This window comes from Alteromonas sp. 4NS20-0143 (genome assembly GCF_057542855.1).
On sequence record NZ_BAAJLR010000003.1, the window covers coordinates 519,044 to 634,386 of the forward strand.

At 44.8% G+C, this 115,343-nt stretch carries 91 protein-coding genes and 1 pseudogene (2 of these 92 running past the window's edge); 54 read left to right on the forward strand and 38 right to left on the reverse strand.

What is annotated here, in order from left to right; translation table 11 throughout:
- The 7 genes from AC27HD_RS09480 to AC27HD_RS09510 form a co-directional block, all read left to right on the forward strand.
- Positions 1–266, forward strand: the 3' end of a protein-coding gene (locus tag AC27HD_RS09480; RefSeq protein ID WP_032097399.1) for a phosphoheptose isomerase. It extends 331 nt beyond the left edge of the window; the window shows 266 of its 597 coding nt (coding positions 332–597); its start codon lies off the left edge, out of view; the stop codon is at positions 264–266.
- Positions 267–285: 19 nt separating this feature from the next.
- Positions 286–858, forward strand: a complete 573-nt coding sequence (locus AC27HD_RS09485) for a BON domain-containing protein (RefSeq protein WP_032097398.1) — start codon at positions 286–288, stop codon at positions 856–858.
- Positions 859–898: 40 nt separating this feature from the next.
- A complete protein-coding gene (locus tag AC27HD_RS09490) occupies positions 899–2,254 on the forward strand; it encodes an MFS transporter (protein WP_487105313.1) in 1,356 nt (451 codons plus the stop codon).
- A 213-nt stretch (positions 2,255–2,467) separates the two neighbouring features.
- Positions 2,468–4,204 (forward strand): serine hydrolase domain-containing protein, encoded by a 1,737-nt coding sequence (locus AC27HD_RS09495; protein WP_487105315.1) that lies wholly within the window; start codon positions 2,468–2,470, stop codon positions 4,202–4,204.
- A gap of 274 nt (positions 4,205–4,478) precedes the next feature.
- A complete protein-coding gene (locus AC27HD_RS09500) occupies positions 4,479–5,060 on the forward strand; it encodes a hypothetical protein (RefSeq protein WP_487105317.1) in 582 nt (193 codons plus the stop codon).
- Positions 5,061–5,310: 250 nt separating this feature from the next.
- Complete coding sequence (locus AC27HD_RS09505; protein WP_081926654.1) at positions 5,311–5,430, forward strand: cold shock domain-containing protein; 120 nt, start codon at positions 5,311–5,313, stop codon at positions 5,428–5,430.
- Positions 5,431–5,934: 504 nt separating this feature from the next.
- A complete protein-coding gene (locus AC27HD_RS09510) occupies positions 5,935–7,008 on the forward strand; it encodes a hypothetical protein (RefSeq protein WP_487105319.1) in 1,074 nt (357 codons plus the stop codon).
- Between the two features lie 103 nt (positions 7,009–7,111).
- Here AC27HD_RS09510 and AC27HD_RS09515 read toward each other — a convergent pair.
- The 7 genes and pseudogenes from AC27HD_RS09515 to AC27HD_RS09545 form a co-directional block, all read right to left on the reverse strand.
- A pseudogene (locus AC27HD_RS09515) lies at positions 7,112–7,453 on the reverse strand (transposase); the annotation flags it as partial.
- 206 nt (positions 7,454–7,659) lie between these two features.
- The gene (locus AC27HD_RS09520) at positions 7,660–8,046 is read right to left on the reverse strand and encodes a Na+/H+ antiporter subunit G (protein WP_487105321.1); all 387 of its coding nucleotides are present in this window, start codon (positions 8,044–8,046) and stop codon (positions 7,660–7,662) included.
- Between the two features lie 91 nt (positions 8,047–8,137).
- Positions 8,138–8,407 (reverse strand): K+/H+ antiporter subunit F, encoded by a 270-nt coding sequence (locus AC27HD_RS09525; RefSeq protein ID WP_100972823.1) that lies wholly within the window; start codon positions 8,405–8,407, stop codon positions 8,138–8,140.
- Entirely contained in the window at positions 8,401–8,901 is a 501-nt protein-coding gene (locus AC27HD_RS09530; RefSeq protein WP_487105323.1) for a Na+/H+ antiporter subunit E, read from the reverse strand. Before AC27HD_RS09530 ends, AC27HD_RS09525 begins: the two co-directional genes overlap by 7 nt.
- Positions 8,898–10,424, reverse strand: a complete 1,527-nt coding sequence (locus AC27HD_RS09535) for a monovalent cation/H+ antiporter subunit D (RefSeq protein ID WP_487105325.1) — start codon at positions 10,422–10,424, stop codon at positions 8,898–8,900. Before AC27HD_RS09535 ends, AC27HD_RS09530 begins: the two co-directional genes overlap by 4 nt.
- Positions 10,421–10,789: a Na+/H+ antiporter subunit C gene (locus AC27HD_RS09540; RefSeq protein WP_032097389.1), complete on the reverse strand. Its 369-nt coding sequence runs from the start codon at positions 10,787–10,789 to the stop codon at positions 10,421–10,423. Before AC27HD_RS09540 ends, AC27HD_RS09535 begins: the two co-directional genes overlap by 4 nt.
- Positions 10,789–13,584: a monovalent cation/H+ antiporter subunit A gene (locus AC27HD_RS09545; protein ID WP_487105327.1), complete on the reverse strand. Its 2,796-nt coding sequence runs from the start codon at positions 13,582–13,584 to the stop codon at positions 10,789–10,791. Before AC27HD_RS09545 ends, AC27HD_RS09540 begins: the two co-directional genes overlap by 1 nt.
- A 358-nt stretch (positions 13,585–13,942) precedes the next feature.
- Between AC27HD_RS09545 and AC27HD_RS09550 the strand changes: the two genes are divergently transcribed.
- The 4 genes from AC27HD_RS09550 to AC27HD_RS09565 are packed head-to-tail and all read left to right on the forward strand — an operon-like array spanning position 13,943 to position 16,684.
- On the forward strand, positions 13,943–14,533 hold the full coding sequence (locus tag AC27HD_RS09550; protein WP_052010349.1) for a DUF7010 family protein: 591 nt from the start codon (positions 13,943–13,945) through the stop codon (positions 14,531–14,533).
- Positions 14,534–14,556: 23 nt separating this feature from the next.
- A complete protein-coding gene (locus tag AC27HD_RS09555; protein WP_032097387.1) occupies positions 14,557–14,886 on the forward strand; it encodes a DMT family transporter in 330 nt (109 codons plus the stop codon).
- Positions 14,887–14,899: 13 nt separating this feature from the next.
- Positions 14,900–16,069, forward strand: a complete 1,170-nt coding sequence (locus AC27HD_RS09560) for a sensor histidine kinase (protein ID WP_052010333.1) — start codon at positions 14,900–14,902, stop codon at positions 16,067–16,069.
- 9 nt (positions 16,070–16,078) lie between these two features.
- Positions 16,079–16,684 carry a response regulator transcription factor gene (locus AC27HD_RS09565; RefSeq protein WP_032097386.1) on the forward strand — a complete coding sequence of 202 codons (606 nt, stop codon included), beginning with the start codon at positions 16,079–16,081 and terminating at the stop codon, positions 16,682–16,684.
- 27 nt (positions 16,685–16,711) lie between these two features.
- On the opposite strand, the gene AC27HD_RS09570 is transcribed toward AC27HD_RS09565, so the two are convergent.
- Together AC27HD_RS09570 and AC27HD_RS09575 are read right to left on the reverse strand one after the other, a co-directional pair.
- On the reverse strand, positions 16,712–17,035 hold the full coding sequence (locus AC27HD_RS09570; RefSeq protein WP_032097385.1) for a hypothetical protein: 324 nt from the start codon (positions 17,033–17,035) through the stop codon (positions 16,712–16,714).
- A gap of 271 nt (positions 17,036–17,306) precedes the next feature.
- Positions 17,307–19,571 carry a TonB-dependent receptor gene (locus tag AC27HD_RS09575; RefSeq protein ID WP_487105330.1) on the reverse strand — a complete coding sequence of 755 codons (2,265 nt, stop codon included), beginning with the start codon at positions 19,569–19,571 and terminating at the stop codon, positions 17,307–17,309.
- Positions 19,572–20,436: 865 nt separating this feature from the next.
- On the opposite strand from AC27HD_RS09575, the gene AC27HD_RS09580 reads away from it, so the two are divergent.
- From AC27HD_RS09580 to AC27HD_RS09605, 6 genes are all read left to right on the forward strand, one after another.
- Positions 20,437–21,099 carry a GntR family transcriptional regulator gene (locus tag AC27HD_RS09580; protein ID WP_032097383.1) on the forward strand — a complete coding sequence of 221 codons (663 nt, stop codon included), beginning with the start codon at positions 20,437–20,439 and terminating at the stop codon, positions 21,097–21,099.
- Positions 21,100–21,164: 65 nt separating this feature from the next.
- Complete coding sequence (gene prpB / locus AC27HD_RS09585) at positions 21,165–22,040, forward strand: methylisocitrate lyase (RefSeq protein ID WP_487105332.1); 876 nt, start codon at positions 21,165–21,167, stop codon at positions 22,038–22,040.
- A 259-nt stretch (positions 22,041–22,299) separates the two neighbouring features.
- Positions 22,300–23,424 carry a bifunctional 2-methylcitrate synthase/citrate synthase gene (gene prpC / locus AC27HD_RS09590; RefSeq protein WP_487105334.1) on the forward strand — a complete coding sequence of 375 codons (1,125 nt, stop codon included), beginning with the start codon at positions 22,300–22,302 and terminating at the stop codon, positions 23,422–23,424.
- 11 nt (positions 23,425–23,435) lie between these two features.
- A complete protein-coding gene (acnD, locus tag AC27HD_RS09595) occupies positions 23,436–26,027 on the forward strand; it encodes a Fe/S-dependent 2-methylisocitrate dehydratase AcnD (RefSeq protein WP_032097380.1) in 2,592 nt (863 codons plus the stop codon).
- Between the two features lie 961 nt (positions 26,028–26,988).
- Positions 26,989–28,170, forward strand: a complete 1,182-nt coding sequence (gene prpF, locus AC27HD_RS09600; RefSeq protein WP_487105336.1) for a 2-methylaconitate cis-trans isomerase PrpF — start codon at positions 26,989–26,991, stop codon at positions 28,168–28,170.
- A 98-nt stretch (positions 28,171–28,268) separates the two neighbouring features.
- The gene (locus AC27HD_RS09605) at positions 28,269–29,522 is read left to right on the forward strand and encodes a diguanylate cyclase (RefSeq protein WP_487105338.1); all 1,254 of its coding nucleotides are present in this window, start codon (positions 28,269–28,271) and stop codon (positions 29,520–29,522) included.
- Between the two features lie 6 nt (positions 29,523–29,528).
- Here the strand turns inward: AC27HD_RS09605 and AC27HD_RS09610 are convergent, their stop codons facing one another.
- The 4 genes from AC27HD_RS09610 to AC27HD_RS09625 all read right to left on the reverse strand — a co-directional run bounded on the left by AC27HD_RS09610 (position 29,529) and on the right by AC27HD_RS09625 (position 36,189).
- A complete protein-coding gene (locus AC27HD_RS09610; protein ID WP_487105340.1) occupies positions 29,529–30,674 on the reverse strand; it encodes an ROK family transcriptional regulator in 1,146 nt (381 codons plus the stop codon).
- A gap of 146 nt (positions 30,675–30,820) precedes the next feature.
- The gene (locus tag AC27HD_RS09615; protein ID WP_487105342.1) at positions 30,821–32,050 is read right to left on the reverse strand and encodes a glycerate kinase type-2 family protein; all 1,230 of its coding nucleotides are present in this window, start codon (positions 32,048–32,050) and stop codon (positions 30,821–30,823) included.
- Between the two features lie 35 nt (positions 32,051–32,085).
- Positions 32,086–33,657 carry a sodium:solute symporter family transporter gene (locus AC27HD_RS09620; RefSeq protein WP_487105344.1) on the reverse strand — a complete coding sequence of 524 codons (1,572 nt, stop codon included), beginning with the start codon at positions 33,655–33,657 and terminating at the stop codon, positions 32,086–32,088.
- Positions 33,658–33,738: 81 nt separating this feature from the next.
- Positions 33,739–36,189, reverse strand: coding sequence for a TonB-dependent receptor (locus AC27HD_RS09625; RefSeq protein ID WP_487105346.1), 2,451 nt, complete (start codon positions 36,187–36,189; stop codon positions 33,739–33,741).
- Positions 36,190–36,380: 191 nt separating this feature from the next.
- Between AC27HD_RS09625 and AC27HD_RS09630 the strand changes: the two genes are divergently transcribed.
- Together AC27HD_RS09630 and AC27HD_RS09635 are read left to right on the forward strand one after the other, a co-directional pair.
- The gene (locus tag AC27HD_RS09630) at positions 36,381–37,682 is read left to right on the forward strand and encodes an MGH1-like glycoside hydrolase domain-containing protein (protein WP_487105348.1); all 1,302 of its coding nucleotides are present in this window, start codon (positions 36,381–36,383) and stop codon (positions 37,680–37,682) included.
- Between the two features lie 5 nt (positions 37,683–37,687).
- Positions 37,688–38,896: an AGE family epimerase/isomerase gene (locus AC27HD_RS09635; RefSeq protein WP_487105350.1), complete on the forward strand. Its 1,209-nt coding sequence runs from the start codon at positions 37,688–37,690 to the stop codon at positions 38,894–38,896.
- A 305-nt stretch (positions 38,897–39,201) separates the two neighbouring features.
- Here the strand turns inward: AC27HD_RS09635 and AC27HD_RS09640 are convergent, their stop codons facing one another.
- From AC27HD_RS09640 to AC27HD_RS09660, 5 genes are all read right to left on the reverse strand, one after another.
- Complete coding sequence (locus AC27HD_RS09640) at positions 39,202–40,905, reverse strand: PH domain-containing protein (protein WP_487105352.1); 1,704 nt, start codon at positions 40,903–40,905, stop codon at positions 39,202–39,204.
- A complete protein-coding gene (locus AC27HD_RS09645) occupies positions 40,905–41,456 on the reverse strand; it encodes a PH domain-containing protein (RefSeq protein WP_487105354.1) in 552 nt (183 codons plus the stop codon). The genes AC27HD_RS09640 and AC27HD_RS09645 overlap by 1 nt, the downstream gene beginning before the upstream one ends.
- Before the next feature lie 222 nt (positions 41,457–41,678).
- A complete protein-coding gene (gene arcB, locus AC27HD_RS09650; protein ID WP_163104424.1) occupies positions 41,679–44,033 on the reverse strand; it encodes an aerobic respiration two-component sensor histidine kinase ArcB in 2,355 nt (784 codons plus the stop codon).
- Positions 44,034–44,171: 138 nt separating this feature from the next.
- A complete protein-coding gene (locus AC27HD_RS09655; protein ID WP_487105356.1) occupies positions 44,172–44,528 on the reverse strand; it encodes an SH3 domain-containing protein in 357 nt (118 codons plus the stop codon).
- Between the two features lie 209 nt (positions 44,529–44,737).
- Entirely contained in the window at positions 44,738–45,460 is a 723-nt protein-coding gene (locus tag AC27HD_RS09660; RefSeq protein ID WP_487105358.1) for an N-acetylmuramoyl-L-alanine amidase, read from the reverse strand.
- 631 nt (positions 45,461–46,091) lie between these two features.
- On the opposite strand from AC27HD_RS09660, the gene gltB reads away from it, so the two are divergent.
- The 12 genes from gltB (at position 46,092) to AC27HD_RS09720 (ending at position 61,420) form a co-directional block, all read left to right on the forward strand.
- Positions 46,092–50,558, forward strand: a complete 4,467-nt coding sequence (gene gltB, locus AC27HD_RS09665) for a glutamate synthase large subunit (protein WP_487105359.1) — start codon at positions 46,092–46,094, stop codon at positions 50,556–50,558.
- Positions 50,559–50,571: 13 nt separating this feature from the next.
- Positions 50,572–51,987 carry an FAD-dependent oxidoreductase gene (locus AC27HD_RS09670; protein WP_032097373.1) on the forward strand — a complete coding sequence of 472 codons (1,416 nt, stop codon included), beginning with the start codon at positions 50,572–50,574 and terminating at the stop codon, positions 51,985–51,987.
- A 432-nt stretch (positions 51,988–52,419) separates the two neighbouring features.
- The gene (locus AC27HD_RS09675) at positions 52,420–52,914 is read left to right on the forward strand and encodes a hypothetical protein (RefSeq protein WP_487105361.1); all 495 of its coding nucleotides are present in this window, start codon (positions 52,420–52,422) and stop codon (positions 52,912–52,914) included.
- A gap of 28 nt (positions 52,915–52,942) precedes the next feature.
- Positions 52,943–54,340, forward strand: coding sequence for an amidase (locus AC27HD_RS09680; RefSeq protein WP_487105363.1), 1,398 nt, complete (start codon positions 52,943–52,945; stop codon positions 54,338–54,340).
- Positions 54,341–54,496: 156 nt separating this feature from the next.
- A complete protein-coding gene (locus AC27HD_RS09685; protein WP_032097370.1) occupies positions 54,497–55,084 on the forward strand; it encodes a DUF2726 domain-containing protein in 588 nt (195 codons plus the stop codon).
- A 227-nt stretch (positions 55,085–55,311) separates the two neighbouring features.
- The gene (locus AC27HD_RS09690; RefSeq protein WP_032097369.1) at positions 55,312–56,010 is read left to right on the forward strand and encodes a 5'-methylthioadenosine/adenosylhomocysteine nucleosidase; all 699 of its coding nucleotides are present in this window, start codon (positions 55,312–55,314) and stop codon (positions 56,008–56,010) included.
- Between the two features lie 37 nt (positions 56,011–56,047).
- Positions 56,048–56,989 carry a cobalamin biosynthesis protein CobD/CbiB gene (locus AC27HD_RS09695; RefSeq protein ID WP_487105366.1) on the forward strand — a complete coding sequence of 314 codons (942 nt, stop codon included), beginning with the start codon at positions 56,048–56,050 and terminating at the stop codon, positions 56,987–56,989.
- Positions 56,990–56,994: 5 nt separating this feature from the next.
- Positions 56,995–58,044, forward strand: a complete 1,050-nt coding sequence (locus AC27HD_RS09700) for a cobalamin-binding protein (RefSeq protein WP_487105368.1) — start codon at positions 56,995–56,997, stop codon at positions 58,042–58,044.
- 221 nt (positions 58,045–58,265) lie between these two features.
- The gene (locus tag AC27HD_RS09705; protein ID WP_487105370.1) at positions 58,266–58,670 is read left to right on the forward strand and encodes a rhodanese-like domain-containing protein; all 405 of its coding nucleotides are present in this window, start codon (positions 58,266–58,268) and stop codon (positions 58,668–58,670) included.
- A 394-nt stretch (positions 58,671–59,064) separates the two neighbouring features.
- Positions 59,065–59,448: a DUF2721 domain-containing protein gene (locus AC27HD_RS09710; protein ID WP_032097366.1), complete on the forward strand. Its 384-nt coding sequence runs from the start codon at positions 59,065–59,067 to the stop codon at positions 59,446–59,448.
- The gene (locus AC27HD_RS09715) at positions 59,448–60,059 is read left to right on the forward strand and encodes a GNAT family N-acetyltransferase (RefSeq protein ID WP_052010329.1); all 612 of its coding nucleotides are present in this window, start codon (positions 59,448–59,450) and stop codon (positions 60,057–60,059) included. Before AC27HD_RS09710 ends, AC27HD_RS09715 begins: the two co-directional genes overlap by 1 nt.
- Positions 60,060–60,079: 20 nt before the next feature.
- Positions 60,080–61,420: an NAD(P)/FAD-dependent oxidoreductase gene (locus tag AC27HD_RS09720; RefSeq protein WP_487105373.1), complete on the forward strand. Its 1,341-nt coding sequence runs from the start codon at positions 60,080–60,082 to the stop codon at positions 61,418–61,420.
- A 218-nt stretch (positions 61,421–61,638) separates the two neighbouring features.
- Here AC27HD_RS09720 and tyrS read toward each other — a convergent pair whose 3' ends face one another.
- Complete coding sequence (gene tyrS, locus AC27HD_RS09725; RefSeq protein ID WP_487105375.1) at positions 61,639–62,838, reverse strand: tyrosine--tRNA ligase; 1,200 nt, start codon at positions 62,836–62,838, stop codon at positions 61,639–61,641.
- 357 nt (positions 62,839–63,195) lie between these two features.
- Between tyrS and AC27HD_RS09730 the strand changes: the two genes are divergently transcribed.
- The 3 genes from AC27HD_RS09730 (at position 63,196) to AC27HD_RS09740 (ending at position 67,207) form a co-directional block, all read left to right on the forward strand.
- A complete protein-coding gene (locus AC27HD_RS09730) occupies positions 63,196–64,548 on the forward strand; it encodes an OapA family protein (RefSeq protein ID WP_487105568.1) in 1,353 nt (450 codons plus the stop codon).
- Positions 64,549–64,593: 45 nt separating this feature from the next.
- Positions 64,594–65,892, forward strand: a complete 1,299-nt coding sequence (locus AC27HD_RS09735) for an anhydro-N-acetylmuramic acid kinase (protein WP_487105377.1) — start codon at positions 64,594–64,596, stop codon at positions 65,890–65,892.
- A gap of 193 nt (positions 65,893–66,085) precedes the next feature.
- A complete protein-coding gene (locus AC27HD_RS09740) occupies positions 66,086–67,207 on the forward strand; it encodes an alkene reductase (RefSeq protein WP_487105379.1) in 1,122 nt (373 codons plus the stop codon).
- A 175-nt stretch (positions 67,208–67,382) separates the two neighbouring features.
- Here AC27HD_RS09740 and AC27HD_RS09745 read toward each other — a convergent pair whose 3' ends face one another.
- Positions 67,383–67,829: an SRPBCC family protein gene (locus AC27HD_RS09745; RefSeq protein ID WP_487105381.1), complete on the reverse strand. Its 447-nt coding sequence runs from the start codon at positions 67,827–67,829 to the stop codon at positions 67,383–67,385.
- A gap of 299 nt (positions 67,830–68,128) precedes the next feature.
- Positions 68,129–69,931 (reverse strand): trans-sulfuration enzyme family protein, encoded by a 1,803-nt coding sequence (locus AC27HD_RS09750; protein ID WP_487105383.1) that lies wholly within the window; start codon positions 69,929–69,931, stop codon positions 68,129–68,131.
- A gap of 164 nt (positions 69,932–70,095) precedes the next feature.
- Between AC27HD_RS09750 and AC27HD_RS09755 the strand changes: the two genes are divergently transcribed.
- Positions 70,096–71,073: a D-2-hydroxyacid dehydrogenase gene (locus tag AC27HD_RS09755; protein WP_487105384.1), complete on the forward strand. Its 978-nt coding sequence runs from the start codon at positions 70,096–70,098 to the stop codon at positions 71,071–71,073.
- Between the two features lie 154 nt (positions 71,074–71,227).
- Here AC27HD_RS09755 and erpA read toward each other — a convergent pair whose 3' ends face one another.
- The 7 genes from erpA to AC27HD_RS09790 all read right to left on the reverse strand — a co-directional run bounded on the left by erpA (position 71,228) and on the right by AC27HD_RS09790 (position 79,864).
- Positions 71,228–71,572 (reverse strand): iron-sulfur cluster insertion protein ErpA, encoded by a 345-nt coding sequence (gene erpA, locus AC27HD_RS09760; protein ID WP_032097358.1) that lies wholly within the window; start codon positions 71,570–71,572, stop codon positions 71,228–71,230.
- A gap of 90 nt (positions 71,573–71,662) precedes the next feature.
- The gene (locus AC27HD_RS09765; RefSeq protein ID WP_487105385.1) at positions 71,663–73,624 is read right to left on the reverse strand and encodes a sensor histidine kinase; all 1,962 of its coding nucleotides are present in this window, start codon (positions 73,622–73,624) and stop codon (positions 71,663–71,665) included.
- Positions 73,625–73,626: 2 nt separating this feature from the next.
- The gene (locus tag AC27HD_RS09770; protein WP_487105387.1) at positions 73,627–75,882 is read right to left on the reverse strand and encodes an EAL domain-containing response regulator; all 2,256 of its coding nucleotides are present in this window, start codon (positions 75,880–75,882) and stop codon (positions 73,627–73,629) included.
- A 383-nt stretch (positions 75,883–76,265) separates the two neighbouring features.
- Positions 76,266–76,517 carry a cell division topological specificity factor MinE gene (gene minE / locus AC27HD_RS09775; protein ID WP_032097356.1) on the reverse strand — a complete coding sequence of 84 codons (252 nt, stop codon included), beginning with the start codon at positions 76,515–76,517 and terminating at the stop codon, positions 76,266–76,268.
- On the reverse strand, positions 76,517–77,326 hold the full coding sequence (gene minD, locus AC27HD_RS09780) for a septum site-determining protein MinD (protein ID WP_032097355.1): 810 nt from the start codon (positions 77,324–77,326) through the stop codon (positions 76,517–76,519). Before minD ends, minE begins: the two co-directional genes overlap by 1 nt.
- Before the next feature lie 31 nt (positions 77,327–77,357).
- Complete coding sequence (gene minC, locus AC27HD_RS09785; RefSeq protein WP_487105389.1) at positions 77,358–78,128, reverse strand: septum site-determining protein MinC; 771 nt, start codon at positions 78,126–78,128, stop codon at positions 77,358–77,360.
- A gap of 320 nt (positions 78,129–78,448) precedes the next feature.
- Positions 78,449–79,864, reverse strand: a complete 1,416-nt coding sequence (locus AC27HD_RS09790; protein ID WP_487105391.1) for a class II fumarate hydratase — start codon at positions 79,862–79,864, stop codon at positions 78,449–78,451.
- Positions 79,865–80,186: 322 nt separating this feature from the next.
- On the opposite strand from AC27HD_RS09790, the gene azu reads away from it, so the two are divergent.
- Positions 80,187–80,663, forward strand: coding sequence for an azurin (gene azu, locus AC27HD_RS09795; RefSeq protein ID WP_487105393.1), 477 nt, complete (start codon positions 80,187–80,189; stop codon positions 80,661–80,663).
- Positions 80,664–80,884: 221 nt separating this feature from the next.
- On the opposite strand, the gene AC27HD_RS09800 is transcribed toward azu, so the two are convergent.
- Complete coding sequence (locus AC27HD_RS09800; protein WP_487105395.1) at positions 80,885–81,625, reverse strand: DUF6776 family protein; 741 nt, start codon at positions 81,623–81,625, stop codon at positions 80,885–80,887.
- Between the two features lie 119 nt (positions 81,626–81,744).
- Here AC27HD_RS09800 and AC27HD_RS09805 point away from each other — a divergent pair, with 119 nt between their 5' ends.
- The 3 genes from AC27HD_RS09805 (at position 81,745) to AC27HD_RS09815 (ending at position 84,309) form a co-directional block, all read left to right on the forward strand.
- Complete coding sequence (locus AC27HD_RS09805; RefSeq protein ID WP_032097351.1) at positions 81,745–83,421, forward strand: chloride channel protein; 1,677 nt, start codon at positions 81,745–81,747, stop codon at positions 83,419–83,421.
- Between the two features lies 1 nt (position 83,422).
- Entirely contained in the window at positions 83,423–83,851 is a 429-nt protein-coding gene (locus AC27HD_RS09810) for a CopD family protein (protein ID WP_487105398.1), read from the forward strand.
- Positions 83,852–84,117: 266 nt separating this feature from the next.
- Complete coding sequence (locus AC27HD_RS09815; RefSeq protein ID WP_487105400.1) at positions 84,118–84,309, forward strand: hypothetical protein; 192 nt, start codon at positions 84,118–84,120, stop codon at positions 84,307–84,309.
- Positions 84,310–84,331: 22 nt separating this feature from the next.
- On the opposite strand, the gene AC27HD_RS09820 is transcribed toward AC27HD_RS09815, so the two are convergent.
- Positions 84,332–85,030, reverse strand: a complete 699-nt coding sequence (locus AC27HD_RS09820) for a UPF0149 family protein (protein WP_487105402.1) — start codon at positions 85,028–85,030, stop codon at positions 84,332–84,334.
- 220 nt (positions 85,031–85,250) lie between these two features.
- Here AC27HD_RS09820 and AC27HD_RS09825 point away from each other — a divergent pair, with 220 nt between their 5' ends.
- Complete coding sequence (locus AC27HD_RS09825; RefSeq protein WP_487105404.1) at positions 85,251–86,447, forward strand: Nramp family divalent metal transporter; 1,197 nt, start codon at positions 85,251–85,253, stop codon at positions 86,445–86,447.
- 234 nt (positions 86,448–86,681) lie between these two features.
- Here AC27HD_RS09825 and AC27HD_RS09830 read toward each other — a convergent pair whose 3' ends face one another.
- The 3 genes from AC27HD_RS09830 to typA all read right to left on the reverse strand — a co-directional run bounded on the left by AC27HD_RS09830 (position 86,682) and on the right by typA (position 90,664).
- Positions 86,682–87,833: a MalY/PatB family protein gene (locus tag AC27HD_RS09830; RefSeq protein ID WP_487105406.1), complete on the reverse strand. Its 1,152-nt coding sequence runs from the start codon at positions 87,831–87,833 to the stop codon at positions 86,682–86,684.
- A 334-nt stretch (positions 87,834–88,167) separates the two neighbouring features.
- Complete coding sequence (locus tag AC27HD_RS09835) at positions 88,168–88,545, reverse strand: response regulator (RefSeq protein WP_487105408.1); 378 nt, start codon at positions 88,543–88,545, stop codon at positions 88,168–88,170.
- Between the two features lie 289 nt (positions 88,546–88,834).
- Entirely contained in the window at positions 88,835–90,664 is a 1,830-nt protein-coding gene (gene typA, locus AC27HD_RS09840) for a translational GTPase TypA (protein ID WP_487105410.1), read from the reverse strand.
- A 453-nt stretch (positions 90,665–91,117) separates the two neighbouring features.
- Here typA and glnA point away from each other — a divergent pair, with 453 nt between their 5' ends.
- The 4 genes from glnA (at position 91,118) to glnG (ending at position 95,844) form a co-directional block, all read left to right on the forward strand.
- The gene (gene glnA, locus AC27HD_RS09845; protein ID WP_032097343.1) at positions 91,118–92,527 is read left to right on the forward strand and encodes a glutamate--ammonia ligase; all 1,410 of its coding nucleotides are present in this window, start codon (positions 91,118–91,120) and stop codon (positions 92,525–92,527) included.
- A gap of 116 nt (positions 92,528–92,643) precedes the next feature.
- Positions 92,644–93,234 carry a DUF4124 domain-containing protein gene (locus AC27HD_RS09850; protein WP_487105412.1) on the forward strand — a complete coding sequence of 197 codons (591 nt, stop codon included), beginning with the start codon at positions 92,644–92,646 and terminating at the stop codon, positions 93,232–93,234.
- A gap of 125 nt (positions 93,235–93,359) precedes the next feature.
- On the forward strand, positions 93,360–94,445 hold the full coding sequence (gene glnL, locus AC27HD_RS09855) for a nitrogen regulation protein NR(II) (RefSeq protein ID WP_032097341.1): 1,086 nt from the start codon (positions 93,360–93,362) through the stop codon (positions 94,443–94,445).
- A complete protein-coding gene (gene glnG, locus AC27HD_RS09860) occupies positions 94,435–95,844 on the forward strand; it encodes a nitrogen regulation protein NR(I) (RefSeq protein WP_487105414.1) in 1,410 nt (469 codons plus the stop codon). The genes glnL and glnG overlap by 11 nt, the downstream gene beginning before the upstream one ends.
- 52 nt (positions 95,845–95,896) lie before the next feature.
- Here the strand turns inward: glnG and AC27HD_RS09865 are convergent, their stop codons facing one another.
- Positions 95,897–97,039, reverse strand: a complete 1,143-nt coding sequence (locus AC27HD_RS09865; protein ID WP_487105416.1) for an HD domain-containing phosphohydrolase — start codon at positions 97,037–97,039, stop codon at positions 95,897–95,899.
- Positions 97,040–97,391: 352 nt separating this feature from the next.
- Between AC27HD_RS09865 and AC27HD_RS09870 the strand changes: the two genes are divergently transcribed.
- From AC27HD_RS09870 to AC27HD_RS09890, 5 genes are all read left to right on the forward strand, one after another.
- The gene (locus tag AC27HD_RS09870) at positions 97,392–98,117 is read left to right on the forward strand and encodes a 1-acylglycerol-3-phosphate O-acyltransferase (protein ID WP_487105418.1); all 726 of its coding nucleotides are present in this window, start codon (positions 97,392–97,394) and stop codon (positions 98,115–98,117) included.
- Between the two features lie 39 nt (positions 98,118–98,156).
- Entirely contained in the window at positions 98,157–98,579 is a 423-nt protein-coding gene (gene rraB / locus AC27HD_RS09875) for a ribonuclease E inhibitor RraB (protein ID WP_487105420.1), read from the forward strand.
- A gap of 156 nt (positions 98,580–98,735) precedes the next feature.
- On the forward strand, positions 98,736–99,779 hold the full coding sequence (locus AC27HD_RS09880) for a choice-of-anchor H family protein (protein WP_487105422.1): 1,044 nt from the start codon (positions 98,736–98,738) through the stop codon (positions 99,777–99,779).
- Between the two features lie 102 nt (positions 99,780–99,881).
- Complete coding sequence (locus AC27HD_RS09885) at positions 99,882–101,165, forward strand: ABC transporter substrate-binding protein (protein WP_487105423.1); 1,284 nt, start codon at positions 99,882–99,884, stop codon at positions 101,163–101,165.
- A gap of 31 nt (positions 101,166–101,196) precedes the next feature.
- On the forward strand, positions 101,197–103,911 hold the full coding sequence (locus tag AC27HD_RS09890) for an ATP-binding protein (protein WP_487105425.1): 2,715 nt from the start codon (positions 101,197–101,199) through the stop codon (positions 103,909–103,911).
- Positions 103,912–104,141: 230 nt separating this feature from the next.
- On the opposite strand, the gene AC27HD_RS09895 is transcribed toward AC27HD_RS09890, so the two are convergent.
- From AC27HD_RS09895 to pepA, 3 genes are all read right to left on the reverse strand, one after another.
- Positions 104,142–106,916 (reverse strand): valine--tRNA ligase, encoded by a 2,775-nt coding sequence (locus AC27HD_RS09895; RefSeq protein ID WP_487105427.1) that lies wholly within the window; start codon positions 106,914–106,916, stop codon positions 104,142–104,144.
- A 126-nt stretch (positions 106,917–107,042) separates the two neighbouring features.
- Positions 107,043–107,465 (reverse strand): DNA polymerase III subunit chi, encoded by a 423-nt coding sequence (locus AC27HD_RS09900; RefSeq protein WP_032097334.1) that lies wholly within the window; start codon positions 107,463–107,465, stop codon positions 107,043–107,045.
- A 6-nt stretch (positions 107,466–107,471) separates the two neighbouring features.
- The gene (pepA, locus tag AC27HD_RS09905; protein WP_032097563.1) at positions 107,472–108,977 is read right to left on the reverse strand and encodes a leucyl aminopeptidase; all 1,506 of its coding nucleotides are present in this window, start codon (positions 108,975–108,977) and stop codon (positions 107,472–107,474) included.
- 260 nt (positions 108,978–109,237) lie between these two features.
- On the opposite strand from pepA, the gene lptF reads away from it, so the two are divergent.
- Both lptF and lptG read left to right on the forward strand, forming a co-directional pair.
- Positions 109,238–110,338: an LPS export ABC transporter permease LptF gene (gene lptF, locus AC27HD_RS09910; protein ID WP_269518905.1), complete on the forward strand. Its 1,101-nt coding sequence runs from the start codon at positions 109,238–109,240 to the stop codon at positions 110,336–110,338.
- Entirely contained in the window at positions 110,339–111,400 is a 1,062-nt protein-coding gene (gene lptG / locus AC27HD_RS09915; protein ID WP_487105430.1) for an LPS export ABC transporter permease LptG, read from the forward strand.
- A gap of 195 nt (positions 111,401–111,595) precedes the next feature.
- Here lptG and AC27HD_RS09920 read toward each other — a convergent pair whose 3' ends face one another.
- A complete protein-coding gene (locus tag AC27HD_RS09920) occupies positions 111,596–112,039 on the reverse strand; it encodes an RDD family protein (RefSeq protein WP_203565055.1) in 444 nt (147 codons plus the stop codon).
- Between the two features lie 584 nt (positions 112,040–112,623).
- On the opposite strand from AC27HD_RS09920, the gene AC27HD_RS09925 reads away from it, so the two are divergent.
- The 3 genes from AC27HD_RS09925 to AC27HD_RS09935 form a co-directional block, all read left to right on the forward strand.
- Complete coding sequence (locus AC27HD_RS09925; protein ID WP_163104344.1) at positions 112,624–113,157, forward strand: RNA polymerase sigma factor; 534 nt, start codon at positions 112,624–112,626, stop codon at positions 113,155–113,157.
- The gene (locus AC27HD_RS09930) at positions 113,154–113,855 is read left to right on the forward strand and encodes an anti-sigma factor (RefSeq protein WP_487105432.1); all 702 of its coding nucleotides are present in this window, start codon (positions 113,154–113,156) and stop codon (positions 113,853–113,855) included. Before AC27HD_RS09925 ends, AC27HD_RS09930 begins: the two co-directional genes overlap by 4 nt.
- Positions 113,856–114,023: 168 nt before the next feature.
- A protein-coding gene (locus AC27HD_RS09935) for a DUF4331 domain-containing protein (protein WP_487105434.1) crosses the window boundary here: on the forward strand, positions 114,024–115,343 show its 5' portion. Its footprint extends 273 nt past the window's final position; only the first 1,320 of its 1,593 coding nucleotides appear in the window; it begins with the start codon at positions 114,024–114,026; its stop codon lies beyond the right edge, outside the window.

The window sequence follows — 115,343 nt, forward strand, 5'->3', positions numbered from 1 at the left end:
ATATCCTTCTTGCTATTTCTACCAGCGGAAACTCGCGCAACGTTACCGCCGCCATGGAAGCAGCACTGTCGCGCGACATGACGATAGTTGCATTGACTGGTAAAGACGGTGGAGAAATGGCCGGATTTCTTAGTGAGCACGATGTAGAAATTCGCGTACCGTCAAACCGTACTGCACGAATACAAGAAGTGCATTTGCTTGTCATTCACAATTTATGCGAGTGCATTGACGATAGCTTATTCCCAGCTGATCACGGTGACGAGTAATTATTAATTTATGAAGCCAATGACAAAATGCGTAAGCATTCTAGCTATTACTTTTGCCATGACCTTACAAGGTTGTGTGGTGGCGGTTGGCGCTGCAGGTGCTGTTGCAGCGAAGGTAGCTAACGACCGGCGAACCGTGGGCACCCAGCTTGACGATCAAAATGCCGACAGTGCGGTAGCGTTTCAATGGTCTAAAAGCGATGCGTTGAAAGAGCAAGCTAACCTACAGGTTGATGTTTACAACGGCGTAGCGCTGCTCACCGGTCAAGCGCCTAATCAAGCGCTCATTAACGAAGCGGTTGAACGCGCCCAAAACGTGGATTATTTAAAGAAAATACACAACCAAGTGCGCGTTGCTACTCCAATAGGTGCAGGTACTCAAGCCAACGACATTTGGCTCGCATCCAAAGTGAGAACAAAGCTTGTTGCCGACGAGCGTGTACCTGCGTTGCAAGTAAGGGTAGTAGTACAAGACTCTGAAGTATTTCTTATGGGCAGATTATCCAGCCTAGAAGCCACCGCTGCGGTAGACATTGCTCGCAATGTGACTGGCGTAGCTAGAGTTGTGCGCGCCTTTGAAATTAATCAGTAAAGACGCTGCCACTGCCCTTCTCGTGGCGGGGGCGCTCTTTATGGAAATTCTGGACGCCACGGTTATTACTACGGCGCTCCCAGTTATTGCCGCAGATTTTGGGATCCCCGCTGCGCACCTTTCAATTGGTGTATCGGCATACCTTGTTGCGGTTACCCTATTCATCCCCCTCAGTGGCTATGTGGCCGATCGCTTTGGCGCTAGAACCATATTTATTGCTGCCATTGGGGTATTTACCCTTGCCTCTGTGCTATGTGGTTTGAGCACCACCCTGGTTGAATTTACTCTATCGAGAATATTACAAGGAATTGGCGGGGCAATGATGGTGCCCGTTGGCCGGTTAGTGGTACTTCGTGACCTGCCAAAAGAAAAATTAGTTAAAACGGTGGCCATAATTACCTGGCCAGCGCTGAGTGCCCCTTTACTCGGCCCTGTATTAGGGGGCTATATTGCCACCCATTTCAGCTGGCAATGGATATTTTATATGAATATTCCTTTGGGCTTAATTGCAATTATTGCCTCGGCATATTTACTTCAAAATACAAAAGGCGAAGTAAGCACATTCGATGTAAAAGGCTTTCTGCTCACCGGCGTAGGGTTTGCACTTTTTATGGCTGGCATTGAGTTTCTTGCGAGTAACGGTGACAGACTATTAGAAAGTGCCACCATTATTTCCGTGGGTTTTGTGGGTATGCTGCTTGCCATGTGGCACATAAAAAGAGCAAAGAATCCGCTCTTCTCATTTGATGCAATGCAGCATCGCACCTTTCGATTATCGGTGTATGGCGGCTCTGTCGTGCGCATTGCGCTAGGCAGTGCGCCTTTTCTTATTCCCCTAATGCTGCAACTTGGCTTGGGTTACACACCTGTAGAAGCCGGCTCTATCTTGCTGTGGCTGTTTGCAGGTAACCTTGCTATTAAACCTGCCACAACATGGATTATGAATACCTTTGGCTTTAAACCGGTATTGATTGTTAACGGAGTACTTATTGCGCTAGGTTTTGTCGCCTTGGCAATGATTGATGCTAACACCTCGTCCTTTACCATTGCAGCTCTGCTATTCATCAATGGCATTACCCGTTCAATGCACCTCACTTTGCTAAATACCATCGCTTTTGCAGACGTTCCCCCAGATAAGATGCGCGATGCAAATACCCTTGGGGCAATATTGATGCAAATGAATCGCGGGCTGGGAATAACACTTTCAGCACTGGCCATAGCAGTGGCTGCGTTAATACTCGGTCAATCTGCAGATACGCCAGATATAACAACATTCACCATCGCCATGGTATTTATGGCTATACTGGCATTGGTTAGCATTACAGACAGCATCTTGCTTTCAAAGGAAGACGGCGATGCGGTGCTAAACAAACGCATGCGTAAAAAATCACTGTGAATACTAACGCGTGTGGGGCTTTGCTAAACATTTCTCTATAGAACGTATACGCTTTGGGGAAGTGATTACAATAGGCAGGACGTCCATAAAAAATATAATTGCCGATAGCCCAAAACAGTTTTACTCTACTATTTGCTTTTGAACGGCTTTCACTTTTTCTAGGCTCCTCACTAGAGAATATCGAAAAACAAGAGTTAACAAGGAATCGTTATTGTGTCTCATCTTGCTGTTAAAATAGTTATTAGCTTATCACTACTCATCTCTATATCTGCCTGCCAACCTTCTGCAAAGTCTACAGTGCCTGATGATGCCGTTGCGAAACAAACCTCAAAGTTCGACAAACTCTTTGCCCAATTTGATGATAGTGACAAGCCGGGAGCCTCGGTTGCCGTGTTACAAGATGGAGAGGTTGTCTTCTCAAAAGGTTATGGCAGTGCAAACCTCGAATACGATATACCTGTTACGCCAGACACCATGTTTCACGTTGCATCTGTATCGAAGCAATTTACCGTTTTTGCCATTTTGTTACTCGCTGAAGAAGGTAAGTTAAATTTTGACGATGACGTACGACAATACATACCTGAAGTACCTGATTTTGGTGAAACCATAACCTTACGACACTTAGCATCGCACACCAGCGGCATGCGAGATCAATGGAATTTGTTGCGTATGGCTGGCTGGCGTTTAGATGATGTGATCACTACCGAACATGTATTAAAAATGGTAGCGAAACAAAAAGAACTAAACTTCAAACCCGGAGAAGAATTCCTTTATTCGAATACTGGGTTCACACTATTAGCAGAGGTTGTTGCTCGAGTTAGCGGTAAGTCCTTTGCACAATTCACACAAGAAAGACTGTTCACGCCATTAAATATGAGCAACAGCTTATTTTATGACGACCATCAAAAAATTGTTAGCAATAGAGCTTATTCCTACGAGCCAATTGACAGTGGCTATCAAAAAAGTGTGTTGAACTATGCAAATGTAGGCGCAACCAGTTTGTTTACTACCGCAGAAGACCTTCTTAAATGGTCGGAAAACTTCACCGCTCCTACTGTAGGCAGCCCTTCAATTATCAAACAAATGAATACGCTTGCCACATTAAATAACGGCGACACATTTGGTGGTGCATACGGACAATTTATTAGTCACTACAACGGCATCAAGTATATTCAGCACAGCGGCGGAGATGCCGGTTTTCGTTCATATTTAGCTCGATTTCCTGAGCAGAATTTAGCAATTGCTATATTGAACAACGGCGCGGATGCAAGACCTTGGGAATTGGCTCTGCAAATTGCTGAACGCTTTCTAGAAATAGATACCCCTCCCCCTCAGAATGCTATTGCTGACGCGTTTATGGAGTCAATGTCACCAAAACAAACACCTAATTCTTTTGAACTTAGCAAAGTTGAGTTAAGTGAAGACATATTAAATACATATGTGGGTCACTATTGGAATGAGCCAGACGCCTATTCAAGAGAGATATATTTAGACAACGGTAGACTCATGTATTCACGAGGCAAAAATGATACAAGCCCCCTTGCTCCCGTGAATGAAAACACATTTAAAATGCTGAATGTAGAGGGCGAAATTTTCGTTGAGTTTACTGAAGATGGCGCGCAAAACCTTATGACAGTACAAGTAGACAACATTGACACCTATGTGTCAGTTGCCTATACGCCAGTTAAAGTGACTGAAACCTGGTTATCTCAATTTGCAGGCAGTTACTACAGCCCTGAACTTTCTTCTACTTATCATTTTTCGCCGGACAACGATCAGCTCAAAATTTCTCATTATCGTCTTAGCGATCATCATATTGCGCCAGTTAAAGATGACTTTTTCAGGTCACAAGTAGGCGATATCTCGTTTGAACGTGATGATAGCGGCGCAGTGAATGGTTTTAGGATATCTAATGGTCGGGTAAGGAATCTTTACTTTAAGAAACTATAGAAGATAAAGAGTGGAAATAATTTCTAATGTTCACTCTACCAATAAGGGCCGCTTGCTCGCATTAACGCTAATTCAAAAGTGTTAAAAAAGTACTAATGCTGCAATTATGATTTTTATGACGTATGGCAGCTTAGCACATAGAGCGGGCGCCTAATCGCTACTCCTCTAAAAACATTGGTCGTGTTTTTTATGGGAAATGAGTGTTACTTGAAACCTTAGTAATAAGCTTTTAGATTTACATAAAGCCATGGTGATTTTTGCAGGAATAAAATTTTTGGATAAACTTAATAAAATTATACACAGCCAAGAGAGCAAACATGGTATTGCCATTCAAATTTTTGGAATAATTTGTTTTCTTGCTGCAATTACCCTTCTTTACATATCAACCAAATCAAACTCACCTGCTATATACTTATTTTTGGGAGGCTTTTTCTCGTTCTCTATTCTTCTATGGGTGATAGGCGCTTATCAAAAACGGAAATTTTATAAGTTGGGTAAGACTCCATTAACATTAACACCATCATTCTGCACAATTGGCGAGGAATTTAAAGGTTCTATTGAAATTGAAAAGCCAAGCTTTAATAGCGTTAAAGAAATAACAATTACTTTATGGCAGCGCAAAAGGGTTGGCGATGAGAGCGGAAACGATAAAGTTTGGGAATCAAGTGCTACAACAAAGATTAACCATGTAAACTTTAAAACAATCTTAGATTTCAGCTTTACTATCCCGCATGACAAGAAGCCGACAAACAAAGGATTCTTCTCAGAAAATAAATACGTTTGGGAGGCTAGTTTCGAGTTTGTTGAATCAATGCAAAGTATAAAAAGAACTTGGGAAATCCCTGTGAAAATATAACATGCGCTTCCATTACGAAATCAGGTACTACGCGATTCTTGCGTTACTCGCTATCACTCAAACAATAGCAAAAAACCACTGGATACCACTTGCGGCTGAAGTACGCGTTAAATGTCAGCTCATTGTCTTTTTGAGCCAGTGACTCTGGGGGCTGAAACTTACGTGGAGCAGACAGTTGGAGCGTATTTCTCGAAGATCGCCGTCTCGCTCAAAGCGATCGTGTCTTTTTCTCAGCATCTACGGCAGCTCCATGACTGTGTTTGTTCACTTCTGTTCAATTGTATCTGGCGGTTATAAAACTCTTGCTGAAGGTCAAACTGTCGAGTTCACTGTTGAAAAAGTTCAAAAGGCCCTCAAGCTGCGAACCTAGTACCAAGGTAAGGTCTAATACGATTTGCTCAGACTTGCACTGGGCACGATGAAAAGGGTCAGCATTGCTGTCCTTTTTTGTTGGGCACGCATTTGGGCTATCATTCGTATCGCTCAAAAAATTGCAGCTTGCAAGGCTTAAATCTCTTCCTAACTTATCTGGCAACTGTCTCTTCACAAACAGCCTGGCTGATATTCTATGTGTTACAAATTTATGAACTTATAAAAGTCATTTAGTGACAATTGTTCAAATAATATGCTAGCGTCATTCAGTACTTCGAGATTGAGAAAAGCTACCTAACGCATATCTTTGATGTTTGCTCTCCAACTTCGCAACGAACGCGATGATGTAATGGGCTCGAAAGTACACTTTAGGCTGAAGGACGCAGCCCTATGGACATTTTTATGAAAAAGGGAAAGTATTATGGAAATCAATAAAACTCTTACCTCAAGCCTTATTATTTCCGCATTTCTTGCACTCTCATCCTATGCACACGGTTCACAATTGACAGAAACCTATGCGTGCGATACCTGTGATTATAACGATGCAAGAAATATTGCTACACAGGAGTTTGAGCCATTCAGCTGTATCCTGGAAAATACCCATGAAAATCCACTTTTCGGGACCACGGAATACGTTTGCGAAACAACACAAAGGACCATCATTATCGCAAACCCTCTTACCGAGACCGCGTATAAGTTCGATATTTCAGCGACCAATCACAATCAATACACTGATGCTCCTCACGTGGTCGTAACCGATGCTGGTCTCACAAACCCTGAACAGCAAGCGCTAACTCAGTTCTATGATATCAACGAAGAATTTAGAACGCATGTCAGCAATTTCTCGATGGATGATCCTGATATTGTTACTAGCCAGCAGACAAATTCATCCACTTCTAAACAGACCTTAAGTCAACCCATGGACACTTCAAGCTTGATGGATAGTTCTGGAGGAAGCGATTGTTCTACTCATCCTTCAACGTATTTGACCGGCTTAGAAGCCCAGCGACTTATTCGGTTTAAATTAGCACAAGGCCTTAAGGCAGAAATCGGCACCAGCAGCTGGAATGACCATTATGTTGAAACTAAGGCAACCGGTTTTGGTTTTGACTTGAATGTCACCGGTGGGGGTGTGCAAGTCAGCTGGGAGCACAATACGCTTGACGCAATCGCGTCTGTCAAATTTGGTAACCCTGGCGTTAACGTACTGGTTTTCAATGTCTCATTCGTCGGCGATGTATCGGCCAGCGGCCACAGGGATTTATACTTTGCAATGTCGCTGCATAAAGGCGTGTCGCTGGTTGATGGTATTCCTATCGGTAATTTTATGAGTGGCAATGTGAACGATCTAACCAACGTCGGCGTGGCTGAATGTCTTATAGAAAACTTGGCGCAAACAGCAATAGAGGACTTAGCCTGGGATTCAGGTACGGTCGATGATGGTACAAGCTCTACCTGGACACCGGGTGTTGCTTACCCCGGTGGCTGCACCAGACAAGTGAAGTATAGAACGTGCTCAATCACAATGGACGGTGTGCAAACCAGCACGGAAAGCTCGATTACGACAAGTTGTTAGTTATTAATTGATGCCTAGTAAACAGGCATTTTCTTTGAAAAAACATGCTGCGATCCAATTGCTTATTTTGAAAGAGAAGTTGAGAATTCAATTAGTATGTATTCTAATCAAACCATATTGGTAACCACATAAGTGCAAAAGCCAGTGCCAACACTCCGTAGTAGTTTCTGGCTAATTTATCATCATTGCCTGTTTTACTATTCCTCTTTCTTGGGATGAGATGCTTGGCGTTACGGCTACTCACTAGTTCCCTTAGAGCTTGGCTATCGTAACCTTTGTCGGCAACCACCACCTCAGAATAGGGTGATGACTCCACCAGAGATGGGCCATGACTGACATCATGAACCTGTCCCCCTGACAACTCAAAGTAGACAGGTAAACCGCCGTTATCAACAGCTAAATGTATTTTTGTTGATTTCCCTCCGCGACTTTTTCCAATAGCTTCTTATGCAATGTACGCAGCCTAAGCACTAGCATTAGGGAGTGTAAGCTTGAGGCCTACTACTTATTTTGCGCCATTGGAATTGATTAAGAGGAAACCGCATTAAAGTGCTTGAGGTATGGTGAGAATCAAAAACTACACGCAAGAGACTTTTGACAGAACAAGGTTGTCTAACCATAGATTATAAATAATCGCCATTATGCACTTCCCTATTTATCACTGCTCGAGCCAGCCGCATCATTCACAGATTTTTGCTCTCTTGCCGTATCAACTAATCCTTCGTTTTGTGTCGAATCCATAGTTTTTACTTTGTGATGCATGGCAACTTTGGCCAGTATGTGTGCAGTTACTGGTGCAGTAATCACCAAAAACAGCGTGATCAGTAGTGCGTGAATATTGATGTAGCCTTGAAGGTGAGACATGTAAATAACCGAGCTCAGCAAAATACCTCCTAAGCCCACTGTGGTCGCTTTAGTGGGGGCGTGAAGGCGTGTGTAGGCATCTTTCAAGCGAAACAAGCCTATTGAGCCCACGAGCACGAATATACCGCCAATCATAAGTAGAGCTGACACGGTCAACTCAAGCCAAAAATTCATTACCTATCCTTATCCGCAGTCTATTCATTTTATTACTCATTCGATTACTTACTTTTCGCTATTAGTCTTTTATTCATTTTTTATTCAGTTTTTACTCAATAATATCGCCGCGAAGAATATATTTTCCGAATGCAACGCTACTCACAAAACCTAGCATGGCAATAAGCAGTGCCGCCTCAAAATACAGCGACGTGCCTTTGTGTATGCCGTACACCATGATTAACGCAATGCTATTAATAAACATAGTATCGAGTGCCAATATGCGGTCTACCACATCTGGCCCGACTAATAAGCGCCATAGATTAAGGACTAACCCTATAGAAATCATGATTCCTACGCATAGCAACGTGAATGCTAACATTGAAACATCTCCTTAATGGCTGACTCGTATCGGTCTTTGATAAGCCGTATCACTTCCTGCTCGTCATCCGGCATTTGCAGCACATGCACATACAAATAGCGCTTATCTTTTGAGAGCTCGGCGGTAACCGTTCCTGGCGTCATAGTTACCGTACTTGCCAGTATGGTAATAGGGCGAATTTCTTTAATATCTAGCGGCACGGCAACAAAGCCAGGTTTTATTCTGCTCATGGGCCCAAGCACTAAAATCGCCACCTGCACATTTGCCACCACCACATCGCCAAGCACCATAAAGAAGTATTTAAATGCTTTAAGGGGCTTTTTAATTCTCGGCTGTGAAATTTGTAGCGGTGCACACAATAAGGGGATTACTATCGCAAACACAGACCCAAGAATAATGTGGCCCAGGCTTACGGTGACATTCAGCATAAGCCAAATAACAAGTAATATGGCGCTGCGACCAGGCGTAGGCAGCAGGCGTGACAAAAGGTTCATTGCTGACCTCCCTGTAATTGCAACACACTCACAGGGAGTCGTACGTCATGAAGTTGCGCAGCAGCCATTGCTGTGTATTCGGTAATGGGCCCAGCAAAAATTGCCATTATTGGAGACGCCATCAACAGTAATACAGCACCTACCACCTGCCATACAGATGCAGACTCACCTTCTGAGTTAGCGCTCTCGCCAGCATGCCGCCAAAATAGGGTTGTACCGGCTCGTGCTAGTGCGATGATAGTGAGTAGCGTAGAGATAAGGACCGTAGACCACACTAGCGCCTTATCTAATCCCGTTGCGGCGGATTGTAGAACAACCACCTTGCCGATAAAGCCTGAAAAAGGCGGTAAGCCAACCACCACCATGGCAGCCACAAAAAAGAGGGCGCCAAGCAGTGTTGGCTGAGTCACCTTTTTGGCGATGACAAAGCGGTCGAAAGCTTTCCCTCTCTGCTGTCCTATCATATCGGCGAGCATAAAGAGCACCGCTGAAATTAATGTGCTGTGAAGTGCATAGTAGAACGCAGCCCCACTTGCCTCTGGGCTTCTTATGGAAAAAGCCATCAGCAAGGTGCCTACTGATATAAGCACGGTATTAGCAGCAATATTGCGTAAGTTAGGGCTAGCTAACACGCCAATTGTTCCAGCGATTACCGTTAAAATAGCGAGCGGCCATACCCAAGGTAAAACCATGTTGCTAAGCGCCCCCGCTCCTTCACCAAAGATGACAGTGAACACCCGAAATATGCTGTAAATGCCCACCTTTGTCATTATGGCGAATAGCGCAGCCACAGGCGCGCTGGCAGCGCTGTAGGTATTGGGCAACCAAAAATGTAATGGCAGCATGGCGGCTTTAAGTCCAAACACCACCAATAGCATCATGCCGCCTACTTTGGCCAGTACTTGCTCTCCCCCTGATAAAGTGCTTATTTTAAGAGACATATCTGCAATATTGAGTGTTCCGGTAGTGCCATACAAAGTCCCCAGGGCAATCAAGAATATGGCAGAACCCACTAGGTTTAATATCACATAATGCACGTTGGCTTGGGTTCTCTGCTTCCCGCCACCGTGAACAAGCAGTACATATGATGCAATTAGCAGTACTTCAAAAAAAACAAATAGATTAAACAGATCGTGAGTTAAAAACGCTCCCGTTATACCCATTAACTGAAACTGCATTATGGGGTGAAAATAACGCCCCTCTCGGTCGGTGCCAGCGAATGAATAAAGCGTTGATGCTAACCCCAAAAAGCCGGTGAGAAGAACCAAAAGTGCAGCAAGAGAATCTGCATATAATATGATGCCAAAAGGCGCCTCCCAGTTACCCACCGCATACATGATAGGCCCAGCATCAATGACTTTTGCCATCAGCGCTATTGCAACGGCTATCTGCAGTAAGCATAAAAATAATGCTGCAACCCTTCGATTAACATAGCGTTCAATGCCAGCAAAAGGCGGCAGTAAAAGAAGTAACCCGCCTATCAATGACACCAAAATTGGTAGTATGGGTAAATGGTCCATCATTGTTTACTGCTCCAGCGAGACACCGACTGCTTTGGCCTGCCAGGTGGCTCTTTACCGTCCACAAAATCATTCCCAAGGTCGGCTCTAGCCCGCATCGACAAAATGACGGCAAAGGCCGTCATCGCAAAGCCAATCACGATGGCCGTTAACACTAGCGCTTGAGGAAGAGGGTCTGCGTAGGTTTCCGATTTACCTAAAATAGCAGCGCCATCTAAGCTAAGCCGCCCGGTTGAAAATAGAAATAAGTTAACGGCATAACCGAGCATCATTAACCCCATAACCACTGGGAACGTACGGCCTCGTAAGCATAGGAATACACCGCTGAAAGTCATCACGCCAACACATAGCGAATACAATAATTCCATTAGTTTTCCTCCATTGTTGGGCGATGCTGGGTTGTTAGCTTACCTAGGTTTGCCAGAATTAATAACGTAGCCCCTACTACCGTTAGATAAACGCCTAAATCAAATACAAGCGCGCTGGCCAACTCTGTTTTTCCGATGAAGGGAATATCGAAGTAATCGAACCACGATGTTAAAAATGGCTTTCCGAACGCCCAGCTGCCAACACCGGTGAGTACCGCCAGCAATACCCCCCATGCAATCACGCTTTGATAATTCACAGGTATACGTGGTGTAACCCAGTTCACACCGTGAGCAATGTATTGCTGAATTAGCGCTACGGAGGTAACAAGGCCTGCAATAAAACCACCACCAGGTAAATTATGACCTCGAACAAAAATATAGGCAGACACCAATAGCGCAAGGGGAAGTAAAGACTGAGAAATCATCACTAAAATAGGCGGGTGAATATCCTTAGTCCATGAAATCCCCTTATCATCGGCCGAGGGCATGGCAAGGGGAATTCTCGTCAACAACTTGAAGATACCCAGCGCGGCAATGCCTAACACCGTGATTTCGCCCATGGTATCGAAGCCACGAAAATCTACCAAAATCACATTGACAACGTTAGTGCCACCGCCGCCTGTTTTACTGTTTTCTACAAAAAAATCTGAAATAGTCTCGAAGGGACGGGTGATAATTGCATAGTTAATGGTAGCCACTATGCCGCCGATAACGGCCGCAATACTGAGGTCGCGAACCACCCGCTTTGGCGCTGAGTCGGCAGAGGTTTTTTGGGGCAAAAAGAACAGTGCTAACATCAGCAAAATTACCGTAACAATTTCTACGGCTAACTGAGTTAACGCGAGATCCGGCGCTGAAAAACGCGCAAAGGTAATAGAGACCACAAGCCCCACTACCGAAATAGCAATGAGTGCGGTCATGCGCTGTTTATGCAAAATAGCGGTGGCAATGGCGCCAATACACAGTATTGCCGCCAATGTAATTTCAATACCGTTGACAGATTGAAGCGGTGAGCTTCCCGCAGCGTTTTTAAGCATAATTAACTGTGGTGCGGTCATCACTATGACTAAAAGAAACAGTAGCCCTATATAACGCTGCAGTGATTCATTGTCTAAGCTGTTATGCATTCGCTGAGCGTACTTTACAAGCTTTTGCATGGCCTGCTCGAAGATTTGCTTTGCATCAGGGTCGTTAAATTGAAACTGAAAACGGTAAAGAGGATGGCGGTTGATATACAGCACTGCCCCACCCACAATAGCGATGACACTCATTAGCAAGGGAATATTGAGCCCGTGCCATATAGATAAGCTGTAGTAGGGTAAAGATGACGCAGGGAATAGCGTAGAAGCTGAAATAGCGAGTAAATCGCCTGCCATAAAGCCAGGAAAAACGCCGACTAAAATACACAGCACAGCCAAAAGCGCGATAGGCAGCATCATGAATACAGGAGGCTCTTTCGGTGTTTTAGGCAGTGCCTCTGGCTCACCTTTAAAGAATACGTCCTTGATGAAGCGCAATGAGTAAGCAACCGATAATACCCCGCCTACGGTGGCAAGAAGTGGCACCATCCACGATAGAGAGCCAAACACAGCTTGTTCTAGTGTTTCTGCAAAAAACATTTCTTTTGACAGAAAACCATTGAACAAAGGAATACCTGCCATTGATAAAGCAGACACCATTGTTAGCGTGGCGGTATAGGGCATAAAACGCCACAGCCCGCTGAGCTCACGCATATCTCGTGTACCGGTTTCATGGTCGATGATACCCGCAGCCATAAATAGCGAGGCTTTAAACACAGCGTGATTCATAATATGAAAAAGCGCTGCCACCGCAGCTAACTCGGTATTCAAACCTAGCAATAGCGTAATAAGTCCTAGGTGGCTAATAGTGGAATACGCGAGCACGCCCTTTAAATCGTGTTTGAACATAGCCACATAAGCGCCAAGTAAAAACGTCATTAGCCCCGCCAAGCTGACTAATAAAAACCATAACTCAGTGCCCGCTAATACGGGGTAAAGTAGCGCTAAAAGAAATATCCCTGCTTTTACCATAGTCGCAGAGTGCAAGTAGGCACTTACTGGCGTAGGTGCAGCCATGGCATGGGGTAGCCAAAAATGAAAAGGAAATTGAGCCGATTTGGTAAATGCACCAATAAGCACTAATACCAACACCACTGGGTAGAGGCTATGATCTCTGATGGTGTTGGCGCTATCTACGATTACACCGATATCGTAAGTTCCTACAATATCGCCTATTAACAGAAACCCTGCAAGCAGAGCCAATCCACCGGCACCGGTAACGGTAAGGGCCATACGCGCCCCTTTTCGAGACGCCGACTTAGAAGACCAAAATCCTATTAATAAAAACGAGCTTATACTGGTTATTTCCCATGCCATCCAAAGCTGCAGCAAATTATTTGCCAGCACAATAGAGAGCATTGCGGTCATAAATAAAATTAAAAAACCATAAAACCGCCCCACAGGCTCTTTTGCAGAGAGGTAGTAGCGCGCATAAAAGATAACAAGCAGGCCAATACCTAGGATAAGAAAAGCAAAAAGCAGCGCTAGGCCGTTGAGTCTCATCGACAGTGTAAGACCTATGGCGGGGATCCATTCGATATAGTCGGTGATAACGTCGCCAGCAAATATAGCAGGAGCAAAACTTGCGATGATAGCCAATGATGCCGCTGGGGCGAACATAGTCATTGCTGTGCATACATTTCTACCGAGCTTTTCGGTAGCTTTGGGTACAAGGGTGCCGATGAGTAATAAAATCGGGATCCAAAATAGGCTCATTAGATGAAACTTTCCTTTCTAGTTTTCATTACCTTCAACAAAGGCCCTGGTGATTTTTCTTTGGTGCATCCAACACGCTCAGGCAAAGCAACACGATACTAAAAAGCGTATTACTAAGACAGTAGAATACTGAAACTAGGCCTATTTGGTTTACAAAGGGCCTTCTTAACGCGTGTTCATTGTTCACCTTATTGATGACAATTGTCATGCTGCATTGGTGATGTTTGTGACTTACTTTAATGCAGTCGCATCTTCATACTTCAACACTCACAACACAGTATTGAAGGAAATGATCATGAACGATGTTATTGCAGAGCGTCCATTGCACCAAAGTGCACACAACCACTCGAGCAGCCAAATAGAAGGCGGCTCACTCGATAAAGCCCAAAACCAACCTCTATCAGCTCGTGATTTATCACTTGATGAGCAACGCACACTATTTAAGCAAAATAGATTTATTGCCATGCCTTTAGCCGGAACCATCGTATGGGCTTTGCTAGGTATTGCGGCGCCTTTTGTTTCTGAGGTTGCGATAACTTGGATGTTATACATTGGCACAGGTGCCATTTTTTATCTCGGCACAGGTTTGTCTTATCTCACTGGCGAACGCTTTTTCTCAAAAGATAAGCCTAGAACAAGTTTCGACACGCTCTTTTTCGTGGGCATGATAATGAGCTTAATGGTATTTGGGATAGCTATGCCAGTAGCTGCCATCGACCATACGACCGTACCCTTAACCTTAGGCATATTAGCAGGATTGATGTGGATGCCCCTTTCTTGGTCTATCGAACATTGGGTGGGCTACTTTCATACTAGCGCCCGCACCGCAGGTATTGTAGCAGCATGGTACTTATTCCCCGATGCACGCGTAGAGGCCATTTCAGCGGTTATTGTTGCCGTCTACATAGTGTCTCTTTATGCATTAGAACGTCGCTACCAGTCTCTTTAACACTATAAAAAAGGAGGTTATTTATGATTTATTTATTATTAGCCCTCGCCATTGTTACCGAAGTTACTGCAACCTTACTTCTTAAAGCGTCTGATGGATGGGAGAAATGGGCATTTGGCTACGCCGCTATTGCATTTTATGCTATCTCTGGAGGTTTGTTTGCGGTTGTATTAAAGCACATGGGTATTGGGGTTGCTTATGCCATTTGGTCTGGTTTGGGTATAGCACTGATTACAGCGGCATCAGTCGTTTTCTATAAACAAACCTTCGACATGTTTGCCGTGATAGGTATTATACTGATTGTGTCTGGTACAGTGCTTATTACGAGTAAGTCTGCCGTCGTATTTCAATAAGGAAGAAGTACTTGTGCTTAAACACAATACTGATACCCAGTTAGAACAATCGCCCACCATGCCGCTACTTGCTAGTGGGCGCAAGAAGCGATGGTCGTATAGCAGCCTATTTTTTTCCTTGTTCTTTTTTGTGCCACTCCTACTTTCACTGCCGCTGAGCAGCGCTGTACTATCGTTTAACGTTTTAGCCTACACGCTATTTGTAATGACTTACCTTGTCGCGATTAATAAACCACAGCACCAGCTTCCGTTTTACATAGCCTTTATATTGGCACTCGGGTATGTCACCACCTACAGCAATCCGGGTGGTGCCGTATTTTTTGGCTTTGTCGCTTTTATTTGCGGTTACTATTATGCGCTGAAACGGTCATTGCTCATCATGTCATTGGTGCTTATCTCACTTGCAGCACTTCAATTTTATTTCATCAAAACAAACGATTACTTTTTGCTTGCGGCTGCGATAAACAGTGTCGTACTTCTTGGCTTTGGCATTATGGAGCGCAAAGAAACCCTTCATCAATTAAAAGAGTCCCAGCACGCCGCGTCATTACGCACACTGTCAGCCATTGCAGAACGTGAACGCATTGGCCGAGATTTACACGACGTTGCGGGCCACGCGCTAAGCTCTATTTCTTTAAAAGCACAACTTGCCGATAAGCTGTTGAGCAAAAATAACGTTGAATTAGCACAGCAAGAAGTTAGGGCGCTAGCAGAGTTATCGCAGTCACTCCTAAGTGAAATACGCCATGCAGTATCCGACATAAAACAACTTTCACTAAATGATGAAATTACCAAAAACAAAGCCTTACTCATGGAGAACGACGTCAATGTTAACTTGGATGTTGATGGTGATATCAATCAACATATTAGCGCGATGGAAGAAACCCAGCTGGCACTTATTGTTAAAGAACTCTTTACCAATACACTTCGCTACTCAAATGCTACCCACGTCACCTTGAGTTTAAAGCTATCTCAGATTAATACGCCCGACCCTTCATATACACTGGAATATCACGACTTTGGTCGTCTAGATAACGTCAATCAAATAAAAGAAGGCAATGGCTTAAAAGGAATGAGAGAGAGGGCCGCGTCAATAAGCGCCCAAGCCACGATGACATTTTCCTCTCACCCTGGTTTTACATTTACGCTTACATCTAACACGCCTAAGCGTACTCATTTATAAAGGAAGCAGATGACCACCATTCTCGTTGTTGAAGATCAATCACTCGTGCGCGACGCTATTGCTATGCTGTTGTCTCTAGAAGAAGAACTCGAGGTGGTAGGAAAATGCAGCCATGGACAAGAGGCTATTCACTTTTTAGAAAATAATCCCGCGCCAGATATCATTTTAAGCGACATTGAAATGCCTCAGATGAGTGGGCTAGATTTAGCAGTGCATGTAGCATGTCATCATATTGCTAGTCACGTGGTGTTAATGACGACCTTTGCCAAGCCTGGTTATATAAAGCGAGCCATGAGTGTTGGCGTAAAAGGTTTTGTCTTAAAAGAAGCCGATAGCGATTACTTAATTGCATCTATTAAGGACGTAATCGCTGGGAAAGTCGTTATATCTACTGAACTTGCGCTAATGGCGTTAGACGATAATAACCCACTGTCTGAAAAGGAAATGTCAGCGCTTAAGCTCGCATCAGAGGGGATGAAAACCCACGATATTGCTAGCGCGTTGTTTTTATCTGAAGGTACGGTAAGAAATTATCTCTCAGAGGCTATCTCAAAGCTAAACGCAACCAACCGCATTGATGCTGCTCGAATAGCGCAGCAAAAAGGATGGCTTTAAACTACACCGTATTTCCGTTGGTTTTAGTTAATATTGGGGAGACGTGTGCGCCGGCAAATTCAATGTTGAGGCAAGTCCAGTCACCACTCTCTCTGGCCCTACTACCTGCCCTAGCTTGTCGCTAGACCATGTACACACCAAAATGCTGGTGCCTTTTTTTAGCTCACACTCCCACTTTTTGGTGGATTCTTTAAGCGGAAGGTAATCTTCTTCAATTTCCCAACCGTCATCAACATGTGAAACGATAAGCTGTTCAAAGGCGTCAAAGGGGATCTGCTGAATGATACGCCAATCATGCTTTTTGAATTTTCGTTCAATCCAAGAACGTTGTAACTTAGATAGTATCCCCACCCCTGCTAATCCTCTTGTCCATTTGATTGTCACTAACCGATGTTTATTAATGTAGAGTTAGTCACACAAGGTCATGTAATAAAACTATTCTAATATCGTCATTAAAACAAGATTACCGATGTATTTAGTTACATATTACGTATACAAACTGAGTTACAGCTACTTTTTGCAGTCTCTCTCAAGCTTATAGGTATAAAAAAGCCGGTCGCTTCATTACAAAGGACCGGCTTTTATGTTTGTGCGCTATCGCATGCTTATTTAAGCGCGCTTTTTAGAACTCGGTTGAGAATCTCACACCAAACTCACTCGCATCGTTGCTGAGTATTTGCAGAATATAGTCGCCAGTATTTAAGCGAGCATTGTCATAACGCTCATCAAAAATGTTACGACCGTATAATGCCACTGTGTACGCTTCGTCTGCTGGCGTGTAAGCAATATCAAAGTTTACAAGCTCACGACTATCAAGCTCTGTCATACGCTCTGGTGCAGATGTTGGCTCGCCATACATCTCTGAACGATATGAATAATCGGCACGTACGCGAATTGAATCACCGCCATCAAGTTCAAAGGTATACTGTGGACCAATCGCAAGGGTTAAATCAGGTGTAAGTGGAGCCACTGGACTAAATCCTGCCTGCTCTTCTACATCAACATCCATGTAACCAATGCTGGTCATCATGCTGAAGTTACCGTAATTAAGCGTTGTATCTAGTTCGATGCCGCGAGAAGTCTGTTCAACCACTAAGTTAGCAGTGTCGAAACCACCTTCACTTACACGACTTACTTGGTAAGGTAGGTCATCGAATTCAGTGTTAAATACAGCAACACTCATATCAACATATTCGTTAATACGACCTTTAATACCCACTTCGTAGTTTGTCGCAGTGATATTTTCTGACGCTGTGAAACAGTTGTTGGCGCGAACTGCGGCTTGTGCGCCGTCAATGTCGTCAAAACCACCGGCACCAAAGAATTGGCCGATTAAACAAAATGGGCGCGCTGGATATTGGCCCGACTGATAGCCAGATTGAATGGTAGCGTAACCCGTCATACCGTTGTCAAACGTATAGTTAGTAGCTAGTTCCCATGTCAACTCGTTCCAGTCGTTCGAATCAAAAATAGTACCTAGTGCAGAGAATACGTTGGCAGAGGCGTCCTTTTCGTCTTTCGTGTAACGCAAACCACCTGAGACAGTAAGCTCATCGTTAATATCGTGACGAAGGTTGATGTAAGCTGCTTTCGACGTAGTTTCTTGATCAAGCTCTAATAAGTTTGCTCCACCGTCGAAACTAGATTCTTCGCCTTGGCGGTTACTACCATCTTCGTTGAAGTAGTAAAGGCCAGCAACAAAGTCAGTATACTCGTTAATGTAACCATTTAACTGAAGTTCAACGGAGGTTTGATCAGCTTCGCCGCGCTCAGGGAATTGGTCTAGTGAGAAAACAGTGCCGTCATCATCTAGGCCCGCTTTATACTTTGAAGTACGCTGACTCGCCACTACTTTAGCAGTGTAGTCTTCGTTAATATCCCATTCGGTAGTAAGTGCAATACCGCGAGCTTCGTTAGATACGCCGGTTACCGCTTCAGTGCCAGTAGCGTTGTCGTAGCGATCCGCACCCGCTGGGGTAACATCGGTATTACGTAGTTCAACACCTAGGCCGTTTCCACCACCAAAATAACGCGCAGAGCCAACTTCATCGATAAGTACAGTATATGGACGAAGGCCACCGTCGCCGTTGTTCGCGTCAGCCGTTAGCACCATACGAAAATCGTTTGATGGTTCCCACTTAACTGATACACGCCCAGATACGTCTTCGGTTTCACCCACGTCGTATTCTGCATTTGGAACATTGATAAACTCACCTAAGCCATCACGCTTGTTAAACGATAAGTTTGCATTGAATGCTACTGTGTCAGAAAGCGCATGGTTAAGGAATAAATCTGCCTTTACACGACCGCGTGTACCAAATTCTGTGTTGATTTTGGTTACATCGCCTTGGTCTGGCTCTTTGGTAATGATGTTAATTGCACCACCAATTGAGTTACGACCGTACAGCGTACCCTGTGGACCACGCAGTACTTCAATACGCTGGATGTTGTTTAAGCTCCAGTTTTGACCAACCTGACGACCTAAATAAACACCGTCAACGTATACGCTTACGCCTGGATCGGTTGTAATCAAGTGATCTTGTAAACCAATGCCGCGAATAAACGGGTTAACTGATGAAGTATGGCCTGCTGAAAAACCCGTAACGTTTAGGTTTGGTACAAATTTACCCACGTCAGTTAGGTCAGTAATACCCTGTGCAGCGAGCTTGTCTCCGTCAAAAGCACTGAGTGCAATTGGCACTTCGTAAATAACCTGCGGACGCTTGGTCGCGGTAACGGTTATTGCTTCGAATTGTTGCTCTTCTGTTGCTTCTGCTTCTTGTGCAACAGCCACATTGGTAAGTGCTGGAACAGTCATCGCTACTGCTAAAGCGACAGGCGAAAGCTTACTGGCTAGTGTCTTAGACACGTCAGTGTGAGTGGTCATTTGGTGGAACCCCTTTGCGTGAGTGTTTGGTATTTACGGCTTATAGTCTGTGTTTCAAGTTCTTCTGCGGAACTCTTACAACCTAAGGATCTTGAAGGCAAAGAAGTACATGTTGAAATGTATTTTACTGACAGCATGCATGAATGCGTGCACCAGTCTTCGCCGTTTGAGTGTCTAACTTAGGCTCGAAAACTGGATCGATATGATACCGACAGTTTGCTTACTTGGAAAGTTAATTATCATTTTTTCACCAAACTAAAAAACCAAAAACAGACTAATTGGTTAGCTGGTACGACCTTTTAAGAACAAAAATAAATCGTGTAATAGCTTTATAATTCAATATTTTAAACACGCACTAAATAAGTCTTTTTAATTGTAAAGTCGACACATCGAACTGACCGTATAGACAACTCTGCTCGCTGCCATTATCAGCTTACCTGATCCTTAATAACCTTTGGTCCTTAGCCTTTAGTCGTAATAATTAAGACTAAAAATCAAATGCACTTTAAACAGGAGTTCTTTTAAGCCCCTATTTTAAGACCCCATTAAACCAGCTTCATCACAAAAAACATCAGCACCCGCTTTTTAAACTGCCAATATTTTTGAAATGCCAATCTTTTTGAAATCTGTCAATACCTTGAGCTTGGACAATGAGCTCAAATCACGAACTCAGGTTACGAGCTTAGATTGGAAGCTTAAGCCAAGCGCTTTGCAATACCCCACTGAAATGCATTTCAATACATGTACTACCGACCATCTCAATATGACAATAATATTAATTTGTCGACAATAAGGGGCTTTAAATTTGATATTGAGTTTAAAAGCGCCTATATTGTCGACATTATGAGACAACAAGCAGCTTATTGTGACGCTAAATAACGAGCAAGCTATTACTAGCGCAGACAAAACGTTTTATCAGCTTCGGAACGATATTGTCGAAGGCATTATCCCGTCCGGCTCTAAGTTAAGCGAAACTGAATTGTCGACAAAATATGAAGTGTCTCGCGCCGTAGTGCGCGAAGCAATTAATCGTCTTGCAACCTGCCATCTTGTTGAACGCAAGGCCAACGTGGGCGCTCGCGTTGTTGCACTATCTCCAGAAGGCTTAGTGCAGCTTTATCAAGTAAGAGAAGCCCTAGAAGGAATGGCAGCTAGGCTCGCGGCACGCTATATGAGCGATGATGAAATAGCCGCGATGCAAGGTTTACTAGACAGTCACTTCAACAAAGTGAAAGGCGGCGAAAGCTACTATCAAGAGGCCGGTGACGTGGATTTTCACTATCGTATTGTCACTGGTAGCAAAAACAGCCACTTAATCAGCGTATTAATAGATGGCTTGTATCACTTGGTGCGGATGTATCGCGTTCAGCTTGGCATGGCAGGACCGCGGGTAACAACGGCATTTGATGAACACAGACACATAGTAAACGCCATCGCTAACCGAGATGAAGAGTTAGCAGAAATTCTCATGCGCAGACACATTCTTTATTCAAAAAACAATATAGAAAAGAAGCTCAATCATGCATAAATGCAGCGATGCTTCGGTACTTTTCATTCACCTCTACCCTACTTCTAATTAAGCGAGTAACTATAATGAGTGCAGGAAAAAAATTTAGAGACGCCCTTTCTAAGAACAAGCCACTACAAATTGTAGGCACTATTAATGCCTATTCAGCAATGATGGCAAAATCCATTGGTCATCAAGCTATCTATCTTTCTGGCGGTGGCGTAGCAAACGCATCTTACGGTCTTCCAGATTTAGGCATGACGTCGCTTAACGACGTTATTGTGGATGTGCAACGTATTACCTCAGCATGCGATCTTCCTTTATTAGTTGACATAGACACTGGATGGGGTGGAGCTTTTAACATCGCTAAAACCGTTCGCGATATGGAAAAAGCGGGCGCAGCCGCAGTACATATGGAAGATCAAGTTGCGCAAAAGCGCTGTGGTCACCGTCCAAACAAAGAAATTGTCAGCACTGAAGAAATGGTTGATCGCATTAAAGCGGCGGTAGATGCCCGCACAGACCCTGACTTTTTCATCATGGCTCGCACCGACTCTTTTGCTCAGGAAGGCCTAGAAAGTGCTATCGAACGGGCAAAAGCATATGTGGCAGCGGGTGCAGACGGCATTTTCGCTGAAGCGGTAAAAACCGAAGAACACTATCGTGCCTTCGCCGACGCATTAGACGTGCCTATTCTTGCCAATATTACCGAATTCGGCCAAACCGAATTATGGAATAAAGAACAGCTTGGCGAATGGGGAGCCAGTATGGTGCTTTACCCGTTAAGCGCATTTAGAGCTATGAACAAAGCTGCTGAAATGGTGTACACATCTATACTTGAAAATGGCGATCAGAAAGCCGTTGTCGACAGCATGCAAACCCGCATGGAACTCTATGATTACCTTGGTTACCACGATTACGAGCAAAAACTAGATGAGCTCTTCGCAAAGGGTAAAAACTAAGAAATATGACTATAGCTTGAAGTTGCCAAGCACGAAGATGTAGGAGGGAAGTACAGTTCCCAGCCCCTACGAGGCATGGATGCCGAGTCGGAGCCCCCATGGATGGGTTCACGGCGTGGCTGGGGACTGTGCTTTACTCCGGCAGCCAATGTGCTTGCCAACTTCAAGCGCCAAAACATCAACTAGAATTTTTAACTAGAATATTTAACCTGAATATTAAAAAAGTACCTTACAAATTTAAAAGACCGGAGATTACAAGATGGCTAAACAATTAAGTGGCGCGGGATTACGCGGCCAAGTTGCAGGTAAAACAGCATTATCAACCGTAGGCAAATCAGGCTCGGGTTTAACGTATCGCGGCTATGACGTAAAAGATCTTGCCAACCAATGTCAGTTCGAAGAAGTCGCTTATCTTATCTTAAAGGGCAAATTGCCTGCTCAAGCAGAGCTAGACAGCTATAAAGAAAAGCTTCGTGGCAAGCGCGGTTTGCCTGACGCACTTAAAGAAGTGCTTGAGCGCATTCCAAAAGATGCTCACCCAATGGACGTACTTCGCACTGGTTGCTCTATGCTGGGTAACCTTGAGATGGAAAAGAGCTTTGACGAGCAGCAAGAAGCCACTGATCGTATGTTGGCGTGCTTCCCTAGCATTATTTGCTACTGGTATCGCTTCTCACACGACGGCGTTCGCGTTGAAGTTGAAACCGATGACGACTCCATTGGCGGCCACTTCCTGCATATGCTTCACGGCGAAAAGCCTCGCGAACTTCACGAACAAGTAATGCATGTATCACTCATTCTTTATGCAGAGCATGAATTTAACGCATCAACCTTTACAGCCCGTGTATGCGCATCAACCCTATCTGATATGCACTCGTGCGTGACAGGTGCCATAGGTTCACTTCGCGGTCCACTTCACGGTGGCGCAAACGAAGCGGCCATGGAAATGATTGAAGGCTTTACCTCTGCCGACGATGCCGAAGAAAAGATGATGGGCATGTTAGAACGCAAAGAAAAAATCATGGGCTTTGGTCATGCGGTGTATGCTGACTCAGACCCTCGTAACGGCATTATTAAAGAGTGGTCTGAAAAGCTATCTGCTGATGTGGGTGATACAGTACTTTACCCTGTTTCAGTGCGCTGCGAAGAAGTCATGTGGCGTGAAAAGAAACTGTTCTGCAACGCAGACTTCTTCCATGCCTCAGCCTATAATTTTATGGGTATTCCTACAAAACTATTTACGCCAATTTTTGTCATGTCTCGTTTAACAGGGTGGGCAGCTCACGTAATGGAACAACGTTCTGACAATCGCATTATTCGTCCATCAGCCGACTATACTGGTGAAGAGCTTCGTCCAGTGCCAGCTATCTCTGACCGCGCATAGGGTAAGCATTTATGAATATTGATTACCGTAAACCATTGCCAAACGCGAGTATCGATTATTTCGATACTCGCGAGGCGGTAAATACGATAGAGCCAGGGGCTTATGAAAAGCTGCCCTACTCTTCTCGGGTATTTGCTGAAAACTTGGTGCGCCGCTGTGCACCCGAGCAACTTAATAAAGCGCTAGAGCAGTTAATCTATCGCAAACGCGACCTAGACTTTCCTTGGTTTCCAGCTCGTGTGGTATGCCATGATATTCTCGGCCAAACCGCACTGGTTGACTTGGCGGGTTTACGAGACGCCATTGCAGCGAAAGGGGGCGATCCGGCCAAGGTGAACCCAGTGGTTCCTACCCAGCTAATTGTCGACCATTCATTGGCTGTTGAACACGCAGGTTTTGAAGAAGACGCTTTTGAGAAAAACCGCGCCATTGAAGACAGACGTAACGACGACCGTTTTCACTTTATCAACTGGACGAAAACAGCGTTTAAAAATGTAGATGTTATTCCTCCAGGTAACGGCATCATGCACCAAATCAATTTGGAGCGTATGTCGCCTGTTATTGAATCTCGCGATGGCGTGGCGTTTCCCGACACCTTAGTAGGAACAGACAGCCATACTCCTCATGTAGACGCGCTAGGTGTTATTGCTATTGGTGTGGGTGGACTTGAAGCTGAAAGCGTCATGCTTGGTCGTGCGTCTTACATGCGTCTACCTGACATTGTGGGTGTCGAGTTAACCGGTAAGCCACAGCCAGGTATTACTGCAACTGATATCGTATTAGCACTTACTGAATTCTTGCGTAAGCAGCGAGTAGTTTCTGCCTTCTTAGAGTTTTATGGCGAAGGCGCTTCACACCTTACCCTTGGCGATCGTGCAACTATTTCGAATATGACGCCAGAGTACGGCGCCACTGCCGCTATGTTCTATATCGACCAGCAAACCATCGATTATTTGCGCCTTACGGGCCGTGAAGAAGACCAAATAGCCTTGGTAGAAAACTACGCGAAGCACACGGGCTTATGGGCTGATGATTTAAAAACCGCTGAATACGAGCGCGTACTCACTTTCGATTTATCGTCAGTAGGTCGTAACATGGCGGGGCCATCTAATCCCCATGCACGTTTGGCAACAAGCGACCTTGCTAGTCGTGGCATTGCGGCAAAGTGGGAACAAGAAGACGATAAAATGCCTGACGGCGCGGTTATCATCGCTGCCATTACAAGCTGTACCAATACGTCTAACCCCCGCAATGTGATTGCTGCTGGTCTTATTGCTCGAAACGCAAACGAACGCGGCCTCACCCGCAAACCGTGGGTAAAAAGCTCGTTAGCGCCTGGGTCGAAAGCAGTTAAGCTTTACCTTGAAGAAGCTAACCTGATGAGCGAACTTGAAGCCCTTGGCTTTGGCGTAGTGGCTTTTGCTTGCACTACCTGTAACGGCATGAGTGGTGCACTAGACCCTAAAATTCAACAGGAAATCATCGACCGCGACCTGTACGCCACAGCAGTATTATCGGGCAACCGAAATTTTGATGGTCGTATTCATCCCTATGCCAAACAAGCGTTCTTAGCATCGCCACCTCTGGTTGTTGCTTACGCGATTGCCGGTACCGTTCGTTTTGATATCGAAAAAGATGTATTGGGTATTGATAACGACGGCAACCCAGTAACGTTAAAAGACATTTGGCCAAGTGACGAAGAAATTGATGCCATTGTTGCCAAAAGTGTTAAGCCTGAACACTTCAGAAAAGTGTACGAGCCAATGTTCGACTTAAGCGTAGATTATGGCAGTCATATTGACCCGCTCTATGAATGGCGCGAACAAAGCACTTACATACGACGCCCGCCCTATTGGGAAGGCGCTATGGATGCAGAACGCACCATGACGGGTATGCGTCCTCTTGCCATATTAGGCGATAACATTACTACCGATCATTTATCTCCCTCTAATGCCATTATGGCAGACAGCGCGGCAGGCGAGTATTTGACGAAAATGGGATTACCTGAAGAAGACTTTAACTCTTATGCAACCCACCGAGGGGACCATTTAACTGCTCAGCGTGCCACGCTTGCTAACCCAAAAGTGTATAACGAAATGGTGCAGGAAAATGGCGAAGCCAAGCAAGGCTCTCTTGCTCGCGTTGAACCCGAAGGCAAAGTTGTACGCATGTGGGAAGCTATTGAAACCTACATGACCCGCAGGCAGCCCTTGATCATTGTTGCTGGCGCAGATTACGGCCAAGGCTCGTCACGAGACTGGGCAGCAAAAGGCGTGCGTTTAGCAGGTGTTGAAGTGATTGCCGCGGAAGGTTTTGAGCGTATTCACCGCACTAACTTAATCGGAATGGGCGTGCTACCGCTGGAGTTTAAACCGGGTACCACCCGTAAAACACTCGAGCTAGATGGTACTGAAACCTACGATGTTAAGGGCGAGCCGTCACCAGGTGCAACGCTTACTCTTGTGATAAACCGCACTAATGGCGAAAAATTAGATGTTCCAGTGACGTGTCGATTAGACACTATGGAAGAAGTCTCTATTTACAGCGCTGGCGGCGTATTACAACGCTTTGCAAAAGACTTCTTAGAAGCCGAGGTTGGCTAATTTGCTCTGATTGGCGAGCGAGTACTAAGCCGGGTTTGGGACACGCCGTAAATACATCCATGTAGGCTCCCAATTCGCATCCATGCGAATTGAGGGTCCCATACCCAACTTAGTGCTTTCTCATTTCCGCTAATGTTGTACAAATAAAATGAGTCTTATTTTGAGCAATAAGAAGGTAAGTGAGATGGGTACGGGGCTCGCCGAAAATACGTCCCTGTAGGCTCCCAATTCGCATCTATATGGATTGAGACAAATCAGCCATCGCAGTAGAAAGGTAAGTGAGTTAGGTGCAGGGCACGCCGTAAATACGTCCCTGCAGGCACCCAATTCGCATCCATGTGGATTGAGACAAATCAGCCCTCGCAATAAGAAGGTAAGTGAGATGGGTACGGGGCTCGCCGAAAATACGTCCCTGTAGGCTCCCAATTCGCATCTATATGGATTGAGACAAATCAGCCATCGCAGTAGAAAGGTAAGTGAGTTAGGTGCAGGGCACGCCGTAAATACGTCCCTGCAGGCACCCAATTCGCATCCATGTGGATTGAGACAAATCAGCCCTCGCAATAGGAAGGTAAGTGAGTTAGGTGCAGGGCACGCCGTAAATACGTCCATGTAGGCTCCCAATTCGCATCCATGCGAATTGAGGGCCCTGAACCTAACTCACCAGCCTTCTTTAATAGGGGCTGTCGTTTCTGCGTAGGATGTGGTCGCGATTTGGCCTCCTCTAAAATACATAGATACGGAAATTTGAAAAGAAAAGCGAGTGCTCAGGTGAGACCTTCGGGACGTATAGACATAACCACTCGCCTCAAACGACGTTTAGTTATTTTAGAGGGAGTTTGATTGCGATTTGAAACCCTCCAGCCGCATGGATGCGGCTGGGGAGCGTACATGGATGTATTCACCGCGTGTTTCAAATCGCAATCAAACTTCCCCTTACTCAAAAGAAAAAGGAATAAACATGACACAGTATGCGCCACAGCTTCGAGTACCCGCTACCTACATGCGCGGCGGTACGAGTAAGGGTGTATTTTTTAATTTAACGGATTTGCCAGAGGCAGCTCAAAAACCAGGGGCAGCGCGAGACGCCCTACTACTTAGAGTAATCGGAAGTCCAGATCCTTACGGTAAACACACCGATGGCATGGGCGGGGCAACATCAAGCACCAGTAAAACCGTGATAATTAGTAAGAGTGAACGAGAAGGTTACGATGTTGATTATCTTTTCGGCCAGGTTGCCATCGATAAACCCTTCGTAGATTGGAGCGGAAACTGCGGTAACTTAACAGCAGCTGTAGGTGCATTCGCCATTAATAATGGTCTCGTTGATAAGAGTAAAATTCCTGATAATGGCACTGCTGTTGTGCAAATTTGGCAAGCAAATATCAATAAAGCGATTATTGCTAACGTTCCTATTACTAATGGCGAAGTACAGGAAACCGGTGACTTTGAGCTTGATGGCGTAACGTTTCCCGCAGCAGAAGTAGAAGTCGCTTTTGTGGATCCAGCCGATGGCGAGGGCGCTATTTTTCCTTCGGGAAGACTGGTAGATACCCTTGAAGTCCCGGGAGTAGGTTCGCTGCATGCTACTATGATCAACGCTGGCATTCCCACTATATTTATCAATGCAGAAGACATTGGTTATACCGGTACCGAGCTTCAAGACGATATTAATAGCAACCCTGATGCGTTAGCCAAGTTTGAAGCAATTAGAGCCCACGGCGCAGTAAAAATGGGCTTGATCACCGATATTGGTGAAGCAGCCAGCCGCCAGCATACTCCTAAGGTTGCTATGGTTGCCCCTCCTTCACCTTATAAAGCGTCTAGTGGAAAAGATATTTTGGGCTCTGATATCGATGTATTGGTTCGCGCCATGTCCATGGGCAAACTGCACCATGCCATGATGGGCACTGCCGCGGTTGCCATAGCAGCTGCCGCAGCAATTCCGGGCACACTAGTTAATTTGAGTGCAGGTGGTGTTGACCGTGATGCCGTTGTCTTCGGCCATCCATCAGGCACATTGCGCGTCGGCGCAAAAGCTGAGTTTTCAAATGATCGTTGGCATATTGCGCAAGCAACTATGAGTAGAAGTGCTCGGGTGCTGATGGAAGGCAATGTGAGAGTGCCCAGCACTCATATCTAATTAACCGCCTCATACTTGTGTATAAAAAGCCCTTTTTCAAAGGGCTTTTTTGTCGTTCTGTGCATATATTTAAGTGATTGCAGATACGGGTACTATTGATGCACAAGATTTTAGTTATAGAAGATAGCGTGACGGTTCGCATGATCGTCAAAAAGCTTATTGAAGATAACCCGTATTTTAATTGCGAGTTATGTAAAGATCTCGCACAAGCAAAAAAAGTGTTCGAGTCAGGTGAAAGCTACCTTGCCGCTGTTGTAGATTTGAATTTACCTGATGCGCCTAACGGCGAGAGTGTGGATTTAGCGCTGTCGTATAATATTCCCACTATTGTTCTTTCTGGAAACTTTGAAGAAAACACCCGGAATCAACTACTAGACAAAGGCGTTCTTGATTACATAACAAAAGAATCCCCCTATTCTTATATTCAAGTTGCAACGCTCTTAGACAGAGTTAGAAAGAACTTAGTGACTGAAGTATTAGTTGTTGAAGATTTAGAGTCTAGCCGAGAACACATTTGTGGATTGCTTAGAAAATTTCAATTTAAGGTTTACGAAGCTTCAGGGAACAAGGAAGCACTTTCGCAGCTTGATAGTCATAGCGGTATAAAGCTTATTGTCGCTGCACATGAAATGCCGGATATGAATGGTTACAAGCTGTTAAAAGCAATTCGCCATGAAAGAGGAATGCAAGACGTTATTTTTATTGGTTGTTCTTCAATTAAAGATAGCGTTCTCACCTCCAAATTTATCAAAAGTGGAGCTAATGATCTATTAGCCAAGCCCCTCTATCATGAAGAATTTTTCTCTCGTATTACTCAAAATCTAGACTCGCTAGATATGTTGCAAACCATCCGCGATTCAGCAAATTTAGACGCACTGACAAAAGTCTACAACAGACGCTATTTGCACAAATACGCCGATGAGCTATACGCTAACAGACATGATGACAAAAACATTATTGTGTCGATGATAGATGCCGACAACTTTAAAGCGGTTAACGATACCTACGGACATAAAACGGGAGACGACTTTCTACAAGAGTTTGCCTCGTTATTGAAAGAACACTTTTCAAAAGACTTAGTGGTACGTTACGGCGGTGAGGAATTTACAATTGTAACGACACAACCAGCTAAGGTGTTCTTCATCGTGCTCAACGATTTTATAAATACAGTGAGACAAACTCTCTTTACGCCTCACAGATTAAATATCACATGCAGTATAGGCGTAAGTTCAGAATTTCATAATAATCTTGAGGCCCAATTGGAGCTCGCAGATACGAGGTTATATGATGCCAAAAACTCAGGCAAAGACCGGATTATCGATAGCGATATTATGCAGAAAATAGCGAAATAATTGAATCTATAGGAGCCAGTCTCGCATGGGAAGCGTTGCGGCACCTACAGCAACAGGGCAGTCTGTTACTTCTGCGCAGACAATTTCTGGCATTGGCCTTTTCGCCCCTCTTCTAAATTGAGCGTAAACGTCAATTCGAGGAATAATTTTTTCAACTAATTTCGTTGGGATATGTCCGCCGATTATAATAGCTTGGCTATCCAGTAAGGCTGAGCTCGCGGTTGCAACTAAGTCAAATGAGTCCTGTACCTTGTATACCCACTCATCTACACCAGGCCAATCGGGGTCAAATACATCATTTAGCTGATAAATTGAGGGGATGTCTACCCCATGTTTCAGCAGTATTCGCTCTAACAACTTCAGGTTAGGGTGGCTATAGAGTTTAGCCGGTAACATATCGCCAAGCTCTCCAGCATTTCCATGAGTACCACGTATCATATCGCCGTTATTGATAAGACCGCCGCCAAACGCGCTGGACACAAAAAAGTAGACAAAGTTTTTATACTTTCTTCCGACACCTGCAATGCCCTCTCCAGCAGCCGCGCCAGTTCCATCATTCACTACCCAAGTCGGCAATTGAAATGCTTCAGCCACCGTTTCTGCAATATTAATTTCCGCCCATTCTTCAATAGCGTGATGCGTGTTCATTCTACCGTCTGTTGAGCTAAAGAAGCCCGAAATACCAACTCCAACACCTAAAATTCGAGCATTATCGATGTTATTGGCAGATGACATTTCATCTACTTCGCGAACCGCCCTTGAGAGCACCGCAGCAATTCCCATGTCATCAAGAGCAATAAACTTAGTGTCTACAACCTCACCTTTAAAATTCATCAAGGCAATAGATATAGCGTCGAGCAGCACGGAGAGGCCATAGCAATAAGCAAAGCCAGGGTTTGGTTCTAAACCAGAAGATGATTTACTAGCCTCTTCTACACCTTGAATAATTCCCTCATCTACCAAACTATTCACTAAGCGAGAAACACTTTGTTGCGGTATCTTTGTAATCGCAGATATCTCTCTTTGTGTGATACCTGGAGTCCAAAACACTTCTTTCACAATCGCTTTAGGATTGTCTTGCAGAAGTTTGTCGCCTTTACCCAAGGTGAAAGCTTGTCGTAAAAGCTGGTTATTTCTTACCGATGTAAGCATATATTTTACTCTCTTGGTATGAGCTAGCGCTTAGTAAAACTAAGTTAAATATAAGAGTTAACGAATAGCTATTATACGTAAGTCAAACGCAGTTCATACTCAGAAAAGTCATATTATGGTTACCACGTTCCCAACTTCTGACAGCATTAAGTGACACTTATCACTCTAAAATCATTCACGTTAGTGCGGGTAGGCCCTATTTTCACATGGCTATCGAGTTCATCAAAAAACTGAAAACTATCATGCTCAGCTAATAACTTGTTTATATCCAGGCCGCTTTTAGCTGCATCTTTTAATGTGGATTCATCAATAAACCCACCTGCAACATCCTTACTTCCATCCACTCCGTCAGTGTCGGCGGCAAGGGCACATATGCCAGCTTGTCCATCTAATGCGTTGGCAAGGGCCATTAGGTACTCTTGATTAGGTCCGCCTTCCCCTAGGGAATCACCCAGTGTTACTGTCAACTCGCCACCGGAGAATAAGAGTACAGGTTTACCTCGTCTTTTATAATCAAGCGCAATGTCAGCATGGCGCTTTGCTACTTCTTGCGCCTCTCCTTTCTCGGTGTAGCTTATGATTTGCGTGTCATACCCTAACGCTTTCGCCATCCCCACGGCCGCATCAATAGCATGTTGTGCATTAGCCACTAGCCTATAAGTCCCCTGAACATTGGGTAGAGCGGGCGCATTTTCTAAGTAGTTAGTTAATCCAGGTGATGAAACATAGCCATAGCGATTAAGGATTGCAGCGGCGTCTTGGGGCGAAGAGTCGTCCTGTACCGTCATGCCTGAAGCAATAAATGCGGGGTCGTCACCAACAACATCGGAAATAACTAAGCTCGTATTTTTTCCTTTAGAGGCTGCTGCAAGCCTTCCCCCTTTAATGACTGACACGTGCTTTCTAACCGTATTCATCTCTTCAATACTGGCACCGCTTCGCAACAAAAACTTGTGAAGTAATAGCTTTTCATCAAGTGAAATGCCATCAGGCGGCGCACAAGCAAGAGACGAGCCTCCCCCTGATATTAGGAAAATGACGTTTTCAGAAGGTGGTACCTCTGAGGCCAACAACAGCAGTTCTTTGGCACTTTCAACACTGTTGGCATCTGGCACTGGATGTGCGGCAAGGCGAACTTTTATATTGCCAGTGGGCTCTGTGTTTTCATAACCATATCGCGTCACTACCATGCCATATGCGTTGTCGCCAAAATAATTGTAAGCTTCTACCGCCATATCGGCTGCCGCTTTACCAGCACCCAATATGCATACTTTTTCATTTTTAGAAAATGTTGAAAAATACTGAGGTAAACAATGTTTTGGCTTACTTACCTTTACTGCCTCTTCATATAACGATAAAAGAAATGCTTTATTCATAGTTCAACCTGTTGTAACTCGCCAATTCAGAGGCTTTAAGAGAAAAGAGAAGGCAGTAGCAGACACACTGCTAACATAACGATAAAAAAACCGACTAAAATACTGATGTCTTTCGATGTGAGTATGGAATGAAAGGTCAACTTATCGAGTGTGTTGCTATTTGATGCATTAGGCCAAACAATGCAGCTTAATATGGATACACCGCAGGTTACTGCAAAACCAATAACATTCCACCAGAACCAAAAGATATTGGGTACAAATAACCAAATGATAATATTAGTACCAACGCCTGCTACAAGCCCTAAATTGACGTGTTTTCCGCTTAACGCTTTGCTTGCTACAGCGAGTAAGAATAAAGCGAGGATAGGCCCATAAAACACTGAGCCGACTTTGTTTATTGCCTCAATAATAGTGGGAGCAATATTACCCGCGAAAAGAGAAAGTACTAGCGTGATCGCGCCCCAAACAAGCCCAATAATTTTAGCCACGCGTAAATACTGCTTATGCTCTAATTGCTGGTCTGTCACTCTACAGTAATCCTCAATGGTAACCGCAGACAAAGAGTTAATTGCAGAACTCAAGGAAGACATAGCAGCTGACAAAATAGCGACAATCAATAAACCGATGAGCCCATGAGGTAAGTAATTGAGAATAAAAGTTGGCATTAGCCAATCTGGATTGTCAGCCGGAATTTTAGCGAAAAAGTCAGCATTGGTAAGGGCTAAGGTACCGACAATTAACCCCGAGAAACAATAGAGCAGCGTGATGGGAAATCGAATAATGCCGTTAGCGACAATCATTTTGCGCAGGTCGTTTTCATTTCTTGCAGATAATGCTCGCTGAGCTTGCGTTTGATCGCACCCATAATAAGACGCATAAAGCACAATACCGCCAAACAGCATGGGTAAAAAGCCAAACCCATCACCACTAAAACCAAATGATGAAAAATCAACAGCGGTGAGCCGCTCTTTAGGTGCTAACTCAATAAGCTCACTTACCCCACCTAGCGCATTCAGCCCGATAGCTATACATGCGATGGTACCCAAAATGATAATTATCATCTGTATTGCATCTGCATAAACTACCGCTTTCATACCGCCTTGCAGTGAATACAGCACCGTAATGATGCCTGTAAGCACCACGGCTTGCCACGCTTCAATACCCATGGTTCCCTGCAGTATTATGGACACAGCGTAAATCATGATACCGGTTGCAAACGCGCGGCTAAATTGAAAGACGACACTTATCAGCAATCGAGTAGAACGCCCAAAGCGCTGCTCTAAAAAGTCATAAATACTCACCACGCCCGACTTATACAAAGTGGGAAGAATAGTGCCGAGCAACAAGATCATGGCAATAGGTATACCAAGTTCATAAGACAGCCAAATCATTCCCCCGCCGTCGCGAAGGCCAACAAATGCAGGTGCAGATATGAAGCTAATTGCAGAGAGCTGGGTTGCCATAACGGATAGAGCGAGAGGCTTCCAGCCCAATGACCTCCCCCCTAGAAAATAATCACCTTTGTCTTCTTGCTTTCTAAGGGCAAACCCCATGTATAGCAAAATACCAAGGTAACCAAGCACTACAATATAATCTAATAAATTCATATGCTGTTCTTATTTAGTCGTGAAAATAAAAAACTGATAGCCCCCGTAGAGACTATCAGTGAGGGGGAGTGTCAACGTTGACTAAAAATCATAACGCAAGCGCAGCGATACACGGCGAGGCAGTATTGGACGGCCTACAAAATAAGATTCACCTGCTGTTTGACTATTTCCTAATCGAGGAGACCCTTCAGTAATACCATCTGAGTCAAATAGATTCCATACAGCAACACTGGCTCGCAAGCGCTCACCTTGACCTAATTCCCATGTATAGCCTGTATCTAAGCGGAATACGTGGAAGTCGTCTAACTCAACCGAATTGGCATCGTTAGTAAAGTTCTTGCCGTGATAATTGTGGTAAAAGGAGATATCCCAGTCATCTAAGGTGTAGCGTAGCGACGAATTAAACATAAACTTCGGTTTTCTTCTCAGCTCGTTCCCAATAATCGACGGGTTGGAGTCGTATTCAGTAAACTCGTGGTCGGTATACGTTAAGTTTGCATCAAATATTAAGTCATCGGTAATATTGTAACTTCCTACCATTTCAACACCGTAAGCTTCGGTAGATTGAAAAACAGGGACTTCTACTGCAACACCGTTCTCATCATTTACAAAATCAACCGAGCGCCTATCTTCAAGATCTGTCTTAAATAATGCGACCGTACCGATAAAGTCATCAAAAAAGAATTTTGTACCTAGTTCGGCTTGTTTAACAATCTCACTCTCGTAGCTACCAGGTTGTCCATTCGGGTTAAAGGCGACACCCCGCAGCTCTGGAAAGAAGAATCCTCTAGAATAGTTAGCATACACATTGACGTTGTCTGCTAATTTATAAAGAGCAGCGACAGAATAAGCGAGTTCTGAGTTGTCTACTTTACCGTGAGTCAGTGCGCCATTACCGGTTACATTAACCTGTAGATTACTGTTAAGCATTGGGTCGTCATTAACAGTGACCGTCTGATTACCTTCACGGGTAATAGTGCCGTCAATTTCTTCCCAACGCAGACCAACGTCAATGATCCAGTCGTCACTTTGCATTTGATCGGCAATGTAAAACGCCGTTCTTCTCGCTGAAATAGTCGTGTCAGAGAAACTTATACCAGGACCGGTTACCCCATTTTGACTTGCAATAACACTGCTGCCGTTTGCATCGGTAAGGGTCAGGTCAACCAAACGAGCTTGGTTGTTGAACTCGCCGAGATAACGAGTAATAACATTGTTATCTTCAGCTTCGGCACTTGAGAAAAAGGTTCCCACCGTAATGCTGTGTGAAAAGTCTCCAACATCAAGGTATTTCACGATGTTAAGCTCTGAGGAAAAGTCGGTAGCAGGTCTATCTCGGTCGAGAATTCGGTTCGCGAAGAGCAAGTCGCCCTCGGGAAGCACAATATCGGTTCCGGCATAGGTAAATTCAGCACTACCTAAACCGTCGAGCTCTCTGTTTGCAAGATATTCGCTTTGCGTCTCAGGCACGTTGATAATGCCGTCACCGTCTAGGAACAAGTTAAATTGATGGTCGTAGCTTGCATATTTACCGCGCGCCAACACGCTGAAATCGTTGCCTAAGTCTTTTGAAAACTCCATAGATACAGAGCCTCCTCGAGTTGCTACGCCTTCTTCAATAGGAGAGCGGTAGCGACCGTCAGCAGTATCATAAGACAGACCTGAAGCATAAAATGTTTGAGTAGATTCTACTTCTCGCCCGTCATTTCCAGCAACTCGCTCTCTACTTTGTGCATCTAATGGTAGAGGGAGAAAGAACTGAACTTCATCATTAATCGCTTGACCATAAATTGTGAAGTAGCCGCTGCCATCGTCAAATTCTTTATGGATGTTACCGCGAAGTTGGTAACCTTCGGTTGGTAGGCCAGTATCAATTGGGCCCTCATCGTAACGATAAAAGCCAGATAACGCATAAAACATACCCTGCTCGTTCAATGGGCCACTTGTAGCAAAGTCTAAACGCTTGCGATTATTATCTGAAAGCTCAAGTTGAACGGTACTTTCTGATAGTGAAGTGCCTTTTTTAGATAGGTAGTTGATAACCCCAGCAACCGAGCCTTGTCCAAAGAGGTTAGATACACCACCGCGAACAAATTCTACGCGCTCAATTCCTATATCATTGCGGAAATACACGTCGTAAGCAGATGAATTTAGGCCAAATGCACTCAAAGTGGGTGAGCCATCGTAAAGAAGTGGCGTAAACTGGAACTGACCTGAAGACGGAAGTCCTCTAACCTGCAAGTTTGTGGCTACCTCACCGCCACCACCTTCTACTTTCACTCCCGGCACGTAACGCAACACATCGGCTTGGCTGCTCATCGACAGCTTCGACACTTCCTGTGCACCAATAGACGTCGTCGATTGTGGTGTTTCAGCAACTAAGCGAGCTCGACTAGTTCCCGTAACTACAATCTGCTCATAGTCTTTTTTGGTTTCAGGTTTTTTATCTGAGTCTGATTGTGCATTGTCCTGAGCCAAAGCATTGCCAGCTAGAAGCGACGAAATGGTAGTCGCAAGAAGTAGTTTCTTCACCGTGTATCTCCAACCAATTGTATGTATATAGGTGCCACTTTAAGTTTTCTCACACTACTTAACGCCACACCACATGATTAACTTCCCATTTACAATAAAACACAAAATTATTACTTTCAACCCAAAATGGGTTTTATTTTTGATTATTTGTGCAATAATCAAAATATCAGCAACTCATAATGGGTATACCAATGACAATTACAGAGCAACGCGACGTTAAGTTAATTGAAGAAGCAAAAGCAACGCTTATAAAAAACGACTTAGGTGGGTACACAGTGCCCACTCACGGATTGTATCCGTTTCAGTGGAACTGGGATTCAGCCATCGTGGCCTTAGGGTGGCTCCCTTTCAATGAGCCTAGGGCATGGGAAGAAACAACATCCTTGCTAAGTGCGCAGTGGAAATCGGGCATGGTCCCCCACGTGGTTTTTCATAAACATTCCGACACATATTTCCCAGGACCGGATATCTGGGGAGTCAAAAATGAATTAGACAGCACGTCTATTACTCAACCTCCAGTCCTTGCGTCAGTAATAAAGTTGCTGTTTGAACAAACTAAAGACCGAGCCCTTGCACAGTCTCAAATTGAGACTATCGTTCATCAGTTAATTGATTATCACTTATGGTGGTATAAGCAACGAGATCCTGAAAATACGGGCCTCGTAGTGAGTTATCACCCGTGGGAATCAGGTATGGACAATAGCCCAGCCTGGGATGCTGCTTTAGATGCGGTTCCCTGTGTAGACTGGGAATATACGCGAAGAGATACGAGCCATATTGATGCGTCCGAGCGGCCTCACAAAAAAGAATACGACCGTTTCTTGTATCTCGTCGATTTCTTTCGAAAGATGAATTTCGACGATACGCTGATTTACCAAGACTGTCCTTATCGGGTGAATGACGTCAGTATTATTTCGATTTTACATCGTGGGACAAAAGACCTTTTGGCGCTGTGTAATCAGATAAATGTCAGCAATGCCCACACCGAATACCTCGCGCAGCGCTTAAGCCTTACTGAAGGTGCCATAAACAAACTATGGAATCCTGAAAGTAATATGTTCCACAGCTTTGATACTCGAAGTAACAGCATGTGTGAAGCTCGCACATCTGCCGGCCTATTGCCGTTTTTTGCGGGTTTGGTAAGCGAACCACAAGTCGCTCCACTCACTGCTGAATTAGACAGATGGCTTGATCATAGCGAATACGCAATTTCTTCAACCCACCCGGAAGATCCGAACTATGAGCCACAGCGCTATTGGCGCGGCCCTATCTGGTTACACATTAATTGGATGATTGTTTTAGGTTTAGATGACTACGGATTAAGCCGCCAATCACAGCGTGTTACCGACGGCAGCAGAGCCTGTATATACGCCAGTGGCTTCAATGAGTCATTTCATGCAGAGACTGGTGCTCGTAGCGGCGGTGCAGATTTTTCCTGGACTGCGGCAATGGGGCTTTATTGGCTATTGCCTAACACCAATAGCGGGGAGTAAACATCATGAATGAGAAACCTGATTTTCAATCAAGTGATTTTCTACACGCGCATATTAAAAGCATTTTGGCGTTCTATGAACCAAATGTAGATGCGCTGTCGGGAGGTTTTCATCAAAACTTTATGGATGATGGCAGTGTATTCGACGAGGAAACCCGCCACTTAGTAAGCTCAACACGCTTTATTTTTAATTACGCGCGGGCTTTCCTTGCCTATGGTGATACTCGTTATAAAGAGCGCGTAGAATCTGGTATTCAGTTTTTAAGAACATACCACTTTCAACCCGACACTGGGGGTTATGCATGGTTGCTTTCGGTTAATGGTACCGACAGTGAAATGGTAGACGCGACTAATCATTGCTACGGCCTAGCCTTTGTCATATTGGCATACAGTTGGGCACTTCGAGCAGGAGTGAAAGAAGCTGAGCAACATATTCATGAAACATTCTCATTAATGGAAACTCATTTTTGGGATGCAGAGTACGGTTTGTACAAAGATGAATATAACGCTGATTTTTCAAAATGCGCTAATTATCGTGGCCAAAATGCCAATATGCATAGTTGCGAAGCATTAATTGCAGCGTATGAAGCTACGCACCATCAGCCATTTCTTGAACGTGCAGTGCAGCTCGCCGACAACATAACACGTCGCCAAGCAGCGAAAGCAGATGACCGCATCTGGGAACACTACACCAAGGAGTGGGAAGTAGACTGGGAATATAATAAACATGATCCTAAAAACCTATTCAGGCCTTGGGGATTTCAGCCAGGCCATCACACTGAATGGGCAAAGCTACTGCTGCAAATTAATCAGTATCAGCCAGAGCCATGGTTAATAGAGCGCGCCTGCTCCTTGTTCGACTCAGTCATTGAACTGAGTTGGGACAATCAAAACGGTGGTTTATTCTATGGATTTGCACCTGACGACAGCATTTGCGATAACGAAAAGTACTTTTGGGTTCAAGCCGAGTCTTTTGCATGTGCAGCACGGTTAGCGGTGGCAACCGGCGAAGAGAAGTACTGGCTTTGGTATAACCGAATTTGGGAATACTCGTGGGAGCATATGGTAGACCATGAATATGGCGCCTGGTTTAGAATACTGTCGGCGAAAAATGACAAGCTAGAAGCGACAAAAAGCCCTATGGGTAAAACAGATTACCATACGATGGGCGCATGTTATGACGTGATGGACGCGCTAAGTTTGCAGCAAAGGTAACTCACTATTTCAATATAAATAACGCTGTGCGCCTTCGAAAGTAGCCCACAAAATGACTTAAACAAAAGCCTACGCCTTGTAAAAAGCGTAGGCTTTTTTATCATGCTAGAGCATTAGCTTCGTTGAGCTTGCTCTCTTTTCATCAAGGTATGTGCTGTTCTGATGTTCTGATGTTCTGATGTTCTGCTGTTCTGCTGTTCTGCTGTTCTGCTGTTCTGCTGTTCTGCTGTTCTGCTGTTCTGCTGTTCTGCTGTTCTGCACTGTACTCTTCTATACAGTGCTGTGCTGTTCTGTGCAAGATTGTATTACATCCATGACTTACGCGTAGACTCCACCTCATAAAGCACGCTGTCAGCAAGCGCTTTAACGTAATGCTCTGGTAAGAAAGGAACAGTAACCGCCCCTGACGCTAATACAAACTTGATGGACGCAAGTTGATGCCGTCGCATGAACACACTTTGCTTAACAATAACTTGTTGTATTTTGTATGGCTCAAAACATAGGTAGTCAACACCAATCCGCCCTCGCCTAACGTATACGTATTTGCCATCGGCCGCTATGCCCCATCGCCACCAGCGCAGGGTTAGCAAGAGAATCCCTGCAACCAAAAGCCCGATAGAGCCAAGAAAAATGTCGAGCTGAGATGAGACAATACCAACAATAAACAGCGCTAAAATGGGTACGCTCCACGCTACTATTAACCAGTGCAGTATAAAGCGTTTGCTAATCCCTAAATAATCATCGCGGTGAAGTTGGCAATCAGGCATGACTTCTTGACTAAGCTCAACCGCTTCCTGTTCGGTAACCGATGGCACAATAAGTTTATTGGGCGACATCAGTTCTTGCACTTGCTGACCCGCCGTGGAATTTTGCTCAAAGTACAAATTGACTCGCTTGAGTATTTTGTCGAGCCAGTCTTGTTTAGCGGTAATCATTTGAATGCGCGACGCACGCATGCTGACTTCTTGTTTATTCAATAGACCGCTGCGGCGAATGTATCTGTCGTCAGAGCGCGAGAGGGTATATCCATAAAACGTGAATAGCGCTCCCCCCACGCTAAGTAGCGCCATGGCAGCCATTATCATCATAAGGATCACAAACGCGTAAAGCCCAAACTGCCACCATGCGACGGTTTGCTCCCCCACTATTTGGTTAAGCTGCAAACCTTTATCCGCCAACCAGTCAGAGACTAAACCTATAGCGTCATCGTAAAAAGGGGCTGCGGCACCGAGTATTATCCACACCCTGTTATTGGTAATTCCATGAATGACAATATCGCCAATCGAGCGGGTGTTGAGTACCTCCTCGTCGCTCTCTACACTATCGTTTTCTAGCATGTCCCTTTCTAGCTTGTCCCCTGCTAACGTGCCAAAGCGAGCCGCCCCATTATCACTAGAAAGATGCTCGGAAGCGCTCTGAGCTGGGCTTTTAACTGGTCTTTGAACTGAGCTGTCATTTAAGTTTGAAGATGAATGGGCAGAGGAATACTCTTCTTTCTTCTTTTCAGCCAGCACTTGCTTTCTAAGCGCATTGGCATAGGAAACCGGCACCGCTACTATGTTAGCTTCTTCTTTACCGCTTCCTGCGGTATCCAAAACCACTAATGCATAGCCAAACGGACGATAATAAAACGGGTGCTCTATTTTTACGTTCTGAATGCGCCAAAATGGTAAATTAGTATAGCGACGTTGAAATACGCCAGTTTGAATCTCAACATGCTGATTGTGCACGCGAAAGGTGTACATAAAAAAGCTTATCAGGCCACTGCCCACCGCCAGCGACACCAAGGTGCCTATGGCAATATACGCCTCTGGCGAGTTTAGCTTGGAGAGTACGTTAGAGCCTATGGCCAACGCGGGAATAATATAAATAAGCCCTTGGGCAGAATTTTTAATGTTACGTGCCGAGAAATATAAGATAGCGATGATGGCTAAGCGCTGCCACGCATCACCGGTTTCTACTTTGACTGAACTCCCGGCATTCGATGATGTAATCTCTTGCTCTTCCACTATCGGGCGCTCACATCTTTATGATCAAGAATAAACTGCCTAATTTGATTGGCCTCATCAATTTCAAGCCCTGGAATTTCAAAGGTATGCATCTCACCACCAGCTGAAAAAACCTGTAACGAAGCCAGCCCAGCCCATCTATCAAGTGGGCCTCGCTTTAACTCAACATGCTGTACTCGAAGAATAGGCTGGCAAGATAACTGCCGAAAGAAAAGGCCCGACTCTTTACTTACATCTTGCTCTCTAACAGCAAATTTCACCTTCTTGTCGGCAAAAAAATGATAGGTAAACCACAAAAAGCCCAACGTAAAAATGACTAGGCACGCATAGGGGTAGGCATTATGAAGGTCGTCTGGCACTCGAAACCAAGGTTGATATTTTGCTACGGATAGGGCGCCAAGCAAAAGCACAGTGACGGTGGAACATACGCCTAAATTAATGGTGCGATACTTTTTCGACACTGGCGTAAGCGCCAGGAAATCTAACGCGGGTAAATCCTGCTGAGAAAGCGGTTCGTTGGAAAACTCGGCCGCCTTTGACGCTGAAAACATACACCTTATCCTTGTAAAAATTTACGCAAGCTCACTACATAGCGTTACTGCCAGAGCGGCCAAATGCCCCCAGTCAGTAATTCAAAAAGAATAAAAAGGGAGCATCAGCCCCCTCTTCATTTCTAGTGGTTACTATTAGTCAGCCACTGTAATCGAACCACTCAGTTAAGCCCACTCAGCTGAGCCCACACAGCTGATATGCTACATAGTCATAGCAATGCACTAGTCGTCAAACTGCTGTTCGTTGAGCCAGCTATTCAGCCCTTTCATATCGTGCTGCACTGCCATTTGTAGCTCTTCAACCCAGTCATGAACGTTCTCCCACCATGTAGGGTGATCGCCCTGCTGAATTTGGTTAGCAATACGCTGCACTCTCGCTAAACCAACCGAGCCCGCAGCGCCTTTTATTTTATGGGCTTGAGAACACACCTCAGACTTTTCATCAGCAGTTAAGCTAAGCTGCAGTATTTCCATGTATTCAGGCATTTTCTCTTGGAAAACCTTCACACTCGCCCGAACCATGTCATCCCCTATGGTATCTACTAACATCTCCAACAAGTCCATATCTAAAATGTTACTTAATGTTTTGTTGGGCTGCACTCGCTCTACCTGCCCCTCTATTTCTAGCGGCGCTGGCGGCGCATGGAATAGGTCATTAAATACTTCAATAACTCGAGATTTTTTGATTGGCTTGGCAATAACATCGTCCATGCCATTTTCTAAGTATTCATCGCGCTTTTTAATGACGTTAGCGGTTAGTGCAACAATGGGGGTTTGCATCACTAAATCTTCTTCTATTAGCGTGTTGGCCACATCAAACCCCGTCATATCCGGTAGCTGAATGTCTAGTAAAATCAGGTCGTATTGCGTCTCTCTGGCTTTATCTAATGCTTCTTGCCCTGTCATTGCAACGTCAACACGCTGACCAAGTTTTTCAAGCAGCGCTTTGGCCACCATCACATTAAGCTCTATATCTTCAACAAGAAGAATATTTAATCCCGTCACTTCAAGCTCAGCCACTTTCATTGGGCTGTTTGAAATTTGCACCGGCAAGATAATTTCAAAGCGAGTACCTTTGCCTACGCTACTGGTCACGTTAATTTCACCGCTCATCAAATCGACCATCTGCTTACAAATTGCCAAGCCAATGCCGGTACCTGTGGCCGACTGGTGATCGGGGTGATCAACTTGATAATACATCGCAAAAATTTTGTTTATTTCGCTTTCTGGAATCCCTACTCCAGTGTCTTCTACAATAAAGGTGACAAAGGCTTTGTCATTCTCTGGCTTGGTAGCCGATACCGACAAGCTCACGTGACCTTTTTGAGTAAACTTCACCGCGTTGAAAAGAATGTTCCAGAGTATCTGGCGCAATCGCGTGCCGTCTATTTCAACTAAGCGGGGCAATGGGTCTTTAATTGCGGTTTTAAACTCAAGCTGTTTATCACCAGCCAATAAGCGAATAATACTGCTAAGTTCTTCCGTAAAATCTTTTAACGATATGGTTTTTAAGCTGAGTTCTAGTTTGTCTCGGCCTAGCTTGTCTAAGTCGATAATATCGTTAAATATATTGCCTAATGTGATAGCGCTGGCGTAAATCGTACTCACCCAGCTAAACTGCTCTTCGGAAAGCTCTGTATCGCGAAGCATGCGGCTTAAACCCACGATGCCGTTTAGCGGCGTGCGCAGCTCATGACTGATTGTGGCGATGAAGCGGGTTTTGTCTGTGTTGGCTTTTGCCGCCGCATTTTCCGCTTGTTTACGCTCGGTCATGTCTCGTCCAAACGATAACAAGCCAAGTCGATTCCCTTCTTTATCGAAGAACGGAACTCGCTTCATTTCGAAGTAGCGACGTCGGCCATCGGCAAATTTAAGCCACAGCTCTTCTGTAATACTGGCATTAGTCTCAAGTACTTCGTTATCACTGGCCACAATTTGTTGTGCCAACTCTTCTTCGTACACATCTTCTGGAGTTAGCCCGAGTAGCTCTAACTCAGTCTTCCCAGTCATGAGCTCGGCAATGCGATTACATCCTGCAAACTGCCCTTCTTCATTGCGATAATAGATAAGATCAGGAGAAGCATCGATGATAGAGCGTAATAAGGTAGACAGCCTGCGTGCCTGAGATTCTTGTTCAGACTTATTTTTAATTTCTTGCTCTAAGTCTTTAAACAGTCCCTCGCGCTCTTCTTGAGCAATTTTGCGCTGTTCAATTTCATGATTCAGCTGTCGAATATTGCTTTGCAGCTCACGATTTAAAAACACATCTTCTTCGCGCAGGCTCTCAAGTTGGCTCACCACCTCTTTTAGGTTTGTGCGAGAGTTTTCGAGTTGCTTAATCAGTTCACTAAAAAAGTACAACACCCAAGGTGCCGACAGCATCGTTAGAATCACTGCGCTGATAAAGTCGTCTGGCTGCACCTGGCTGCCTAGGCTTACGCGTATGACATACGAGCCACCAAGGGTAAATACCAGTGAGAATACAACGAATAATATGCTTAATTTTAGTGTGCCAAATCGCTGCACAAATTGGGCAAAGCGGATAGCCCATGAATCGTTTGGAGAGTCTGAATGCATGTACGTCTAGTCTATAACCATTTTGCCCTATCCTATCAGTCTTTCTGGTGTTCTGGAATCCACTAGTAGACGCACACAAAAACGCGCCTCACTTTACTGTTCGAAATTCAAACATATAAACTACGGCTTCGTATATTTTCATCGTTTCTGTTTAACAAAAGTAAGGTACTCATTACTTACCCAGCCTTCTGCGGTGTAAGCAACGCGAGACCATGTATCGTTACGCTCTACTACTTTTACTACCTGTCCAGACGTTAGTTGACTGCTTGCCTTCGTAAATTCGGTACCAGGCCCAAACCTCACATTTAAACGTTTCACGCTAACAATGGCAGATGTGTAAGGAAAGTCTTGTGGCGCTGTTATGGATTTTCTCGACACAGATAGCTGTTTTTCATTGGTGTATTGCAGAGAAGGGGGAAGCTCTCGGGACAGATCATCTACGGTGACATCAGAGGGTTGAGCGTTGAAAGAGTGTTGATTGATACCAATCCGCATAGATAATTGCCCACTCAGAAGGCCCTGGCAAGCTTCCTAGCAAAGCGTGGGAATGCAGGAATGGCTGTTCCCTTTCAAATTCCCAGAATGAAGCTAGGAAACTTGCCAGACCTTCCCGAAGGGCGAGTTTAGAATGTCCGTACTCTTTGTTGTGTCACCTTGATGTAGAACCACTGCACCTGCGGTAACACGCCGCGATTACGAACATTTTAATTCTCGCTGAGAGGGTGATTATCTATGCGGACTGGTATGAGATAACGGCGAAGTTGGCGAAGTGGAAATGCAGGACCAGGATCAAACTTTCTTCCTGGTGAAATTTCTTCGTGCCCTAGTACGTAATTAATATGGTAGGTGTTACACAGCAACCTACACAAATCAAAAGCACATTGAAGCTGCACCTCGCTGTAGCGATGCCAATACGTAGAGGAATGTGCGCTTAGGTTTTCTTGCAAATCGCTGTTATTTTTTAAGCCAGAGCGGCCTTGGGAACTGGAATGCGATCTTTCAACAAACACGTCGTCAGGGTGATATCGTTTTCCAAACCAACTTACATACTCGCCATTTTCATCTATATCAAGTTGACCCGCGTTATCTAACTCGATACCTATGGCGTAGTTGTTGAACTGCTTTCTACCAGCAAAGCTGCTCTGCCCCGCATGCCACGCAATGGCGTTAAACGGAAGTAATTGTGTTACCTCTCCGTTTCGTCCTATAACAAGGTGGGCTGATACCTTGCTTTTTGGGTTTAACATATAATCTACTGACGAGGACGCACTGCTGCCGCCAGTAAAATGAATAACTAAGGTATCGGGCAAATTGCGAGGGAACTCGCCAGAGGTGTTTGGAGAGGTGACATGTTTAATTTCACTTGCATGTAACCGATTGTTTTCAATGCGAACTGCGTTTAAGGGTGCTGAGTATGTATTTGTCATTACCGTAACCATGTGGTTTATTCTTTGAGCGGCAACTACGAACTCTACCTACTATCTTGATTACCAACCAAAGCACGATTACCAACCAAAGAACTGTTCACTTTTCACTCAACCTTTACCTAACATAGCAGTTTACTAATATGAGTGGAATAATTTATTTACAAGTAAATAAAAATACCCGAAACCACCTCTTGACTCAATAAAACAACCATTTCAATGAATATTTATTCAATAATGATAAACAAATGAGAAGTATTATCATCTTTAGCATGTTTGTTTTCCCCTTGAATATTTTTATAACATTATTGTTACAAATCTAAAATTATCTTTTCAAACCATTGAATTTAAGATACTTTTTAAACGTTATACTAATTCATTAGAGATGAGGCTTTTTTTGCGTTTGATTTTAGTTTTCAATGTGGGTATTTTGTACGGCCCGCATCGCATCAATGCATAAAAATGCGGAACGGCTGGAATCCTCTAATAATAATTAACGACAAGAAAGACGCATGCGCTGAGCTAAATGGCCCAAGCGCGAAAAGATGTCTAATTATGTTTCGATACGCAAACCTAGGCGCATCTGCACGCAACGCATACCTTGCCCAGTCAATAAGGTTGAAGGAGTTAATAGATGAGTTTATACAATCCCAACGATTCCCGGGATAATTGTGGGTTTGGCTTAATAGCCCACACTCACGGGGAAGCCAGTCACGAATTGGTATCCACTGCAATCCACGGTTTAGACCGAATGCAACATCGAGGCGGTATCGCCGCTGATGGAAAAACCGGTGATGGCTGTGGTTTATTACTACAAAAGCCAGATGCCTTCTTCCACTCAATTGCCGACGAAAATGGCTGGAAGCTGGGTAAAAAGTACGGCGTAGGGATGATTTTTTTGAATCAGGACCCCGTGCTTGCACAAGCTGCCCGTGAAGTACTCAATGAAGAGTTAGAAAAAGAAACGCTTTCAGTTGTTGGATGGCGAGAAGTGCCTGTTGATAAATCAGTACTTGGCGAGCTTGCCCTTACTGGTGTTCCTCAAATAGAACAGGTATTTGTCAACGCCCCCGCAGGATGGAGAAAGCGCGACCTAGAACGACGTCTTTATATGATTAGACGCCGTGCTGAAAAACGCCTAGAAGACGATCCAGATTTTTATGTGGCGTGTCTATCAGGTTTGGTCACTATTTATAAAGGCTTGGTAATGCCGAAAGACTTACCAACCTTCTATCTCGACCTTGCTGACGAACGCATGAAAAGCGCAATTTGCGTATTCCACCAGCGTTTCTCAACGAATACATTACCTCGCTGGCCACTTGCGCAGCCGTTTCGCTTTCTTGCTCATAATGGTGAAATTAACACGATTAAAGGCAACCGCGATTGGGCAATGGCAAGAGCGGCAAAATTCTCAACACCGCTTATTCCAGACTTGAAAGATGCTGCACCTTTCGTCAATACCGAAGGTTCTGACTCTTCTTCACTAGATAACATGCTTGAGCTGTTCCTAGCAGGTGGTATGGACTTATTCCGTGCCATGCGCTTATTAGTGCCGCCAGCCTATCAAAACAATAAAACAATGGACGATGACCTTCGTGCATTCTACGAGTTTAACTCCATGCACATGGAGCCGTGGGACGGCCCAGCGGGTATCGTTTTAACCAACGGTCGCCACGTTGCATGTAACCTTGATAGAAACGGCTTGCGTCCAGCACGCTACGTCATTACCAAAAATGGTTTTATTACCCTAGCCTCAGAAGTGGGCATTTGGGATTACCAAGAAGCCGACGTCATTGAAAAAGGACGTGTTGGTCCAGGCGAAATGCTTGCTGTAGATACGTATACAGGCAAAATCTGGCGTTCTACCGAAATTGATGACGAGCTTAAAGCGAGACACCCTTATAAAGAGTGGCTTCAAAAGCACATCCGTCGCCTAACGCCTATTGAAGAGCTAGATGCATCGCTTATCGGCAAACGAGTGTTTGACGACGATGCCATGGCGGTTTATCACAAGCTGCACGCATACAGCTATGAAGAAATTCAGCAAGTCGTGAAAGTATTGGCAAAAGACGGTCAAGAAGCCGTTGGCTCTATGGGTGACGATACGCCAATGGCGGTTATGTCATCTCGTCAGCGCACCATTTACGATTACTTCCGTCAGCAATTTGCACAGGTAACAAACCCACCTATCGACCCATTGCGTGAGAATCACGTGATGTCGTTGGCAACCTGTATTGGTCGAGAGCAGAATGTATTTAGCGAAACGTCCGGTTACGCTGACCGCGTATTGTTCGACTCGCCTATATTGATGTACACAGATCTTAAACAGCTTCGCGAGTTCAACCCAGAATACTATTATTCTGAGGTGATAGAACTTCAGTACCTACCGCAAGAAGGCTTGAAAAAAGCCGTTGAGCGAGTGTGCAACGAAGTTGAAATGCTGGTTAAAAACAAGCGCGCAGCGTTCGTTATCTTGTCAGATCGCAACATTAAGAAAAACCGCTTGGTTATTCCTGCGGCAATGGCAGTAGGCGCAGTTCAAAAACGCTTGGTTGAAAAGTCGCTGCGTTGCGATGCAAACGTTGTGGTAGAAACTGCAAGTGCGCGTGACCCACATCACTTTGCCGTGCTTATTGGTTTAGGTGCAACGGCGGTTTATCCGTTCCTGGCTTACGAAACGATTGAACAGCTGTGCGAAAAAGGCGAACTCGATATTTCGCCCATGCAGGCAACATTGAACTACCGCAAAGGTATCAATAAGGGCTTGTACAAAATAATGTCTAAAATGGGCATTAGCACAGTAGCCAGTTACCGTAGCTCTAAGTTGTTTGAAGCCATTGGTATTAACAATGAAGTCATGCAGCTTTGCTTTAAGGGTGTTACCTCGCGTATTCAGGGTGCAGGCTTTGATGATTTTCATCAAGACCACATCAATTTGAACCGTATTGCGTGGTTAAAACGCAAACCTGTTTCTCACGGTGGTTTACTGAAGTATGTGCACGACGGCGAGTACCACGCGTACAACCCAGACGTGGTTAGCACATTGCAAAAAGCGGTAGTATCGGGTGAATACACCGACTATCAAGAATACGCTAAGCTGGTTAACGAGCGTGCGCCATCGCATATTCGCGACCTGCTTGCGCTAAACCCAGAATGCGATCCTATTGATATAAGCGATGTAGAAGGACCGGAAAATCTTTTCCCTCGCTTCGATACTGCGGCTATGTCAATTGGGGCATTAAGTCCTGAAGCCCATGAAGCCCTTGCGATTGCGATGAACCGCTTAGGCGGTCAGTCTAACTCGGGTGAAGGTGGTGAACATCCATCTCGCTTCGGTACTGAGAAGAACTCAAAAATTAAACAAGTTGCTTCTGGTCGCTTTGGTGTAACGCCGCATTACTTAGTTAATGCTAACGTTATACAGATAAAAGTTGCTCAGGGCGCGAAGCCTGGTGAAGGTGGTCAGTTACCGGGTGATAAGGTTAACAAGTACATTGCGCAGCTGCGCTTCTCTGTACCGGGTGTAACGCTTATTTCTCCACCACCTCATCACGACATTTACTCTATTGAAGATTTAGCCCAGCTTATTTTCGATTTAAAACAGGTAAACCCAACAGCGCTAATTTCTGTGAAGCTGGTTTCTGAACCGGGTGTAGGTACTATCGCAACCGGTGTGGCAAAGGCTTATGCAGATCTTATTACCATTTCTGGATACGACGGTGGAACAGGTGCAAGCCCGTTAACCTCGGTGAAATACGCTGGTAGCCCGTTTGAGCTTGGTCTTTCTGAAACACAGCAAGCACTTATTGAAAACGGCTTGCGCCATAAAGTGCGCGTACAAACTGACGGCGGTTTAAAAACCGGTTTAGACGTAGTCAAAGCGGGTATTTTAGGTGCTGAGAGCTTCGGCTTTGGTACTGGCCCAATGGTAGCGTTAGGCTGTAAATACCTTCGAATTTGCCACCTAAACAACTGCGCCACCGGTGTTGCTACGCAAGATCAGAAACTTCGTGACGATCACTTTATTGGTCTTCCTGACATGGTAATGAACTACTTTAAGTTTATTGCTCAAGAAGTGCGCGAGATCATGGCGTCTATTGGTGTCAGCAAGTTCGACGATTTAGTAGGCCGTACGGAGCTTCTTAAAGTACTTGATGGTATTACTGCGAAGCAAAACCGTCTTGATTTGTCGCCGCTATTGGCACAGCCTGTGGCTGGTGAACACACCCGTCTATTCTGTTCGCAAACGACGAATGCGCCAATGGATAAGGGCGAGCTTAACGCTAAGATGCTTACCGATGCACAAAGCGCTGTAGTGAATAGCAAATCAATCACTCTGAAGTACCCTATTCGCAACACAGACCGTTCTGTGGGTGCCCTGCTTTCTGGTGAAATTGCTAAGCACCACGGTAATCAAGACTTTGAAGATACACCTATTAAAGTTGAGCTTACCGGTACTGCGGGTCAAAGCTTTGGCGTGTGGAATGCAGGTGGCTTACACATGCACTTAGAAGGCGACGCTAACGATTACGTAGGTAAAGGCATGACTGGCGGTAAGCTAGTTATCCACCCTACGAAAAACATCGAATTTGATGCACACGAAAGCGCAATAATGGGGAATACCTGTTTGTACGGCGCAACGGGCGGTAAGTTATTTGCTGCTGGCCGTGCGGGTGAGCGCTTTGGCGTTCGTAACTCTGGCGCAATAGCCGTTGTTGAAGGTATTGGTGACAACGGTTGTGAATACATGACCGGTGGTATTGTTGCTGTGCTTGGCCCTGTGGGCGTTAACTTTGGCGCAGGTATGACAGGTGGCTTCGCTTACATAATGGACGATGGCGACGATCTTGATAACCGCGTGAATGCTGATTTAGTAGATATTATGCCAATTGGTGACAAAGCCATTCTTATTGAGCATTTACGTGGTCTTATTAATCAGCATTATGAAGAAACAGGCAGCGAGCACTCTTTGTCACTGCTTACGGACTTCAATGCAACGCTAGCACGCTTCAAACTTATTAAGCCTAAAACAAGTGATGTGAAAAACTTGCTTGGTCACATCAGTCGTTCAAGCGCTGAACTGCGCATTCAGGCTCAATAGGAGGATTTACTTAATGGCAAAGAACGTATATCAATTTGTCGATGTTGAACGTATCGATCCGCCTAAAAAGCCGATCATGGTGCGTAAGGAAGAGTTTGCGGAAATTTATCAGCCGCTAAGCCAGTCACAAACCGAAGGTCAGGCAGATCGCTGCCTGGACTGCGGTAATCCATATTGCGAATGGAAGTGCCCAGTGCACAACTACATTCCTCAATGGTTGGATTTGGCTAACGAAGGCAGAATTATTGAAGCTGCTGAACTTTCACATAAAACCAATAGCTTGCCTGAAGTGTGCGGGCGAGTGTGTCCACAGGACAGACTGTGTGAAGGTGCATGTACGCTAAACGACGATTTTGGCGCTGTTACCATTGGTAGTATTGAGAAATACATTACCGACAAAGCCTTTGAAATGGGCTGGCGCCCAGACATGTCCGATGTTGAGTGGACAGATAAGAAAGTGGCCATTGTTGGAGCCGGACCCGCTGGCCTAGCCTGTGCTGACATTCTTATCAGAAACGGCGTTAAGCCGGTAGTGTACGACAAGTACGAAGAAATTGGCGGGCTACTGACCTTCGGTATTCCGTCATTCAAACTTGAAAAAGACGTGATTAAACTGCGTCGCCAGATCTTTTCAGATATGGGTATTGAGTTTGTACTAAACACTGAAATTGGTAAAGACGTGGAGTTTGACGAGCTGCTCAACAAGTACGATGCCGTATTTTTAGGTATGGGTACGTACAAGTCTATGCAGGGTGGTTTTGACAATGAACACGTACATGGTGTTCACGAGGCGCTGCCGTTTTTGATTGCCAACACCAACCGCGTTATGGGGTTAGAAAAAGACCCTGCTGACTTTATCGATATGAAAGACAAACGCGTTGTAGTGCTAGGTGGTGGTGATACCACTATGGACTGCCTGCGTACGTCTATTCGTCAAGGCGCTAAGAGCGTAACCTGTGCCTATCGTCGTGATGAAGAAAGTATGCCTGGTTCACGTCGCGAAGTAGTTAACGCCAAAGAAGAAGGCGTTGAGTTTAGGTTTAACCTTCAGCCACTGGATATTGCCGTAGATGATAACGGCAATGCGGTAGGCGTTAAGCTGGTTAAAACTGAGATGGGTCCGCCAGATTCAAACGGTCGTCGTCGCCCTATCGAAGTAGAAGGCTCAGAACACGTTCTTGAAGCAGACGTGGTTATTATTGCCTTTGGTTTCCAGCCAAGTCCTGCGCCATGGTTTGGCGAATACGGCATTATGCTTGATGAAAAAGGCCGAGTGCGTGCTCCGCGTGCAGGTAAATTTGCTTATCAAACGTCTAACCCGAAAATATTCGCCGGTGGTGATATGGTTCGAGGTAGTGACTTGGTTGTTACTGCCATCGATGAAGGCCGTAAAGCTGCTGAGGGCATGATGGACTTTATGGGTGTGTAATACACTTAAGTCAATAAAAGGCCTAAATGCATTGTGCATTTAGGCCTTTTTTGTTTTTACTGCGTCAGATATTGTGCTGATTTTTGCTTTCTTTTGCTTATATCCGTGAACTACACTGCAGTTAATAACCCTACCTGCATACTCCCCCTATACCTTTTTTCATTTTCCTATACCTGAATACATGCAGGTTAAGTTGAACTTCCTCGTTATTCTTCTTACTATCTTTATAACTTGTTTTTGTAGTAATCTTTATTGAGGCTTGCACTTGATTCTTTTTATAAATAAGCGGCATAAATAAGTGGTACACATAAGCTGGCAGAAACAAGTTGGTATGTATAAACCGGCATATGCAAACCTAGAGGTTATTGTTTTGCGAGTGCAGAACAACGGGTAAGCTCCCCTTTTTTTAAGATAACGAGAATATGTAATACCATGAAAAATGAAAGCTCAGCACGCCCTATTATTGCGCACGTCTCATATGCCAAGCGCCGCTTCATCGAGCTTTTTTCAACTACACCTTTATCAGCCCAGCCATTGGTAAACAAGACCACTCTCGTTCAATACCCAATTATTAGAAACGCTATCGTTTGCGCAGTCGCCTTGCTAGGCAGCGCATCAGTGCATGCTGAAACCCTTAGTAAACCAAACACAACGCCATGCCCGAGCGAGTTTCACTCAGTAGTACTATCCTCAGACGCCACCCAATGTCAGCAATTTGAGAGCGAAACTCCCGCAGCCATTGTATATCACACCGCGCTTACGCCTTCTCAGGTGGTGAGCTTTTATAAAGAGCGCCTCCCCAAGTTTAAAACGCATCCAGCAATCAATCAGCGCACGTTGATTACATCTAAAGAGCGAAATACAAAAATTGTAGTATCACCCGATAATGCAGGTGCTCAGGTAGATATTTTGGTGGCGGCTAAGTAACAAGCCAAATCAAAGAGAGAATTGTAAATTGCCAGATTTCACTCTCCACGACATGGCCGATGCCACAGCAATCCTCGAGCAGATGCGCACTGGAAAGCTCTCCAGTAAGCAGCTAGTACAAGCCAGCTTAGACAGACTCCATCTGGTAAACCCACATTTAAATGCCGCAACCCAAGTGTTCAATGAGCAAGCATTAGCGGCGGCTGAAAACCCAATTGCCGGGCCTTTATCAGGCCTACCAATCACCTTGAAGGAAACCTATGCACTGGCTGAAGAGCAAGTTACTGTTGGTAGTGTTCGGATGCCGGCTATCCAGTGCAAAGAAGACGCTCCAGTAGTAGAGCGACTCAAATCAGCAGGCGCTATCGTTATCGCGCGGAGCAATATTCCCGAATTTGTGATGACCGCAGAAACAAGTAATTTGCGATTTGGCCGCAGCAACCATCCAAAAGATCAAACGCGTGTGCCGGGTGGGTCAACAGGAGGCGAAGGAGCACTGGTAGCTAGTGGTGTATCGCCGATAGGATTTGGAACAGACATTTTAGGCTCTATACGAATTCCGGCTGCGTTTTGTGGCTTAGTGGGTTTTAGGCCTCATTCGGCTGCCGTTAATAAAAGCTCTGTGTACCCCGAGTCGGGTCCGTATTTTGAAACATTCAATGGAATAGGCCCAATTACTAGAAGCGTTCGAGATGCCCGCCTAGCGTATTCGGTAATAGCCCATGAACCACCAGCGTTACCCGCAACTATTGATGGACTAAAGCTCATCGCTCCAAAGAATTACCCCTTCGAAGCAAAAGAGGAATGCATAGATACGGCCTATCGAGCCGCATTAGAGGGGTTGCAAACAGCGGGAATGGTAAAGCACGAACCTGTGCTTGATGATATCAAAACACTATTTATGAACGTGCCTAAATTGGTAACCGGAGAAATGATCTCTGTATGGAAAGACTGGCTTTCTGTTGACGGAAAACCATTTTCAATTATCAATGAAACACTGCGTCAAATGACTGGAAGACCCACAGTACAACCTGGCTTTTTTCTTTGGCTATCGCTTATCAATGGTCTATATCGTCCTCGCAAACAAAGCACTTTGACCGGCATCATTGAAACCTATGAACATGCGCGAAAAAACTATAGAACGTTTTTAGGGCGTGATGCATTGCTATGCTTACCCACAATAGGCATGCTCGCGCCAAAGCACGGTGCTATGAACCGTGCAACCCTAATGAAACCTGGACTCAATAAACAGATCACAGCCCACACACTCGTTAACATGCTCGACCTTTCTGGCATTACGGTGCCGGCTCGTGGTTTTAGCGATCCAAAAACTGGCTTAGTTCCAGGCATAATGCTCGCATCAGCCCCTGGTAATGAGGGAGCGTTATTAGATGCCGCAGCAGCGCTAGAACAAATCCTGCTATAAAAAGTCAGAACACTCTTTATTTACACCCCGTAACTCTTCATTACTCAAACAGAAATTCTTGGCATCTGCTTTGCAATATCTTCATTACCAAAGGTCTAGCTTGATTACGCGTCACCTTTTTGACGCTAATATTGATTGATATATGTGAGGATAAAGATGGAATTGGCAATTATTTTGATGATGTTACTTATTGTCGTTGCTCTAGGCGCCATAAAATTGTCTGATGGAGGAATGGCATTTCCATTTCGACGTAAGCCACAGCTGTTTACCCAAGTGGAATACTCATTTTTAACGTTAATTGAACAAGCGGTAGGCCGTGAATTTAGAGTTATGTGCCGAGTTCGTTTGAACGACATGGTGGCCGTTCGTCAATCGACGAAAAAGAAAACGGCATCACAGGCACTCTCACGCGCATCAAGTCGTCAACTTGATTTTGTGCTTGTAGAAAAAGATACCATGAGCCCAGTGTTAGCCATCGACCTAGTACACAACCAGGGTAAAGAGGGCTACAAAACCCAAAAAGATTGGTTTGTTACTGGTGCTTTGGATGCTGCTGGAGTTCCTCATGTTCGCATTAAAGTGAAGTCGGGCTACAGTATTGAAGATATTCGAGAGTGCCTTGAAAACAAACTTGTGCCATATCGTCGTCTACAGCAAAAAATGGCGCAACAGCCTACGCTGAACCCAGAGCCTACAAAACGCCCAACGAGGCCTATTAGATCAAGCCGCCCTGCCGCTGCTTAATCATTTATACCAGTGGGCATAGATAATTCCCCCCTTCCCCCTGCCTTTGTTACAGCTCAAACTTACACAGAGTGACAGTAACAAAGGCATTTTTCTGTCAGTTTCACCACATTCCTTATACAATTAGCAATACAACAGCTTTTATAACTGCTTGCGTAACAGCTTATAATATTGCGGTTAAAGCAGTGCAACAGCACATTTTAAAACGTTAACTTGTCGGTACAATTATGAAACGAATTGGTATTTTAGGTGCAATGGATGAAGAAGTTGCGCTACTCAAAGCGTCACTCGACGACTTGAAAGAAACGAAGTGGAAACATTTAACGTTTTACGAAGGCACACTCAGCGGCATTGAAGTTATCTTAGTGAAGTGCGGCATAGGTAAAGTAGCGGCCGCGATCGCAACTACAGTGCTTATTGAGCAGTACGCTCCTGATGCGGTAGTTAACACTGGTTCAGCGGGCGGTTTTGATAAAAACCTAAATATTGGTGATGTGGTTATAGCCAGCCACGTTATTCATCACGATGCCAATCTTACCCACTTTGGCTACAAACTTGGCCAATGCGCCGGTATGCCAGAAGACTTTCGCTGTGATGAAGCTCTCATTGAAACGGCCAAAAATGCCACATCACACATTGCTGAAATACAATCTACCAGCGGCTTAATTTGCACTGGCGACGCATTTATTGGTAGCGATGAAGCCGTGGCAAAATTAAGAGAAGACTTTCCAGAAATGAAAGCGGTTGAGATGGAAGGGGCCGCAATCGGCCAGGTTTGCTACATGCTAAACACACCATTTCTTGTTATTCGCTCTTTGTCAGATATTGCCGGGAAAACCTCGTCAGTGAGTTTTAAAGAGTATTTAGAGACCGCCGCAAAGCACTCTGCACAGCTGGTAATGGCAATGGTAAAAAACTTTGCATAACTAATTAATTAAGCGAAAATGAAGACGTACCACACCAATGAATTCACTGATTAGTGGCATTGATTTTCAACCACTACTGATACTTTGGTTGGCCATCGCTATCGACGCCTCTTGGCGATGGCCGCAGCGTACTCACCCACTAACACTTATGCGCTATTTGGTCACTCAGATGGGGCGTAAAGTGTTACCGTCCTCATCGTTTGCACCCAGCCAGCACTACATTTCAGGTACACTGGCAGCCATTGTATTACTTAGCCCTCTCGTTGCCTGCCTCGCCATTTTAGTTTCAATGGCACAATACCCTGTTTTTTTTGATGCTGTCATTATGGTAGTGCTGCTTGATTACGGCTATCAGCGCCAGCAGTACAAAAAAGTGTTGGCGACTGTGGGCAGAAACAAAAAATCTCTAGCCCGTGAATTAGTGTCGAGCATCACAGCGCGTCAATGCGATACGCTAACTGATATAGGTATTGCGAAAGCGGCAATAGAGTCGCTATGGCTAAAGTTTCTTTATCTATTCTGTGGCGTTATTTTCTACTATGTCGTCTTTGGGCCCATTGGCGCATTAGTGTATCGACTGCTGCTTTTAACCTCATGGCAGTGGCACTATCGAGACCCCAAAATGGCGCTATTTGCTAAACCCATAAAAAAAGTCGTTAGCGTATTAGTGCTTCCGCCCGCTTTACTAGGCGCGCTCATCACGTTAATAAGCAGCAGACCTATTCGCGGTTTAAAAGCAGTTAAACGTTGTTCTGCTAAGGATAAAACCTCGCTGCTATTGGCAATCCTTGGCGGTATACATAATATCAAACTGGGCGGGCCTGCCATTTATGCCAATAGAAAAATACGCTACCCACGGGTAGGTGGAGAACACGAGGTTAAATTTTCAAGTATGGTTTATGTTAAAAGAACAATCACCAGCGCCATGATTGGTGTAACTGCGATAGCCACACTGTGGCTCATTATTATAGGCACGTAGATATAATGACGTCACTAAAGCACCGTATTCAACGCCCGCCTTTTTTTTCTCGGCTTTTTTCTCGGTTTTTTTCTCGCCTTGCTTCTGACCTCTTGTCTCGCTTTGCTTGTCGCCCTTCTGCTTTTTGTGGTTTGTTCCTAGCTAAAGGTTTAATAGGTAGTGCTATCTTTAATTTCTTACTTGTAGCAAACGTAACTGTTGCCGCCAGCTTATTGCCACAAGAGCAAAATAGAGGATCATCCAATAGCTTCAATACTGAATATCATCAAACAGAAAACCCTGCATTGCACGAGGGGCAACAGGCCCCTAAAAAAGATAGCTTGCGAATAGTTAGCCTGGCCCCACACCTCACCGAATGGGCGTACAGTTTGGGGTTAGGCCCTAACCTTGTGGCAGTAAGTGATTACAGCGATTATCCCGAGGCAGTGAAAGCGCTGCCTCGAGTTGCTGACTACCAAGGCGTAGATATGGCCGCCATTCTCGCTTTTAAGCCCGATTTGGTGTTGGCGTGGAAAGGGGGGAATAAGCCACAAGATATTCAAAAGTTGTCGTCTTTGGGGCTTAACGTGTTTGATAGCGCAATAACGCAAATAGACGATATCCCATCAGAACTCATTCGTTTAGGTACGCTAACGCATACTAGTTTGAAGGCGAAAACCCTGGCGGAAGCATTTAATGAGAAGATAGCGGCGTTAAAAAACGCTTATTCAAGGGAGACGCCCAAAAACGTGTTCTATTACTCATGGTCCACACCCTTGATGACAGTGGGCCCTAAAGCATGGCCAAACAAACTACTGAACGTATGCGGCGCGCAGACGGCATTTTATGACAGCCCAATCGATTACCCTCAAGTATCCGTTTCAGAAGTGCTAATGCGTCAGGTTGATGTAATTATTGCGGCAAGTAACGAAAGCCAAGCGTCATTGTCATCATTCTGGGAACCTCATTCAGACTTTTTAGATGCGAAAATAGTTACTGTGAACCCCGACATAACCAGCCGATTCTCGCTGCGCCTTGCAGATGAACTAAAACGACTTTGCAGCGGTATTAATTAGGGCGCGTTGAACTTCACTGTACAACTTTGTCCACCTTCGGGCAGCGCCTGTATGCTGTTTATACTGCGTTAAATGGTTTCGATTTAGCATGCTAGACCTTCAACCATTTACCTTGTCTAAAAAGCACACAGGCTACTGCAAAAATGCACAGTAAAGATAAACACGCCCTACACTTTTTGTAGTATATTGTTCATTGAATTATCGCAACGGGAAAGGTCATCATGCGATTTGTTGTGACAGGTTTCTTAATTGCTGTGGGCGTTGCATTGTTTTTATCTTTGCAATTTACCGCTAAAGCCACCACTTATCGAAATATTGAAGCGTCACCTTTTCTGCTAGAAAGAGTGGCCAGTAACGATTGGCTGCTAATCGATGTTCGCTCTCCTGAAGAATACGCCGACGGACACATTCCTGGTGCCATCAACATGCCCCATAAAAGCATTGAGGAGTACATAAGCGAATTGCAGGAATATAAAGATAAGCCCATCATTCTCTACTGCCGCTCAGGTAGACGAGCAAAACTCGCAATGAAAGTACTGCAAGAGCAAGACTTTACCGACGTTATGCATTTGGAAGGCGATATATTGGGCTGGAATGAAGCTGGATACGCTGTGGAAAAAATGTAACAGCTAGGCTGTTCGTGAGCGTCCTTTTCTCACTAGTTCCTCTTTCACTGATTCTCTTTTAACTGACTCTCATTTAACTGGCTCCCTTTTAACTGGCTTCCTATAAACCTAAACCCTTTAGACTAAATTTCTTTAAACTGACTTCCCTAAGCCTAAACGCCCTTATTTTCAACCAGGCCGTTATTACCTAACTGTATCTGAGCTGTGTTCAAGCTAGAACCTAGCTATTCCTAGCTATTGCCTAGCTACTGCCTAGAGATGGTTTCCAAACGTCCTAGCTACCCCCTATCTAGTTAACAGTTAAACCACAACGTGAGCCGTGCGAAGCTGTACAACTGTGTGGTACACTTTTTTGCACTACACGTTTTCACACACGCAACCTCAAGAAAACCAAATGCAAATAGATATTGCTACCCCCGCTATGCTGTTTCCTGCTATTTCGTTACTGTTACTGGCGTATACGAATAGATTTCTCACCCTTGCGACTATCATTAGGAACTTTGCGAAAGAAGAACGTAACGACAATACGGTTGCGCAAATCACAAACCTGCGACAGCGCATTTCACTGATAAAGCGTATGCAAATAGCTGGCGTAGGCAGCTTCTTTTTATGCGTAGTTTCTATGCTTGCTATTTACCTGACGTATCAAAAAGTCGGTAATTGGATATTTGCAGCAAGCTTGGTGTCATTACTTTATTCACTTTGGATGTCTGTTCGAGAAATCTTGATTTCTGTTGAAGCACTTGACGTTCATTTAGACGGTATGAAGGGTGACTGATGCACAACACTGCCCCCAAAGACGCCGCACGCGAAGGAACAACTCGCCAAGACATACACTATGTACAGCTAGCCCCGCAGTATTTTGAGGGCGTAATTGCACTGGGAAATCACGTTCATGGCGATAACTACTTAACTCCCGAGCTTATGTCTGATTATTATACGCGTAGCTTTCATAATAACGTTAATGCTAGCTGGCTAGCATTGCACAATGACGTCGTCGTGGGATTCAGGCTTACGTTTGCGCATACGCAATGGACGCCGGATAAATGGTGTTCAACAAACCTTTGGACCGTCGACAAAGACAAAGTCTGTTATTTTAAATGCAATACGGTTGTTCCTGACAAACAAGGCTTGGGAATTGGCAGCAAACTGTTGGCCAAGTCGATTGAAAGCGCATCAATACAGGGCGCCCTTGCAGGACTCGCTCATATATGGCTAGCCAGTCCGGGAAATAGTGCGTTTAAATATTTCTCGAAAAATGGCGGTGTACTTATCAAAAAACATCCTAATAAATGGCAGTACGCGTCAATCTACGAAGGTTACGATTGTCCTGTTTGCGACGAGCACTGTTACTGTGAAGGTGCCGAAATGATGCTTTCGTTTTCTTAAAATAAGTCGCAAATCCAACTATGATCTACGACCCCCTCGTTTCTACTTCAGTATCGCCATCACACCCTCAGCCCAACAGCTATTGGCATGCTCATTATCAATGCCAAACACTACCGTCCTCCTCTGCCTACCCATTCACAGAACAACAAACCGACTACCTGGTTATTGGAGGAGGTTACACCGGTCTGTCTGCGGCGATAAGCTTATCTGAGGCAGGTAAAAGCGTAACGGTAATAGATGCTCACGCATTGGGATTTGGCTGTTCGGGCCGAAACGCTGGGTTTGTCTTATCAGGTAGCGGACGCTTGTCCTTATCTGCAATACAGGATAAATGGGGGCCTGAAACCGCTACTGGAATGCGGCAAGAGTTTGAAAGCGCCGTTGCTTTGTTATTTGAGCGTATTGAGCGTTACAACATGCAGGTGGACTTAGTTAAAGGCCCTTACTACAAACTAGCACACACCCAAAAACAGGCCGCACTTTTACATGCATCGGCCACTGCAATGAATAGTCAATTTAACGGCAATGCAGAACTGCTTAGTCAAGACGACGTTGCATCTCGCTTTTCTATACGTAGCGTGCATGGTGGAGTACAAACACCCGGTGCCTGTGTAAACCCACTGAAGCTGGTAGATGAATATGCCCGTGTAGCTCTAACAAAAGGAGCGCAACTGCTATATCAAACGCCAGCACTTCATATTGAAGATAAGAAATCTTATTTTAATGTAGTTACTGAAAAAGGCCCTATTCGCGCAAAACACATACTGCTGGCGACTAATGCCTATACGCCTAAGCAATTTCATTCAAGCATTGATACAAAGCACTTCCCTGTCCAATCCAGCATTTTGGTTACCGCCCCATTGAGCAAAGAGATGCAGCAAGAGACTGGCCTTAATCATGCAGCCAGCTTTATGGATACTCGTACCATGAAATACTATTATCGCGTACTTCCTGACGGCAGGCTTTTGTTCGGAGGACGGGGCGCTGTAACGGGAAAAAATGCGGATAATGAAAAAGAAAAGCAGCGTTTATTTAACGCAATGGCCGCCTCTTTCCCGCCATTATGTCACATTGCCGTAGACTACTTTTGGAGTGGCTGGGTAAGCGTATCGATGGATAGCATGCCAAGAATTTTTACTACCGACGAGGGGCGTATTGGCTATGCCATGGGGTATTGCGGTTCTGGTGTGTCCTTTTCTGCATTTGCGGGAATGAGGTTAGCGCAGCGAATGCTGGGTAATAACAGCATAAATCTATCCCTTCCTCTTTATGATACGCCGTTGCCCGCATACCCATTACCTCAACTGCGCCGATTGGCCTTACAAGGACTTTATCAGTGGGCAAAAATATTTGAGCGGTAGCGATCAATAGCGATAGCACTATTGGTATTGGTAGTGATAGAAAAAATGAAAGCGGTATCTGAGCACATAAAAAAGCCTGCCAACGCTATTTACTTAAATAGCGTTGGCAGGCTTCTGATAATTCGCATCAGGGTTTACTCAACGATTGCACAGCGTTGCCGGTAAAACGCTTATCTTTCGCCGTAAGCGCTTATAGCTTTACCGTAAAAACCTTCGAATTAAGAAAGAGTGATACGAGCAAATTTACGTTTACCCACTTGGTAGACATTTTCGCCCTTTTCAACAAGCACAAGGCGTGTATCTTCTACTTTGTCGCCGTTAATTTTAACCGCGCCCTGCTTTATCATTCTCATTGCATCTGAGGTTGAGCCCACAAGCTTTGCTTCTTTTAGCAAGTTACCAATAGCTACGCCATCGGCAGGCAGGGAAATTTCTAGCTCAGGCATATCATCTGGAATTGCGTTTTTTTGGAAACGCTGAATAAAGTCTTGATGGGCGCCTTCGGCTGCGGCTTCGTCATGGAAGCGAGCAATTATCTCTTTCGCAAGCAGAATTTTAATGTCGCGAGGGTTTTCACCATCAGCAACACGGGTTTTAAGGCTGGCAATTTCTTCTAACGGCCTGAAACTAAGTAAGTCGTAGTAGCGCCACATTAAATCATCAGAGATTGACATCACTTTACCGAACATCTCGTTTGGTGCATCGGTAATACCAATATAGTTATTTAGCGACTTCGACATTTTTTGAACGCCATCAAGGCCTTCAAGCAGCGGTACCATCACAATAGACTGCTGGCTTAAGCCCTGCTCTTTTTGAAGCTCACGCCCCATAAGCAGGTTAAAACGTTGGTCGGTTCCGCCAAGCTCCACATCCGATTTCAGCGCAACAGAATCCCAGCCCTGAACCAGTGGGTAAAGAAACTCGTGAATTGCGATAGGCTGACCGCCGTTGTAACGCTTTTTAAAGTCGTCGCGCTCTAGCATGCGGGCCACAGTCTGGCTGGCCGCTAACTTGATCATGCCCGCCGCACCGAGGTTATCCATCCACTCAGAGTTAAAACGTATTTCCGTTTTTTCTTTGTCTAGAATTTTAAAAACCTGTTCTTGGTAGGTTTTTGCATTTTCCAAAACTTGCTCTTTGCTTAATGGCTTACGCGTGACGTTTTTACCTGTTGGGTCACCAATAAGACCGGTAAAGTCACCAATAAGAAAAACAACCTTATGACCTAGCTGCTGAAAAGTGCGAAGCTTGTTGATCAAAACAGTGTGACCAAGGTGAAGATCAGGCGCAGTTGGATCAAACCCAGCTTTGATTGTTAGGGTTTTGCCAGATTTAAGTTTCTCTATTAAATCGTCTTCAGGGAGAATCTCATCAACGCCCCGTTTAATTTCAGCGAGAGCTGTTTGCCAATCATTCATTTGTTATTCACACTCTTTGATAACACTAATTCATTTTGTGCGGCATTTTACGCATACAACGGAACCATTAAAAGGTTTACTCGTCAAAATTGAGCTATAAGCTGTTGCCGTTTTATCAAGTAGGATTTCAACGTTGAGTTTATATTCTTTTTGTCTTGCTTTTAAGAAGCTTTTGAATAAACAACTTGGCCTACTTCACGATGCTGAACACGCATAAAAAAAGCGGCTTTTGCTTCATAAACAGCACGAAAAGTTGCTTTTTTAAGCAACCTATGTGACATAGTATTTGATGAATAGTACTATGTAAGCAGTATTTCTCTAGAAAGCAGTAGAAAGAGAAAAGAAATGAGAAAAGAAATGGCGAAAAAAATAGACACTTCTAAAGCTGTCAATTTGATTAAAAAGTTACCAAAGCAGCACAGAACAAGCCTCGCAGTAGCCAGCATGTTCTTAGGTGCGCTTATCCTTTTACCATCAGAGCCGGTAGAAGCGAGTCGCCATCAAGAGGCGTTATCTCTTGATGCGGGTATACGCTACCCTGTTGCACTTCAACTTACTTCGTCTTCAGACGTTTTCATTGGTGAAGAAGAATCACCTTGGCAGACGTATAAAGTAAGAAGTGGTGACACACTAGCAAAAATTTTTAAACGCGCAGGCTTTACTGCACGTGATGTCTATAACGTTACCAATGCGGGAGAGTTAGCGAAAACCTTAGTAACGTTACTCCCTGGCGACGAACTGTCGTTTAAAGCTGACCGTGAAGGTCGCTTTGGCGAGTTAAAATACGCCTTATCGGCAACCGAGACGTTGCTTGTACACCGCAATAAACCGCAAAGCGATACAAATGGGCACAGCAGCGTTCATTCAGACGAATTAGTCGCAGAGCTTGAAAAACGTAGCGTCGATATTCGCTACAATTTTGCTCAGGGCGAAATAACGTCTAGCTTTTGGAATGCCGCTCGCGAAGCGGGTATGAGTAGCAACCAAATTATGAACCTTGCGGGGATCTTTGGTTGGGATATCGACTTTGCGTTAGAAATACGCGCTGGAGATACCTTCAACGTGGTATTTGAAGAGCAGTACATCGACGGTGAGTTTGTTGGCTATGGCGATATCGTTGCCGCTGAGTTTACCAACCAAGGCGAGCAGTTTAGTGCTATTTTGCATGAAGATGGCAGATACTATACGCCTGAAGGGCGAAGTATGCGTAAGAGCTTTTTACGTGCACCTATTAACTTTCGATATGTTAGCTCTAACTTTTCCAAAGCCCGTTTTCATCCAGTACAAAAGCGATGGAAGGCTCACAGAGGCACCGACTATGTCGCAAAAGTGGGAACGCCAGTTATGGCAGCAGGCGATGGCAAAGTCGTTAAATCAGCATACGACAAATACAACGGCCACCACGTGTTTATTAAGCACGGTGAGAAGTACACCACAAAATACCTTCACTTTAGAAAGCGTGCGGTAAAAGTTGGCGATACCGTTAAACAGGGACAAACGGTGGGTTATTTAGGCAGCACGGGCCTTGCTTCGGGTCCACACCTTCACTATGAGTTTTTGGTAGATGGCGTGCACCGAAACCCAAGAACGGTTCAATTACCCAAAGCCCTGCCCATTGCAAAAGAAGAAAAAGCGCGGTTTATGGAAATTGCGTCGGTTAGACAACAGCAACTGGATAATAACAAGCGCATTATGCTTGCTATGCGATAATAATATAATACCAGTCGGTATAAATGGTTATGTGAATATTTACTAATGGCTAAATACATTGGATTGATGTCAGGGACGAGTATGGACGGCGTGGACGCCGTCCTTTGTGATATTTCCGATGGCATTTACAAAACACTTGCCGCTTATTCACTTCCCTACCCGGATGAATTGTTTAACGCCCTTAACGCACTGTGTGTAGAGACCGCCAATGAGCTTAATACATTAGCGGTGGCCGACCGATTAGTCGCCGAAGTATTTGCCGAGGCTGTGCATGCTCTGTTAGCGCAAGAAAACCTAGCTGCTAGTGATATCACAGCTGTCGGCTCCCACGGACAAACCATAAGACATCACCCAGACTGCAACGTGCTTTCTCTCAGCTTTAGCAAAGACAATCTGCGCACGTTTACCTGCCAAATTGGCGATGCCAATACCCTTGCCGTACTCACCGGCATTGACGTGGTTGCCGACTTTAGGAAAAAAGATATTGCCCTTGGAGGTCAAGGTGCTCCCCTTGTACCGGCCTACCATAATGCGGTATTCGCACACCCCTCAAAATATCGGATACTGGTTAATATTGGCGGTATTGCCAATATTACTGTTGTTCCACCTGCTTATCAGCAACGTCCACCTTTAGGCTTTGACACTGGGCCTGGCAATACGCTTATGGACAATTGGATCCGCCTACATTTAAACGAAGCGTTCGATAGCAACGGCAGCTGGGCAGCCCAGGGACGCGTGAATCAGTCGCTGTTAAATCACATGTTAAGTGACACATACTTCTCCTCACCTTTCCCTAAAAGTACCGGCAGAGAGTATTTCAATATCGACTGGCTAAGTAATTATTTATCATCCTTTTTCTCCGAGAGAACGGGGCACATTGATGAAAGCAGTAAAGACAACGCTTTTCGCCCCGTCGATATTCAAGCCACGCTGTTGCAACTTACGGCTAAAACTATTACCAATGCAATACAGCAAGTGGTAAGCACTCAGCATACAAACCATGCTGAAAACGCTTTCGAACAAAACGATATTGAAGTAATTGTTTGTGGCGGCGGCACCTTCAATAGCGTATTAATGAGTCAGTTAGCTTCCGACTTAGCTTGCAAGACACCTGCTGAACCTTCTTCTAACTTAGCTGCTAGTTCACTCCCTAACTCTTCTAGCCAACCATCAGGCTACACCGTACTCACTTCTGACCATGTGGGTATTCACCCTCAGCATGTTGAAGGGGCCGCATTTGCTTGGCTAGCGTTTGCTTACCTTCATGATATTACAGGCAATGTGCCGCAAGTTACCGGAGCAAGCAGAGCTGCCGTTCTTGGAGCCCTTTACAAAAAGGGCTAGTGTAATGGCCTAGCGTGCTGATTTTGCATCAATACGAACATTTCACCGGTTTCCTCAGTTACAAAGCGTGCCTTTAAAGACTCAAAACATCTTTAATATATAATTTCGCACTAATATCGCCTATTGAATCAATCCAAGTTACATCCACTTATGTATTCACTACGACTAAAGTAGAAACCATAAAGGATACTTAATGACAGATTCAGCATTATTCCAACCCATAGAGTGGGCAGGAAAAACATTACAGAACAGAATGGTGCTTGCACCAATGACCCGCGGACGCGCTGGCAACGAAAGCATTCCGAATAAAATCATGGGCGATCAGTACGTACAGCGTGCCGATGCAGGCCTTATTATTTCTGAAGCCACATCAATTTCTCCAGAAGGTGTGGGCTGGGTTAATGCTCCCGGTATCTATAACGATGAAATGGTAGAAGGCTGGCGTTCAGTTATTGATCGCGTGCACCAAGCAGGTGGAAAAATTGTGTTGCAGCTATGGCATACAGGCCGCGCATCGCACAGCGACTTTCACAACGGCGAGCTACCTGTTTCAGCATCGGCTATCAAAATTGAAGGCGATGAAATTCACACGCCTAAAGGTAAAAAGCCTTACGAAGTCCCCCGCGCTATGAACGCTGATGACATTCAGCGCACGGTAGAAGATTTCAAAAAAGCGGCAATAAATGCAAAAGCCGCTGGTTTTGACGGAATCGAAGTTCACGCTGCCAATGGCTACCTGCTTAATCAATTTTTAGACAGCCGCAGCAATCAGCGTGACGACAACTATGGCGGCAGTTTAGAAAACCGCTATCGTTTCCTTGCTGAGGTAATGGACGCAGTATTAAGCGTTTGGTCTGCAGAAGATGTTGGCGTACGTTTATCACCTAACGGCGTGTTTAACGACATGGGTGCCGACGACTACAGAGAAACTTTCACATACGTTGCTGAAAAGCTCAACAAGCTTAAAATTGGCTATTTGCATGTAATGGACGGACTAGCTTTTGGTTTCCACGAACGTGGCGAGCCAATGACTCTTGCAGAGTTTAGAGCGCTGTTCGACGGCATTATTATTGGTAACTGCGGATACACGAAAGAAGAAGCAGAAAAACGCATTAGCGATGGCGACGGTGACATGGTTGCTTTTGGTAGGCCGTGGATAACCAATCCAGACCTTGTGACGCGCTTTAAGCACAACTACCCGCTAACCCCCTTTGATGACCCATCTAAATGGTATGGCGGCGACGAAGAAGGCTACACCGACTATGAAACCTATCGCGAATCAAGCGGTAAAGACGCTATGTCGTCGTTAACGTAATAGGATTCGCTTAGGCACAGCCTAAGTACGAGTTACGAATTACGAATTACGAATTACAAAGTAATAAGCGCAGAATAAGTAAGCGCTAATAAAAAACACAAAACGCCTAATCGTTTACCAACGACTAGGCGTTTTTTATTAGCGTGTAATTTGATGTAGCCCTGGGCATGCAACTTTAGCTTAGCGCCTTTTGTTTACTCGCCAACACGGCCAATTTTTCTAAGCATGACATCCATGCGTACTCATGTTGCTGGCACTCTTCTTTATTCACAAAGCCGCTTTGCTCCAATACAACATTAACGTGGCCTTCCTCAACTTCATTAAAATGAATGTTTACTGAAGTTATTACCGAGTCTTCTAAGTCATCTTCCCAAGCCCAAGAAAATACTAATTGCTCGTTAGCTAACAGGGTAACGTATTCACCGGTTAGCGACATTTCAACTCCGTTAGGCTCCATCATTTTAATGCGATATCGCCCGCCCTCTTTAAAATCGTTCATCACTTGAGTAACCGAACAATTACCCGGAGCAAACCACTGTAAGAGGTATTCAACTTCATGAAACGATGCATAAATAAAAGGTAGCGACGCGTTGAATGTGACGTCTATGGTGAACTGATGCATAAGATGGCCTTTGTCATTTGTTTTTACCCCCTAAACTTCTGACGTAAGCGTTAAGGGTTCTGCTTTTCTCATACTGATGTTATCGACCAGCATCTTTAAATGCTTAAACCTTTAGCCCAAGCATTCGCCTACCCCATTTCTACTCGCTGCACTGCCGCAATAAACTAGCGCCGCAACTTCTATCATGCTGTAACCTCTGTATTGGCGACGCTAGCCCAGCTCTGTATCTTTAGTATTACAAAATGCATATAACACAATACATTCAGCAAAAGACACACCACAAATGACACAGGGTAAGCTTACTCGCCCATAAGCGACTGCATATTCGGCTTACTGCCAAAATACTGTGCGCAGACTCTTTCGCTTACCGCTAAATACAGCGCATCAATTGCCTCATTATCCATAAATTTATGACTAAACCCTGGTGTACTGGCATCAATGAAATGACGAGAAGCCAGTATAAAATGTGCGATGAGCTGCTTTACGTTATCGGTACCCATCGCAATGCGCATAGTAGTAAGCTCGATTCCCGCTTTCGACTGCTCGTCTTTGCTTAACTCAGAATGCGAGGTTAACGCAGGGCACAGCACAATCGTGTTGTTCTGACCAATACTCACCTGATGACTAAAAGCAGGCTCTAAGGCATCGAAAAAGCGAGTAAATACGTCTCTCGCTAATCCAGCGGGCGCCATATCGATAGTAAATAGTGTGCACGGCCAGCCATGAGCGTGCTGTTTTTCCCTAAGCCCTGCATTTTCGTGCTCTGGCAGCCCATGGCAATTCACTCTAATGAGCGGATGAGAGCTTAAAAATGTCGTAAACACTTGTGTATTGATAACTTTCGTCATCATTCGCTGTTCTAACGTTTTCATGCCATTTAATACATCAAACGCTTTTTCAGAATCTAAGAAAGCGCCCTTGATGTAGTAGACGTCCCAGAACATGGTTTGCGACCAATCTACACCATCTACACTGCTTCCCTTAGGCTGAAACATGCGGTGGCCTTCCCCTATCACCACACCCGCAGTTGTTGCGCCACTGCCACACAAATCCTTGGTATAGCTGTGAACAACATAATCTGGCCGTGCGGCTTTGTTTTTATGCTGCAGTGGCTGATGCAATACTGGCGTAGCGAGGGTTGAATCAAGCATGACCAGCGCACCTTCAGCATGAGCAAGCTCACTGATGCCTGGCACATCCAGAACATAGCCATGGGGGTTACACGGAGACTCTATATAAACATGCATTGAAGCGCCATTATTTAAGCGCTCAGCGTGCTGGTGCTTGGTGTGTGCCATAAAATCTGCAAAGCTCTCTTTGTCATACCCGTCGAACCAAGCAATTTGAATATCCATCCTATTTTCTCTGGCGAAGAAATCGTGAAGAAGCTGATAAACGCCCCCATACACATTTCTAGAAACAATTAGCACGTCGCCATGACTTAATACATTCGACAACATGGCATCGATTGCTGCCATTCCAGAATTGAAATTCCAAGCAAGATATTGTGATGCATAGGGCCCAGCCTCCATGTCCACAATGGCATTCGCCAGGGAAATATTGGTTGGGTTGAGTAAGCGAGAATATATTTGGTGAGTAAACTCTTTGCCTTGAAATGCATCGTCTACCCACTCTGTGCAGGCATAAACGTAAGTTGCAGTTCTCACCACCACCGGTGTCGCTGAAAATAGCGCGGTAACGTTATCAAACATTGGGTAATGACCTTGAGAGCCATTTCCGCTAGACAAACTTTGATAAGTCGCGCGAAACGGGTTTTGTAATGTATCTAGCACCTTGGCAATTTGAAAAGACAAAAACTTCTTAGCATTAAAATAGGCCACCCTGTCTTCTTTATCCAAAGTTTGTAGTGTGTTGGTAGTAATATTCCACAGCTCCATTACACTTGATTGTGCGCCGTAAAGGTGATGAGCAGTTTGGGCTAGAGCCTTGCCGTAATCGCTAGACGCATCGATGCCAAAATGACTTAGCTGTTCGCTAACTAAATCCTCTGTGGTATTGGCCTCAGTGGTATTGCGTTTAGGTGAAAGTACTTTAGCGTGTTCAACCGAGATAGAATGATTGTGAGTATTATCCGACTGCATGATAGTTCCATTAAAATAGTGAAATTGGATTAGGGCTGTTGGCTAAGCTAAAAAGCAAACCGTTAACTAAAACTTAAAACTATATTTACAATTTGAGAACAAACAGGCGTGCGATAGATGAACATGCACTAGGAAAGAAAAGTTTACTTAAGAGTAAAATCTGAATGAATGAAAGCGCTCAAAAACCATTAAAAGTCGTCATTTTAAGCAACGAGGCAGAGCAAATTGCCGACGCTATTCGTGCAAAAGCGGCACTATTACCCGATACTTTTCAGAACATTGATATAAGCATCGCCACTGAGAACACCGAAGTTATCGACTGCGTTCACACCGAAGTGCTGCTTGCAGATCCCAATCTAGCGGCAAGGGTTATTCCGCGCTGCCAGCATTTGAAATGGTGCCAATCTACCTGGGCTGGCAATGCTCCGCTTCTCAACCTTGAAAAAACTGACTATGAATTAACGGGGCTAAAAGGCGTATTTGGAGAATTAATGCGTGAGTATGTGTTTGCCTACTTACTAGAGTTTGCGCGAAACATACCCGCATTTGCCGCGAATCAAAACGCTGAGCCACCGGTGTGGCGCGCCGAGACGCGCTTTCCACTTAACGGGTTAACACTGGGTATTATTGGTTTAGGTAATATTGGTCGTGCGCTTATTCCTGTAGCGCATAGTTTTGGAATGAAAGTGATTGGCGTGTCGAGAAGCGCTAAGCCAGTGAAAGGTGCAGACGCCATATATATGCCTTCGCAAATTACCCAATTTGCCGAGAATGTCGATCACGTTGTTAATCTTATGCCTGACACCTCGCACACCCAGCAGCTTCTCTCTAAAGGCTTCTTTGATCATTTAAAGCCCCATTCTATTTTGATAAACGCAGGGCGAGGAAGCGCTATAGACGATGACGCATTAATTAATGCGTTAGACGAAAGCCGGCTGGCTCACGCTGTTTTAGATGTTTTTGACCATGAACCATTGCCAGCTACTCACCCATTTTGGCATCACCCAAAAATAACGGTAACTGCGCACACCGCGGCAGAGTCTCAACCTGAAGATGTGGCACAGGTTTTTTTAGACAATGCCGAGCGCTACCTCAACCATCAACCGCTACGCTATAAACTCGACTTTACGAAGGGCTATTAGAGGTGCCAGCGGCTTTACAGTGAAGCTAAGTCTGAGATAAGAAGCGCTAGAGCGAGAAAAAGGGAAAAAATGAAAAGTGATGAGGAAATAAAATAGGCAGATATAAAATGAAAGAAACTATATCTGCCCGTTATTGGGTTTAAGATGGGCGACCTTATACGCTGAAGCTAGCACCGCAACCGCAAGTGGTGGTCGCATTGGGGTTTTGAACTAAAAATCGAGAGCCTTCCAAGCCATCAACATAATCGACAACACCGCCTACTAAATACTGTAAGCTCATTGGGTCAACAACCAATGTTACGCTGTCTTTCTCAATGGTCATATCGCCTTCATTGACTTTCTCATCGAAAGTGAAACCATACTGAAAACCTGAGCAACCGCCACCAGTAACGTAAACACGCAACTTAAGCTCTGTGTTCTCTTCTTCGGTAACCAGCGCTTTCACTTTGTGTGCCGCCGCATCAGAAAACTCTATTGGCAACGCCGTTTCGACTGACATATTTACCCCTAACGTTAATTACTTTTCATGCATTTTACTATGCCTTAGTATCTAATACATCAGTATTTACGGCAAATAACGTGAGTTTAATCATGCTTTTTCGTCGTTCACCTCAAGTACAATTGGCATTGTAATAGTAAACGTGGTTTCCCCTTCTCGTGAATCCACGTCTATTTTTCCCTGCAACATGCCTGTTACCCATTGATATATTAAGTGTAAGCCAAGGCCAGTATTTCCCGATGCCCTAGCGGAGGTAACAAATGGGTCGAACATATTAGGCCTTATGTCTTCAGAAATACCTACACCATTGTCTTTGTGTATAATAATGACGTTATCACCTTCGCGATGAAACGCTAACACAATGGTATTGTTTTGTTGATTTTGAAATGCGTGCTCGATGCTATTTACGACAAGGTTTTGGAGTACCTGTGAGAGCACGCCGGAGTAGCTTGTCAGCATTATGTCAGAGTCAGCATCGAGCAAAACCTCTACTTTCTTTCCTTTCAATAAGGGCTTTATAGAAAGGCTGAGGTCAGTAATTAATTTTTCCAGTGAAAACTGCACAATGTCTTCACTTCCTCTGTCTACCGATACCCGCTTAAAGCGTTTAATCAAATCGGCACTGCGATTTAAATTAGACAGGGCTAATTCACAGGCTTCTTTATTATGCTTTATTAGGCCGTGTAGCTTTTCTAACGTCAGCTTATCTGGAATTAAACTTTCCAGCTCATCAACTCGTCGTTGAATACTGCTTACCATCATGAGCGCTCCGCCTATTGGCGTGTTCAATTCGTGAGCCATGCCAGACACCAACATCCCTAGCGATGCCATTTTTTCAGACTCTAGCAGTTCGTCTTGCAGTATCGTTTGCTCTTCCAGCGCTTTTGAAAGTGCCAGCTTCTCTTCTTCTAACCGATGAGCCAGTAATCCGAGCTGCATTTCCCGGAACTTATCTCTTAGCAAAAAGAAAATAGACACACTGGCTGATAGCACAGATAGAAAAATAGCGAGAGCAAGGGAGTTATAAAAGGCTTGCTCATAGAAATCGCGGTTTGTACGAGCAAAAAATATCAAAGACTCGTCTGAAAACTTATCTTTCGTGCCATGAGTTATTCTTCGGGCGCTATATATATCATCATTACTCCCTTTCACAAGGGAAACGGAGAGCTCGTTATCAAGGGCGCCCCAAAGCACCGGAGCGCTATCCATTGCAAGGCTCCCAGTTTCTAGCTCAACTCCCCACTCCATAGATTTATCGGTATGAAGCAACCAACTACCACTATCTTTTGAAATTAAAAGGTGGTGCTGAGTTGAGCTTAGCGCTCTAAGCTCTTTTAACATATCTGCTAGCTGAAAATTAACTACAAATAAACCTTCACCGTTGGGATGATCTTTAAAATTAATAATGCTTCTAACAGTAGGAACGTAAGGCACTTCAATTTGCCCACGCTCCACGTTCAGGTCGATATCGGATAAAGACACATCGTTAGGGAGTGAGTTAAAGGCATCTTTTACAAAATATCGGGCGCCTTTATTTTGCAGTTGATTGCTAGGAACGATGCTTGCGACACCCTCTTTAAAGTTTATTCTCAACGTCTCATCGCCCGTCCTATCAATCCACCTAATTTGGGAAATTGAGGGAAGAGAAAGCCCTATTGTAGCAAGCGCGTTTGCTGCGGCTACACTATTTGCACCGTGCAAAGCACCTTCTTTTTCATGAGGAGCTTCTGTTTCATGAGGGGCTTCTGTTTCAAGAGGAGCTTCTGTTTCATGAGGGGTTTCTGTTTCATGAGGAGCTTCTCTTGAAAGAGCGTATTCGAAATGGGAGTTTAAAAGTCTAGTGCTGTTTTCTATATCTCCCACACGAGCATTAAAAACTTGATTAGCTTGGCTAAGCAACACATTGTGAGCGGCATTAATCTCAACATACTCTCTGTCTTGCATGTAAAGAAATATCGCCCCCCCAATAGACATTGAAGCAAAAACACTCAGCGCAATCGCTACCATTGCGCTAGGTTGCTTTAGAATAAGAGCAAGTGTTTTGAGCTGCACGTCTATGCGGTCTTTTTACACAATGCTTCGAAATCTTCAATGGCCATAGGTTTGGCAAACAAGTAGCCTTGGGCAAACTCATAACCGCCCTCAATCAGCTTATCTTTTTGCTCTTCAGTTTCTACGCCTTCTGCAATAATGTTAAAGTTAAATCGCTTAGCTAAACGAAACACCATTTCACAAACGGCAAGGCCTGCCTCAGCACACTTTTCATCTGATAGCTTTGTGACAAAGCTTCTGTCCACCTTAAGTGTAGACACTGCTAAATCAGCAATATGCGCTAAAGAGGAATAGCCTGTACCAAAATCATCCACGCTCACCTTTATTCCCATGGACAATAGCTGTTTGAGTACGGGATTCACTTCTTCATAGTCTTCCATAGCCTGACTTTCTGTAATTTCGACTTCAAGTAAGGAAGGGTCTATTCCAGAACTGCTTAACAAGCTAACGAGGTTCTCAATAAAATTCGTTGTAGTAATGTCGCTACAAGTTACGTTAAATGAGATGGGTATATTGATACCTTTGTTACAAAGCCGCTTTATAGCCTCTACTGTTTTTTTCATCACAATTGAGTCTATTTTATTCATCACACCCGATGCTTCCGCAATGGGAATGAAAAGCCCAGGCGGCACCACAGTGCCATCTGGTTTTGTCCATCTTAGCAAGGCCTCGGCGCCTACAATATCCCCCGACTGCATATTCACCTTAGGCTGCAATGCAATTTGAAAAGCGTCTTCCGTACGTAATGCGTGATATAAATCTTGCAACATAATATGTCGCTCGGCCACAGTATCGGTAAAACTCGGGGAAAACTGCACTACTGACTTTCCGCATTCTCTGCCATCAACCAGCGCCATTTCGACGATAGTGATCATATCCGAGGCCTCATAACGCATTAGGCTTTGTAGGTCGGCAATACACACTGTTGATATGATTGTGTGGCTAATTTCATCCACAACAACAGACTGTTCTGTGAACGCTTCCAATTCATCAACGGATGGAGTGTTAAGCCTTGAAAATAACACTGCAAGCTGGTTGTGCTCAATTCTACAAATTGCTTTCGCATGTTTGTAGTTTGCCTTAATACTCTGATACAGCGCTCTTATCATCAGCTCTGTATGGCCATAACCCAACATCACCGTTGCTTCCGGAAAGTTGGAAATATTGATAATAACCATATCCATATTTGCAAGCATGAAATCGTTGGCTTGTTTTAATTCTCTGATAAGCCAATTTCTATTCGGTATATTGAGCTCTGAGTCGTAATAAGCGAGCCTTGATAGCTTGTTTAACAGCGCCAAATTCGTAAAACCAGTTTTCACATTTTCACAAAATACCCTTAACAGGGCGATATGCTGTTCATCTAGCGGATTCGTCGACTCCACCAGCATTAAGTAGCTTCGTCTATCCAAATCCTTTGTTGAGAAATAAAGCACTGAAAGGCCTTGACTAAAAGCATGCCGCTTCTCGTTTTGCGCTATTTTTATTAACTCGATGGCTTTACTTGATGGAATGGGGTGCTTATTGTGAGACAGAACGTCATTGAGTGTTGCTAGACCGTCGAAGAAATAAGACCCAGTTGCCGCCACTATTTCGGTACTTTCTATAGGGTGGTCATCAGATGATATTACACAGGCTAACCCGCCGTTATTTGGCACGCCTGCAATTTTACCAATCTCCTGTAACACCGTCTTTGAAAATTCTTCAACATCGAGTTTTGAGGTAATGACGCGTGATGCGTCAACAATCATCTGCAGGCCGCGTTTGGCTTTATTTAGCTCTGACAGCGAATGCCACGTGCGTATGTTACTAATTACTACTGAGCGCAGCTTTTCTTCGGTGAGGTCGGTCTTCGTCCAGTAATCATCAATATCATATTGCTTCATAAGAGACTGACGTGGGGCATTTACACCCGGCTGCCCTGTCACTAAAACTATTCTGACATTATCGTCGCCAATAACATTTCGAATAGTGTCGACAACGCGCAGGCCTGCGTCGTCACTTTCCATTACCACGTCCAACAGAATAACACTTATATCGCCGACGGTAGATAACACCGCAGCCGCTTCAACCGCAGAGTTAGCCCTTAGTACCTCGATGCCTTTTCCATCAACTTCTAACCCATCTAAGCTAAGCTCGATAGATTTCTGATAATTAATATCATCTTCAACGCTTAATACCGTCCACTTTTCCTGTGATGTAGTGAAAGCGCTTCCTTCTACTTTCCCGTCGAAATTAATTATACTTCTCAATGACATCGCCTCTGTAATTCCTTTGTTTCGCATTCCTATATAAAAAGTAGCTCAGCTCTAAATAAAAACCCACACTTAGAGCCACTTTTTAGCATTAAACTTTAGTATAATCACCTATCAGTAACTCTGATTACACCACATTGAGTTTTACCCCTACCATCTTTGGATCGCTTGATGGGTCTAGGCTAACGTAAAAGGATACGGTTCGTCGGCTTACTGTGAAACACAACGCGTGGACCGTTAGAGTGAAAAAGGTAATAACGTTTAGGAAAGCAAAGGGCCTCAAAAGAGGCCCTATCAATTAGTATGGGGTCTGCAACGAGCAGTGAGCTTGTAAAAAGAGCCTCTGTATAAAGAGGCTCTTTGTAAAGAGGCAGAGTCTCTTATGACTATTCTGGCAAGGTGACGTTTAGCTCTAACACACTGCAGTCATCGTTGTTATCTAGCTGAACAGACACTTGGTCGTCCGCTATTGCCACGTATTTGCGAATAACTTGGATAATCTCTTGCTGCATCATCGGCAAGTAGTCTGGTTCAGTGCGTTTTCTGCGCTCATGAGCAACAATAATCTGCAATCGCTCTTTTGCCACCGCCGCTGTGCTTGGCTTTTGCTTCTTTTTTAGTAAATCGAAAATGCCCATTACTTACCTCCTAGTAGACGCTTGAAGAATCCTTTTTTCTCAGCATCAAGGAAACGGTGTTCAACGGTTTCGCCAAGCAGGCGTTTTACGGCGTCGGTATAGGCTTGCCCTGCATTGGCCTCTTCATCAAGAATAACAGGCTGGCCTTGGTTAGATGCTTTAAGCACAGACTCTGACTCTGGTATTACACCAAGTAGCGGAATAGCTAAGATTTCCTCTACATCTGCAACGCTAAGCATTTCTGCCGTTGCTACACGAGCCGGGTTATAGCGGGTAAGCAGTAAATGTTCTTTTACTGCTTTGCCTTGTTCTGCGCGCATCGATTTGCTTTGTAAAATACCAAGAATACGGTCTGAGTCTCGTACTGACGACACCTCAGGGTTTGTCACTACAATTGCTTCATCGGCAAAATAGAGCGCCATCTGTGCACCTTGCTCAATACCTGCTGGTGAGTCACAGATGATAAAATCGAAGCTTTCTTTCAGTTCGTCCAATACCGCTTGCACGCCTTCAATAGTAAGCGCGTCCTTGTCTCTGGTTTGCGAGGCAGGCAGTATAAATAGATTGCTGGTGCGCTTATCTTTAATAAGAGCCTGTTTAAGCGACGCCTCTTTATTGATAACGTTAACGAAGTCATATACAACGCGACGCTCACACCCCATGATAAGGTCGAGGTTTCTCAAGCCTACATCGAAGTCGATAACCACGGTTTTGTGACCTGCCAATGCCAAACCTGTGCTAATTGCTGCACTTGACGTGGTTTTACCCACACCACCTTTGCCCGATGTTACTACTATAATCTTAGCCATTTACTGTTTTCCTTTGTACGCGCACAAACCGTTAAACCAACGCCTCTATGCGTAATGTATCTTCTTCTAAATATATTTGAGCAGGTTTTTTCCAACACTCACCTTTCACGGTGTCGTGCATAATAAACTGCCCTGCAATTGAAACGAGTTCTGCATCAAGAGACTGGCAAAAAACCCGTGCGCTACTATTTCCTTTTACACCCGCAAGCGCCCTGCCTCGCAGCGTACCGTAAACGTGAATGTTACCATCGGCCAATAGCTCTGCCCCCTCACTGACTGACGCTGTCACTACCAAATCGCTGCCTTCGGCATAAACTTGCTGACCTGAGCGCACTGGGCGCATAATGACTTTTGCCGGTTTTAGGGCAGCGGCAACAGGCGTTGGCTCGGGCTCCGGCGCTTGGTAATTAACTTTTGAATGTGAATTCTGCTTTTCGCTGTCTGCAGTCTCTTTCTTTGCGGATTCGCCTTTAGGCGCGTTTACTTCGCTGTCACTAAACTTACTTTGACTAACATCAGCAAGCCCAAGGTCGTTGATGACGGCTTTTAGCGCTCCCACCTCACCTTTCACTGCCATTGGCTGCAACTGCAAGCGTCGGCAAAGTGCAATAAGTAGTTCAAACTCCGTTGCAGAGAGTGGCTTCATTAGGTGTATTATCAGCGAGGAACGCGTAAAAAACTGAGGTGCACTGGCGACTTTACTCTCTAATTGCGATGTAAATGCATCTGGATCAAAGTCGATTACTTCCAGTACTATGCTGGTAAGCGTAGTACCCTTCATGCGAAAGCACGTTGCTGTCATTTAATTTTCCCGAAAGACTTATAGGACGCTGGCTGTAAAGGCCGTAAAACGCTGCGTCACACTTGTTTGTTAACTGTATCAAAAATCCCCTTTACAGCAACTATAAAGCGAACATCATTCCCATAAACGTCTACTTAATAGGCAATAAATGCAAATAAAAACGAAAGGCTGAGCAATTGTATCGAAAGGCAGGCTTCAATAAATATAATCGATAAGCAAAGCCTTATAGAAAATAGTGATAGAAGCCTTTGCAAAAACGATTATAAAGGCCGTAATTTACTAGACTGCGAGTAAACCGATAGCCCCACATATCAACTATTTTACTCACGGTTTGACGTTAGCTTTTTAGGGTCGAGCAATGCAGTCAGCTCGTCTTTCGGTATATCCGTCATCGCTTCTGCCACCTCTAAAATAGGCTTATTTTCTTTGTAGGCCACCTTGGCTATTTCGGCCGCTTTGGCATAACCAATCACAGGGTTTAACGCGGTCACTAACACCGGGTTTCGGTAAAGCACTTCTTCTAAAGCCTCTTTGTTAACAGAAAATGTTTTAATTGCCTTTTCGCCAATAAGCGAGACGCTGTTCGTCATTAAGGTGATAGAGGAAAGTAAGTTACTCGCTATCATCGGCAGCATAACATTGAGCTCGAAATTGCCAGACTGACCGCCAACGGTTATTGCCCCATCGTTACCAATAACCTGCGCACTGGCCATGGCAACGGCTTCTGGTATAACCGGGTTGACTTTTCCCGGCATAATTGAAGAGCCTGGTTGTAATGCTTCTAGCGCTATTTCACCTAAACCGGCAAGGGGCCCTGAATTCATCCAGCGTAAATCATTGGAAATTTTCATCATGGTGACGGCAAGAGATTTTACCGCGCCTGACAAACTAACCGCGGTATCTTGAGAGCCAATAACAGCAAAGAAATTTTCTGCCGGGGCAAATTTTAGCTCTGTTAACTCGCTGATGGTATCTGCAAATGTAGCAGCGAAATCTGGGTGGGCGTTGATACCTGTACCTACGGCGGTGCCGCCTTGGGCAAGAGATTGAATTGCAAGCTGATGCGAGGACAGTGTACTTACCTGCTGTTTAAGTTGCGCCGACCATGACAACAAACTTTGATCCATTCTTATTGGCATGGCATCCATTAAGTGTGTACGACCTGTTTTGCAGTACTGGGATACCGACTCCGCTTTTTCTTCTATTTGCGCGATCAGGGTTTCAACAGCGGGAATGAGACCCTTTGATAACGCTAATGCCGCACTGACATGAATAGTGGTGGGTATAACATCATTCGAACTTTGACCATAATTGACATGATCATTTGGGTGAATAGTCTCGTTAGGGTGAATAGCCTCGTTTGAGCTAATAGTCTCTTTCAAATAGCGATTCGCCACAGTGGCTATCACTTCGTTGGCGTTCATGTTTGAACTGGTTCCCGAACCCGTTTGAAAAACATCAACCGGGAAATGCGCCATGACATCATCGCTATTAAGTAGCTCATCACAGGCACTTACAATTGCCTTCCCTCTTGATTCGCCGAGGGCTTCAAGCTTCATATTGGCTAGCGCGGCTGCTTTTTTTACGGTGATGAGTGCGCGGATAAAAGGTTCGGGTAACCGCTGACCGCTAACTGGAAAATTATTAATAGCACGCTGTGTTTGCGCGCCATACAAAGCATCATGGGGTACGTTTAATTCGCCCATACTATCTTTTTCCACTCGTGTCTTAGTCATAGCATTTATCCTTTTTGCAATTCAAACATCTCGTTAAATAATTGGGGTTAAACAAGTAGGGTTAAATAAGAAAGGCTAAATCTGTGCGTTAAAAAAACGCATTACATCTAGGTATATTTGCCCCCACTTTTAACCTTACAAGTTTGTAATGTTATTTGACGGTTTTGATCACTTTATCTTTGAAACAACTCTATAACAAAGCCAACAAGAAATTAATGATAACTATTATCAATAAGGTGATCTCTCATTAAGTCACAGCGTAAAAAAGGTAATAAAATTAATAGGCTGGCGTTTGCCGCCTTATGTAGTAAAAAAGGAAAATGTGATGAGAAAATTATTGTTCAGTACAGCACTATCGTTTCCATTGGCTATTGCAGCATTATTGACAGCAACTAACGCGGCGGCTGCCGACGAATGCGCCATAACTGTTGAAAGTAATGATGCAATGAAATTCAACACAGCTAATGTGGTCATTCCTGCAGCCTGTGACGACTTTACCGTCACGTTAAAGCACACGGGACAGTTGCCTAAGCAAGCCATGGGGCACAACTGGGTAATGACGACGAAAGCAGACGGCCAAGCAGTCGCTACTGACGGCATGAGTGCTGGCCTAGCGAATAATTACTTGAAGCCAAATGATGCAAGGGTGATTGGCGCTACAGATGTCATTGGTGGTGGCGAAGAAGCAACAGCAACTTTCTCAGTAAAGGGGCTAGATGCTAACGAAGAATACATGTTCTTCTGCTCTTTCCCAGGCCATATTGGCATTATGAAAGGTACTGTGACGGTTCAAGCGTAGCATAGTAGAGGTGTAAGCGTAGCGTAGTAGAGGTGTAAGCGTAGCGTAGTAGAGGTGTAAGCGTAGCGTAGTAGAGGTGTAAGCGTAGCGTAGTAGAGGTGTAAGCGTAGCGCAGTAAAGGTGTAAGCGTAGCGTAGTAAATGTATTAACCCAGCACAGTAAAAGCGATAACCTAGCGCTGGAAAACCTAAAAGCCAGTTCGCCCCACGCGGCTGGCTTTATTAAAGCGTGCTAACTGGGCTTTGTGAAAGACCATTCTTGCGAACATCTGTTTCGATGTCGTTCCAAAGCAGCACCCGCTCATAATTACCTTTGTTCGTTTTATACCGATACACGGTGGTGGAGAGCGAAAGGGATTCGGGCTCAAAGGCTTTTGGGAGCGAGAAGTCTACGCTGACTGCTTGGAAGTAGCGGAAGCGAAACGTAATGTCATTGCCAATAAAGTTATCATCGTTTGATTTATACGCCACGGCTTTTCCCCTCAGTTCCCCTTTTATGCTCAGCTTAAGCGAGCCGTTAATGACAGATTTCTGCTGAGTAGGCTGCAGCAATACCATGCGCAATTGATAGTTATTATCGCCAAGTGAAAATAGTTCGATATCGTCGGCAACGAATATGCTGTCGGACTTCTCTGGCGCAACTACCCTCTCGTAAAAAGTCAGTAGCTGCTGCTGCTCTTCAAGCTGCTGCTTAATCTCGACAAGTGTTTTTGTCAAAGACTCATTTTCAAGTTGCGTGAGTTCCATTTCTACATCTAACTGATTCACACGCGTGGTCAGCTTATTATTGTCAGTGGACAGGATGGCGATAGTTTCTTTTTGCGCTTTCACAATTAACCCATCGCCTTTGTCTATATAACGCGCTAACTGAAAGCCGAAGCCAAGCATTATCAGCATTAGAAACGCGACTAACAAAGCGAATTTGTGGTTGCCAAGAAGAGTTTTGAGTTGGTCTGTTGTCATGGTTGGCTGTATGTAAATCTTGTTCAATGCTGATTACTGCTAAGACTGTATTCTTAACATTATGAAATTTAAGTGGTTGTGGTAAGCTTTATAACACAATTACTTTACTGTACCACATCATGCGCTTTCAGGCTTTACGACAGGAAGTGGCTCACCCACGCACATCGGTTCAATTATGCCTCTTGGGCATTGTTGGCGGAACCCTTGCTGCGCTAATCATTATTCTGTTTCGCCTGTGCGTTGAATGGATACGCGAAAGTGGCGTGGCTACGCTAAAATCCTGGCTGGTTCACGATTGGCTAGTGTTACTACTCATGCCGCTTATCAGTGTAGCGATTATTCTTTTCATTGCCTTTTTAACCGGTTTTAAGCATTACCGGCTTGGTATTCCATTCGTTATTCACCGAGTAAAATATTTTTACGGCAACATTCCCTTTCGCACCACAATAAACCAATTTTTTGGTGGTATGCTCGCGCTGGCCGGCGGCTTTGTAGTTGGCAGAGAAGGTCCTTCCGTTCACATGGGAGCGTCTAGCAGCGGCCTATTAGGACAGTGGCTGCGCTTGCCCTACAACAGCGTGAGGATACTTGCCGGCTGTGGTATCGCAGCGGGTATTTCCGCATCATTTAACACCCCTTTTGCCGCCGTTATTTTCGTCATGGAAGTGGTATTAAGAGAGTACAAGATTCACATCTTTGTACCTATTATGCTTGCGGCGGCCTGCGGCTCGGTACTTGCGCGTAGCGTGTTTGGTGAGGTCAATGAACTTTCCTTTCTCTCATTCACCGCGTTTAGTCAGTGGATGTACTTGTACCTAGTGGTATTAGGTATACTACTTGGCATGTTAGCGACCTTGTTCAACCGACAGCTAATGCGGGTGATGACGTGGTTCAGACCGGTGTCTATGGTGTGGCGTTTAATTCTTGCCGCTTGTATCACCGGGACCGTAGGCGCACTACTTCCAGAGGCGTTGGGCGCAAACTTTATTGATGTAGAGCACCTGTTTGACAGTGACCCCGGCACACTCTTGTTAGTGTCGGTGCTGGTGTTTAAAGTCATTCTTGCGGTTTTTGCCATTGGGCTTGGGATCCCAGGCGGTATTATTGGCCCAGTGATGGTCATTGGCATGCTCGCTGGCGCAGTGCTGCTATTGCCGCTGTCATACTTTATCGATGTGCCCGAATTTACCAATAGTTTTGCTCTTTTAGGGATAGCAGGCATGCTAACCGCTGTATTGCATGCACCGTTAGCTGCACTTTCTGCCGTAATGGAGCTGTCTTATAGCCCTCAAATTATACTTCCAGCAATGCTTGTGATTGTGCCGGCATACGTTACCTCAACCCAATTTTTTAAAAATCGGTCTATTTTCATTCTCCAGCTCGACTATCAAAACTTGCCTTACGCCATCTCTTCAATTAGAGAAGCATTAGAGAAAACCGGTGTACTGGCAGCCATGAATACAGACTATAAACTGTTTAACGATGCGCCAGAGAAAGCGCTGACTAATCACTTGGAAAAAGAGCCAACCAAAATAGTGGTTCAGCAGTCAAAATTTGAAATTGATGTTCAGTACAAGCTAGTGCAATACAATGTGAGCTTGGAACACGACGCTACAGCGCTTAGCTATTATCAAATGGAAGGCCTCAGCGCACAGTCGACACTGCATGAAGTGTACGAACATCTTAAAAAATCGCGTTCTGGCGCAGTTTATATTTACGACCAAGACTATAACGATATCATTGGCGTTATTACCTGGAATATTCTCCAAAGCTTTTTACAGAAGGCAAATTACTAGTATGCACATTTTATGGTTTAAGGCGCTTCACATCTTTTTTATGTTGGCGTGGATGGCTGGCCTTTTTTATCTGCCTCGCCTTTTCGTTTATCACGCCACGACGACGTCACAGGTAGTGAAAGACGAATTTAAAGTCATGGAGCGACGCCTTTGGTATTTTGTCACTCCCTTTGCACTGCTTACACTAGCCTTTGGCATTGCGCTTATCGTAAGTTACGGCGGCGCATGGTTTAAAGCGTCAGGTTGGCTGCATGTAAAAATTCTTCTTTTACTTGCCATTTATGGTTATCACTTCTATTTGTTTAAATTGATGAAGCAATTTGCTAGCGATGAAAATACTCACACGCCACGCTTTTATCGCATTTTAAATGAAGCGCCGGTATTAATTATCTTCGCAGTGGTATGCCTTGCTATTTTGAAACCTTTTTAACATCTAACCCTGCATAGGCCCCCCACCCTACACAAGAGAGCAAGGTAAATGGATAAGACAATAAGCGGCGAGAACGATGGGATGAAGAAAGTTCGATTTATTGCAGCGTAATGCGTTCAATTACAGTGTCATACTCAAATTCTGGGTCTATGATAAGGAGGCTGACAGTGACTAGGGCACGTTGCCCTCTTACTACATCACTTGCAGCAATGCCTTAGGAACACGAACTTCACGTTCGTACGTAACGCTAAAATACAGGGAAGACCATGGACGACAGTAATCAACACTTGAAAGAGTTATTGAAGCAAACCGACATTGCATTTAAAGCCCTTATGCGTGAGCCCAACTCGCTATCACTTAATCAGCAGTACGAAGAGGCGAAAATAGCGCTCGATACCTACACCTCAACACTCAAACAAACACTCAGTGACAAATGCCTTCAACAACGACATCGCTAGCTGTCGCTACAAGGGCTGTAACCTAAGACTGATTGTCCGTTGGCTTATTCTCCGTTGACTTACTAAAGGTTTCGAACTGATTGGGCAGAGCGCACGCTAAATCACCGGCAAGGTTGGTGTAGTCTTTAAGTAGTGCAGGTAACTGCTGCATAAGTAAGGGCAAGTTCTCACTAAGTTGAGCGACTTGTTCTGCACGCCTTTGCTGATACGCTAACTCTATGTTCGCCAGCGTTGAAAACATCTTCAAACACCGCGTGAGTCGTGCCTCCGGTGGCTCACTTGAGCCCGTTTCAGCATTGCTCTCCTTTTTTTCTGCTTGTTGCCACGCGTTTTGCCATACTGATTCCACGTTTCTGTGAACGAACAATAAACCGGTTAGCCATTGTGATAGGGCATAGCTTGGCCTTTTGGTATCACCTTTAGACTCAACACCCTCCATACAATAAGGCGGCAATGCAATACGACCTTGACGCATATAGTCTAAATGAGAACGCAAGCCATTCATCAGTGTATCGGCCAAAATATCCACATCGCTGTCTACTAGTCGACTAGAGCCGCTTTGAATAAGCCAGGGCATCCATTGTTCTGGCATCGGAATTTCAGGGCATGCAGCAACGGCAAAGATCATTCCATCCACCTTCTCTACGCAAGGTAACACGCTGCGAAAACTGTCTTGTTCTATTACAGGTTTTATAATTTCTATTGGTAATGACTCATTCACGGCGTCTTCTCATTTTCGTTTGCGTTATGATTTTTGAAACGTTAGGCTGCGCGCCTTTTTTAACACTGATATCAAATAGCGCAGACTGCTTTTTATGTCTAGGGCCAGTCTACCTATTGTCTGTCTAGCTGTTATCATACTGGGGCGTGTTGAGCTTTGCTGCAAAATGCACAGCAAAACTCAACACGCCCTATCAAAACATAACTAAGAGTCGTTGCAAATGGCAAAAGATAAATCAGGATATATCATCGCAGCCGCCTTTATTGGCCCCGGCACTGTTACCACCGCCAGTTTAGCAGGCGCAAACTTTGGTTTTCATCTTGTATGGGCGCTGATTTTTTCTGTTTTCGCAACGATTGTTTTGCAAGATATGGCCGCTCGACTCGGTGTTGCAACTGGTCAAGGCCTTGCCGGTGCTATGAAAGATATGGCCTATAAGCCGTGGCTTAAAACCGTATTTGTTGTGCTTATTGTGAGTGCCATTGGCATAGGAAATGCCGCTTACGAATCTGGAAACTTAACAGGAGCCGCTATTGGTCTTGATGCATTTGTCAGTATTGGTATTGGCCCCTGGGCCAGTATTTTAGGCGCCATTGCCATTATTCTGCTGTACTCTGGTAGCTACCAGTGGATAGAAACCGTGTTGGTCTATTTAGTCTTTATTATGGCCGGGGTATTTTTAATAACCCTACTCGTAGCCAAACCCGACCTTTCGGCTATGTTCAGCCAGTTAACATCACCTAAACTTAATAGCGATGCCATTACTACCGTGCTGGCGTTAATCGGTACAACCATCGTCCCCTACAATTTGTTTTTACACGCTAGTCTTGTTGCTAAATCATCTAAGGGACAAGATAAGCAACAGGCGGTTGTGGCCTGTCGAAGCCAGTCAGCAAGAGCCATAAGCATGGGCGGCCTTATCACGCTTATTGTAATGGCAACCGCCATGATGGCATTTTTCAATCAAGCCGCCACCATGGATGCTAGTAATATGGGTGAACAGTTAAAGCCTGTTCTTGGCGATAAAGCGCAGTGGTTTTTCGCCTTAGGCTTGTTCTCAGCGGGTTTAACAAGCGCGATTACCGCACCGTTAGCTGCGGCCTATGCCGTAACAGGTGCATTAGGCTTAAGCGATGACATGAAAAGCAAAAGCTTCAAAGCGGTGTGGATGGTGATTATTTTGGTTGGAGTAAGTGTGGCCGCTCTTGGTTTTAAACCTTTACCAGCCATATTGTTCGCCCAGGCGACTAACGCGCTGTTACTTCCCGTTATCGCTATTTTTCTACTGGTAGTTATGAATAAAAGTCAGGCTTTGGGCGCGTTTAAGAACTCTTGGAAGAGCAATGCTGCCGGTATTATTGTGGTGAGCACTGTTGTGGGCTTGGGCTGCTATAAATTGATCAACGTTTTTAGCTAGCTTACTTTTTATAAAAGCGCTTTGACCGTAATAAATGGTTTAGCTGCAACTGAGACACAACGGGCGCAGCGATTTATGCCAACGTGATATCAACACAATTTCACGCAACTCAGTATCACCAAAAAAGAAAGCCTTGTCGCTATGACAAGGCTTTCTTCGTTGAACTTATAGCGTGAGGGCTAGTTTAAACGCTCTTTTTAAACGTTCTTCTTAAACGCTCTTTTATATAATCTTTCAAGCGCCCAGACGAGCCAATATATCGTCTAGCATGGCACGACTACAGCCAAAGTTTATTCGAAAATGGTCAGCCTTGTGAAAGTCTATGCCCGGAGATGGACCCACGCCTTTTTGTTCTGCCCACGTTTGCACATTGTCAACGCCAAGCCCACTTGCATCGACCCATGCCAAAAAGGTAGCGTCCGCTTTAAGCATGCTAAGCCCGTCGATATTATTGATAGCCTCAAACACTCTGTCTCGATTGCCACGAAGGTAGTCGAGTTCTTGCTCGTGCCAGTCGTCACATTGTGTGAAAGCTGCTTCAGTGGCGGCTAAACCCATCACATTGACCCATGGGACAATGCCTGCAGCCGCGTTAGTGAATGACTGTCTAAGAGTTCTATTTGGAATGATGGCAAAAGACGTTCCAAGACCTGCAATGTTGAACGTTTTACTTGCCGCCATAAGGGTAACGCTATTGTCAGCGAGTGACGCTTCGCGACCGGCTGGAATATGTTTCTTCCCTTCCTCTAAAATGAGGTCGCAATGAATCTCATCAGAACATAGTTTCACATTGTTCTTACTGCAAATATCAGCAACTCGATCCATTTCCGCTTGCGTTAACACCGTACCTACAGGGTTCATGGGGTTACACAAAATGAAGAGCGTACATTTTGGGTCGGCAGCTTCGCGTTCAAGGGCATCAAAATCGAGTGTGTGACGGGGACTATCACCATCACTTTCTGTGTCGATAACCGTACCAATATCCACCCGCTCTAACCCGTTAAGCTTAGGAGCAGCTAAAAGCGGTGGGTAGTTAGGGGTTTGAATGAGTACTTTGTCACCCGCACTGCAGTATGCTTTGCACGCTGTGTTAAACGCCGGCACCACGCCTGGCGTCCATACCAACCACTCAGGTTCAATATGCCAATCGTGCTTCTCTTTAAGCCAACGTACTACTGCATTAATAGCACTGGTATGTTGTGCAGGAAGCATGTACCCCATGTTGCCATGTGCTACTTGCGCCGAAATAGCATCGAGTATGGGCTGGGCACAAGAAAATTCAGTATCCGCTACCCAAGCCGGAATAATGTCTTTGCCTTTATATTTCTGCCATTTAAATGAATGGGTATCTTTACGAGAAGGAGTATTATCAAATAATGCGCTCACACTACATCCTGTTGCCGAGAAAGTTATGACTTGAGTGTAAATTTTTGCATCATGAGAAACTAGGGCAAACAACAAGTTTCCCTATAACAATTTGTACTTAATTAGGACTAGCTGGAAAGTAATGGAGCGTATCGAGGTCTACTGTAGGTCTTTTGTAGATATGCACTGAACCTATGTATCTCAGATTTCAGTATTTGCATGGGGGCTTTTTTAGCGCTCAGATTTTTTTAGCTAATGGTTTTTTAAACGCTCAGGGCTGTTATTTGGCTCAGGGCTGTCTTCTCGCTCAGGGCTGTTACTTGGCTCATGGCTGTTTTCTCGCTGGGGCTGTTGTCTAGTTTAACGCTGAGGTCACTTTGCTAGACGTTGCCACAAGTTCTTCCATTCTAATTGGTTTAGCGAGGAAGCCAGCGACCTTCAGTTTTACAGCCGCTAACACAAGCGCCTTATTCGGGTCGGCGCTTATCAGCAGAAAAGGAATATCTAACCCTTTCGCACGGCATACCTTTAACAGGCTCAACCCGTCATAATCAGGCATGACCTGGTCGCTTATAACCAGATTAAGGGAATCGGGGGTCTGCTGTAACAGAAAGTCTCGGGCCAATTTGCTTCTGCTAAATGGATAAACCGTCGCATTAAGTTCAGTTTCAAGAGTGACAGTGATTAAATCGAGAGTGATGAGATCATCTTCAATAACAGCGACAGATAGCATTACAAACCTCTCAAAAAATGCCCTTTAGTCAGGCAGTCCATAGCAACAATGGCTTAAAGTGTAGGGTCAAATAGCCAAAATGGCTACTCGCCTTTGGTAGAAGTTTGCCAATTATTTCAGCCACTGCGCTTTTAAACATCGTACTGTCAAACGCCGTGCTTTCAAACATCATGGCTTAAAACGTTATGGTTTTAAGCACCGTGCATTCAAATATCAGAGAAGCAAAAACAAAAATGCCAACACTAGGTTGGCATTTTTTAACGTTTAAGCGATGAGATTATCGCGTTAACTATTTTGGCGCTCGTGATGCACGCTTACGTTCGTTTTCTGTAAGCAACTTCTTACGAATACGAATAGATACAGGCGTAACTTCTACCAATTCATCTTCATCGATGAACTCTAAAGCTTGCTCTAGAGACATTTTGATTGGTGGTACAAGTGTTTGCGCTTCATCAGTACCAGAGGCACGAACGTTAGTAAGCTGCTTACCTTTCAACGCGTTTACCGTTAGGTCATTGTCACGGCTGTGAATACCGATAACCATACCTTCGTAAACTTCAACACCATGACCGATGAACAAACGACCACGTTCTTGAAGGTTAAACAATGCGTTAGTTAGTGCTTTACCGTTAGCGTTGGCAATGAGAACACCATTTTTACGCTTACCAATAATGCCGCCTTTGTAAGGGCCGTAGTGATCGAATGAATGATATAGCAAACCAGAACCAGACGTCATTGTCATAAATTCTGTTTGGAAACCGATAAGACCACGACTTGGAATAACGAAGTCGATTCGAACACGACCTTTGCCATCTGGAGACATATCAGTCATTTCTGCTTTACGAAGACCAAGCTGCTCCATAATAGAACCCTGATGCTGTTCTTCACAGTCAACGGTCAGTGTTTCAAACGGTTCAGTTGTTTTGCCGTCTTCTTCTTTCAGAATTACTTCTGGGCGAGAAACGGCAAGCTCGTAGCCTTCACGACGCATATTTTCAATCAGTATGCCTAAGTGAAGTTCACCACGACCTGATACGCGGAATTTATCCGGATCAGCTGTTTCTTCAACACGTAGCGCCACGTTGTGAACTAGCTCATCTTGTAAACGCTCTAGAATATTACGTGAGGTAACGTACTTACCTTCTTTACCTGCAAACGGAGACGTGTTGACTTGGAACGTCATCGTAACCGTTGGCTCATCTACCGATAATGGAGGAAGCGCTTCAACGGCGTTAACGTCACAAATGGTATCAGAAATCTTAAGTTCACCAAGGCCAGAGATAGCGATGATGTCGCCAGCGCTTGCGCGTTCTACTTCGTGACGGTCTAGACCAAGGTAGCCATAGACTAGGCCAACTTTACCGTTGCGAGTTTTGCCATCAGCAGTAACGATAGTGACCTGTTGGTTAGTTTTAACTGAACCGCGGCTGATACGACCTACACCGATTACACCCACATACGAGTTGTAATCTAGCTGTGAAATCTGCATTTGGAAACCACCGTTGGCATCAGCATCTGGTGCAGCAACTTGGTCAACAATAGTTTGGAAAAGCGGTGTCATATCTTCTGACGGTGTGTCAGCATCGTTAGACGCCCAACCGTTTAGTGCAGAAGCATAAACAACTTGGAAATCAAGCTGCTCATCAGTAGCGCCAAGGTTATCGAACAAATCAAATACTTGATCCATTACCCAATCAGGACGAGCGCCTGGCTTGTCGATTTTGTTGATAACAACAATAGGCTTAAGGCCTTGAGCAAACGCTTTTTGAGTAACAAAGCGCGTTTGCGGCATTGGACCTTCTTGGGCGTCAACAAGCAGCAGCACTGAGTCAGCCATTGACATTACACGCTCTACTTCACCACCGAAATCAGCGTGTCCAGGAGTATCAACAATGTTGATACGGTAATCTTGCCAGTTAATTGCAGTATTTTTCGCCAAGATGGTGATACCACGTTCTTTCTCGATGTCATTCGAGTCCATAACGCGCTCTTCTTGTACGCCGCGAGATTCCAACGTTCCAGATTGCTGAAGAAGCTTATCTACCAAGGTAGTTTTACCGTGGTCAACGTGGGCGATGATTGCGATATTACGCAACTTACTTATATCAGTGGTATTCATGCTTATATAGAGCCTGTATAAATCGATACATACCAACACGGTATGCATGAGATTTCGTGCAAAAATGCAGATGGAAATTTTGCGCGGATTGTACAGAAAAAACGCGCCGTTTGCGCATCTTTTTTCACTTTGCAGTGAATGTTTACAGTTATCTTATGGTTTTAAAGGCTTTTAGCCCGATTTACTTCTCACCATAAATCCGCGCGCACTAGAAAAACGGTGGCAAGGGATGAAAAAGTATTCTAGTCTAAATCTCTAGGCGCCTGCGCAATGCACCAAAAGGTAGCTATTTAGCACCAAAATAGTGCAGCAGGGATCATAAATTCAGTATCTATCCTTTCTCACGTCACAAAATACGGCGGTTGGATAGATGGCATGATTATCGCTTTCACATTTTCACTGTTGGAGCGAGCCTGATCGCTCTGCATTTTTACATTAAACCTGGAGGACACGATGTCAATAGAAAAGGCATTAGAGCTGATTAAAGAAAGCGAAGCGAAGTTTATCGATTTACGTTTTACTGATACTAAAGGTAAAGAACAACACGTATCTATTCCTGCGAGCCAAGTTAATGACGATTTCTTTGAAGAAGGAAAAATGTTCGACGGTTCTTCAATCGCTGGATGGAAAGGTATCAACGAATCTGACATGGTTCTTCTTCCAGACGCAGACAGCTGCGTAGTTGACCCTTTCGCAGAAGAAACGCAAGTTAACATTCGTTGCGATATCGTTGAGCCTACTACTATGGAAGGTTACGAGCGCGACCCACGTTCTGTTGCTCGCCGCGCAGAAGAGTACCTTAAATCAACAGGTATCGGTGACACAGTATTCTTTGGCCCAGAGCCAGAGTTTTTCTTGTTTGACGACGTTCGCTTCCACACTGACATGGCGGGTTCGTTCTACAAAATTGATTCATCAGAAGCAAAGTGGAATTCAGGCGAAGAGTTTGAAGGCGGAAACATGGGCCACCGCCCAGGTGTGAAAGGCGGTTACTTCCCAGTACCTCCAGTAGATTCAGCACACGATATCCGCGCTGCAATGTGTATGGTTATGGAAGAGATGGGCCTTGTTATTGAAGCGCATCACCACGAAGTAGCGACTGCTGGTCAAAACGAAATCGCGTGTGAATTTAACACTCTTGTTAAGAAAGCCGACGAAATTCAAGTGTACAAGTATGTAGTTCACAATGTGGCACACGCATACGGCCAAACAGCTACCTTTATGCCTAAGCCACTTGTTGGTGACAACGGTTCTGGTATGCACTGTCACCAGTCTATCTCTAAAGATGGCAAAAACATCTTTGCGGGCGACAAGTATGCTGGTCTGTCTGAAGAAGCGCTGTACTACATTGGCGGTATCATTAAGCACGCTCGTGCAATTAACGCGTTTGCTAATGCATCAACTAACTCGTACAAGCGTCTTGTACCTGGATTCGAAGCACCGGTAATGCTTGCTTATTCTGCACGTAACCGTTCTGCATCTATTCGTATTCCTTATGTAACAAGCGACAAAGCACGCCGTATCGAAGTTCGTTTCCCTGACCCAACAGGTAACCCATACCTTGCATTTACTGCAATGCTTATGGCTGGCCTTGACGGTATCAAAAACAAGATCCACCCTGGCGATGCAATGGATAAAGACTTGTACGACCTACCGGCAGAAGAAGCAGCTGAAATTCCAACAGTGGCGAGTTCACTAGAAATGGCGCTAGACGCACTTGATAGTGACCGTGAGTTCCTTACTGCTGGCGGCGTAATGACAGATGACATGATTGATGCGTATATCGATCTTAAGTCAGAAGAAGTCACAACGCTTAACATGACAACTCACCCTATCGAGTTCGACATGTACTACAGCGTTTAATATCGTATCTACACAGATATTTTATTAGAACAACTATCAAAGCCCGCTTATGCGGGCTTTTTTATTGTCCAAACATTATCTATTATGAAGACACACTACTTTCAGGAATAACTTACATGACTCATCTAACAAAACGCGCTTTGCAGCTTTTATCGTTGTCGTCATGCTGCTTGCTCCTGAGTATGCAAAGCGCACTCGCATGGCAGGATGCTCAAAAAGCACCAGAACAGCCACCCGCTAAAAGCGCCCCACAAATATATAAGGTCGTTAACGAAGACGGCTCAGTGACCTATACCGATACGCCACCACCTAATGCAGATATCGTTGAACTCGATGTAAAGACCCGCAACGTGGTGTCTGCAATGAAAGTACCTAAACCACAAAAAAGTAAAATTACAAAGAAAAAGCCAGACTACAGCGTCAGTATTATCAGTCCCGCTCCCGAAGCCACAATTAGAAACAATGCGGGAGACTTTGTAATAAAAGCGTCGCAAAACAGTGCATCAAAGGCGCCTTTGTATCGCTTAGTGTTTGATGGCGCCCCAATTCAGCGCAATTCTTCGGGCATATTTAAGCTAGAAGGTATCAATCGTGGGGCACACGATTATAAAGTTGAACTCACCAACAATACGGGCAAGACTCTTGCATCGTCTCCTATACAAACCCTTTACCTACATCAGGCATCGGTGTTTATTAATAACAACTAGCGTGCAGTCCTTACAAACAAGCGCACCACAGCGGTTCATTCAAAATAATTTTTGAGAGAATCCGAGGCGGTCTTCTTAGCTGTACGCTACAATGCACAAACTTGGTGCAAAGGAGACATGCTCGGATGGTATCTACCGAGTCAGAGACACAGCTGCTATTAAATAGCTTAAACACAGCGCTCGTTACCGTTGATAGTAGCCTTCGCATTGTTTACGCCAACCATGCGGGTGAGGCGCTATTTGAAACAGGCATGAAACAACTTCAAGGGCACTTTCTGCCAGACTTCTTTTTGCCTGATACTATTGAAACCACACGACTTAAAGCGGCTATAAGAAAAGGCGAAGACTTTACTGAAAACGAAATAAAGCTCGCGTTTAAAGATAACCGCTACGTGTCTGTTGATTTAACCGTAACAAATATCACTACGGCAAATGGCCCCGGCCTACTTTTTGAAGTTAAGAAGATTGATCAGCAAAAGCGAATTACCCGTGAAAACCTGCAAAACGCTCAACATTATGCGGCGCGAGAGCTCGTGCGAGGCCTAGCCCATGAAATCAAAAATCCGTTAGGGGGCATCCGCGGCGCAGCCCAGCTTCTAGAAAAAGAGCTACCCGAGCAGCATAAAGAATTCACCCGTATGATTATTGAGCAATCTGATCGCTTGCGCACATTAGTAGACAGATTATTAGGCCCCAACTCCCTACCCCGCTTCGAGATGAGTAACGTTCATCAAGCACTAGAGAAAGTTCGAAGCCTGATGTTGGTAGACTCAGTAAATCCAATATCAATTATTAGGGATTACGATCCGAGCATTCCCGATTTAAGAATCGATCCGGATATGATTCAGCAGGCAGTATTGAACATCGTCAGAAACAGTATTCAGGCGTTAAACGAGCACAATACGCCAAACCCAGAAATTCAATTGATCACGCGTATCGAGCGCCAGATGACCATTCAGTCTGAGCGCCATGCATTAGTGGCTAAAGTAAAAATTATCGATAACGGGCCGGGTATTCCAGCAGATATCAAGGACACGTTATTTTATCCCATGGTAACCAGTAAGCAGAATGGATCGGGCTTAGGGTTATCAATATCGCAAACCCTTATTAACCATCACGGCGGCAAGATAGATGTGGATAGCCACCCGGGTTATACAAAATTCGTGATATACATTCCAATTAACAGCAAGGAGACAGGCGATGACGAATGAATCAGTATGGATTGTCGATGATGACAGTTCTATTCGTTGGGTGCTGCAAAAAGCCTTACAGGCAGCTGATATTAGCTGCTTAAGTTTTGAAAACCCTGAAGACTTGCTGCGTCAAATCCAAAGCGGTCAAGCCCCTGAAGTGATTATATCGGATATACGTATGCCGCAGATGGATGGCATGACGTTATTAAATGAAGTACACAGCTCTCATCCGTTGCTTCCGGTTATTATTATGACTGCGCATTCAGATTTAGACAGCGCGGTGAACGCTTACCAAAAAGGTGCGTTTGAGTATTTACCCAAACCCTTCGATATAGATGAAGCGGTAACACTGACCCAGCGTGCATTGGACCATTCCAGAGAGCAGTCTTCAGCCACTAAGGTACAGCCTGATGAAGTGGTCACTGAAATCATTGGTGAAGCCCCGGCAATGCAGGAAGTCTTTCGCGCTATTGGCCGACTTTCGCGCTCATCAATCAGTGTGCTCATTAACGGACAATCTGGAACAGGTAAGGAACTTGTTGCTCACGCCCTTCACAGACACAGTCCACGCTCAAGCAAGCCGTTTATTGCATTAAACATGGCAGCCATTCCCGCTGACCTCGTAGAGTCTGAATTATTCGGGCACGAAAAAGGGGCATTTACCGGTGCACAAGCAGCTCGCCAAGGAAGATTTGAACAGGCCGATGGTGGAACTCTGTTTCTCGATGAAATTGGCGACATGCCGTTAGACGTGCAAACCCGGCTTTTAAGGGTACTAGCTGATGGCCAGTTTTACCGCGTTGGTGGTCATCAATCGGTGAGCGTTGATGTGCGAATTATTGCAGCAACCCATCAAAATTTAGAAATTAGGGTTGCTGAAGGTAAGTTTCGCGAAGATTTATTCCATCGTCTCAACGTAATTCGTGTGCACCTGCCCTCACTTTCTGAGCGCCGTGAAGATATTCCGCTGCTGACTCGTCACTTTTTGCGTCGCGCAGCAAAAGAGCTCGATGTTGACGCCAAAAGCATTAGCAAAAACGCGGAGCGAGTTATGTCGCAATTACCGTGGCCTGGTAACGTTAGGCAGCTAGAGAACGTATGTCGCTGGCTTACCGTAATGGCTAGCGGGCAGGAAGTCATACCGAGCGATTTACCCCCTGAAATTCACAGCGATGGTAGTGTCGAAACCGCTACCGCAACCGTGGGCGACTGGCCCGAGCTTCTCGCTAATTGGACAGACAAACAGCTAAGAGATGGCCGCAATGACATATTAAACGATGCCATGCTGACATTTGAAAAAGTGATGCTAGAACGTGCGCTTCAACACACCCACGGTCACAAACAAGAGGCGGCCAAGCGATTGGGATGGGGACGCAATACGCTTACTCGTAAATTAAAAGAGCTTGGGATTAACTAGGGCACATTGCTCAAACGTTTTCTTATAGTCTACTTTAGAGTAACAAAAGGGCTTAATGCCCTTTTGTTAATAATCCCGTCATGCCCTGATTAAATAAGCGTACCCACTTCATACTGAACTGGCCTTTCGCTTGTTTGTTGATATGAATAACCGCGTCTTTTTTCGACATTACTTTGTCTTCACTGTGCGCTCTAGCATGCGTTAGGGCATCATACGTATCAATAATTGCCAACAGTTTTGCGCCTTCACAGATATCGTCTTCTTTTAAGCCCAGAGGGTATCCTGAACCATCCGTACGCTCATGGTGCTGCATAACAATCTTTCTCGCTACATCCCATTCGTCTAAATGCTCCAGCAATCGGGCACTTTTATAAACGTGAGAACGCATCAAATTAAATTCATTTTCACTCAAGGTATCGCCCTTGGTGAGCAACTTCATGGGCATAAACGCCATGCCAAAGTCGTGAACATAGCTGGCCACCGCAAGCTGGTCTTCATCAATGATATTATCGGCAACGTCGTTGATATACATAGCCAGTTTAGCGATGCGATCGCCCTTACCCGCCCAGAAGTTTGAACGGCGCTCTACCGTTTGCATTAGCTCTCTAAAAAACAAGACATCTTGCTTCTTTTCACTGCTGATGTCTTTTGGAATACCCGTGGATGCCAGTACTGGGGCTTTTGCTTGGCCTGCGGTCGTCGCAGTGCTGTCATTTTTTGCTACATCGAGAGCCGGATTTAACAGTAATACTGCGTCGGTAAGCAGGCGCTCGTGTTCAGTTGAGTTTTCAGGTGAAACTCGACTTATCGCAAGCACTAGCTGCTCGTGAAGCGTGTTGTCATAGTCAGCTTTACCCCGCTGCATCACTTCTTCAACAAACGCTTTCACCCTGTCCATGGTTAACAGAACAAGGTCGCTCATGGTGCTGGTGTAATCAACCTGGCCTTTGCGAAGAAAGTCGAGTAAGTCTTCCACGTGCTGCAGAAGTGGGATCATAGGAGAAAAGTTAACTAGCCCTAAGTCGCCCTTAATAGTGTGGATTGAGCGAAACAGAGCCCGTTGCAATTCGTTGTCTGCTGGGCGTAACTCAAGTTCGATTAACGTTTGCTCACTTGACTCATAGAGTTCGTTAATTTCTTCCATGAGATCTGCAAGAATATCTTCTTCTAGTTCGTCAGGGGTAAATGTCAACATACTTATTGGTACCAACTACGGTTAGGCTGCACGTTCTTCTCTATTGTAATGGGCTATCGATAAAAATGCTTCATACTAAAGGTGATAAAACATCGTTTTTACGCAATTCGCTTAGGCCGTGTTTACTTTTGCTGACGGCATGATTTTGAATTTAAGCGGCTTGCTACCTTGATTGATTTAGAAACACATTGAAATACACCCATGTGGAGCTAAACCTATATAACGCACAAAGTCACAAGGCGCAGCCGTTAAGTGTAGACTAGATTAGAAACTTCACTATAAAAACTCATCGGACAAGTGTACGCTGAAATTTCTTCTATACTGCGCGCACAATTATTCGCTAGGAGTTGTTTTGATAGCATTGTTCCGTATTCCCATTCTTCTTATCGCATTCTTGGTTATTAACCTATTGCTGCTATTCGTTTGTATTTTACGCCCGTTTCACAAAGATAACGTTCAGGCCGCTGGAGCACTGTATTCTCAAATGGCCAAGGTTGTGGGCTTAACAATTATTATTAAACGAGACCCAGCGGTGAAACTGAATGAGCCCTATGTGTTTATCGCGAATCATCAAAATAGTTTCGACATAATGACCATTTGTAAAGCCGCACTCCCCGGGGTTGTTACCATTGGCAAGAAAAGCCTCAAGTGGATCCCCATATTCGGTCAAATATACTGGCTATCAGGCAACATCATGATAGACCGCAAAAATTCTGGCGCAGCCAGAAACACCCTCGATATCGCTGCAAACCGTATTGCCAAAAAGAAAACCTCAGTGTGGCTTTTTCCAGAGGGCACCCGCAGTAATGGCCGAGGAATTTTGCCATTCAAACAAGGCGCGTTTCGTTTGGCAAAAACCACCAATGAGCCAGTGGTGATGGTGACGGCGAGTAACCTACACAAGAAGGTTCGCTGGAATAAGTGGAACAACGGTATTGTTCTTATCGACATTAGCGCTCCCCAGCCTTTAACAGAAGAGCACTCTATTAAAGAGTGGATGGGAATATTTAACGAGCAAATGAAAGAAAAGTTCGAACAGTTGAATGAGCAGGTCGATGATTTAGAGAAAAGCAGGTAAACTTGCAGCCAATTTCAACGCATAGGTTAGGCCGAAAAAATGAATCAATTTGACGAAAGAGAAGAGTGGTATGAATTCAATCAAGAAACGATTGATGCACTGCTAGAAGATGGCAGCCAAGCCGATGCCGATTACGCCATTGAACATCATTTTGCGAGTACCGACTTCGATGTGCTAGAAAAAGCAGCAGTAGATGCTTTCAAAGCAGGCTTTGAGGTTTCTGATGCCGAAGAATTAGTGCTAGACGATGGTGAGGAAGTATTTTGCTTCGACGCCGTCGTGGAACGTAAACTCGATATCAGCGTGCTTAACGAAGACATTGATAAGCTATTAAAGATAGCCGACAAGCACGATGTTACCTACGACGGTTGGGGCACCTATTTTGAGCCTCGCGAAGATGGCGTAATGGACGGTGAAGGTGAAGGTGAAAGTGAAGACGAACACCACCACTTAAATGACTAGCACGCACTCTATTTACCCACGGTAACTCGCTAGCGTTTATAGGTAGAGAAAGCGCTAGCTAACCGTAAAACTTTCTATTAAGTTTTGCTTCAGCTTTGGTTCATCTTTTTCCGTTAACAATGACAGTGTCATTATTGATTGGAAAAGGATGTACACATGAAATTATTATCTGTTGTCACCGCACCACCCAAAGCTGCTTCTTATAGAAGTAACCCATGCAGCAACAGCTCTTATAGCAGCGCCATTAATAGTAAAAGCAAGCTAGGCGTTAGCGCTCCCCTTTTAAAAGTATTATCAGCACTTACATTTTTAGCACTGCCTGTGGCATACGTACATGCAGCAAATACTGCGGAACATGCTGCTCAAAGTAATGAAGAAAGCACCTCTGCTAAAAAAACGGTAACGTCTAAAGAGTACCGCTACAACCAGCCTTATATTGGGGCAGAGCAAGCAGCCGTAGACGATAAAAGTGATCAAGTAAGCGAGCAAGAAAGCGCTAAAGAGGCGCCTCCTGCCCCAAGCCAAGCTAACGCTGAAGCGTTGCCAACTCAGCCTGGCAATTATGAGAGCGACGCTGAAGCTAACGCCGTCTCTACACTGAGTATTTCAAACACCTCACCCATTGGCTCAAAACAAGCTGCCCGTGTTGAGCAGCATGCAAACACAACAAAATCATCAAGTGATATTGTCATTAGCAGTGTGAACGAGTTTTGGATTTACGATAGCTGGTTAAGCCTGCAGCATGATTTAGATTACGACGGCTACTTCTCTACGTTTTCGGTGGAATTTGATGCCGACACAATTTTTGTCGATGCGCCTGTCTATGCAGTACTTTATTTAGGTCAAAACGGCGTTTATGACGCTATCCATGTGTCATCAGAATTCTTTATTTATGGCGAAGACTCAAGCGACAGCTTTGTTATAGAAAGTACCTTAGTATCGGGATTTCAATCTTACGATTACGATATTCTACTGGAATTATACGATGCCCAAACTGAGCAGCTTGTGGCGTTTTCTGACGGCTACGACAACGCTGAGTTTGCTTTTGTACCGCTAGAAAGTGAAACGAACGAGTATATTGTAGAAGACACAGTCGTCATTGTTGAAGAACACGGTGGCTCGATGTCGTGGATCGCGCTTTGTTTTATTATTAGCGCAGCAGGGCTGAGAATTTTACCAGCCGGTGCATTGCGAAAATGACTTAAACACTAGGACATGCCCTAGTTTCAAAACCCGTTGGTAAGTTTAAGAAATCAGTGCCACACTACAAAAAGTTAATGCTTTGAAAGTGATAGTAGGGACATGACGCAGAAGAAAAGTAAAAGTACACCATCTGTCTTCACTCGCCGCAGCGTGATCAAAGGAAGTCTCGCTCTTGGCATTACGGCCGGAGTTACTCCATTTGCCATTGGTAAGCCTAAACCCACGCTTAAGGTAATGGGAACCCACGTAACGCTTCAGGAGGCCATAAGACAGCAAGCAATGGAAGATTTGGGTATCAATATTCAGTTTGAGCCCGGCGGCAGTGCAACCGTACTGCAAAAAGCATCGATGGACCCTACTTCTTTCGATTTGTACGAGCAATGGTCTAATAGTATCGGCGTACTGTGGCGCGCAGGTGCTATTCAGCCTATTGAGAAAAAGCGCATTGGGTATTGGGAAGAAATTAACGATCTGTCTAAAACAGGCAAACTCACTGCGAATGCGCGAATGGGAGCAGGAGATGCCCCTCATAAAATTTTAAATATTCAAAATGATGGTACTTTGGGTGCTAACTCTACTGATAAAGTAAGCTTCCTGCCCTACGTACACAACGTTGATTCTTTTGGTTACGATAGAAGACGTTTACCTAAAGATATGCAGGGCGAAGCTGAAAGCTGGGGATGGCTGCTAGATAGCCGTTACTCGGGAAGCGTTGCTATTGTTAACGACCCCACTATTGGACTTTTCGACTTAGCATTAGCCGCCCAAGCTAAAGGCTTTGTAACATTCAACGATGTGGGCGCCATGACCGAGCAAGAACTTGATAACTTGTTCAGCGTGCTAATTGAGCTGATGCAGCTTAACCATTTTAACGGCTTTTGGACTTCCGTGCCGGAATCGGTACAGTTTATGAAAAGTGGCAGAGTGGCCATTGAAAGTATGTTTTCGCCTGCGGTTTCAGCACTCAATGGGCAAGATATACCAGTCACCTTTGCTGCGCCTAAAGAAGGGTATCGCGGATGGCATGGCGTGATGTGCCTCTCCTCTTCCTCCACGGGGCGTAGTAAAGACGTAGCCTATGAATATATGAACTGGTGGTTGTCGGGCTGGCCTGGCGCATTTATCGCCAGACAGGGGTACTATATCTCTAATCCTCAGCGTTCAGCGAAATACCTATCTCGTGCTGAGTGGGATTATTGGTATGAAGGTAAACCCGCATCCTCTAACCTCACCGGGACAGACGGTAAGATAAGTGTTTTAAAAGGAGCGCAACGAACCGGTGGCAGTTACGAAAATCGCTTTAGTAATGTGGCAGTTTGGAATACAGTAATGCCAACCTATGAATACAGCCTACAAAAGTGGTACGAATTTATTACCTCTTAGTCGATAAACAAAAATAAGGCTTTCGCGCTACATGCTATCCTCAATACGAACTCAGCTTGTTATCGTTCTTGCTGCACTTATTGCATTGATACTTGTTCAAAGTTATATCGCCCATGAGAACCAAGTAGTATTAAATCGGGGGGTAGACTCTGCCAGCGCTGCAATTACTGCGGTAGGCACTGTAAAAGAACTAGAACGTGATGTAGTCGACCTACAGCGAAATGTGCTGATCTTTAAAGAAAATGCTAGCTCATCAGCCATTACCCGTTTCACCCGTTTAATGGCTTCGATAGATGTAAAGCTCGACACGCTAGCGCAATCAAACATCGTGTATTCAGAATCCGACGAGAATCATGTACTTACTCGAATGCATGAGCATCTCGATGCGTACAAGGATAACTTTTCTCAAGTTGTTGACGCTCGAGCAAAGCGCGATAACTTAGTCTCTGAGGGCACCCTTGCCAACATTATTGCCTTACAAAACCTCACAACTCGGCTTGTAGAGCAAGGCGAAATAAGCGTTACTACTTTTAACGAGATTAAAAGCCAGCTCATTCTTGCCGAAAACGCCACACTTAAGTATCTGCAAAAACCAGATATCATTTTTGTTAACGCCTTTAACCAGGCACTGCGCCCGTTTGCCTCAATTGTGAAGACAGAGAGTGATAGCTCAGCTGAGCGTATTACTGCAAGAGTGGATAGACTTAAAGCCGACTTTTTAACCCTGACTCAAATTACTCAAGGAAATTTGTTTTTAGTTAATGTGGTGATGGCTGGTTCGGCGAGAGAGTTTCTGTACTTAAGCGGCGAGTTAGCAAATAACGTATCGGCACAGTCTGATGCTATCACTATGCAAACTTATGAACTTGCAGCAAGAACCCAGAAAAACGGTGAGCTATTTTCGTTAGTTTCAATTTTATTAGCCCTTATAGCCGCCATTTTTACCATGGTAAGAATACTTGGGCCTATTCAGTCTATTACCCGTGTTTTTAACAAGCTCTCTCAAGATGTGCAGATTGAAAATATTCCCGGTAGCAAACGCATTGATGAAATCGGCAAACTGTCGAGAGCCGCGATGGTATTTAGCGATAAAAACAGGCAGACCCAAAAGCTACTAGAAGATGCACAAAATTTAAACGTTGAACAAGAGCGTCTTAATCATGAACTGAGAATATCAAAGCTTAAAGCGGAACAGGCCACCGCATCAAAAAGCATCTTTTTAGCTAACATGAGCCATGAAATTCGTACTCCTATGAATGGCATTATTGGCTTAATCGAACTTGCTCAAAAGCAGCCCCTCAGCAGTACGGTGAGAGATTACCTTGATAAAGCCGCCTATTCCGGTCAAATTTTACTAAGCGTGATTAACGATATTTTAGATTTTTCAAAAATTGAAGCAGGCGAATTAAAGATTGAAGAAGTGAATTTCTCCCTTCATTCACTGTTTGATAACTTAATTGCCGTAATAGCGCTTAGGGCGAAAGAGAAAAACCTTTCAGTTCGCTTTTCAGTTAATCCTTCTCTGTATTCACAAATTGTTGGCGACCCTTTACGCATTGCTCAGATCATCATGAATATAGGTAATAATGCGGTTAAATTCACCGAGCAAGGGCGCATTGAAATAGATTTTGACGGTGCTTTAAGTGATTCTGGTGACGTATTCAATCTGACTATGCGAGTGTCTGATACTGGCATAGGTATGAGCCAAGCCCAGCTTGGCAGAATATTTAAACCCTTTACGCAAGCAGACGGCTCAACAAATAGAACCTATGGCGGAACGGGCCTAGGCTTAGCCATTGTGAGCCAACTTGTTGAACTCATGCACGGCGAACTGCACGCCACATCAGCCTTAGGTAAAGGCAGCGAATTTGTTATCACCCTTCCGCTTAAAGTGATTAATCAGCAGAAAGGCGTGTTGCATCAAACCCCAGCGTTACCTCATGACAGTCTATATGTGACTGACTCCACACTGCTACCTCAAGCTTATATTCAACATGTTCAGCTTTCGTCACAGTCAATTGTGACGATTGAGCAAGGGAAAAATAGGGCTAATCTACCCGCGCATATCCTTATTGATGTCCCCGACTTTGCTACCTTCAGACAAAATTTAAGCTGGTTTAAAACGCTGGTTGAAGAAGGTAAATCTGTGGGCCTAGTGATGGAAAGTGCGGGTAGTGCGCTGCAAGCAAAATATGCCTCCCTTTGGGACAATCCGCTTATTATGCATCCGTTTACACCGGTTCAATTTGAGCGGTTTATTAAGCAGGTGATAACAAAAGACACATCTGAGAAATCTCAGGTCGTCAAAGACAAAGAGAATGAAGAGAAAAACGTACTCTTTGAAGGACATGTTCTTCTTGTAGAGGATAACAATATCAATCAACTTGTAACGGGTGAAATGCTGACCAATGTAGGGCTAACCTTTGATGTGGCTGAAGATGGTAAACAAGCCCTTCGCAAAATTGAAAACTCTTCGGAATACGACCTTATTCTAATGGATGTTCAAATGCCGGTTATGGACGGTTACGAGGCGACCAAAGCACTTAGGGCAAAAGGCTTTACCGACATTGTCATCATTGGCCTCTCTGCTAATGCGATGAAAGAAGATAAACAAAATGCCATTGATGCAGGAATGAATGACTATCTGACTAAGCCTATCAAACAAAAGGCGCTAACCGTGAAACTTGCGCAATTCCTAACGGATAGAGCTCACGACGGGGATAGCAAAAACGACTATCGCATTTAAGCTTTTATATATAAAAACGGGGCCGACTGTATACGTATAGCGTACAGTGGCCCCGTTTTTTATGGCTTATTTAGCGTACTGACTAACACGAGTACTGAGCCTTTAAGGCAAAGGTAAACGTCGTATAGGCATTAAAGGGGCTAAGCATTAAAGGGGCTAAGCCTTAAAAAGGCTTAGCGTTAACAAACGTCGTTTAACTAATCTGAATATTCGTTAGCTGAATCATTCACTTAGAGTGCAGCAATAGTATCGTACTGCTCTTTAAGCTTAGCCAGTGCCTTTTCACCTTCGTCTAATTTTGCGCGCTCTTTTTCAATAACCGCTTCAGGCGCATTGCTGACAAACTTTTCATTACCCAGCTTTCCGCGAGTTCGAGACACGTCTTTTTCTACTTTCTCCATGGCTTTAGTGATACGAGCAAGCTCAGCATCTTTATCAATCAGCCCTGCCATGGGAATAAGAATTTCCATCTCTCCCACTAATGCGGTAGCACTCGCTGGCGCAGTATCGTCTTTGGTTAAAATAGTCACGCTCTCAAGCTTAGACAGTTTGTCTAAGAAGCCTTTCGCTGCGTCTAAACGTAGCGCATCAGAATCACTGACATTCTTCAACAACGCGTTTAGCGGCTTATTCGGTGAAATATCCATTTCCCCTCGAATATTGCGAATACCGACAATAAACTTCTTAACCCATTCAATATCAGCGAGAACAGTATCGTCTTGCTTAGCGGTGTCTACTTCTGGGAACGGTTGCACCATGATGCTAGCACCGTCCTCTATTTTAAGCGCACTTAAAGGCACTACACGCTGCCAAATAGTGTCAGTGATAAATGGCATTATTGGGTGCATTAAACGCAAAAGGCTTTCTAACACATTGATGAGCGTATGACGGGTTCCGCGCTTTTCAGCTTCGCTACTCGCGTCGTTGCTCAATACCGGCTTAGTCAATTCCAAATACCAGTCGCAGAACTGATTCCACGTAAACTCGTAAATTGTTTGCGCTGCAATATCAAAACGGTATTCAGACAATGCCTTTTCAAATTCAACGAGAGTTTGCTGGAACTTCGCCCAAATCCATCGATCGGCCAAGCTCAGTACCATCTCACCGCCGTTAGCGCCGGTATCGTGCTCTTCTGTATTCATTAATACAAAGCGCGATGCGTTCCAAATTTTATTGCAGAAGTTGCGGTAACCTTCAACGCGAGACATATCAAAATTAATGTCACGGCTCGTGGATGCCATTGCAGCAAACGTGAAACGAAGTGCATCTGTTCCGTAGGCATGAATGCCGTCAGGGAACTGTTTGCGGGTGCGCTTCACAATTTTTTCTGCTAGCTGAGGCTGCATCATTCCGGCTGTGCGCTTTTCAACAAGCGACTCGAGGTCGATACCGTCAATCAGGTCGATAGGGTCAAGTACATTGCCTTTTGACTTCGACATTTTATCACCGCTCTCATCGCGAATAAGACCCGTGATATAGATGTCTTTGAACGGAATTTTGCCGGTAAACTTCTTCGTCATCATGATCATTCTGGCTACCCAGAAGAAAATAATGTCAAAGCCAGTTACCAATACTGAGGAAGGAACAAACGTTTCTAAATCAGGGGTTTCTTTAGGCCATCCCATTGTTGCAAATGGCCATAATGCGCTTGAGAACCAGGTATCAAGTACATCGTTATCTTGGGAAAGCGTTATATCATGGCCAAGACTGTGTTTTGCACGCACTTCTTCTTCTGTGCGTCCTACATATACCTTGCCGCTTTCGTCATACCATGCGGGAATTCTGTGTCCCCACCACAGCTGCCTAGAGATGCACCAGTCTTGAATGTTGTTCATCCACTGGAAGTAGGTTTTGTTCCAATTCTCTGGAACAAAACGAATCTCTCCACTTTCAACAGCTTCAATGGCTGGCTTAGCAAGTGACTCTACCGCTACATACCACTGGTCGGTAAGATACGGTTCGATAACCGCGCCGGTGCGATCCCCACGAGGCACTTTAAGTTTATGCGGTTCAATCTTAACCAATACACCTTGGCTGTCTAGGTCGGCAACAATTTGTTTGCGCGCATCGAAGCGATCTAAACCGCGATACGCCTCTGGCGCCTCTTCGTTAATCTTAGCATCGTCGGTGAGAATATTGATCATGGCAAGGCTATGACGCTTACCCATGTCATAGTCGTTGAAATCGTGAGCCGGCGTTATTTTTACACAGCCGGTTCCAAATTCCATATCTACATAATCATCAGCAATAATAGGAATTAAACGGCCCGTAATAGGCAGCTTAATGTCTTTGCCGATAAAATCTTGATAACGCTCATCGTCAGGGTGAACGGCTACTGCGGTATCACCTAACATGGTTTCGGGGCGGGTTGTGGCTACCACAAGCTCACCACTGCCATCGGCAAGAGGATAACGCATGTGCCACATATGGCCGTCTTCTTCTTCGTTTAGCACTTCAAGGTCAGAAACGGCGGTGTGAAGAACAGGGTCCCAGTTAACTAAGCGTTTACCGCGATAGATAAGCCCTTCTTCGTGCAGTTTTACAAACACTTCGGTTACTGCTGTTGAAAGGTCATCGTCCATAGTAAAGACTTCGCGAGACCAGTCTGGCGAGGTGCCCAATCGACGCATTTGGCTAGTGATTGTGCCGCCACTGTGTTCTTTCCATTCCCAGATCTTTTTAATAAAATCTTCTCGACCTAGATCGTGGCGAGTTTTGCCCTGAGCGTTTAGCTGGCGTTCAACCACCATTTGCGTAGCAATACCAGCGTGGTCGGTACCCACCTGCCATAGGGTATTGTCGCCCTTCATGCGGTGATAGCGAGTAAGTGCATCCATAATGGTTTGCTGGAAACCATGCCCCATGTGCAGGCTACCCGTCACATTCGGTGGAGGAAGAAGAATACAATAGGGGTCGCCGCTACCAGATGCTTTAAATAAACCCGCCTCTTCCCATTTTTGGTAGCATTGCTGCTCAATAGACTGCGGTTCGAAGGTTTTATCCATTACTGACTCTCGTTTAAAAGCTGATGTAAAAAAGTTGACGACTGTAGGCGATTTTTGTTGTTTCGCTCAAATCTAGTCATGCACTGTATAGATTTGCGTTGAATAAGCGGTACCAAGTACGCTAAGTCACACAGACTTAAACTGCATATTACATCCAGCTTGCTGATAGTTTTTGTATCTCACCCGCGCTGCTTGTTTAGCATTTTCATCCACGGGCACAAAATCGATGATTTGGCGGTGCTGGTTAGGCGATGACACCATCCCTGAACCCACGTTGACCACCATTTGTCGTCTGGCAACCTGCTCAGGCTGCCAGCATATTTCTACCGGCGTGCCCGCTTGCGGTCCTTCACCATAAAGGTTGTGAGGAACAAAACGGTTCGCCGGTAGTTGCCACAACAATTCATCAACTTCTTCTGCTTGTGCTTGTGTATCACAAAGCACGCTAATTTTTTGTTTATTAGCAAAAGCGTTAGCAACGACTTCACTGGCTTTACCCGTTACGCCGTTGTCGCTAGCACTGAGTTGATAAAAAATAACCTGTGGCATAGAAGATTAATCCTCTAGCTTAATGTCGGCACGATTCATCAAGAATTGTGACAACATAGGTACTGGGCGTCCGGTGGCGCCCTTGTTCTTGCCACTGCGCCATGCTGTTCCTGCAATATCCAGGTGGGCCCAGTTGTACTTTTTCGTAAAGCGGGACAAGAAGCACCCAGCAGTTATACTGCCTGCAGGTCGTCCACCTAGGTTTGTCATATCAGCAAACGGGCTTTCTAGCTGCTCTTGATAGTCATCCCATAGCGGCAGTCTCCACGCACGATCTGAACTTTGCTCAGAAGCATTTAACAGTTCATGTGCAAGAGGGTTATGCGTACTCATGACCGCCGTAGCATGATGACCTAGCGCAATAATTGCCGCGCCAGTGAGCGTTGCTACATCAATGACTAACTCTGGCTCATAACGCTCTACGTAGGTAAGCGCGTCGCACAATACCAACCTACCTTCGGCGTCTGTGTTAAGTACTTCAACGGTTTGTCCCGACATAGTAGTCAGTATGTCGCCAGGGCGATAGGCGTTGCCACTGGGCATATTTTCACAACCAGCCAGCACACCAATAATGTTGATTGGCAAATTCAGCGCAGCAATGGTGTGCATGGTTCCCAATACACCGGCAGCGCCGCCCATGTCGTATTTCATTTCATCCATGGCTTCGCCTGGCTTAATTGAAATACCACCGGAATCAAAAGTAAGGCCTTTACCTACCAGTACAATAGGCGCTTGATCTGCAGGACCGCCGCGATGATGCATAATACTCATCATGCTTTCATTTTCTGAACCGCGACCTACAGCCAAATACGCCTGCATGCCTAGTTCGGCCATTTGCGTTTCATCCACCACTTCAGCCGTAACGCTGTCATAACGACTCGCGAGCTCTTGGGCTTGTTTCCACAAATAGTCTGGATTACAGATATTTGGCGGCATATTAGCCACGTCTTTGGTGACTTTAGCACCGCGAGAGATAGCTAGACCATGATCTACTGCGCGCTCACCTACTGTCAATTCACGACGTGTAGGCACATTGAACACGATTTTACGCAGTGGGCGGCGAGGCTCGCCTTTTTTGGTTTTTAACTGTAGAAAAGTGTAAAGAGAGTCTTCAGTAGCTTCTACTGCTTGACGCACTTTCCAGTAGGTATCACGACCTTTTACATGAAGCTCGGTTAAGAAGCACACCGCTTCCATTGAACCCGTTTCATTCAGTGTTTGAATTGTTTTAGCGATAATATTTTTGTACTGGCGCTCGTCTAGCTCTCGCTCTTTGCCACAACCGACAAGAAGCACACGCTCGCTTAATACGTTTGGTACGTTATGCAGTAGCAACATTTGCCCGGCTTTACCTTCAAGGTCGCCGCGGCGCAACAGGTTGCTAATGTAGCCATTGCTAATTTCGTCAAGCTGCTCTGCTACTGCCGTTAATCGGCGTGGTTCAAAGACACCTACAACGATACAGGCACTACGTTGTTTTTCGGGGCTGCCACTTTTTACACTAAACTCCACGATATTACCTCGCTTTTCGTCGTTTATAGTTTGCACGATGACTAAAATCACGTAACGTTTCGCGCTGCTTTATGTTTTAATACGCAGCATAACTTTTTAGTTCACTGCAATTAACGCGTTTGCCAATAAACATAGGCCAATTTTGCGTCAAAACATCATGCAAACGGTTTATGATTGCAGGCAAAACTTGTAAAAACGGTAAGTTTAAACAAAATTGTGCTTTCTTTCACTAAAATTCCTAATTATCCGGGCAGACTGAGATGCTGATATTCCGCTATTTACTTAAGGAAACGCTTAAATCTCAGCTAGCGATTTTCTTTATCTTAATGGCCATTTTTGTCACTTTACGCTTTGTTCGCGTTTTAGGTGACGCTTCTGATGGCGATATCCCAGCCGGGCTCGTTTTAGGCTTTCTAGCGCTTTATGCCCCCATACTATCATCTCTTGTTCTTCCGATAAGCGCTTATCTTGGAATAATGCTGGCTCACGGTCGTTTATACGTCGATAGTGAAATGACCGTCATGCGCGCCTGTGGTATCAGCGAATGGTACATTACCAGAGTGATGCTGTTCCTATCGGTGCTGATCATGATAGTGACTGGTGCAATCACCCTATACTTTGCGCCCCTAGCAGCAGAAAACGAATACCAACTAAGAGAAAAAGCGCGCAATGAAGCAGGCATTTCCGCCCTAATGCCCGGCCGTTTTCAACAAACCGGGAACGAAAAGGCGGTTATTTTTGCCCACGATGTAGATGAAAACGATAAGCTTCAGCGAGTATTTTTATCGCAAAACCAGAGCGACGATAGCAAAGAGCAAGTTCGTGTGGTTTACGCGCAAAGCGGTGACGTGGCAACCAATGCCGACGGCACCCGAAACCTTATTCTCAAGCAAGGCGTGCAGTACGAAGGCGCTCAATCTGGCAAGGCCTATCGAAAAGTAGAATTTGACGAATATCAGATTCAAATTGCAGATAAGCCCGCTGAAGAGCCCCGTAAAAAGGTAAGCGTTTTGCCCACGGTAGAGTTATGGAACGACAGCAGTATTGAAGCACGAGCAGAATTGCAGTGGCGCATTGCTATTCCACTGTCTATCCCGTTTTTAGTGCTCATTGCTGTGCCGTTAAGTGCCGTTGACCCAAGACAAGGGCGCTTTGGAAAAATGTTCCCTGCCATTCTTCTTTATTTGGGCTACTTCTTATTATTACTGGCTAGCCGCCGCGTATTAGAAGATGGAAAGATGCCTCCTCAGCTGGGCTTATGGTGGGTTCATGCTGTCATGTTGGTTATTGGGTTTGTGTTAATTGTGCGCGATAGGAAAACCGGCACGCAGCTGCGCGCTTGGGTACTGGGGAAAAAGTAAATGTTCAAAATCCTCGATTTATATGTCGCTCGCACATTACTAGGCACGGTAACCGTAACCTTAAGCGTGTTGATTGGCCTAAGCGCTCTCATCAAATTTGTAGAGCAGCTACGAAAAATTGGCGAGGGCGACTACGACATGCTCGTTGCCTTTCTCTACGTGATACTGAGCTTACCTCGTGACCTAGAGCAGTTTTTTCCTATGGCTACCCTACTCGGTGGTTTAATAGGCATGGGTGTACTTGCCAGCAACAGCGAACTGGTAGTGATGCAGGCTGCGGGATTAAGCCGGTGGAATATCATTAACTCTGCCATGAAATCCACCCTCGTGATGATCCTTGTGGTAATGGCAGTAGGCGAATGGGTAACCCCCGTGAGCGAAACAAAAGCCAAACAAATTCGCACAGAAGCTATTTCTGGTGGAAGTTTGTTTTCGTCTGATAAGCTGGTATGGGCGAAAGATGGAGAGCGTTTTGTCAGCATTGGCCAAGTACTCAGCCAAGACGCATTAAAGGACATTCGCATTTATACTTTCAACCCAGACTTGTCCTTACAAAGCATCAGCTATGCAAATTCAGGGACATTTGATGATGACGGGTGGTGGCTAAATAATGTAGATGTCACGTCTTTTACCGAGCAACAAATTACCAGCGAAAGCTTTGAAAGAAAGCGTTGGAATTCCACACTTACACCAGACAAATTGGGCATTGTTGCTGTAAAACCAGAGGCGTTATCGATTACCGGGCTTGTTGATTACGTCAATTACTTAGAAAGTAACGACCAAGACCCTGCTCGCTACGAACTGGCCCTATGGCGCAAAATACTTCAACCGGTTTCTGTTGGTGTGATGTTGCTCATGGCGCTGTCTTTTATCTTTGGTCCACTGAGAAGCGTGACCATGGGTGCTCGGGTTATTATGGGCGTGCTGACAGGCTTTGGATTCTTTATTTTAAATGAAGTGTTCGGTCCGGTGAGTTTAGTGTATCAGCTGCCTCCGTTCTTAGGCGCTATTTTACCAAGTCTACTGTTCGCTGCCGTGGCAGGCATTATGCTCAGGCGCTAAAACGTTGTGGCTTGAGCTGGTATGCACTAATCGGTTTTGAGCTAAGTTTGGCATTCTTATTTGTAAAACAGCCTGTTTTGGACGTATTTGTTATAAAACAGTCATTAGGGGCCAAGTCGTTTTGAGCCAATTTTTCTGGATCAGGGCAGTGTTACTGCCCTTTTTTATTTTCAGCTTTTTGTTTATTTAACTGTTCTACCAGCTTTTGTGATCGTTAGCTTCTTTAGACAGCTTTAACACTTCAGTTTTTGCTAGCCTATCTTGAAGTGACTGCTTTTCTTTCACATCAAATAGAACCAGTAACGTACCTAGCCCGAAAAGCGAACCGACCAAACGCGTTATCAGTCGGGTCATTGTTACCGGCTCTTCTACCGTGCTGAATATGCGTAAACGCCATGCTCGCATACCTAAAGTTTGGCCACCTCGTTTCCAAAACCACAAGAAAAAACCCGCTACCCAAAGCCCTACCCAGCTTTGAATTAATAGCTTATACCCCGTAGAAGCTTGAATGAGGTCTGCTGGCTCAGCAAAGCCTTGCATATCGAGCCCGCCATTTTTAAGCATAACGATTAGCGTCACTATCATCACCATTGCTGCACACATACCTACCGCAACCGCCACGAGCACGTCATATACCATGGCAGCAAGGCGTCTAAAAAAACCTGCCCTCTCACCAAAATCATTGGCAGACTGGGTCGTATTCGGCTCAGCGCTAGCACTTTTTTCACTTTTCTCACTTTTATTGCGAACTCGTTGTTGAGATCTCGTTTTGTTTTTTGCCACGGTGTTCTCTTTTCACTACTTAGGTGCTGATATTATCACGGTGTAGTGTGACACAAGCTTGAGTTTGCATAAACACGCACACCGCTCAATTACGTGCTTTTCATATTTATTGGGTTTTAGAGCTACGCGTTTTATTAAAAAGAGGGTTAAACCTAAAAGCACTTCGAGCGTTCTGAATACACAATGAATAAGAAGCGAATAGAAGATACAGGCACGACACACAAAATGTGTGCTGGCAATTATCAGGAAGCAATGACAATTGCACAAAGCATGCTATTGTCATTCTTACTGGTTTTTGCATCTTTTAGTGCATCTAGATGCGCGCGACGATCGTTATATATTAAAAACGTGTAAGTCTTATTATGGCTAACATGGCTAACAACAATAAATAAACGTACGGCAACGGGCCTAGCTCACATAGCTGTACTCAAGGAGCCAAAATGGAACACGAAATCCTGTTTCCGCTGTTATGTAAAACTGCTGAAGGTAATAAAACCGCCTTTGCCGAGCTTTATAAAACAACCAGTTCACAACTTTACGCAGTAGCACTTAAAATGCTTAAGCGGCCAGAACTTGCGGATGAAGCAACGCAAGATGCCTACATAAAAATTTGGCACAATGCAGGAAGCTATCAACGAACTAAAGGTACGGTATTAACGTGGATGGTGAGTATTGTGCGCTATCGAGCACTCGATTTGATGCGCTACCACAATGTACGCAATGAAGTTGAGCTAACTGAAGATGCTACCGCTATTCCAGACACTCCACAGGCTTTTAAGTTAGGCGGCGAGCAGGAGAAGCTCGCCGCTTGCCTAGATGAACTCGACGGACCACAACGACAAGCTATCCACCTTGCTTACATTAATGGCTTATCTCATCAGGAGGTGGTGAATTATTTATCGTCGCCGCTAGGCACAATAAAAAGCTGGATTCGAAGAGGATTACAAAGCCTTCAAAGGTGCTTATCACTATGAATTATTTAAAAGAAGAAACGCTTAACGCGCTTGCAGCGGAATATGTGGTAGGGACACTACGAGGAAAGGCCCGCGTTCGTTATCAAAAATTGATGATGCAGTATCAAGCGGTGAGCGACGCCACTGCGCAATGGGAACAATATTTAGCGGGTTTCAACGATGCGGTTACCCCCGTTCAACCGCCAGAACGGGTATGGGATGTGATTCAACAGCGTTTGGGGCATTCAGATTCTAAGGACACATCAGCGCAAATTGTTGATTTTGAGCGTGCAAAACGCAATCGCTGGAGGGGCTTGTCTGCACTGTCTACCGCTGCTGCATTAGTACTTGCTGTGTTGCTTGTGGTCATGCAACCTTCTCCTGTTGAAGAAGTATCGCATATTGCTGTGGTGAATAACGCGGATAATACTCCACTGTGGGTGATTGAAGTATCACCAAGCACGTTGGACGTGAAAGTGACCGACGCCTTCACTGCACTTGCTAATAAAGACTACGAACTATGGATGGTTCCTGCCAATGGTGAAGCGCCGATATCACTTGGACTTATGCCTGAACTGGGCAGTGATAGTAGAAACACGCCGGACATTTTACTTGATAGCAGCATAGCCGCCCTCGCGATTAGTTTAGAAGAGCCAGGCGGCTCTAAAACTGGTTCGCCAACCGAAGTACTTTATATCGCGCCAATCTTGTCGGTATAAAATATTTTTCAACTGCTCTAAAGGCCGCATTTTTACTAATAAAAATGCGGCCTTTTCTTTTTATTTACCTTTTTTAAACAATTATTTTAATTATTTTTGCTTTTTTTGCATCTAGTAACGCATCTCACTCGTTTAACTCTATGAACTCATCAAACAGAGAGATACACAATGACAATCTTAAAACGCAAAACACTATCGGTTGCAATAGCTCTCACTTGCGCTGCCGTTACTGCTGGTGCCTTCGCATCAAGTCACAGAGAAGCGCCAAACATTACACGCGCACCTGCTGTAGACAGCACAGATTTTTACGCTTTTAACAGTTATGAAGAAGGCCGCGACGGCTACGTAACCTTTATCGCCAACTATATTCCACTGCAAGATGCTTACGGTGGTCCAAATTATTTTGCTATGGATCCAAACGCGCACTATGCCATTCACATCGATAGCGATGGTGATGCCGTTGAAGACGTAAGCTTTGTATTTAATTTCACTAACATGCTTGCTGCCGATAACGAAGGCATTGCCCTTCCGATTGGTCCAGAAGGCAACCAAAAAATGGTGAAAGTACCGCTTAAAAATATCGGCGGTATCAGCGCTGATGATTCAAGCGCGGCAAACTTCTCTGAAATGTACTCGCTAACGATGGTTTCTGGCGACATGCAGAGCGGCGAGCGCACTACATTAACGCCTTCAATGGGCGATATGTTTAAGAAGCCGCTTGATTATATTGGTAACAAAACCTTCACCAGTGAAGCTGAATATGCTCGTTATGCAGAAAGCTTTATCTACTCGTTTGCTATCCCTGGCTGTGATGACATGGCTCGCGTATTCGTAGGTCAGCGTAAAGACCCCTTTGTAGTTAACCTTGGTAAAACATTCGACTTGGTCAATTATGTACCTGTTGAAGGTGATAGTGCGCCGGGTGCTGGCGATGGAGAAGGTTTTCCTGGCGGTATTACACAAAGCGAAAACAATGATGACTTACTCGATAAAAACGTAACGTCACTTTCTGTTGAAGTACCTGCAACGTGCGTAACCGGTGATGGCAATGGCGTAATAGGCAGCTGGACTACAGCAAGCTTGCCACAGGCAACAATCCTAAACCCAGATGCAACGTTCGCAAAACCATCAGTAAGTGGTGGTGCAATGACACAGGTATCTCGTTTAGGCAGCCCGCTAGTGAATGAATTAGTTATCGGTATTGGTGACAAAGATACGTTCTCAAGTGCGCACCCAAGTGATGACGGTCAGTTCGCTGATTACGTTACTCACCCGTCGCTACCAGAACTACTCAACATCTTGTTTAAAGACGCGGTTAACACCACGCTAGGAACGGATATTGAAACATTAGCGCCAACAAATTTCCCGAGAACCGACTTGGTAACAGCGTTCCTTACTGGGTTCCCTGGTGTTAACCAGCAAGCAACGGTAACACCGTCTGAAATGCTTCGTTTAAACACGGGTATTCCAGCCACACCAGCAGCGTCA

Excerpts from the sequence above, each read along its gene's own strand:
- AC27HD_RS09545 (WP_487105327.1), bottom strand. The coding sequence starts at position 13,584 with ATGAGCCTATTTTGGATCCCGATTTTATTACTCATCGGCACCCTTGTA.
- AC27HD_RS09755 (WP_487105384.1), top strand. The coding sequence starts at position 70,096 with ATGAATGAAAGCGCTCAAAAACCATTAAAAGTCGTCATTTTAAGCAAC.
- AC27HD_RS09620 (WP_487105344.1), bottom strand. The coding sequence starts at position 33,657 with ATGAATTTATTAGATTATATTGTAGTGCTTGGTTACCTTGGTATTTTG.
- AC27HD_RS09530 (WP_487105323.1), bottom strand. The coding sequence starts at position 8,901 with ATGAACCTTTTGTCACGCCTGCTGCCTACGCCTGGTCGCAGCGCCATA.
- AC27HD_RS09770 (WP_487105387.1), bottom strand. The coding sequence starts at position 75,882 with ATGTCATTGAGAAGTATAATTAATTTCGACGGGAAAGTAGAAGGAAGC.
- lptG (WP_487105430.1), top strand. The coding sequence starts at position 110,339 with ATGTTCAAAATCCTCGATTTATATGTCGCTCGCACATTACTAGGCACG.
- glnG (WP_487105414.1), top strand. The coding sequence starts at position 94,435 with ATGACGAATGAATCAGTATGGATTGTCGATGATGACAGTTCTATTCGT.
- AC27HD_RS09850 (WP_487105412.1), top strand. The coding sequence starts at position 92,644 with ATGACTCATCTAACAAAACGCGCTTTGCAGCTTTTATCGTTGTCGTCA.
- AC27HD_RS09525 (WP_100972823.1), bottom strand. The coding sequence starts at position 8,407 with ATGTTAGCATTCACGTTGCTATGCGTAGGAATCATGATTTCTATAGGG.
- AC27HD_RS09670 (WP_032097373.1), top strand. The coding sequence starts at position 50,572 with ATGGCAAAGAACGTATATCAATTTGTCGATGTTGAACGTATCGATCCG.
- AC27HD_RS09835 (WP_487105408.1), bottom strand. The coding sequence starts at position 88,545 with ATGCTATCTGTCGCTGTTATTGAAGATGATCTCATCACTCTCGATTTA.
- AC27HD_RS09800 (WP_487105395.1), bottom strand. The coding sequence starts at position 81,625 with ATGACAACAGACCAACTCAAAACTCTTCTTGGCAACCACAAATTCGCT.
- AC27HD_RS09815 (WP_487105400.1), top strand. The coding sequence starts at position 84,118 with ATGGACGACAGTAATCAACACTTGAAAGAGTTATTGAAGCAAACCGAC.
- AC27HD_RS09895 (WP_487105427.1), bottom strand. The coding sequence starts at position 106,916 with ATGGATAAAACCTTCGAACCGCAGTCTATTGAGCAGCAATGCTACCAA.
- AC27HD_RS09675 (WP_487105361.1), top strand. The coding sequence starts at position 52,420 with ATGAAAAATGAAAGCTCAGCACGCCCTATTATTGCGCACGTCTCATAT.
- glnL (WP_032097341.1), top strand. The coding sequence starts at position 93,360 with ATGGTATCTACCGAGTCAGAGACACAGCTGCTATTAAATAGCTTAAAC.
- AC27HD_RS09790 (WP_487105391.1), bottom strand. The coding sequence starts at position 79,864 with ATGACTAAGACACGAGTGGAAAAAGATAGTATGGGCGAATTAAACGTA.
- AC27HD_RS09630 (WP_487105348.1), top strand. The coding sequence starts at position 36,381 with ATGACAATTACAGAGCAACGCGACGTTAAGTTAATTGAAGAAGCAAAA.
- AC27HD_RS09685 (WP_032097370.1), top strand. The coding sequence starts at position 54,497 with ATGGAATTGGCAATTATTTTGATGATGTTACTTATTGTCGTTGCTCTA.
- AC27HD_RS09715 (WP_052010329.1), top strand. The coding sequence starts at position 59,448 with ATGCACAACACTGCCCCCAAAGACGCCGCACGCGAAGGAACAACTCGC.
- AC27HD_RS09690 (WP_032097369.1), top strand. The coding sequence starts at position 55,312 with ATGAAACGAATTGGTATTTTAGGTGCAATGGATGAAGAAGTTGCGCTA.
- AC27HD_RS09615 (WP_487105342.1), bottom strand. The coding sequence starts at position 32,050 with ATGAATAAAGCATTTCTTTTATCGTTATATGAAGAGGCAGTAAAGGTA.
- AC27HD_RS09635 (WP_487105350.1), top strand. The coding sequence starts at position 37,688 with ATGAATGAGAAACCTGATTTTCAATCAAGTGATTTTCTACACGCGCAT.
- AC27HD_RS09865 (WP_487105416.1), bottom strand. The coding sequence starts at position 97,039 with ATGTTGACATTTACCCCTGACGAACTAGAAGAAGATATTCTTGCAGAT.
- AC27HD_RS09810 (WP_487105398.1), top strand. The coding sequence starts at position 83,423 with ATGCACATTTTATGGTTTAAGGCGCTTCACATCTTTTTTATGTTGGCG.
- AC27HD_RS09645 (WP_487105354.1), bottom strand. The coding sequence starts at position 41,456 with ATGTTTTCAGCGTCAAAGGCGGCCGAGTTTTCCAACGAACCGCTTTCT.
- AC27HD_RS09805 (WP_032097351.1), top strand. The coding sequence starts at position 81,745 with ATGCGCTTTCAGGCTTTACGACAGGAAGTGGCTCACCCACGCACATCG.
- prpB (WP_487105332.1), top strand. The coding sequence starts at position 21,165 with ATGAGTGCAGGAAAAAAATTTAGAGACGCCCTTTCTAAGAACAAGCCA.
- AC27HD_RS09710 (WP_032097366.1), top strand. The coding sequence starts at position 59,065 with ATGCAAATAGATATTGCTACCCCCGCTATGCTGTTTCCTGCTATTTCG.
- minD (WP_032097355.1), bottom strand. The coding sequence starts at position 77,326 with ATGGCTAAGATTATAGTAGTAACATCGGGCAAAGGTGGTGTGGGTAAA.
- AC27HD_RS09880 (WP_487105422.1), top strand. The coding sequence starts at position 98,736 with ATGAAATTATTATCTGTTGTCACCGCACCACCCAAAGCTGCTTCTTAT.
- AC27HD_RS09900 (WP_032097334.1), bottom strand. The coding sequence starts at position 107,465 with ATGCCACAGGTTATTTTTTATCAACTCAGTGCTAGCGACAACGGCGTA.
- rraB (WP_487105420.1), top strand. The coding sequence starts at position 98,157 with ATGAATCAATTTGACGAAAGAGAAGAGTGGTATGAATTCAATCAAGAA.
- AC27HD_RS09660 (WP_487105358.1), bottom strand. The coding sequence starts at position 45,460 with ATGACAAATACATACTCAGCACCCTTAAACGCAGTTCGCATTGAAAAC.
- tyrS (WP_487105375.1), bottom strand. The coding sequence starts at position 62,838 with ATGAATGATTGGCAAACAGCTCTCGCTGAAATTAAACGGGGCGTTGAT.
- AC27HD_RS09890 (WP_487105425.1), top strand. The coding sequence starts at position 101,197 with ATGCTATCCTCAATACGAACTCAGCTTGTTATCGTTCTTGCTGCACTT.
- AC27HD_RS09540 (WP_032097389.1), bottom strand. The coding sequence starts at position 10,789 with ATGGAATTATTGTATTCGCTATGTGTTGGCGTGATGACTTTCAGCGGT.
- AC27HD_RS09535 (WP_487105325.1), bottom strand. The coding sequence starts at position 10,424 with ATGATGGACCATTTACCCATACTACCAATTTTGGTGTCATTGATAGGC.
- AC27HD_RS09750 (WP_487105383.1), bottom strand. The coding sequence starts at position 69,931 with ATGCAGTCGGATAATACTCACAATCATTCTATCTCGGTTGAACACGCT.
- AC27HD_RS09610 (WP_487105340.1), bottom strand. The coding sequence starts at position 30,674 with ATGCTTACATCGGTAAGAAATAACCAGCTTTTACGACAAGCTTTCACC.
- AC27HD_RS09695 (WP_487105366.1), top strand. The coding sequence starts at position 56,048 with ATGAATTCACTGATTAGTGGCATTGATTTTCAACCACTACTGATACTT.
- AC27HD_RS09605 (WP_487105338.1), top strand. The coding sequence starts at position 28,269 with ATGCACAAGATTTTAGTTATAGAAGATAGCGTGACGGTTCGCATGATC.
- AC27HD_RS09720 (WP_487105373.1), top strand. The coding sequence starts at position 60,080 with ATGATCTACGACCCCCTCGTTTCTACTTCAGTATCGCCATCACACCCT.
- AC27HD_RS09555 (WP_032097387.1), top strand. The coding sequence starts at position 14,557 with ATGATTTATTTATTATTAGCCCTCGCCATTGTTACCGAAGTTACTGCA.
- minC (WP_487105389.1), bottom strand. The coding sequence starts at position 78,128 with ATGACAGCAACGTGCTTTCGCATGAAGGGTACTACGCTTACCAGCATA.
- AC27HD_RS09505 (WP_081926654.1), top strand. The coding sequence starts at position 5,311 with ATGACTGTGTTTGTTCACTTCTGTTCAATTGTATCTGGCGGTTATAAA.
- AC27HD_RS09925 (WP_163104344.1), top strand. The coding sequence starts at position 112,624 with ATGGAACACGAAATCCTGTTTCCGCTGTTATGTAAAACTGCTGAAGGT.
- AC27HD_RS09520 (WP_487105321.1), bottom strand. The coding sequence starts at position 8,046 with ATGAATTTTTGGCTTGAGTTGACCGTGTCAGCTCTACTTATGATTGGC.
- AC27HD_RS09745 (WP_487105381.1), bottom strand. The coding sequence starts at position 67,829 with ATGCATCAGTTCACCATAGACGTCACATTCAACGCGTCGCTACCTTTT.
- AC27HD_RS09490 (WP_487105313.1), top strand. The coding sequence starts at position 899 with ATGGAAATTCTGGACGCCACGGTTATTACTACGGCGCTCCCAGTTATT.
- AC27HD_RS09920 (WP_203565055.1), bottom strand. The coding sequence starts at position 112,039 with ATGGTATATGACGTGCTCGTGGCGGTTGCGGTAGGTATGTGTGCAGCA.
- AC27HD_RS09485 (WP_032097398.1), top strand. The coding sequence starts at position 286 with ATGACAAAATGCGTAAGCATTCTAGCTATTACTTTTGCCATGACCTTA.
- AC27HD_RS09565 (WP_032097386.1), top strand. The coding sequence starts at position 16,079 with ATGACCACCATTCTCGTTGTTGAAGATCAATCACTCGTGCGCGACGCT.
- AC27HD_RS09885 (WP_487105423.1), top strand. The coding sequence starts at position 99,882 with ATGACGCAGAAGAAAAGTAAAAGTACACCATCTGTCTTCACTCGCCGC.
- arcB (WP_163104424.1), bottom strand. The coding sequence starts at position 44,033 with ATGCATTCAGACTCTCCAAACGATTCATGGGCTATCCGCTTTGCCCAA.
- acnD (WP_032097380.1), top strand. The coding sequence starts at position 23,436 with ATGAATATTGATTACCGTAAACCATTGCCAAACGCGAGTATCGATTAT.
- typA (WP_487105410.1), bottom strand. The coding sequence starts at position 90,664 with ATGAATACCACTGATATAAGTAAGTTGCGTAATATCGCAATCATCGCC.
- minE (WP_032097356.1), bottom strand. The coding sequence starts at position 76,517 with ATGGGCATTTTCGATTTACTAAAAAAGAAGCAAAAGCCAAGCACAGCG.
- lptF (WP_269518905.1), top strand. The coding sequence starts at position 109,238 with ATGCTGATATTCCGCTATTTACTTAAGGAAACGCTTAAATCTCAGCTA.
- glnA (WP_032097343.1), top strand. The coding sequence starts at position 91,118 with ATGTCAATAGAAAAGGCATTAGAGCTGATTAAAGAAAGCGAAGCGAAG.
- AC27HD_RS09705 (WP_487105370.1), top strand. The coding sequence starts at position 58,266 with ATGCGATTTGTTGTGACAGGTTTCTTAATTGCTGTGGGCGTTGCATTG.
- prpC (WP_487105334.1), top strand. The coding sequence starts at position 22,300 with ATGGCTAAACAATTAAGTGGCGCGGGATTACGCGGCCAAGTTGCAGGT.
- AC27HD_RS09930 (WP_487105432.1), top strand. The coding sequence starts at position 113,154 with ATGAATTATTTAAAAGAAGAAACGCTTAACGCGCTTGCAGCGGAATAT.
- AC27HD_RS09825 (WP_487105404.1), top strand. The coding sequence starts at position 85,251 with ATGGCAAAAGATAAATCAGGATATATCATCGCAGCCGCCTTTATTGGC.
- erpA (WP_032097358.1), bottom strand. The coding sequence starts at position 71,572 with ATGTCAGTCGAAACGGCGTTGCCAATAGAGTTTTCTGATGCGGCGGCA.
- prpF (WP_487105336.1), top strand. The coding sequence starts at position 26,989 with ATGACACAGTATGCGCCACAGCTTCGAGTACCCGCTACCTACATGCGC.
- AC27HD_RS09740 (WP_487105379.1), top strand. The coding sequence starts at position 66,086 with ATGACAGATTCAGCATTATTCCAACCCATAGAGTGGGCAGGAAAAACA.
- AC27HD_RS09735 (WP_487105377.1), top strand. The coding sequence starts at position 64,594 with ATGGCTAAATACATTGGATTGATGTCAGGGACGAGTATGGACGGCGTG.
- AC27HD_RS09575 (WP_487105330.1), bottom strand. The coding sequence starts at position 19,571 with ATGACCACTCACACTGACGTGTCTAAGACACTAGCCAGTAAGCTTTCG.
- AC27HD_RS09700 (WP_487105368.1), top strand. The coding sequence starts at position 56,995 with ATGACGTCACTAAAGCACCGTATTCAACGCCCGCCTTTTTTTTCTCGG.
- AC27HD_RS09655 (WP_487105356.1), bottom strand. The coding sequence starts at position 44,528 with ATGCGGATTGGTATCAATCAACACTCTTTCAACGCTCAACCCTCTGAT.
- gltB (WP_487105359.1), top strand. The coding sequence starts at position 46,092 with ATGAGTTTATACAATCCCAACGATTCCCGGGATAATTGTGGGTTTGGC.
- AC27HD_RS09730 (WP_487105568.1), top strand. The coding sequence starts at position 63,196 with ATGGCGAAAAAAATAGACACTTCTAAAGCTGTCAATTTGATTAAAAAG.